Annotated in this window: 101 protein-coding genes, 2 tRNA genes and 2 pseudogenes (1 of these 105 running past the window's edge); 51 read left to right on the top strand and 54 right to left on the bottom strand. The window is 69.0% G+C overall.

Annotation, left to right across the window (positions count from 1 at the left end; translation table 11 throughout):
- A protein-coding gene (locus tag ACZ4WQ_RS40295) for a hypothetical protein (protein WP_398370649.1) crosses the window boundary here: on the top strand, nt 1-1,924 show its 3' portion. The gene continues 656 nt to the left of window position 1, outside the view; the window shows 1,924 of its 2,580 coding nt (coding positions 657-2,580); its start codon lies beyond the left edge, outside the window; it ends in the stop codon at nt 1,922-1,924.
- A gap of 171 nt (nt 1,925-2,095) precedes the next feature.
- Complete coding sequence (locus tag ACZ4WQ_RS40290) at nt 2,096-3,019, top strand: aminoglycoside phosphotransferase family protein (RefSeq protein WP_398370651.1); 924 nt, start codon at nt 2,096-2,098, stop codon at nt 3,017-3,019.
- On the opposite strand, the gene ACZ4WQ_RS40285 is transcribed toward ACZ4WQ_RS40290, so the two are convergent.
- The gene (locus ACZ4WQ_RS40285; RefSeq protein ID WP_398370653.1) at nt 3,016-3,639 is read right to left on the bottom strand and encodes a TetR/AcrR family transcriptional regulator; all 624 of its coding nucleotides are present in this window, start codon (nt 3,637-3,639) and stop codon (nt 3,016-3,018) included. The two genes, ACZ4WQ_RS40290 and ACZ4WQ_RS40285, sit on opposite strands and share 4 nt — an antisense overlap.
- Before the next feature lie 113 nt (nt 3,640-3,752).
- Between ACZ4WQ_RS40285 and ACZ4WQ_RS40280 the strand changes: the two genes are divergently transcribed.
- Both ACZ4WQ_RS40280 and ACZ4WQ_RS40275 read left to right on the top strand, forming a co-directional pair.
- The gene (locus ACZ4WQ_RS40280) at nt 3,753-4,697 is read left to right on the top strand and encodes a beta-ketoacyl-ACP synthase III (RefSeq protein ID WP_311730266.1); all 945 of its coding nucleotides are present in this window, start codon (nt 3,753-3,755) and stop codon (nt 4,695-4,697) included.
- A 27-nt stretch (nt 4,698-4,724) separates the two neighbouring features.
- Nucleotides 4,725-5,456 (top strand): TSUP family transporter, encoded by a 732-nt coding sequence (locus ACZ4WQ_RS40275; RefSeq protein WP_398370655.1) that lies wholly within the window; start codon nt 4,725-4,727, stop codon nt 5,454-5,456.
- Between the two features lie 47 nt (nt 5,457-5,503).
- On the opposite strand, the gene ACZ4WQ_RS40270 is transcribed toward ACZ4WQ_RS40275, so the two are convergent.
- Nucleotides 5,504-6,121: a LysE family translocator gene (locus ACZ4WQ_RS40270; RefSeq protein ID WP_352128216.1), complete on the bottom strand. Its 618-nt coding sequence runs from the start codon at nt 6,119-6,121 to the stop codon at nt 5,504-5,506.
- A 113-nt stretch (nt 6,122-6,234) separates the two neighbouring features.
- Here ACZ4WQ_RS40270 and ACZ4WQ_RS40265 point away from each other — a divergent pair, with 113 nt between their 5' ends.
- Nucleotides 6,235-6,687 (top strand): Lrp/AsnC family transcriptional regulator, encoded by a 453-nt coding sequence (locus ACZ4WQ_RS40265; protein ID WP_311730269.1) that lies wholly within the window; start codon nt 6,235-6,237, stop codon nt 6,685-6,687.
- Here ACZ4WQ_RS40265 and ACZ4WQ_RS40260 read toward each other — a convergent pair.
- Nucleotides 6,647-7,561: an AraC family transcriptional regulator gene (locus tag ACZ4WQ_RS40260; RefSeq protein WP_398370658.1), complete on the bottom strand. Its 915-nt coding sequence runs from the start codon at nt 7,559-7,561 to the stop codon at nt 6,647-6,649. The genes ACZ4WQ_RS40265 and ACZ4WQ_RS40260 overlap by 41 nt on opposite strands.
- Before the next feature lie 76 nt (nt 7,562-7,637).
- Nucleotides 7,638-8,228: a TetR/AcrR family transcriptional regulator gene (locus ACZ4WQ_RS40255; protein WP_311730274.1), complete on the bottom strand. Its 591-nt coding sequence runs from the start codon at nt 8,226-8,228 to the stop codon at nt 7,638-7,640.
- Between the two features lie 95 nt (nt 8,229-8,323).
- On the opposite strand from ACZ4WQ_RS40255, the gene ACZ4WQ_RS40250 reads away from it, so the two are divergent.
- Nucleotides 8,324-9,370 (top strand): FAD-dependent oxidoreductase, encoded by a 1,047-nt coding sequence (locus ACZ4WQ_RS40250; RefSeq protein ID WP_398370660.1) that lies wholly within the window; start codon nt 8,324-8,326, stop codon nt 9,368-9,370.
- Between the two features lie 12 nt (nt 9,371-9,382).
- Here ACZ4WQ_RS40250 and ACZ4WQ_RS40245 read toward each other — a convergent pair whose 3' ends face one another.
- Nucleotides 9,383-10,024, bottom strand: a complete 642-nt coding sequence (locus tag ACZ4WQ_RS40245; RefSeq protein WP_398370662.1) for a GNAT family N-acetyltransferase — start codon at nt 10,022-10,024, stop codon at nt 9,383-9,385.
- 123 nt (nt 10,025-10,147) lie between these two features.
- Here ACZ4WQ_RS40245 and ACZ4WQ_RS40240 point away from each other — a divergent pair, with 123 nt between their 5' ends.
- On the top strand, nt 10,148-10,609 hold the full coding sequence (locus tag ACZ4WQ_RS40240) for a pyridoxamine 5'-phosphate oxidase family protein (protein ID WP_398370664.1): 462 nt from the start codon (nt 10,148-10,150) through the stop codon (nt 10,607-10,609).
- A gap of 3 nt (nt 10,610-10,612) precedes the next feature.
- Here ACZ4WQ_RS40240 and ACZ4WQ_RS40235 read toward each other — a convergent pair whose 3' ends face one another.
- Complete coding sequence (locus tag ACZ4WQ_RS40235) at nt 10,613-14,299, bottom strand: nSTAND1 domain-containing NTPase (protein ID WP_398370666.1); 3,687 nt, start codon at nt 14,297-14,299, stop codon at nt 10,613-10,615.
- Nucleotides 14,300-14,545: 246 nt separating this feature from the next.
- Here ACZ4WQ_RS40235 and ACZ4WQ_RS40230 point away from each other — a divergent pair, with 246 nt between their 5' ends.
- Nucleotides 14,546-15,052 carry a hypothetical protein gene (locus ACZ4WQ_RS40230; protein WP_358843352.1) on the top strand — a complete coding sequence of 169 codons (507 nt, stop codon included), beginning with the start codon at nt 14,546-14,548 and terminating at the stop codon, nt 15,050-15,052.
- A 442-nt stretch (nt 15,053-15,494) separates the two neighbouring features.
- Here the strand turns inward: ACZ4WQ_RS40230 and ACZ4WQ_RS40225 are convergent, their stop codons facing one another.
- The 3 genes from ACZ4WQ_RS40225 to ACZ4WQ_RS40215 all read right to left on the bottom strand — a co-directional run bounded on the left by ACZ4WQ_RS40225 (nt 15,495) and on the right by ACZ4WQ_RS40215 (nt 17,572).
- A complete protein-coding gene (locus ACZ4WQ_RS40225; protein ID WP_398370669.1) occupies nt 15,495-16,283 on the bottom strand; it encodes a hypothetical protein in 789 nt (262 codons plus the stop codon).
- 283 nt (nt 16,284-16,566) lie between these two features.
- On the bottom strand, nt 16,567-16,695 hold the full coding sequence (locus ACZ4WQ_RS40220; RefSeq protein WP_468022798.1) for a DUF397 domain-containing protein: 129 nt from the start codon (nt 16,693-16,695) through the stop codon (nt 16,567-16,569).
- Nucleotides 16,658-17,572: a helix-turn-helix domain-containing protein gene (locus ACZ4WQ_RS40215; protein ID WP_398370671.1), complete on the bottom strand. Its 915-nt coding sequence runs from the start codon at nt 17,570-17,572 to the stop codon at nt 16,658-16,660. Before ACZ4WQ_RS40215 ends, ACZ4WQ_RS40220 begins: the two co-directional genes overlap by 38 nt.
- 180 nt (nt 17,573-17,752) lie before the next feature.
- Here ACZ4WQ_RS40215 and ACZ4WQ_RS40210 point away from each other — a divergent pair, with 180 nt between their 5' ends.
- A complete protein-coding gene (locus ACZ4WQ_RS40210) occupies nt 17,753-18,187 on the top strand; it encodes an ATP-binding protein (protein WP_398371787.1) in 435 nt (144 codons plus the stop codon).
- 19 nt (nt 18,188-18,206) lie between these two features.
- Here ACZ4WQ_RS40210 and ACZ4WQ_RS40205 read toward each other — a convergent pair whose 3' ends face one another.
- The 3 genes from ACZ4WQ_RS40205 to ACZ4WQ_RS40195 all read right to left on the bottom strand — a co-directional run bounded on the left by ACZ4WQ_RS40205 (nt 18,207) and on the right by ACZ4WQ_RS40195 (nt 21,515).
- Entirely contained in the window at nt 18,207-18,446 is a 240-nt protein-coding gene (locus tag ACZ4WQ_RS40205) for a prevent-host-death protein (protein WP_385342507.1), read from the bottom strand.
- Nucleotides 18,447-18,509: 63 nt separating this feature from the next.
- Nucleotides 18,510-20,768 (bottom strand): protein kinase domain-containing protein, encoded by a 2,259-nt coding sequence (locus tag ACZ4WQ_RS40200; RefSeq protein WP_385342509.1) that lies wholly within the window; start codon nt 20,766-20,768, stop codon nt 18,510-18,512.
- 240 nt (nt 20,769-21,008) lie between these two features.
- The gene (locus ACZ4WQ_RS40195) at nt 21,009-21,515 is read right to left on the bottom strand and encodes a hypothetical protein (RefSeq protein WP_385342511.1); all 507 of its coding nucleotides are present in this window, start codon (nt 21,513-21,515) and stop codon (nt 21,009-21,011) included.
- Nucleotides 21,516-21,830: 315 nt separating this feature from the next.
- Between ACZ4WQ_RS40195 and ACZ4WQ_RS40190 the strand changes: the two genes are divergently transcribed.
- Nucleotides 21,831-22,553: a VOC family protein gene (locus tag ACZ4WQ_RS40190; protein WP_398370674.1), complete on the top strand. Its 723-nt coding sequence runs from the start codon at nt 21,831-21,833 to the stop codon at nt 22,551-22,553.
- 78 nt (nt 22,554-22,631) lie between these two features.
- Here the strand turns inward: ACZ4WQ_RS40190 and ACZ4WQ_RS40185 are convergent, their stop codons facing one another.
- Complete coding sequence (locus tag ACZ4WQ_RS40185; protein ID WP_311730287.1) at nt 22,632-23,102, bottom strand: hemerythrin domain-containing protein; 471 nt, start codon at nt 23,100-23,102, stop codon at nt 22,632-22,634.
- A 245-nt stretch (nt 23,103-23,347) separates the two neighbouring features.
- Between ACZ4WQ_RS40185 and ACZ4WQ_RS40180 the strand changes: the two genes are divergently transcribed.
- From ACZ4WQ_RS40180 to ACZ4WQ_RS40135, 10 genes are all read left to right on the top strand, one after another.
- A complete protein-coding gene (locus ACZ4WQ_RS40180) occupies nt 23,348-24,073 on the top strand; it encodes a DUF4232 domain-containing protein (protein WP_398370676.1) in 726 nt (241 codons plus the stop codon).
- A gap of 212 nt (nt 24,074-24,285) precedes the next feature.
- Complete coding sequence (gene dctA, locus ACZ4WQ_RS40175; protein WP_311730289.1) at nt 24,286-25,674, top strand: C4-dicarboxylate transporter DctA; 1,389 nt, start codon at nt 24,286-24,288, stop codon at nt 25,672-25,674.
- A 71-nt stretch (nt 25,675-25,745) separates the two neighbouring features.
- Complete coding sequence (locus tag ACZ4WQ_RS40170; protein WP_311730290.1) at nt 25,746-26,657, top strand: LysR family transcriptional regulator; 912 nt, start codon at nt 25,746-25,748, stop codon at nt 26,655-26,657.
- Nucleotides 26,658-26,799: 142 nt separating this feature from the next.
- Nucleotides 26,800-27,882 carry a tartrate dehydrogenase gene (locus tag ACZ4WQ_RS40165; protein WP_398370679.1) on the top strand — a complete coding sequence of 361 codons (1,083 nt, stop codon included), beginning with the start codon at nt 26,800-26,802 and terminating at the stop codon, nt 27,880-27,882.
- Nucleotides 27,883-28,126: 244 nt separating this feature from the next.
- A complete protein-coding gene (locus tag ACZ4WQ_RS40160; RefSeq protein WP_311730292.1) occupies nt 28,127-28,855 on the top strand; it encodes a Crp/Fnr family transcriptional regulator in 729 nt (242 codons plus the stop codon).
- 282 nt (nt 28,856-29,137) lie between these two features.
- Nucleotides 29,138-29,716 carry a nucleotidyl cyclase domain-containing protein gene (locus tag ACZ4WQ_RS40155; protein WP_468022797.1) on the top strand — a complete coding sequence of 193 codons (579 nt, stop codon included), beginning with the start codon at nt 29,138-29,140 and terminating at the stop codon, nt 29,714-29,716.
- Nucleotides 29,709-31,901, top strand: coding sequence for a hypothetical protein (locus ACZ4WQ_RS40150; protein WP_311730294.1), 2,193 nt, complete (start codon nt 29,709-29,711; stop codon nt 31,899-31,901). The genes ACZ4WQ_RS40155 and ACZ4WQ_RS40150 overlap by 8 nt, the downstream gene beginning before the upstream one ends.
- Nucleotides 31,902-31,973: 72 nt before the next feature.
- Nucleotides 31,974-33,053, top strand: a complete 1,080-nt coding sequence (locus ACZ4WQ_RS40145) for a hypothetical protein (RefSeq protein ID WP_311726486.1) — start codon at nt 31,974-31,976, stop codon at nt 33,051-33,053.
- Nucleotides 33,046-34,350, top strand: a complete 1,305-nt coding sequence (locus ACZ4WQ_RS40140; RefSeq protein ID WP_311726485.1) for a DUF4407 domain-containing protein — start codon at nt 33,046-33,048, stop codon at nt 34,348-34,350. The genes ACZ4WQ_RS40145 and ACZ4WQ_RS40140 overlap by 8 nt, the downstream gene beginning before the upstream one ends.
- A gap of 77 nt (nt 34,351-34,427) precedes the next feature.
- On the top strand, nt 34,428-34,943 hold the full coding sequence (locus ACZ4WQ_RS40135; RefSeq protein WP_398370684.1) for a Pycsar system effector family protein: 516 nt from the start codon (nt 34,428-34,430) through the stop codon (nt 34,941-34,943).
- Between the two features lie 33 nt (nt 34,944-34,976).
- Here ACZ4WQ_RS40135 and ACZ4WQ_RS40130 read toward each other — a convergent pair whose 3' ends face one another.
- The 4 genes from ACZ4WQ_RS40130 to ACZ4WQ_RS40115 form a co-directional block, all read right to left on the bottom strand.
- On the bottom strand, nt 34,977-35,405 hold the full coding sequence (locus ACZ4WQ_RS40130; RefSeq protein WP_398370686.1) for a helix-turn-helix transcriptional regulator: 429 nt from the start codon (nt 35,403-35,405) through the stop codon (nt 34,977-34,979).
- Nucleotides 35,406-35,451: 46 nt separating this feature from the next.
- Nucleotides 35,452-35,862 (bottom strand): VOC family protein, encoded by a 411-nt coding sequence (locus tag ACZ4WQ_RS40125; RefSeq protein WP_398370688.1) that lies wholly within the window; start codon nt 35,860-35,862, stop codon nt 35,452-35,454.
- Nucleotides 35,863-35,923: 61 nt separating this feature from the next.
- Nucleotides 35,924-37,246, bottom strand: coding sequence for a WD40 repeat domain-containing protein (locus tag ACZ4WQ_RS40120; protein ID WP_468022796.1), 1,323 nt, complete (start codon nt 37,244-37,246; stop codon nt 35,924-35,926).
- A gap of 106 nt (nt 37,247-37,352) precedes the next feature.
- Nucleotides 37,353-37,820, bottom strand: coding sequence for an ArsI/CadI family heavy metal resistance metalloenzyme (locus tag ACZ4WQ_RS40115; protein WP_385342525.1), 468 nt, complete (start codon nt 37,818-37,820; stop codon nt 37,353-37,355).
- 79 nt (nt 37,821-37,899) lie between these two features.
- On the opposite strand from ACZ4WQ_RS40115, the gene ACZ4WQ_RS40110 reads away from it, so the two are divergent.
- The 6 genes from ACZ4WQ_RS40110 (at nt 37,900) to ACZ4WQ_RS40085 (ending at nt 42,834) form a co-directional block, all read left to right on the top strand.
- On the top strand, nt 37,900-38,304 hold the full coding sequence (locus ACZ4WQ_RS40110) for an ArsR/SmtB family transcription factor (RefSeq protein ID WP_398370693.1): 405 nt from the start codon (nt 37,900-37,902) through the stop codon (nt 38,302-38,304).
- Nucleotides 38,301-39,428 (top strand): ACR3 family arsenite efflux transporter, encoded by a 1,128-nt coding sequence (gene arsB / locus ACZ4WQ_RS40105; RefSeq protein ID WP_398370695.1) that lies wholly within the window; start codon nt 38,301-38,303, stop codon nt 39,426-39,428. The genes ACZ4WQ_RS40110 and arsB overlap by 4 nt, the downstream gene beginning before the upstream one ends.
- The gene (locus ACZ4WQ_RS40100) at nt 39,421-39,846 is read left to right on the top strand and encodes an arsenate reductase ArsC (RefSeq protein ID WP_398370697.1); all 426 of its coding nucleotides are present in this window, start codon (nt 39,421-39,423) and stop codon (nt 39,844-39,846) included. Before arsB ends, ACZ4WQ_RS40100 begins: the two co-directional genes overlap by 8 nt.
- Nucleotides 39,847-39,986: 140 nt before the next feature.
- On the top strand, nt 39,987-41,477 hold the full coding sequence (locus ACZ4WQ_RS40095) for an FG-GAP-like repeat-containing protein (RefSeq protein ID WP_311726474.1): 1,491 nt from the start codon (nt 39,987-39,989) through the stop codon (nt 41,475-41,477).
- Between the two features lie 207 nt (nt 41,478-41,684).
- A complete protein-coding gene (locus ACZ4WQ_RS40090; RefSeq protein WP_311726473.1) occupies nt 41,685-42,416 on the top strand; it encodes a ferritin family protein in 732 nt (243 codons plus the stop codon).
- A gap of 121 nt (nt 42,417-42,537) precedes the next feature.
- Nucleotides 42,538-42,834, top strand: coding sequence for a GYD domain-containing protein (locus ACZ4WQ_RS40085; RefSeq protein WP_311726472.1), 297 nt, complete (start codon nt 42,538-42,540; stop codon nt 42,832-42,834).
- Nucleotides 42,835-42,991: 157 nt separating this feature from the next.
- Here ACZ4WQ_RS40085 and ACZ4WQ_RS40080 read toward each other — a convergent pair whose 3' ends face one another.
- The 3 genes from ACZ4WQ_RS40080 to ACZ4WQ_RS40070 all read right to left on the bottom strand — a co-directional run bounded on the left by ACZ4WQ_RS40080 (nt 42,992) and on the right by ACZ4WQ_RS40070 (nt 44,515).
- Nucleotides 42,992-43,504, bottom strand: coding sequence for a hypothetical protein (locus tag ACZ4WQ_RS40080; protein ID WP_311726471.1), 513 nt, complete (start codon nt 43,502-43,504; stop codon nt 42,992-42,994).
- A gap of 321 nt (nt 43,505-43,825) precedes the next feature.
- A tRNA-Arg gene (locus ACZ4WQ_RS40075) sits at nt 43,826-43,898 on the bottom strand.
- 209 nt (nt 43,899-44,107) lie between these two features.
- Nucleotides 44,108-44,515: a hypothetical protein gene (locus tag ACZ4WQ_RS40070; RefSeq protein WP_468022795.1), complete on the bottom strand. Its 408-nt coding sequence runs from the start codon at nt 44,513-44,515 to the stop codon at nt 44,108-44,110.
- Nucleotides 44,516-44,588: 73 nt separating this feature from the next.
- On the opposite strand from ACZ4WQ_RS40070, the gene ACZ4WQ_RS40065 reads away from it, so the two are divergent.
- Complete coding sequence (locus tag ACZ4WQ_RS40065) at nt 44,589-45,155, top strand: hypothetical protein (RefSeq protein ID WP_468022794.1); 567 nt, start codon at nt 44,589-44,591, stop codon at nt 45,153-45,155.
- A 376-nt stretch (nt 45,156-45,531) separates the two neighbouring features.
- Here ACZ4WQ_RS40065 and ACZ4WQ_RS40060 read toward each other — a convergent pair whose 3' ends face one another.
- From ACZ4WQ_RS40060 to ACZ4WQ_RS40045, 4 genes are all read right to left on the bottom strand, one after another.
- Nucleotides 45,532-46,413 carry a tyrosine-type recombinase/integrase gene (locus tag ACZ4WQ_RS40060; protein WP_468022793.1) on the bottom strand — a complete coding sequence of 294 codons (882 nt, stop codon included), beginning with the start codon at nt 46,411-46,413 and terminating at the stop codon, nt 45,532-45,534.
- A 244-nt stretch (nt 46,414-46,657) separates the two neighbouring features.
- Nucleotides 46,658-47,041 carry a hypothetical protein gene (locus ACZ4WQ_RS40055; RefSeq protein WP_468022792.1) on the bottom strand — a complete coding sequence of 128 codons (384 nt, stop codon included), beginning with the start codon at nt 47,039-47,041 and terminating at the stop codon, nt 46,658-46,660.
- Between the two features lie 57 nt (nt 47,042-47,098).
- Nucleotides 47,099-47,440, bottom strand: a complete 342-nt coding sequence (locus ACZ4WQ_RS40050) for a hypothetical protein (RefSeq protein ID WP_398370706.1) — start codon at nt 47,438-47,440, stop codon at nt 47,099-47,101.
- Nucleotides 47,441-47,617: 177 nt separating this feature from the next.
- Nucleotides 47,618-48,091 carry a hypothetical protein gene (locus tag ACZ4WQ_RS40045; RefSeq protein WP_398370708.1) on the bottom strand — a complete coding sequence of 158 codons (474 nt, stop codon included), beginning with the start codon at nt 48,089-48,091 and terminating at the stop codon, nt 47,618-47,620.
- 1,151 nt (nt 48,092-49,242) lie between these two features.
- On the opposite strand from ACZ4WQ_RS40045, the gene ACZ4WQ_RS40040 reads away from it, so the two are divergent.
- From ACZ4WQ_RS40040 to ACZ4WQ_RS40030, 3 genes are all read left to right on the top strand, one after another.
- Nucleotides 49,243-49,626 (top strand): hypothetical protein, encoded by a 384-nt coding sequence (locus tag ACZ4WQ_RS40040; RefSeq protein ID WP_398370710.1) that lies wholly within the window; start codon nt 49,243-49,245, stop codon nt 49,624-49,626.
- 89 nt (nt 49,627-49,715) lie between these two features.
- The gene (locus tag ACZ4WQ_RS40035) at nt 49,716-51,173 is read left to right on the top strand and encodes an ATP-binding protein (RefSeq protein ID WP_398370712.1); all 1,458 of its coding nucleotides are present in this window, start codon (nt 49,716-49,718) and stop codon (nt 51,171-51,173) included.
- A 116-nt stretch (nt 51,174-51,289) separates the two neighbouring features.
- Nucleotides 51,290-53,146: a Druantia anti-phage system protein DruA gene (locus ACZ4WQ_RS40030; RefSeq protein WP_398370714.1), complete on the top strand. Its 1,857-nt coding sequence runs from the start codon at nt 51,290-51,292 to the stop codon at nt 53,144-53,146.
- 53 nt (nt 53,147-53,199) lie between these two features.
- Here the strand turns inward: ACZ4WQ_RS40030 and ACZ4WQ_RS40025 are convergent, their stop codons facing one another.
- The 6 genes from ACZ4WQ_RS40025 to ACZ4WQ_RS40000 all read right to left on the bottom strand — a co-directional run bounded on the left by ACZ4WQ_RS40025 (nt 53,200) and on the right by ACZ4WQ_RS40000 (nt 65,614).
- Complete coding sequence (locus ACZ4WQ_RS40025; RefSeq protein WP_398370716.1) at nt 53,200-53,457, bottom strand: hypothetical protein; 258 nt, start codon at nt 53,455-53,457, stop codon at nt 53,200-53,202.
- A gap of 169 nt (nt 53,458-53,626) precedes the next feature.
- The gene (locus ACZ4WQ_RS40020; RefSeq protein WP_398370718.1) at nt 53,627-54,820 is read right to left on the bottom strand and encodes a hypothetical protein; all 1,194 of its coding nucleotides are present in this window, start codon (nt 54,818-54,820) and stop codon (nt 53,627-53,629) included.
- Nucleotides 54,817-55,383: a DUF4365 domain-containing protein gene (locus tag ACZ4WQ_RS40015; protein ID WP_398370720.1), complete on the bottom strand. Its 567-nt coding sequence runs from the start codon at nt 55,381-55,383 to the stop codon at nt 54,817-54,819. The genes ACZ4WQ_RS40020 and ACZ4WQ_RS40015 overlap by 4 nt, the downstream gene beginning before the upstream one ends.
- 335 nt (nt 55,384-55,718) lie before the next feature.
- A complete protein-coding gene (locus ACZ4WQ_RS40010) occupies nt 55,719-61,286 on the bottom strand; it encodes a DEAD/DEAH box helicase (RefSeq protein ID WP_398370722.1) in 5,568 nt (1,855 codons plus the stop codon).
- A 1,084-nt stretch (nt 61,287-62,370) separates the two neighbouring features.
- Nucleotides 62,371-65,262 (bottom strand): hypothetical protein, encoded by a 2,892-nt coding sequence (locus ACZ4WQ_RS40005; RefSeq protein WP_398370724.1) that lies wholly within the window; start codon nt 65,260-65,262, stop codon nt 62,371-62,373.
- Nucleotides 65,210-65,614, bottom strand: coding sequence for a transposase (locus ACZ4WQ_RS40000; protein WP_468022791.1), 405 nt, complete (start codon nt 65,612-65,614; stop codon nt 65,210-65,212). Before ACZ4WQ_RS40000 ends, ACZ4WQ_RS40005 begins: the two co-directional genes overlap by 53 nt.
- Nucleotides 65,615-66,221: 607 nt before the next feature.
- Between ACZ4WQ_RS40000 and ACZ4WQ_RS39995 the strand changes: the two genes are divergently transcribed.
- Nucleotides 66,222-67,304 (top strand): hypothetical protein, encoded by a 1,083-nt coding sequence (locus ACZ4WQ_RS39995; protein WP_398370726.1) that lies wholly within the window; start codon nt 66,222-66,224, stop codon nt 67,302-67,304.
- A 632-nt stretch (nt 67,305-67,936) separates the two neighbouring features.
- Here ACZ4WQ_RS39995 and ACZ4WQ_RS39990 read toward each other — a convergent pair.
- Complete coding sequence (locus ACZ4WQ_RS39990; RefSeq protein WP_398370728.1) at nt 67,937-68,260, bottom strand: helix-turn-helix domain-containing protein; 324 nt, start codon at nt 68,258-68,260, stop codon at nt 67,937-67,939.
- 1,571 nt (nt 68,261-69,831) lie between these two features.
- Here ACZ4WQ_RS39990 and ACZ4WQ_RS39985 point away from each other — a divergent pair.
- Together ACZ4WQ_RS39985 and ACZ4WQ_RS39980 are read left to right on the top strand one after the other, a co-directional pair.
- Complete coding sequence (locus tag ACZ4WQ_RS39985; protein ID WP_311726470.1) at nt 69,832-70,347, top strand: SigE family RNA polymerase sigma factor; 516 nt, start codon at nt 69,832-69,834, stop codon at nt 70,345-70,347.
- On the top strand, nt 70,331-71,116 hold the full coding sequence (locus ACZ4WQ_RS39980; protein WP_398370730.1) for a hypothetical protein: 786 nt from the start codon (nt 70,331-70,333) through the stop codon (nt 71,114-71,116). Before ACZ4WQ_RS39985 ends, ACZ4WQ_RS39980 begins: the two co-directional genes overlap by 17 nt.
- Here ACZ4WQ_RS39980 and ACZ4WQ_RS39975 read toward each other — a convergent pair.
- The 10 genes and pseudogenes from ACZ4WQ_RS39975 to ACZ4WQ_RS39930 form a co-directional block, all read right to left on the bottom strand.
- Nucleotides 71,106-72,896, bottom strand: a complete 1,791-nt coding sequence (locus tag ACZ4WQ_RS39975; protein WP_398370732.1) for an IucA/IucC family protein — start codon at nt 72,894-72,896, stop codon at nt 71,106-71,108. The two genes, ACZ4WQ_RS39980 and ACZ4WQ_RS39975, sit on opposite strands and share 11 nt — an antisense overlap.
- On the bottom strand, nt 72,893-73,492 hold the full coding sequence (locus ACZ4WQ_RS39970) for a GNAT family N-acetyltransferase (protein ID WP_398370734.1): 600 nt from the start codon (nt 73,490-73,492) through the stop codon (nt 72,893-72,895). Before ACZ4WQ_RS39970 ends, ACZ4WQ_RS39975 begins: the two co-directional genes overlap by 4 nt.
- Entirely contained in the window at nt 73,489-74,802 is a 1,314-nt protein-coding gene (locus ACZ4WQ_RS39965; RefSeq protein ID WP_398370736.1) for a lysine N(6)-hydroxylase/L-ornithine N(5)-oxygenase family protein, read from the bottom strand. Before ACZ4WQ_RS39965 ends, ACZ4WQ_RS39970 begins: the two co-directional genes overlap by 4 nt.
- A gap of 28 nt (nt 74,803-74,830) precedes the next feature.
- Nucleotides 74,831-76,417: a pyridoxal phosphate-dependent decarboxylase family protein gene (locus ACZ4WQ_RS39960; protein ID WP_398371791.1), complete on the bottom strand. Its 1,587-nt coding sequence runs from the start codon at nt 76,415-76,417 to the stop codon at nt 74,831-74,833.
- A gap of 173 nt (nt 76,418-76,590) precedes the next feature.
- Nucleotides 76,591-77,517, bottom strand: coding sequence for a siderophore-interacting protein (locus ACZ4WQ_RS39955; protein ID WP_398370738.1), 927 nt, complete (start codon nt 77,515-77,517; stop codon nt 76,591-76,593).
- A 49-nt stretch (nt 77,518-77,566) separates the two neighbouring features.
- Complete coding sequence (locus tag ACZ4WQ_RS39950) at nt 77,567-78,613, bottom strand: ABC transporter substrate-binding protein (protein WP_311726463.1); 1,047 nt, start codon at nt 78,611-78,613, stop codon at nt 77,567-77,569.
- A 129-nt stretch (nt 78,614-78,742) separates the two neighbouring features.
- Nucleotides 78,743-79,057: pseudogene (locus ACZ4WQ_RS39945) on the bottom strand (2Fe-2S iron-sulfur cluster-binding protein); the annotation flags it as partial.
- A gap of 23 nt (nt 79,058-79,080) precedes the next feature.
- Nucleotides 79,081-79,194, bottom strand: a pseudogene (locus ACZ4WQ_RS39940) (RNA-guided endonuclease TnpB family protein); the annotation flags it as partial.
- 39 nt (nt 79,195-79,233) lie between these two features.
- A complete protein-coding gene (locus ACZ4WQ_RS39935; protein WP_385342551.1) occupies nt 79,234-79,527 on the bottom strand; it encodes a DUF4190 domain-containing protein in 294 nt (97 codons plus the stop codon).
- A gap of 3 nt (nt 79,528-79,530) precedes the next feature.
- Entirely contained in the window at nt 79,531-79,686 is a 156-nt protein-coding gene (locus ACZ4WQ_RS39930; RefSeq protein WP_398370741.1) for a hypothetical protein, read from the bottom strand.
- Nucleotides 79,687-79,833: 147 nt separating this feature from the next.
- Between ACZ4WQ_RS39930 and ACZ4WQ_RS39925 the strand changes: the two genes are divergently transcribed.
- Entirely contained in the window at nt 79,834-80,526 is a 693-nt protein-coding gene (locus ACZ4WQ_RS39925; protein WP_398370743.1) for a TetR family transcriptional regulator, read from the top strand.
- Here ACZ4WQ_RS39925 and ACZ4WQ_RS39920 read toward each other — a convergent pair.
- Nucleotides 80,492-81,850 carry a M6 family metalloprotease domain-containing protein gene (locus tag ACZ4WQ_RS39920; RefSeq protein ID WP_398370745.1) on the bottom strand — a complete coding sequence of 453 codons (1,359 nt, stop codon included), beginning with the start codon at nt 81,848-81,850 and terminating at the stop codon, nt 80,492-80,494. The two genes, ACZ4WQ_RS39925 and ACZ4WQ_RS39920, sit on opposite strands and share 35 nt — an antisense overlap.
- A 249-nt stretch (nt 81,851-82,099) precedes the next feature.
- Here ACZ4WQ_RS39920 and ACZ4WQ_RS39915 point away from each other — a divergent pair, with 249 nt between their 5' ends.
- Together ACZ4WQ_RS39915 and ACZ4WQ_RS39910 are read left to right on the top strand one after the other, a co-directional pair.
- A complete protein-coding gene (locus ACZ4WQ_RS39915) occupies nt 82,100-82,747 on the top strand; it encodes a TetR/AcrR family transcriptional regulator (RefSeq protein ID WP_311726458.1) in 648 nt (215 codons plus the stop codon).
- A 202-nt stretch (nt 82,748-82,949) separates the two neighbouring features.
- A complete protein-coding gene (locus ACZ4WQ_RS39910; protein ID WP_398370748.1) occupies nt 82,950-84,458 on the top strand; it encodes an MFS transporter in 1,509 nt (502 codons plus the stop codon).
- Nucleotides 84,459-84,577: 119 nt separating this feature from the next.
- On the opposite strand, the gene ACZ4WQ_RS39905 is transcribed toward ACZ4WQ_RS39910, so the two are convergent.
- On the bottom strand, nt 84,578-85,090 hold the full coding sequence (locus tag ACZ4WQ_RS39905; protein WP_385342560.1) for a MarR family winged helix-turn-helix transcriptional regulator: 513 nt from the start codon (nt 85,088-85,090) through the stop codon (nt 84,578-84,580).
- Between the two features lie 181 nt (nt 85,091-85,271).
- Here ACZ4WQ_RS39905 and ACZ4WQ_RS39900 point away from each other — a divergent pair, with 181 nt between their 5' ends.
- Nucleotides 85,272-86,033: a dioxygenase gene (locus ACZ4WQ_RS39900; protein ID WP_398370750.1), complete on the top strand. Its 762-nt coding sequence runs from the start codon at nt 85,272-85,274 to the stop codon at nt 86,031-86,033.
- A gap of 8 nt (nt 86,034-86,041) precedes the next feature.
- On the opposite strand, the gene ACZ4WQ_RS39895 is transcribed toward ACZ4WQ_RS39900, so the two are convergent.
- Both ACZ4WQ_RS39895 and ACZ4WQ_RS39890 read right to left on the bottom strand, forming a co-directional pair.
- Nucleotides 86,042-87,142, bottom strand: a complete 1,101-nt coding sequence (locus tag ACZ4WQ_RS39895; protein WP_398370752.1) for a questin oxidase family protein — start codon at nt 87,140-87,142, stop codon at nt 86,042-86,044.
- 136 nt (nt 87,143-87,278) lie between these two features.
- Complete coding sequence (locus ACZ4WQ_RS39890; protein ID WP_361183138.1) at nt 87,279-87,701, bottom strand: hypothetical protein; 423 nt, start codon at nt 87,699-87,701, stop codon at nt 87,279-87,281.
- Between the two features lie 475 nt (nt 87,702-88,176).
- Here ACZ4WQ_RS39890 and ACZ4WQ_RS39885 point away from each other — a divergent pair, with 475 nt between their 5' ends.
- A complete protein-coding gene (locus tag ACZ4WQ_RS39885) occupies nt 88,177-89,178 on the top strand; it encodes a sigma-70 family RNA polymerase sigma factor (RefSeq protein WP_385342564.1) in 1,002 nt (333 codons plus the stop codon).
- A gap of 168 nt (nt 89,179-89,346) precedes the next feature.
- Here the strand turns inward: ACZ4WQ_RS39885 and ACZ4WQ_RS39880 are convergent, their stop codons facing one another.
- The gene (locus ACZ4WQ_RS39880; RefSeq protein WP_311726452.1) at nt 89,347-90,084 is read right to left on the bottom strand and encodes a 3-oxoacyl-ACP reductase family protein; all 738 of its coding nucleotides are present in this window, start codon (nt 90,082-90,084) and stop codon (nt 89,347-89,349) included.
- A 267-nt stretch (nt 90,085-90,351) separates the two neighbouring features.
- Between ACZ4WQ_RS39880 and ACZ4WQ_RS39875 the strand changes: the two genes are divergently transcribed.
- The 3 genes from ACZ4WQ_RS39875 to ACZ4WQ_RS39865 all read left to right on the top strand — a co-directional run bounded on the left by ACZ4WQ_RS39875 (nt 90,352) and on the right by ACZ4WQ_RS39865 (nt 94,224).
- Nucleotides 90,352-91,113, top strand: a complete 762-nt coding sequence (locus ACZ4WQ_RS39875) for a DeoR/GlpR family DNA-binding transcription regulator (RefSeq protein WP_398370755.1) — start codon at nt 90,352-90,354, stop codon at nt 91,111-91,113.
- Entirely contained in the window at nt 91,110-92,054 is a 945-nt protein-coding gene (gene pfkB, locus ACZ4WQ_RS39870; protein ID WP_398370757.1) for a 1-phosphofructokinase, read from the top strand. The genes ACZ4WQ_RS39875 and pfkB overlap by 4 nt, the downstream gene beginning before the upstream one ends.
- 85 nt (nt 92,055-92,139) lie before the next feature.
- A complete protein-coding gene (locus tag ACZ4WQ_RS39865) occupies nt 92,140-94,224 on the top strand; it encodes a PTS fructose transporter subunit IIABC (RefSeq protein ID WP_311726449.1) in 2,085 nt (694 codons plus the stop codon).
- 142 nt (nt 94,225-94,366) lie between these two features.
- Here ACZ4WQ_RS39865 and ACZ4WQ_RS39860 read toward each other — a convergent pair whose 3' ends face one another.
- Both ACZ4WQ_RS39860 and ACZ4WQ_RS39855 read right to left on the bottom strand, forming a co-directional pair.
- Nucleotides 94,367-95,365 (bottom strand): FAD-dependent oxidoreductase, encoded by a 999-nt coding sequence (locus ACZ4WQ_RS39860; RefSeq protein WP_398370760.1) that lies wholly within the window; start codon nt 95,363-95,365, stop codon nt 94,367-94,369.
- 49 nt (nt 95,366-95,414) lie between these two features.
- Entirely contained in the window at nt 95,415-96,602 is a 1,188-nt protein-coding gene (locus tag ACZ4WQ_RS39855; protein ID WP_311726447.1) for a P1 family peptidase, read from the bottom strand.
- Nucleotides 96,603-96,734: 132 nt separating this feature from the next.
- Here ACZ4WQ_RS39855 and ACZ4WQ_RS39850 point away from each other — a divergent pair, with 132 nt between their 5' ends.
- Nucleotides 96,735-97,280, top strand: a complete 546-nt coding sequence (locus ACZ4WQ_RS39850; RefSeq protein ID WP_311726446.1) for an AMP-binding protein — start codon at nt 96,735-96,737, stop codon at nt 97,278-97,280.
- A gap of 3 nt (nt 97,281-97,283) precedes the next feature.
- Entirely contained in the window at nt 97,284-97,481 is a 198-nt protein-coding gene (locus tag ACZ4WQ_RS39845; RefSeq protein WP_398370763.1) for a hypothetical protein, read from the top strand.
- 37 nt (nt 97,482-97,518) lie between these two features.
- Here ACZ4WQ_RS39845 and mscL read toward each other — a convergent pair whose 3' ends face one another.
- The 5 genes from mscL to ACZ4WQ_RS39820 form a co-directional block, all read right to left on the bottom strand.
- Nucleotides 97,519-97,965 (bottom strand): large conductance mechanosensitive channel protein MscL, encoded by a 447-nt coding sequence (gene mscL, locus ACZ4WQ_RS39840; protein WP_311726444.1) that lies wholly within the window; start codon nt 97,963-97,965, stop codon nt 97,519-97,521.
- Nucleotides 97,966-98,046: 81 nt separating this feature from the next.
- On the bottom strand, nt 98,047-98,520 hold the full coding sequence (locus ACZ4WQ_RS39835; protein ID WP_311726443.1) for an RcpC/CpaB family pilus assembly protein: 474 nt from the start codon (nt 98,518-98,520) through the stop codon (nt 98,047-98,049).
- Nucleotides 98,521-98,951: 431 nt separating this feature from the next.
- Complete coding sequence (locus ACZ4WQ_RS39830; RefSeq protein ID WP_398370766.1) at nt 98,952-99,800, bottom strand: S-methyl-5'-thioadenosine phosphorylase; 849 nt, start codon at nt 99,798-99,800, stop codon at nt 98,952-98,954.
- Nucleotides 99,801-99,903: 103 nt separating this feature from the next.
- On the bottom strand, nt 99,904-100,257 hold the full coding sequence (locus tag ACZ4WQ_RS39825; protein WP_311726441.1) for an FmdB family zinc ribbon protein: 354 nt from the start codon (nt 100,255-100,257) through the stop codon (nt 99,904-99,906).
- Between the two features lie 183 nt (nt 100,258-100,440).
- The gene (locus ACZ4WQ_RS39820) at nt 100,441-101,949 is read right to left on the bottom strand and encodes a potassium/proton antiporter (protein ID WP_385342577.1); all 1,509 of its coding nucleotides are present in this window, start codon (nt 101,947-101,949) and stop codon (nt 100,441-100,443) included.
- A 209-nt stretch (nt 101,950-102,158) separates the two neighbouring features.
- On the opposite strand from ACZ4WQ_RS39820, the gene ACZ4WQ_RS39815 reads away from it, so the two are divergent.
- Nucleotides 102,159-104,903 carry a penicillin acylase family protein gene (locus ACZ4WQ_RS39815; protein ID WP_311726439.1) on the top strand — a complete coding sequence of 915 codons (2,745 nt, stop codon included), beginning with the start codon at nt 102,159-102,161 and terminating at the stop codon, nt 104,901-104,903.
- A gap of 149 nt (nt 104,904-105,052) precedes the next feature.
- Here the strand turns inward: ACZ4WQ_RS39815 and ACZ4WQ_RS39810 are convergent, their stop codons facing one another.
- Nucleotides 105,053-105,661 (bottom strand): 5-formyltetrahydrofolate cyclo-ligase, encoded by a 609-nt coding sequence (locus tag ACZ4WQ_RS39810; protein WP_385342579.1) that lies wholly within the window; start codon nt 105,659-105,661, stop codon nt 105,053-105,055.
- Between the two features lie 81 nt (nt 105,662-105,742).
- On the opposite strand from ACZ4WQ_RS39810, the gene galU reads away from it, so the two are divergent.
- The 7 genes from galU (at nt 105,743) to ACZ4WQ_RS39775 (ending at nt 111,803) form a co-directional block, all read left to right on the top strand.
- Nucleotides 105,743-106,645, top strand: a complete 903-nt coding sequence (gene galU, locus ACZ4WQ_RS39805; RefSeq protein WP_385342581.1) for a UTP--glucose-1-phosphate uridylyltransferase GalU — start codon at nt 105,743-105,745, stop codon at nt 106,643-106,645.
- Between the two features lie 4 nt (nt 106,646-106,649).
- The gene (gene glp / locus ACZ4WQ_RS39800; RefSeq protein ID WP_398370770.1) at nt 106,650-108,041 is read left to right on the top strand and encodes a molybdotransferase-like divisome protein Glp; all 1,392 of its coding nucleotides are present in this window, start codon (nt 106,650-106,652) and stop codon (nt 108,039-108,041) included.
- Between the two features lie 614 nt (nt 108,042-108,655).
- A complete protein-coding gene (gene moaC / locus ACZ4WQ_RS39795; protein WP_311726436.1) occupies nt 108,656-109,138 on the top strand; it encodes a cyclic pyranopterin monophosphate synthase MoaC in 483 nt (160 codons plus the stop codon).
- Nucleotides 109,135-109,731: a molybdenum cofactor biosynthesis protein B gene (locus ACZ4WQ_RS39790; protein ID WP_398370772.1), complete on the top strand. Its 597-nt coding sequence runs from the start codon at nt 109,135-109,137 to the stop codon at nt 109,729-109,731. Before moaC ends, ACZ4WQ_RS39790 begins: the two co-directional genes overlap by 4 nt.
- The gene (locus ACZ4WQ_RS39785) at nt 109,728-110,351 is read left to right on the top strand and encodes a GNAT family N-acetyltransferase (protein ID WP_311726502.1); all 624 of its coding nucleotides are present in this window, start codon (nt 109,728-109,730) and stop codon (nt 110,349-110,351) included. The genes ACZ4WQ_RS39790 and ACZ4WQ_RS39785 overlap by 4 nt, the downstream gene beginning before the upstream one ends.
- Nucleotides 110,352-110,514: 163 nt before the next feature.
- A complete protein-coding gene (gene sepX / locus ACZ4WQ_RS39780) occupies nt 110,515-111,642 on the top strand; it encodes a divisome protein SepX/GlpR (RefSeq protein WP_311726434.1) in 1,128 nt (375 codons plus the stop codon).
- An 87-nt stretch (nt 111,643-111,729) separates the two neighbouring features.
- Nucleotides 111,730-111,803: transfer RNA gene (locus tag ACZ4WQ_RS39775), tRNA-Ala, on the top strand.
- Nucleotides 111,804-111,902: the final 99 nt, after the last annotated feature.

Raw genomic sequence — 111,902 nt, 5'->3', positions numbered from 1 at the left:
GGGCACCTTCTACCTGCTCACCGAACTGCTCACCAGGCCCGGGCGCAGACTGCTCGTCCTGGACGGCCTGGAGCGGGTGCAGCGCCCGGCCACCGACCGCCGCGGCACCTTCGGCGATCTGACCGACCGGCTGCTCGCCCAGGTCATCGACCGCCTGGCCGACGGCCTGGGCACCACCAAGTGCCTGATCACCAGCCGCCTTCCGCTGCCCCGGCTGGCGCCCTGGCAGGGCCGGGGCTACACCTGTCTCGACATCGACCAGCTGTGCCGCGAGGACGCGGTCGCCCTGATCCGCGACCGCGGCGTACGCGGCGACGAGGAAGCCCTGCACGCCCTGGTCGACGAGTTCGGCGCCCACGCCCTGACCCTCGACCACCTCAGCGGATACCTCGTCGCCTACGCCGGCGGCGACCCGGCCCGCGCCGCCGCTCTGCCCGAGCCCCGGGCCGACTCGCAGGAGCCGCAGGAGCAGCGCCTGGCGCGGGTGCTCGACGCGTACGAGACCGCGCTCAGCGAGCGGGAGTCGGCCCTGCTCGCCCGGCTGTGCGTCTTCCGCTTCGGCGCCTCCGCCGACCAGCTGCACTCCGTCTTCGCCCGCAGCGCCGGCCCCCAGATCGCGGGCCCGCTGCGCGGCCTCGACCGGAGCGACATCCTCACCACCCTGCGCCACCTCCATCAACTCCACCTCATCCTGCGCGAATCCGCCGACCTGTTCACCGTCCACCCGGCGGTCCGCGACCACTTCTACCGCTCCTTCACCGACCCGCGCACCGTCCACCAGGCCGTACGCCGCCACTACAGCGCCCTGGTCACCGGCCCCGGCGTGCTGCCGCCCGACCGCCCAGAGACCCTGGACCTGCTCGAAGAGCTGGTCCACCACTCCCTCGAGGCCGGCCATGTCGCCGAGGCCGAGGAGGTCTACCGGCTCCGCATGGGCGGCTACGAACACCTCGCCTGGCAGACCGGCCAGTACAGCCGCTGCGTCCGCGTCCTGGAGGAGTTCCCCACCTGCCCCGACCCCGGCGGCCTCCTCTGGTGCTACCGCGCGATCGGCGACCTGCCCGCCGCCCTCGCCCGCATCGACCCGGACGACACCTGGTGGCTCGCCATGATCGGCACCCTGAGAGGCCGCCTCGCCGAGGTGGCCCACCTCCTGCGCGGCGCCCGCCACGACCCCATGCTCGCGGTCGCCCGCGCCCTCACCGGCTCCCTGCCCATCGGCGAACTGGCCACCGCCCCGGTCTGGCCCGGCATCCCGCTCTCACCCGCCGAGTGCCTCCTGGACGCCGGCCTGCCCGAACCGGCCCGCGCCTACGTCACCCGCGCCCGCGCGGCCCTGGCCGACGCGTCCCGGGACATCGCCTGGAATGACGAGATCGCCCGCTACGACCTGATCGAGGCCGCCCTCGCCTGCCACTCCGGCGACCTGGTCCTGGCCCAGAGCCTGCTGGACAAGGCCACCCAGTGGATCGTCACCTCCGGCTCCCAGGAACACCTGTGCCTCCTCCACCTCGGCCGCGCCCGCCTCGCCCGCGCCCAGCGCCGGCACCCCCTCGCCACCACCGCCGTCCGCGAGGGCCTCCGCACCGCCGAACAGTGCGACTTCGGCCTCTACCGCCTCGCCCTCCTCCTCGAAAAAGCCGACCTCGCCCTCGACCTCGACGACCCCCACACCGCCGCCGCCACCGCCGCCACCGCCCTGCGCACCGCCTCCGACCCGGCCCGCCACCACGTCTGGGCCACGGCCCGAGCCGGCCACCTCCTCGCCGCAGCCCAAGCCCGCCTCGGCGACCACCCCCAGGCCCGCGCCCAACTGACCCGCACCATCGCCCTCCAACGCGACATCGGTGACCCCCGGCTGGCGAGCTCCCTGGAGCTGCTGGAGCGGATCGAGCGGATCGAGCGGATCGAGCAGCGCCCGTAGCCCCGGCCCGTGGCCCCGCCCGGATCAAATTCTCGACGGGAAGTGATCGCGGGTGGTTAGGGTGAGGACATGCTTTGACGCCTGCCCGCAAGCCGGGCACCCCCGCCGCCTCCTTCGTACGGCCCATTCGGGCCCCATCCGATTCCGGACCCCACGAAGGAGACCTTTCGCATGAACACGTCGACACCCATCGACGTCCCCGACGCCTTCGCCGCGTCCTACGGCGCGCACGGCGCCTCCGAGCGCGCCTGGATCGCCGGGCTGCCCCGGCTCGGCGGTGACTTCCTGGACCGCTGGGAGCTGCGGCCCGACGGGGCTGCCGCGTTTGGCATGGCCTCGCTGGTGCTGCCCGTGCGCCGGGCCGACGGTACGCCCGCGGCCCTCAAGCTCCAGCAGCTGAGGGAGGAGACCGCGGGCGTCGCCGCCGGGCTGCGGGCGTGGCGCGGCGATGGCATCGTGCGCCTGCTGGAGCACGACGAGGAGAGCTGCACACAGCTGCTGGAGCGGCTGGACGCGAGCCGGACCCTGTCGTCCGTGGCCGACGACCAGGCGGCCATGCGGGTCCTGGCCGAGCTGATGGCGCGGCTGACCGCCGTGGCCGCACCCGAGGGGATCCGGCGGCTGGACGACATCGCCGCCGCCATGCTCGACGAGACCCCGCGGGCCGTACGGGCGCTGCGCGACCCCGCCGAGCAGCGGCTGGTGCGCAGCTGCGCGTCCGCCGTGGCCGAGCTGATCGGGGAGCCCGGGGACCGCCTGCTGCACTGGGACCTGCACTTCGACAACGTCCTCGCCGGGGAGCGGGAGCCCTGGCTGGCCATCGACCCCGAGCCGCTGGCCGGCGACCCGGGCTTCGAGCTGCTGCCGGCGCTGGACAACCGGTGGGACGACGTGGTGGCCACGGGCGACGTCGACCGCGCGGTGCTCCGCCGCTTCGACCTGCTGACCGAGGTCGTCGGGCTGGACCGGCGGCGGGCGCTCGGCTGGACGCTCGGCCGGGTGCTGCAGAACGCGCTGTGGGACATCGAGGACGGCAAACCGGCGCTGGAACCGGTCCAGGTCGCCATCGCCACGGCCCTGCTGCGCCGCCGCTAGGCCGGGCGGTCCTGGCGCGGGGCGAGCAGCCGGTCGAGGGCGCGGCGGGTGCGTTCGGGGGCCTCCGGGGCGGCGAAGAGCTGGATCTCCTGGTTCAGGGCCATGTAGAGGCCGCCCATCTCGTACGCGACCTGCTCCGGGTCGGTGTCGCCCGGCAGGTCGCCCGCCGCGACGGCGACGCGCACCTCACCGGCGAGCCGGCGTCGCCACAGCCGGAACAGGCGGGCCACCGCGTCGCGTACGAGCCCGTCGCGGGCGTCGAATTCGATGGACGCGGTGGTGAAGAGGCAGCCGCCGGGGAAGGTGTCGCGCGCCGTCTCCAGGTAGGTGATCCATGCCTCGCAGATGGCGCGCAGCCGGGGCAGCCCCGGCTGCGCGTCCCGCGCGGGCTCCCACACCAGCCGCGAGAAGACCGCCGCCGCTTCGTCCAGGGTGGCGAGTTGCAGCGTCTGCTTGGTGCCGAAGTGGCCGAGCACACCGGCCTTGCTCATCCCCAGGTCGGTGGCGAGACGCCCGATGGTCAGCCCTTCGAGGCCCTCGACGGAGGCGATGGCGACACCGCGTTCCACGATGCGCTCCCGCGTTCTGCGGGCTTCGGCGACCGACTTGCGTGGGCTCATGCCGCCAGGATACCCAGCCCGCCCCCATTTAGCTTCCGACCGATCGGTTGCTATATTCCGGGCGAGGCGACGCGAGTCGATGGGCAGCGTCGTACGACCCGAGGAGAACAGCCGTGTCAGGAAGCCGCATTGCCGCCCTGGGGCACTACCAGCCCTCGCGCGTGCTCAGCAACGACGATCTGTCGGCCATGGTCGACACCAGCGACGAGTGGATCCGGCGCCGCACTGGCATCGCCACGCGCCGTATCGCGGCGGCCGACGAGTCGGTCACCGACATGGCGGCCGCCGCCGCGGGCAAAGCGCTCGCCGGATCCGGATTGCGGCCCTCCGACATCGGCCTGATCACCGTGGCCACCTGCACCGCGATCGACCGCTGCCCCTCCACCGCCGCCCAGGTCGCGGCCCGCCTCGGCATTCCGTCCGCCGTGGCCTTCGACCTGAACAACGGCTGTGCGGGCTTCTGCACCGCACTCGCGAGCGCGGACCACTCCGTACGGGCCGGCGCCGCCCGCCACGCCCTGGTCATCGGCGCCGAGAAGATGTCCGACGTGACGGACTGGACCGACCGCAGCACGTGCGTACTGCTCGGCGACGGCGCGGGCGCCGCCGTGATCAGTGCCGCCGAGGACGCCGGCATCGGCCCCGTCGCCTGGGGCTCCGACCCCACCCGCGGCGACGCCGTACGCCTGGTCGACGACTGGCACCCGTACTTCGCCCAGGAGGGCCAGACCGTCTTCCGCTGGGCCACCACCGAACTCCCCGACGTCGCCCGCGAGGCCTGCCGCCGCGCCGGCCTGACCCCCGCCGACCTCGCGGGCGTGGTCACCCACCAGGCCAACCTCCGCATCATCGAGGCCCTCGTGCGCCAACTCGGCCTCCCGGAGGACGCGGTGATCGCCCAGGACGTCGTCGAGTCCGGCAACACCTCCGCCGCGTCCGTGCCGCTCGCCCTGTCCAAGCTGACCGAACGCGGCGAGCTGCCCTCGGGCGCGCCCGTGCTGCTGCTCGCGTTCGGCGGCGGGCTGTCCTGGGCGGGCCAGGTGGTCACCTGCCCCTGAGAGGCATGCCATGAGAAGCTTCCGGCCATGAACGGTGGGGCGGCGGAGCTGCTGCTCGGCGGCGTCGTCCTGCTGGGCGCGTCCGTGCAGTGGCTGACGGGGATGGGGTTCGCCCTCGTCGCCGTGCCCGCTCTCGTCATGCTGCTCGGCCCGGCCCCGGGCGTCGCCCTCGCCAACTGCGCGGCCGGTGCCATCTGCGCGGTGGGGCTCACCGGCGGCGGCTGGCGGCAGGTGCGGCTGAGCGCGATGGTCCCCCTGGTCGCGGCCTCCGCGTGCACCGTCCCGGCCGGTACGTGGGTGGCCGCCCGGCTGCCCGAACCGGTCCTCCTCGCCGTCATGGGCGGCCTGGTCACCGTGGCCGTGCTGCTCGTGATGGGCGGCACGCGCGTACCCGCCCTGAGCGGCGTCAAGGGAGCCCTGACCGCGGGCGCCGCGGGCGGCTTCATGAACTCCTCGGCCGGGGTGGGCGGCCCGCCGGTGTCCCTGTACGCGGTGAACGCGGGCTGGACCGTCCGCGAGTTCGTGCCGAACGCGCAGTTCTACGGGATTGTGGTGAACGCGTTCTCCATCGCCGCCAACGGCGTTCCCCGGCTGGACGCGGGCGTATGGGGGTTCGCGGTGGCCGGAATGGCGGTGGGCGCGGCCATCGGCAAGGCCCTCGCCGAACGCGTCCCGGAGAAGGGAGCCCGACTCCTCGTCCTCCTCCTCGCGTTGGGCGGCGGGCTGACCACGCTGGTCAAGGGCGTCTGGGCGCTGTGACCCCAACGGCCCGGCCCGGCCCGGCGACGTCCCGGGCCCCTCGGCCTCTAGCCGAGCAGCTGCTCCGCCAGCAGCAGCCCCCCGATCGCCACCATCGCGGCCCCGGAAAGGCGGGTCACCGCTCGTGCCGCCGCGGGCCGCGCCCGCAGCACCAGCCGCGCCGCCGTGCCCACCCCCGTGTAGACCGCGGCGCAGTTGGCGGTGTGCACCAGCCCCAGCAGCGTGATCTGCGCCGCGACCGGCCAGGTCGCGCCCGGGGCGATGAACTGCGGCAGCAGCGCCAGGAACAGCAGCAGCGCCTTCGGGTTGAGGCCGCTGATCCCCGCCCCCTTCGCCGCCCGCCGCACCCACGACCCGGCGCTGTCGTCCGCGCCGGCCGTCGGGGTGGCGGGGCGGGCCAGCGTGGCTATGCCCAGCCACACCAGATACCCCGCGCCCACCACCGTCAGCGAGGTCAGCACCAGCGGTGACCGGGCCACCAGCGCCGCCACCCCGGCCGCGACCACCGCGGTCAGCGCCACGTACCCGGCCAGCAGCCCGCCCACCGCCGGCAGCACCGTACGGTCCCGCAGCCCGGCCGCGATCGCGTACGCCCAGTCCGCCCCCGGAACCAGCACCAGCAGGAAGGACACCGCCCAGAACGCGGTGACACTACCGACCGCCATGCCCTGCTCCTCTCCCTCTCTCGCGTCTCACGGGAGGGAGATTAGGTGCATAAGGCCGGAATGTGTTTCCAACCTTTCCACGGGGACAGCCCGCGAGTGGAAGAATCTTCCTCATGGATGAGGTCGATCGGAATATCCTTGCCGAGCTACAGCGCGACGGACGCCTCACCGTCACCGAACTGGCCGAGCGCGTCCGCCTCAGCGTCTCGCCCTGCCACCGCCGCCTGCGCGCCCTGGAGCGCTCCGGCGCGATCAGCGGCTACCACGCGCGGCTCGACGCCGGTGTTCTCGGTCTGACCTTCGAGGCGCTCGTCTTCGTGACCATGCGCTACGAGGACCGCGAGACCGTGGCCGCCTTCGAGCAGGCCGTCACCGACATCCCGTACGTCCTCCAGGCCCAGCGCCTCTTCGGCGACCCCGACTTCCTCCTGCGCGTGGTCACCCGCGACCTGGCCGCCTTCCAGCAGCTCTACGACGACCGCCTCGCCACCCTCCCGGGTGTGCAGCGGCTCAGCTCCACGCTCGTCATGAAGAGCGTCGTGGAGAACCGTCCCCTGCCGCTGTGAGATTCGGCAGCTCCAACTCCAGCTCCACCGGAAGCCACAGCTCCGCGTCGGCTTCGGCCCCGTCCGGCGAAAAGCGGGTGCGCAGGATCTCGGGGCCGGGGCGGCTGCGGTAGGGATTCGACGGGAACCACTCCGTGAACACGTCCCGCCACAGGTACTGGATGGCCTCCGGCGCCGGCCCCGAGGTGGCGAAGACCGCCCAGGTCCCGGCCGGAACGGAGAGAACGGCCAAGCCCTCGGGGGGCACCGCCGACGTGATCACCCCGTGGTAGTAGTCGAGTTCGGTGCCTTCGGCGCGGCTCGGGTCCAGGTCGTCGCAGACCGCGACGATGCCCCGCGGTTCCAGGTCCGACAGCTTCTCCAGGTGCTCCAGGGTCCCTGGCTCGATCCCGCGGATGAAGTCGATGATCGCCTGGTTCGGCCCCAGATGGACCAGGGGCACCCGGGCCTTGAGCCCGGCGACGGCGAAGGCCGGCCGGTCCGTAACGCGATAACGCATGCTGCTGCTCCCCTCGATGGTGAGTCGGAAGGTCAACCGGGGCTGGGCGACGAGCGCGGCACCAGTGCGCCGGGCCTCACCCGGCCCGACGCCGTGCATCGCACGGAACGCCCGCGCGAACGCCTCGCCCGAGCCATAGCCGTAGCGCACCGCGATCCCCAGCAGCGACTCACGCCCCGCGAGCACCTCGGCACCCGCGACGGTGAGCCTGCGCCGCCGGATGTACTCCGACAGCGGCATCCCCGCCAGCGCCGAGAACATCCGGCGCAGGTGGTACTCCGAGGTGGCCGCGATGCGCGCCAGCCTCGCCCCGTCGATGGACTGGTCGAGATGGCGCTCGATGTGCTCCAGGGCCTGGTTCAGCCGCTCCAGCACGCCCGGTCTCCTTCCTCTCGTGCGCTCACCACGCTAGGCAGCGCGCGTCCCCCGGGACCCGACATCCTGTGCCCGATCAGGTCGGGTCCTCCGGGTACACCACCTGGAGCAGCCCGCGCACGAAGCCGTCGAGGTCGTCCAGGCCGGCGGCGGTCAGGGTCCGGGGGCCGTTGGCCAGCAGGTGGGGGATGGCGGCGTGAAGGGCGAGGGTGACGACGGCGGCGCGCTGCGGGGTGGCGGGCAGCCCGGCGGCCCTCTGGGCCAGCTCGAATCCCGCGAAGTCGGAGGTCGCGATGGGGTCGAGGATGGCCGACAGCCAGGGTTTGCGGGCCGCTTCCGCCTGCAACTCCAGGTAGGCCAGCAGGCGGGGGCGGCCCGGTCCGGCGACGTTCGCCAGGAGTGCGCGGAGCATGGCCGCCAGGCCGTCGCGGTCGCTCGGGCCCGGTCCGGTGGCCGCCAGGCGGGCCGCGGTCTCGCGGTACTGCTCCAGGCAGCGCTCGGCCACCGCGCGCAGCAGGGCGTCCCTGGTCGGGAAGTAGTTCTTGGTGGTGCCCGGCGGCACCTCCGCGGCCGTGTCGACGGCGCGGTGGGTCAGGCCGCGTCCGCCCACGTCGGCCAGCACCCCGATGGCCGCGTCGCGCAGCCGGTCCCGCCGTTCCGGATTCACCGTCGGCTCTCCTCCTCCTGGTCGCGGTTGCCAGAGTACCCCAGCCGTGGTACCACAGATGTGGTGATGGCTCGTACGCGCCAGGGGAGGGACACATGACCGGTACAGCGGTTGTCGTGGGAGCGGGAGTCGGCGGCCTCGCGACGGCGATCGGGTTGCGCCGCGCGGGCTGGACGGTGTCCATCCTGGAGCGGCGGACGGAGCCGGAGCGCTACGGCACCGCCTTCGGCATCCACCCCACCGCGCAGGCCGCGCTCGACCGCCTGGGCGTGGGCGAGGCGTTCCGCGGTCGCGCGGTCCCCTACCGGGGCGCGCGGATCCGCACCCCTCGGGGAAAGGTGCTGGCGAGCCTTCCGCTGGAACGGATCGAGCGGAAGGCCGGCCGCCCCGAACTGCTCGTCGCCCGCCCCTATCTGATCGACGCCCTGCTGGGCGAGCTGGACGCCTTCGGGGATGTGCCGTTGAAGTTCGGCGAGAACGTCCGCGATGTGGCGGCCCTGTTGGCCGGGCACGACCTGGTGGTCGGCGCCGACGGAATCCGCAGCGCCGTACGCGCCTCCCGCTTCGGCGACCGCAGCGGCCCGCGACGGATCGGGACCGTCGCCTGGATCGGCATCGCCGACTTCGAGAGCGGCGTCTACGGCGAGACCTGGGGCAAGGGCCGGTTCTTCGGCATGACCCCGGTCGAGCCGGGCCGCACCAACTGGTACGCCACCGTCCCGGAGGCCACCACCGCTGACGAACTGCGCGGACACTTCGAGGGCTGGCACGACCCCGTCCCGCGCATCCTCGCCGAGACCGCCCCGTCCACCTGGATCCGCTACGAGATGCGTCATCTCTTCCCCGCCCTGCCGACCTTCGTCCACGGTGGCAAGGTCGCGCTGGTCGGCGACGCCGCGCACGCCATGACCCCCAACCTGGGCCAGGGCGCCTGCACGGCCATCCTCGACGCGGAGGCCCTGACCCGCGCCGTCTCCGAACACGGCCCGGCGACCGGCCTGCCCTCCGCCCTCCGCGCCTACGACGCGGAACGCCGCCGCAGCGCCCAGCGGGTCGCCTTCGCCTCCCGTAACCTGCACCGCTTCATGGCCACCGAACACACCCGCGTGCGTGACCTGCTGGTCCGCATGATGCCCACGTGACCCTTGGTGCGCCTACGCCGCGATGAGCAGCGCCTCGGCGCCGACCGGTCGGAAACCCGCCGCCTGAAAGGCACGCACGCTGCGGGCGTTGCCCGCGGCCTGTTGCGACCAGACCGGCCCGCCGTCCGGCACCAGATGCCGCGCGGCCGTGGCCAGCGCCCGGCCCAGCCCCCGGTGACGTACGTCCTCGTTCACCTCGATCGCCGTCTCCCAGCGCCCGGCCACGCCCCGGCCGAGAACGACCACACCCCCGTCAGCCGCCCAGACCCGGACATCGTCCCGGCGCTTACGCGCCCTGGACACGCGCGGGTGATCGGGGTCGGCGAGCTCGCGAAGCTCCAGAGGGGGGTCGCCCGGCAGCGCACTCGCCACGGTGAGCAGGTCTATGGTGTCGGTCGACCGCCCCGTACGGGCCAGGAATGCCGCCAAGAAGCGCGGATTCATCGTGGCCGCCAACTCGTCGCAGTCGAGGGAGGCCAACGTGGCGCGTACCCACCGCGGATCCTCGTCGGTGAACACCACGGAGTGCGCGGTGAACGCGATCACCCCGGCGTCGCGGTGACTCGGTTGCGGCACCACGGTCGTGCCGCCGTCGGGCGGTGGGAAGCGCCCGTGTGCCGCCGCGTTCAGGATGTCGGCCAGGGTTTGGGGCATGGTGATTCTCGACTCCGGCTTCGATGGGACGTGTGGGACATATTCAGGAGGGTGGACTCGGGCTGTGGTTCTAGGACCACGGCCCGAGGTGTCCGGGCCCCGTGGCCAGTACCGTCGCGAGACATGGACATGGCCAAGGAACCGCGCAGCACTGAACAACGGCGGCGTGACGTACTCCAAAGACTGCGGACAGAGGAAGACATCTGGGTCGCGTCGGCGGACGCGGACGGACTGCCGTGCCTGGTGCCGCTGTGGTTCCTCTGGGACGGCACGGCGATGTGGATGTCGACCAGGCTGACCAACCCCACCGGGCGCAACCTGCGGGAAACGGGTCGGGTTCGCCTTGCGCTCGGCCATACGCGGGATGTCGTTCTGATCGACGGGCGGGTGGAAACCTTCACCGCGGAGGAGGTGCCGCCTGCCGCGGCGGACGCGTTTGTGCGGAGGTGGAGCTGGGACCCGCGGAAGGATCACGCCTCCTACGCGTATTTCAAGGTGCTTCCGCAGGTGATACAGGCATCGCATGGGGAGCATGAGTTCAAGGGCAGGCATGTGATGCGCGACGGAGAGTGGACCGATGGGTGAGTCTCATGATCGGCACACGGGGCTGGTGGGTTGGTCGGCGAGGTAGAGCGACTGTTCGCTTCGCGTGAAGGACCGTTGGACCGCTCGGCAAACCTTCCTGAGGGAGGAGGCGGGGTTGGGGAGCGAAATGTCCCACAGCCGGACCGTCGAGTCGTCGCCGGCGGTGGCCAGGGTGTGGCCATCCGGGCTAAAGGCCATCAATCCCACGACGTTGGTGGGCCTGGTCGGGGTAGTGCGCGGTATGCCCGTTGCCACATTCCACAGTCGCACCGTTTTGTCGATGCTGGCGGTGGCCAGGGTGCGGCCGTCCGGGCTGAACGCCACGGACGCCACGATGTCGGTGTGCCCGGTCAAGGTGGTGGGCGGTATGCCCGTTGCCACATTCCACAGTCGCACCGTTTTGTCGATGCCGGCGGTGGCCAGGATGCGGCCGTCCGGACTGAACGCCACGGACACCACGGCGTCGGTGTGCCCGGTCAGGGTGGCGCGTCGTTTACCGGTCGCCACATCCCATCGCCGGACCTTCCCTTTCTCCATACCCGCGGCCAGGGTGCGGCCGTCCGGGCTGAACGCCACGGACAGCACCTCCCCACTGTCCCCGGTCAGGGTGGCGCGTCGTTTACCGGTCGCCGCGTCCCACAACCGCACCTTGCCGTCCCACCCACCGCTGGCCAGGGTGCGGCCGTCGGGGCCGAACGCCACCGACCCCACGACCTGAGTGTCCCCGGTCAGGGTGGCGCGCCGTTTGCCGGTTGCCACATCCCACAACCGCACCTTGCCATCCCACCCTCCACTGGCGAGGGTGCGGCCGTCCGGGCTGAACGCCACCGACCCCACAGTGTCGGTGTGTCCGGTAAGCGCGGCGCGCCGTTTACCTGTCGCTACATCCCACAGGCGCACTGTTGTGTCGTCGCTGCCGCTGGCCAGGGTGCGTCCGTCCGGGCTGAACGCCACCGACGTCACAATCTTGGTGTGGCCGGACAGTGCGGTGCGCGGCCTGCTCGTTGCCACATCCCACAGACGCACTGTTGTGTCGTCGCTGCCGCTGGCGAGGGTGCGGCCGTCCGGACTGAAGACGATCGAGTTCACCAGGCCGGTGTGTCCGGTCAGGGTGGCGCGCCGTTTACCGGTCGCCACATCCCATAGCCGGACCTGCCCATCCTCCGCACCACTTGCCAGAACGCGGCTGTCCGGACTGAACGCCACCGACCACACACCCTCGCCATGCCCGGTCAGGGTGGTACGCGGTCTGCCCGTCGTCACATCCCACAGGCGCACCGTCTTGTCGACGCTGCTGCTGGCGAGGGTGCGTCCGTCCGGGCTGAACGCCACCGACCCCACGATCTGAAAGTCCCCGGTCAGGGTGGCGCGCCGTTTGCCGGTCGCCGCGTCCCACAACCGCACCTTGCCATCCCACCCTCCACTGGCCAGGGTGCGGCCGTCCGGGCTGAAGGCCACCGACTCCACGGTGTCGGTGTGTCCGGTAAGCGTGGCGCGCCGTTTACCGGTTGCCGCATCCCACAGGCGCACCGTTGCGTCGTCGCTGCCGCTGGCCAAGGTGCGGCCGTCCGGGCTGAAGGCCACCGACTGCACGCTCTCGGTGTGTCCGGTCAGGGTGCCACGCCGTTCGTCAGTCGCAACGTCCCATAGCCGCACCTTCCCGTCCCACCCTCCGCTGGCGAGGGTGCGGCCGTCCGGGCTGAACGCCACTGACCACATACCCTTGCTGTATCCGGACAGGGTGGTCCGCGGCCTACCGGTCGCCGCATCCCACAACCGGACCTTCCCATCCTTCCCGGCGCTGGCGAGCGTGCGGCCGTCCGGACTGAATACGACCGAGTTCACGGCCTCGGTGTGTCCGGGGAGACGGCGTTGGAGGGGAAGGGCAGCCGCGGCGAAAAGGCTGGTGGTGGCCTCCTTAGTTGGGCTGGTCCGGTACGCCTGGACCGCCAGGAGCGAGGCCAGGTCGGGGTTGGAGTCCAGGAGGCCGGCCGACTGGGCGGCCAGCTGACGGGAGAGTGCGGTCTGCTGGGCGGTGAGCGCCTGGCGCCGTTGTTGTTCGCTGGTCCGGTATTGCTGCCAGGCGACCAGTCCGGCGGTGAGAGCGAGGACGAGCAGGATCGAGACGGAGGTGGCGAACTGGCGCAGGCGCCGGGTGGTGCGGGCAGCTGCTGCTTCTTCGCGGTGGTGGGCGGCGGAGCTGCTGGTGAGGAAGTCGCGTTCCAGGGGGGTGAGGTCGCTGTGGGCGTCAGCGGTGGGGAAAGCTTCTTCGGCGGCGGCGAGGCGGGTGCCCCGGTAGAACACGCCGCGATCGCGGCCGAGGGCCTGCCAAGTGTGGGCGGCGTCGGTGAGCTGGCGGTGGAGGCGCAGGCGGTCGCGATCCTCGTCGATCCACTTCCGCAACCGGGGCCAGGCGGCGATGAGGGCTTCGTGGGCGAGGTGAACGGTGTGGCCATCGAGGATGACCAGTCGGGTTTTCGCCAGGCGTTCCAGTACTTCAGGGGCGGCGGGCGAGGTCTGGGTCACCAACTCCTCCCGAGGCGCGGGCCTTCGGGTGTCCTGTGCGCCCTCTCCCGGGGCGATCAGGCGCAACAGTGTCCGGCGAGCATGGGTGGCCTGGTCGTGGGTGAGGTGGGTGTAGAGGTCTTCGGCGGTCTGGGCGATGGCGCCGTGGACGCCGCCGGCGGCTTCGTAGGCGGTGAGGGTGAGGGCGCGGCCTTTGCGGCGGTGCCAGGTTTCCAGGAGGGCGTGGGACATCAGGGGCAGGGCGCCGGGTTCGCCGTCGACTTCGTCGATGATGCGGGCGGTCAGGGTGCGTTCGACGATGAGGCCCGCGGCCTGGGCGGGTTTGACGATGGCCTCGCGCAGTTCATCGCGGCTCATGGGCGGGACCAGGAGGGTGGCCTCTCGCAGCGCGTCGGCGAGCGGACGGTGGCCGGCCAGGTGTCCGAAGAAGTCCGCCCGTACGGCGAGCAGCACCCGCAGCCGACCAGTGGGGTCCTGGGCGGTCAAGAGGCGGTCGATGAACGCGGCGCGTTCCGCCGGGTCGGTGCAGAGGGTGTAGAGCTCTTCCATCTGGTCCACGACCAGCCACGTGTCCCCCTCTCCGCCCTCCTTCGGGACCAGCCGCTGCTCGTGGTCGCGCACGGGGTGGCCACCGGGGGTGATGACGCGCAGGGCCGCCGGACGTAAGGCAGGGTTGTCAGTGGTGCGCAGATGGGGGATGAGGCCGGCACGCAGCAGGGAGGACTTGCCGCTGCCGGACGCGCCGACCACCGCCGTTATCCGGTGGTGGCCGGCCAGACGCATCAGGTCGTCGATGAGTTGGTCGCGGCCGAAGAACAGGGCCGCGTCATCGGGCTCGAAGCGGGCCAGGCCCCGGTACGGAGGCTCGGCGTCCTCATCGGACCGCGGCTCGGTGGCTTCCTCGGCAGCCGCCTGCCGCCACCGCTCTTCCCACTCCTCGGGGTCGCCGCCGCAGGCCTGTACGTAAGCCAGCACCACCGGCAGGCTCGGCAACCGCTCCCCGGCGGCCGCCTGGGACAGCGTGCTCGCACCGTGGTCGGTCCGCGCGGCCATGGCCCGGTACGTAGGGCTGCCGGCCTCCGCCCGCAGCTTCCGCAACTCGAACGCCAACCGCTGCACCGGACCCGCGCTCGGATCCAGCGCACTCTCAGGACGCCCCGCCATCGGTCACTCCTCCCCCCCCCCGCCTCCCCCCGGACGCGGATCGACCGCCCGCCAAGCTACGCACGCCCTGCCGGGTCGGCAAGAGCTGTGAGCTGGGGCGCAGGCATTGATCAGACCGGCGGAACGGGGCTGCCATTCAATTCCCCGGCCGCTGAACTCGATGTCAGGCACCAACCGGGCCGACGCCACGGGGCGTTCGCCGGATCGGTGTTCACATCTCCACTCATCCGGAAGGACACATTCACCATGACCACACACAGGCGTACCGGGCTCGCCCTCGCAGCCGTCATGTGCGGCGCGGCGGTCGCCGCCGGCCCGGCCGCGGAGGCCATCGCGGCTCCCGCGCCGACCTCGGCTTCGAGCGCGGTCATCCAGCAGTCGGTCTCGGCGCAGGGCTCCACGGACACGGCGAAGGGAGCGGCCACCGTGCAGGCGGCGGCCCACCGTCAGTGGCGGAGCTGGATCTCCGGCGACTACCTCAACAGGCACGGCAAGAAGTGGGTGTCCCAGCCCTACAAGTCGAAGGGCAAGTGGGCGGGCGCGTTCGTGCGGTGCTACAACAACCGCGCGCAGATGCGGGTGCGGATCCTGAACGTCGATGCCGGACGGTACATCGCGGACAAGAAGGAGCGGTGCAACCGCGACGCCAGCATCAAGGTCTGGACGAAGAACTTCCAGCGCCAGGACCGCCTGAAGATCATCCTCCTGGGCAACCAGGGCTCCTACGTCTCGGCCTACTACAAGACCCGGTGAGCAGAGCGGCGCCGGGCCGGGAAGCCATACGCCCACCCGGCGCCGCCCACCTCCGCATCAGGGCCCACAGGGCGTGGGCCCGTGACTGAACACCATCTCTGACCTGCGCGGACATTCCTGGACTGTCCCGGACGCCCGGAATCGTTGCCGTAGCCGCCGGACACTCGGAGGCTGTTGCTCACCGCCTCGTGGCGGCAGCCCCGCGTCGGCATCCGTCGATGTCAGCGACGGCAGGCAAGCGGCTCAGGCCCCCGGACCTCCGAGACGTCCGGTACGTGTCCGCGCCGCAATCCACTTCATCAGCGATCCAGCGATCCAAGGAGCATCACCATGCACAGCACACTCGTGAAGTCGACGTTCCACGGCCGGTTTCAGCATCAGGAAGAGGAGGACGATTACTACCAGGGCCGCTGTTGCCGCCCATCGACTGCCTGCTGAAGTGTCAGCAGGCCACGGACAGGTCTCTACAGTCGCGGCAGCGGGTGGGTTCTGCCGCACGGAAGGCGCGTTCGCAGCCGTCGCAGGTCTGCCAGGGCAGGGGAGTGGCCGGGGGTGTGCGGGGCACGTGAGCGGGGGAGTCGGGGACGGGGAGGGGCGGTTCGCCGAGGCGGAAGGCCAGGATGCGGGCCGGGCGGGAGCGTAAGCAATCCGGGAGGCCGGTCGTGAGCGCGCCGGTGATCTGCCTCGGCCCCACGCCCGCAGCGAGCCACTGCGTGACGGCCGGGGCCAGCTCGGCCACCTCGCGCCCGGAAAGGATCAGCCGTGGGTCGGCGATCCGCAGCGAGGTGAGGACGGCGACGGCCTGCTCGTCGGCCTCGCCGAGTGGCGGCGGGGGAGCGGGTGCGGGGGTGGGTTCCGGCGCTGGTGGTGCGGGCAGGTCGCGTTGCGGTACGTCGCGGAAGTACGTACGCGTACGAATCAGCCCGCCGGGCCCGCGCTGGCGGCGCCGCTCCAGATAACCGGCGGCCTCCAACTCCCTGAGCGCCCGCGAGATCAGGATCTCGCCCTCCGTGAAGTGCTCGCACAGTGCGGCGATGCTCACGGGTGCGCCATCCGGCAGCGAGAGGATGTAGGCCGCGACGCCGATCGTGACCGCGCTTCCGCGCCGTTGCGCGAGGGCGTTCGAGATCACCGTGAAGTTGGCGTCGAGTCGAGTACGGATGTGGATCACGCCGGAGGTCGATGCTCCGGCGTCGGCGCGCGCATGCGCGTTAGACTGCGGCTCAGCCATCGGGAAGGTCTCTTCTTCCTGATCGGTCAGGCCCTCGTTCGGGATGCCAGTCCCGGCCGGGGGCCGTCGTCTGTTTGGGGTTGTTTCGGCGAACGTAACCGCATGCATCCCGCACCCGCAAGCCGGTCACTCGTACGGGTGATGCGGGGGAAGGGAGGGTGGGTGGGGGGTTCTTTTCCTCAGGTTCTTTAGGGGAGTTCGTGGCCCACCGGGCCCCCGCGCACGAGGACCCGGCGGGGCGGGAACACCGACTACGGCTGACTTCGACCGGCTCCCGGTGGGCTCAGGGACGGTGGCCGGTCTTCAGTCTGGTTATGAAGACCGCCCAGGATGTCATCGGGAAGAGCAGCGCCGGGCCTTGAGGGTTCTTGCTGTCACGGACTGGTACGACGCCGGGGATCCCGTCGGCCACCTCCACGCAGTTGCCACCCTCCTGATTGCTGTAGCTGCTTTTGCGCCAGGCGGCGCCGTTCAGATCGGGACGGGACACTCGCTCCACGGTGGTTGCCCTCCATCACGGATCGGATCATGTCGAGAGACATGTATGGGGGCAGAGATACTGCCCGCAGCCGATCGTAGGTCACCGCAAAGCGCCTTACTTCGCTTGGTTCTTCGATGAGTTGGCCGTAATGGGCGCCTTCGGTGTAGGTCACTTCCGAGCTGTCCGGCAACGTCAGCACGGTCATGGAACCGCCCATCACGTCGTGCTCGCCCTGCTCGAACGGCAGCACCTGCACGGTGATGTGGCGCTGCTCCGATGCCTCCAGCAACCGGGCCAACTGCTCCCGCATGACGGCCGCGCCGCCCACCGGACGTCTCAGTACTGACTCGTCCAGGACGACCCACAAGTCGGGCCGGTCGATGGACGTGAGCCGGTTCTGCCGACCGAGACGGGCGGCGACTCGCTCCTTCAAGTGCTCCTCGCCCGTGAGCGACAGACCAACACTCAGGACGGCCCTCGCGTAGTCGTCCGTCTGTAACAGGCCAGGGACGACATGCGCCGCGTACTCCTTGATCGACACCGCCCGTTCCGAGTAAGCCATGAACGCCCGCGACCAGTCCGGGAACGCCTCGCGGTACACGTACGGCCACATGTCGATCAGCAGGTTGTCCGCCCCGAGGGCGGACTCGAGCCTCTGCGTCAGCTCAAAGGTCGGTTTCGCTCCCAAGGCCCGCTCGATTTGAGTGATCCGGGAGCCGACCACGTGCGTCTTCGCGCCCAGCTCCACCTGGGTCAGCCCTGCGGCCATCCGGAGTCTGCGCACCTGCGAACCGAACAGCGCCGCCATGGACGACTGGGGATCAATACCTTTGGCCAAAACATCACTTCCGTTCCTTACGGGATGAGAGGTAATGCGTTACGGCCTTTTGAGCGTAGCCCTGCCAGGCGAACCTTGAGTACGGAACGTCACGATGCGCACACGCTGCGAATCGTGCGAAAGAGCGATGGACAGAAATGGACAACAACCGTGCTGAAGGCGACCACCACGCTGCCGGACGAAAGCGCGCAGCTCCCCTCGACACCGCGCGGGGCCCGGCTCGCCAGGAGGCTCGCCGTGCGGCGCATGGAGGAGTGGGGGTTTTCGCCCGCCTCGGACACGTCCTGCACCGTGTCGCTGCTGGTGGCGGAGCTCGCCTCCAATGCCGTACGCCACGGGCGCGTGCCCGGGCGGGACTTCCGGCTCCGCGTCACCGTCGAAGTGCCGACGCGCACCATTCGCATCGAGGTCTCGGACGCCCGCGAGGACCGGCTCCCGGCCAGGCCGCCGACTCCCTCAGCTGAGGAAGAGGCGGGTCGAGGGCTGCTGCTCGTGGAGCAGCTGGCCACGCGCTGGGGCGTGACCCCTCGTAACCCGGTCGGGAAAACGGTGTGGGCGGAGGTGGCGGTCGGGGCGTCCAGCTGACCGGTCCGCTTGGCTCGGCTCAACGGGCATAAGGGTCGTCCGGCTCCTGCTTGGTGGTGGCGTCCTGGTCGGCGCGGAAGGCGTTCAGCGAGATGTCGGGAGCAGTGCGGGGCATGGCCGCGAACTCGCCGCGCGGGACGAACCGCCTGCGGTGCCCGTCCCGCGTGAGGGTGAAGGCCTGAGCTTCCTGGGCGGCGTCCATGATCTCCTTGGACCTGGTGCGCAGATCGCGTTGGGTGATTTCAGGCTTTCCGCTCATATCGCCTACGGTAGTCGTCCGTGCCAGCCGGTGCTACAGGGTGCCAATGGCTTCGCGTCGGAACTACTCGCCCGCGCGGCCCGTCCCCGCGGTGGCCGACAGCGCGGTGATGCTGTCGCCGGTGGCGACGTAGAGCCGCCCGAAACCGGCCGCGGCTTCGAAGGTCTCCGACGGCTTGTGCTTCCACCGTGATTTACCGTTCGCCGCGTTCACGGCCCAGATGAACGGCCACCGATAGTCGTCGTCCGGCTCGTAGTAGTAGCCCACGTCGCTGGCGATCCGCTGGCCGACCAGGACGTAGACGGTGGAGTCGGCGACCAGGAGGTTCACCAGGCCGACCTTGCCTTCGGGCATCACGGAAGAGCGCCACTTCTCTTCACCGGACCGGGGGTCGAGCGCGTGGAGCGTCAAGGTCGTACGTCCGGCGGCGTCCGCGGTCTGCGTGGTGACAAAGACCTGCGAGCTGTTCGCGTTCGCCGCCGGGATACCGAAGCCTCCGTACCCTTTCGCGGGTCGTTTCTTGGTCCAGATCCGGTCTCCGGTGGCGGGGTCGAAGGCGGTCAGCCGGTCGGCCGCGTAGACGAGGGCGCCGCCCGACGCGCACAGGTTGGGGAGTTGGCTGACATCGCCCATGGCCTCGGGCAGAGGCGTCGTCCATCCCGGAGCGCCCTTCTTCCGGGCGTTGAGCACCTGGAGGCGGGCCTGCTGTCCGCTGCCGTAGGTGGAGAGCAGGTGAAACACCCGGTTCCCGGAGGGCGGCACGACCACGGTGGCGAATCCGGCGGACTTGGCGAACTCGCGCTCCCAGATCTTGCGGCGCGACGCGATGTCCACCGCCCAGACCATGTTGAAGTTTCCTCTTTCGATCGTGCTGCCGGTGGCGTAGACGATCCCGTCCCGCCCACCGGACATTGAGCCGATGTAATACGGGTGCGGGGCAACGGGCGCTGACCATGTCCGCTTCCCCCTCGCGAGATCCACGGCGACCACTTGTGCGTCCACGTCGCTCGCGGCATCGACGGGGAGCGGGCCCCCGGCGCCGAGATAGAGCATGCTGTCACGGACCACACCGGCGCAGACTCCCCTGGCCCCGAGGACGTCCACGCCCAGCAGCGGCAGTCTCCAGCGCGTGTTTCCCGCTGTGTCGAAGCTCCACACCGCTTCGGCGGACTCGTCCGAGTCCGGCCGAGCCCCGATCCACAGGACGCCGCCCTTGTGCGCGATGAGTGAGTCGATCCTCGGGACGCTGCTCCGCCACAGCGGACGCGCTTCCGCCACATCGGCGATCTTGGGCGTCGAGCCCGAGTCCGAGTCCGTGCCCCTGCCCTTGCCGCCGCCAAGGCTCTTCGCGGCGATCACCCCACCACCGATCAGGGCGGCCGCTCCTCCGGCCAGGCCCAGCATTGCCCGGCGGCTCGGTCGCCCGGCCGTCGGTGGCTGCGCGGCCGTCGGTGTCAGGGCGGCCGGCTCGGTGTCGAGCGCCGCGAACGGGACCCTGCTGTCCACGACTTCGGTGACCTGACTGTCCGGGGCCAGCGCGGCCAGGACGTCCGCGATGGCCGGCCGATCGTCCGGCTCCTTGGCCAGACACGCCTCGACGGTGTCCCGGAGAGCCCCCGAGAGGTTGCCGAGCCGCGGCGGTTCGTTGATGATCCGGTGCACGATCGCGGGAATGGTCTCCGCGTCGAAGGGGCCGCGCCCGGTGGCGGCGAAGCCCAGGACGGCGCCGAGCGAGAACACATCACTCGCGGGCCCGGCCTGGTCCGCGCGCACCTGTTCCGGCGACATGAACGCGAACGTGCCGATGACCACGCCCAGGGACGTCAGCGCACTGGCGTCCACGGAACGGGCGATGCCGAAGTCGATGATGCGTGGCCCGTCGGTCGCCATGATGACGTTGCTGGGCTTGAGGTCGCGGTGCACCAGACCACACCCATGGATCGCCGCCAGTCCTTCGGCGAGCCCGGCCCCCAGGGCGTGCAGGGCGTCCGGGGTGAGCGGGCCGTCCGTGGTGACGACCTCGTGCAGGGAGGGGCCGGGGATGTACGCCGTGGCCAGCCATGGCGATGTCGCGTCGGGGTCGGCGGCGATGACCTGCGCGGTGTGGAAGCCGCCGACGAGCCGCGCGGCCTCGACCTCCCGGGTGAAGCGGCGGCGGAACTGTGGATTCCTGGCGTGCTCGGGGCGGATCACTTTGACCGCGACGTGACGGCCGCCGGGAGATCTGCCGAGGTAGACCTGCCCCATGCCACCGGCGCCGAGCCGCCCCTCCAGGACGTAGGGGCCGACCTGGTCGGGGTCTGCCGGGAGCAAGTCGTCCATCAGCGTCCTTTCCGGCCCCGGGCGTCGTTCCCGGCCCCCATGCCCGCTGCCCCTGACCGGAGTTGTCCGGGGACGGTCGAGCGCAGTTTGCCAGACGACATGCGGTGAAGGGCAACGGAGCGGCGGAACCACGAGCCTGGACGGGCGGTCGGTCTGCTGCGATCAGCCGAGGAAACGCGTGTAGGCCCCCGGGGCGGCCAACGCCGCCCCGGAAGCCCCATCACTGCTGGTCGGTGCCGCCTAGAAGCCCTTGCAGCGGGCCCCCGACTGCCAGGGCGCCTTGGCGCCGACGCAGACGTAGACCACGACGCCCTTCGAGGAGGAGTCGCCCCACTGGAAGTGCTTGACTCCGCGCGAAGGCCCGTCCGTGGCCAGCGGCCCCGACCACTGGCGCACCCAGCGGCCGGTGTGCTTCTTGTCGTACCTCACGTACGCCCGGGCGGCCTTGCGGTCCCTGCTGCTGGTGTCCTGCACCCAGGAGGACGAGTAGTCGATGCGCGCGTTGTATCGGTTGTCCCAGCAGATGTGGGTGGCGGCGCGGGCCCCCGACACACTGCCGCGTGCGGAGCGGTGGTGCGGCCAGTTCCTGCCGCACTCCAGCCCCGCGGTCGGGGACGCGGTGGCGCTCTTCTCACTCGTGGCGGCCTTGGCGTCCGAGGACGCGGCGAAGGACGTGGTCGCCTGGGGGAGAATGAGGCTGCCCCCTAACACCGCTGTGCTTGCAGCGAGTATCAGCCTCTTGCTCATGGATATCACTCGATCCTTTGTCGCTTGTTGCTCCATGGGTCTTTGACCTGCGGGAGTGTTCTCCAGCAGGCGCTTGCGCGCTCTCGGCCCCCTGGACGCGCGGGCCACGGGCGCGGCTACGAGTTCATTCTGTGGACCGGGGGCGGTGACGTCGTTCGCCGAGAGCGCCCAGTACTTAGCTTTCGGCGCCAACTGCACATACCGGCACGTCGCGACCGAAACGCGGATGCGGGTGCCGTACGGACACCCCTAGGCTGCGCCCACGGGGAGGGCCAGGCGCTGTATCGACCATCAGTGGATCGGAGACCACGGGGTATGACCAGTCAACTTTTCGCGATCTGCTTCAACGCGACCCGGCCGTCGGACCTGGCGCGGTTCTGGTCCGGGGTCCTGGGCTGGGCGGTGGCCGACGGTCCGGACGACGATGTCGCTGTTCTGCCCCCTGATGCTGCCGGGTTCCGCATCCGTTTCCTGCCGAGCCAGGAGCCGAAGATCGGCCAGAACCGGGCGCACTTCGACCTGACGAGCACCTCCCCGGCGGATCAGCAGCAGACGGTGGCCAGGGCGCTGGAGTTCGGCGGGAAACACATCGACGTGGGCCAACTCCCGGAAGAGCGGCATGTGGTGCTCGCCGATCCGGACGGCAACGAGTTCTGCGTGATCGAGGCGGGCAACAAGTTCCTCGCCGACACAGGCTTCATCGGAGCGCTGGCCTGCGACGGTACGCAGGAGGTCGGTTACTTCTGGAGCGAGGCGCTGCGGTGGCCGCTGGTCTGGGACCAGGACCAGGAGACCGCGATCCAATCGCCGACCGGTGGTACGAAGATCACGTGGGGTGGTCCTCCGGTGGCGCCGAAGACGGGCACGAACAGGCTGTACTTCGAGCTGGCGCTCCCCGCCGACGCCGACTGGGAGGCGGAGGTCGATCGCCTGATCTCGCTCGGCGCGACGCGCACCGACATCGGCGAGGGTGACGGCGTCCGAGTGCTGATGCTCGACCCCGACGGCAACGAGTTCTCCGTAAGGAGGCCCCGGTAGCGGGGCTGGCTGTCGTCGGGTGGCCTGTGTTTCACAGGCGTTCGCCTGTGTCCGCCGCCATCCACGTCCGGTCCAGGGTCAGAGCGGGCCCAGCACCTCTCTGGGTACGGCTGCCAGCTCAAGGGTTTCGAGCACAGTGAGCAGTTGCCGCTCCTCGTAGCGGAAGTGGTTCTCCATGATCGCGGCGATGCCTTCGAGGTGCTGGTCGAGCTCCTCAGGCGGCGCGGCCCGGTCGACCGCGGCACGGAGGCTGCCGAGCAGGTGGGCGATCATCGAATGATCCTGCTCGAGCGAGCGCAGCACCGGGCGCAGTTCTGGGTGCGCGGCTGCGATGGCCGGGAACAAGGTGCGGTCTTCGCCCTGGTGGTGGCCGTCGAGAGCCGTGCAGAAGCCGTGGCAATACAGCAGCAGTTCACGGGTGGCCGATTCCCCGGGGGTGCCGTCGGCGAGGGAGGCGCGGGTCACGGACAGCGCCTCGCGTAGTCGGCGGTGCACCTGACGGAGTTCTTGGCTCCAGGCAACGAGCCTGGTCGTCTCGCGCTCAGTCACGCGAGAGCGAAGGGTGCGACGAGTACATCGTCGGCCTCCTTCGATCCGGCGCCTCCATGCCTGACACGGTCTGCCACCGGCACGCGACGCTTCCCGCACACTACCGCACTTGCTGGCGTCTTTTCCCTGGTCACTGTCGTGTTAGCGGGATGTTAGTGGGGCGGCAGTGGTGCGGTAGTGGCCCCGGCCAGAGTTGTTGTCGTACCGAGCAGACGACGACACCAACTGCCCTTGGGGGACCCGAAATGCGCTCCAACACCACTGCCCGTATCGCCCGCCGCCGCTCCTTCCGCGTTGCCGCCGCGGTCCTGACCGCGGCGGCCGCGCTGACCCTGACGGCCTGCAACGGTGACGCGAAGTCCGCGGGTCCGGCCGATGGGGCCCCGGCCGGGTCAAGCAGCTCCTCGGGTTCCTCGGGTTCCTCGGGTTCCTCGGGTTCTTCCGGTGGTGCGCAGGGTTCCGACGCGAAGGGCAAGGGTGGCTCGGAGGCGGGCGGCGAGCAGGCCGCCGCCGAGGGTGGCGGCAGGGCGCACGCGGGTGTCGAGCGGTGCCGGACCGAGAACCTGGAGGCCGCGTTCGCCACGGGTGAGGACGCGCTTCCGGTGCCGGATGAGGACGGGGGCTCGACGACCGCCTCGATCGTGCTGATCAACAAGAGCACCAGCTCCTGCCGGATCGGCGGTTTCCCCGGTGTGGACCTGACCTCGATCAACGGTGGCGAGCGCTGGTCGCTGGCCCGGTCCTCGCAGAAGTGGAGCTCCTTTGAGCTGGAGGGTGGCCAGAGCACCTCGTTCACCCTCAACCTTGCCTTCACCAAGGAGGAAGAGGGCTTCTACCAGCCGGCCTGGGTCGAGATCACCCCGCCCAACGAGACCAAGTCCCTCAAGATCGAGTGGCCCTGGGAGAACGACTCCCTCGTCGACCAGCGCGGCGCCACCCGCCCCGCCACCTTCGTCAACCCCATCGGCTGACCAACCCACAGTCGCCCACGGAAGCCATCAAGGTCCGCTGCCCCGGTGCGCCACACCAGGGCAGCGGACTTTCCGTTTCACCATCAGATAGGCGCTGCCTATACGGGGCATCGATTTTTGGTCGTGGACCCTCCCGCGGACAGCCCGGTTCACTGTGGCTCACATCAGCGCGGACCGATCGGGCTCGGCCTCGCGCGATCAGGGAGGCTGCAATGACGCATACCCCGGACACCGAGCGAGTCGCGGCGAAACCGTGGTACCGGCAGTTGTACGTCCAGGTGCTGGTGGCCATTGTGGTCGGCATCGTGCTGGGCTGGAGGTGGCCGGATCTGGCCACTTCCATGGAGCCGATCGGCACGACGTTCATCACCGCGATGAAGATGCTGATCGGCCCGATCGTCTTCCTGACCATCATCGGTGGGATCGCCGGGGTCGCGGACCTGAAGAAGGTCGGGCTCACCGGCCTCAAGGCGCTGACGTACTTCCAGGCCGGCACGATCGTCGCCCTGCTGACCGGGCTGGTGGCGATCAACGTCTTCCGCCTCGGCGACGGCGTACACGCCGACCCGTCGACCCTGGACACCTCGGGCGACGCCGGTCAGTACATCGCGAAGGGCGAGCACCAGCACTGGTGGGAATTCCTCACCAATATCGTGCCGAGCAACGTCTTCGGCCCGTTCGTCGAGGGCGACATCCTTCAGGTGATCTTCCTGGCGGTGATCTTCGGCATCGCGCTCAAGGCCGTGGGGAAGGCGGGCGAGCCGTTCATCGCGGGCGCCGGCCGGCTGACCGAGGTCGTCTTCAAGGTGCTGTCGTTCGTCATGAAGGCCGCCCCGCTCGGGGCCTTCGGCGCGATGTCGTACGCCATCGGGAAGTACGGTCTGTCCACGCTGACCAGCCTCGGATCGCTGATCCTGCTCTTCTACGCCACGTCCGTCCTGTTCGTCGTGGTCGTGCTCGGCGGTGTGCTCGCCGCGTATGTGAAGCTCAACATCTTCCAGCTCTTCCGCTACTTCAAGGAGGAGTTCTTCCTGATCCTCGGCACCTCGACCGCCGAGCCCGCGCTGCCGGGGCTCATGCGCAAGCTCCAGCACATGGGGGTCGAACGCTCCACGGTCGGGCTGGTCGTGCCGACCGGCTACAGCTTCAACCTCGACGGTGCGGCGATCTACCTCTCGCTCGCCACGCTCTACATCGCCCAGGCCACCGACACGCCCCTGTCCATCACCCAGCAACTCGGCCTGCTCGCGGTCATGCTGCTGACGTCCAAGGGCGCGGCCGGGGTGGCCGGCGGCGGTTTCATCGCCCTCACCGCGACGCTGTCGACGGTCGGGCACGTTCCGGCGGCGGGCATCATGCTCATCTTCGGCATCGACAAGTTCATGTCGGAGTGCCGGGCGCTGGTGAACTTCTTCGGCAACGCCGTCGCCACCCTCGTGGTCGCCAGGTGGGAGAACGGCGTGGACCTGGCGAGGGCGAGAGCGGTCCTCTCCGGCCGCGCGGCGGACCGACAAACCATGACCCCCGTGCCCGTCCAAGCCGGCCACGGATCCGGGCACGGCTACGGCCACGGCTACGGAGGTACGGAAACCAGCAGGTAGCGGTGGACCGGGCGGCGGCTGCCCGGCGGATAGGTTGGCCCTCCGCAGCCGAAAACGACCGGGGAGGCACCATGGACGCCCGGCAGCTCGAGTACTTCCTGGCCATCGTCGACCACGGCGGCTTCAGCAAGGCCGCCGCCGCGCTGCACGTGGCACAGCCCTCGCTCTCCCAGGCCATGGCCAACCTGGAGGCCGACCTCGGGGTGGCCCTCTTTCACCGGGTCGGCAGGGGAGTGGTGCTCAGTGAGGCGGGCGCGGAGCTCCTGGAGCCCAGCCGGCGCGTCCTGCGGGACCTGGCCGCCGTACGGGACACCGCCGCCGCGCTCACCGGGCTGCACGGCGGCACCGTCGAGGTCGCCACCATGCCCTCGCCCGGCATCGAGCCGCTGACCACGCTCATCCAGCGCTTCGCCGAGCTGCATCCGTCCGTCACGGTGAGCACGCGGGCCGCCTTCACCCCGGACGAGGTCGTCTCGCTGGTCCGCAGCGGCGCCTGCGAACTGGGCCTGTTGGGCAGCGCCGCGCCCGCGCACCCGTCCGGGCTGGATGTCCTGCACGTCGAGGACCAGCCGTTCGTGGTCGTCGCGGCGCCCGGCGGGGCGATCGAGGACGGGGTCACGATCCGGCCCGAGGACCTCGCGGGGCAGAAGCTGATCGCGTCCCGTCCGGGCAGCCTGATGCGAAGCATCGTCGACGACATCACCGCGGGCGGCACGGGGACGGAGATCGTGGCGGTCGTCGACCACCGGACGTCCATCCTGCCGCTGGTCCTCACCGGGGTCGGCGCCGCCGTGCTGCCATCCTCCTGGACCCGGCTGGCGCGCCGCTGCGGCGCCGTGGTCGCGCCCATCGAACCGACCGCCCAGCTGCATGTGGCGATGGTCGGCCTGCCCGCCCACCTCACCCCCGCGGCCCACGCCTTTCTCGCCCTGACCAGGTCATTCGCCCAGCGGCGGGCGCGGAGCGACGGACCCGAAGGCTGACGCGCAACGCCTACGCGTAACGCTTGCGCGGAACCCATCGGCCGCACCTATGGGTCGCATCGGAAGCACATCTTGGACGCGCCGCGACCGCCCTGTGTTGACTCGAACCGACCGCACCCCAGCGAGCCGGAGGGCCGCCGCCATGACCGCACCTCGTACGTTCCGTATCGCCGCCATCCCCGCCGACGGTGTGGGCAAGGAGGTCGCCGCCGCCGGACGTGCCGTCCTGGACGCCCTGGCCGAGGACTCCGCCGGGGCCTTCGCGTTCGAGTGGGAGGAGTTCCCCTGGGGCTGCGAGTACTACGAGCGCACCGGCAAGATGATGGACGAGGACGGTCTCGACCAGCTGAAGGACTTCGACGCCATCTACTTCGGCGCCGTCGGCTGGCCCACCGTCCCCGACCACATCAGCCTCTGGGGCCTGCGCCTGAAGATCTGCCAGAGCTTCGACCAGTGGGCCAACATCCGCCCCGTCCACTTCCTCCCCGGCGTCACCAGCCCGCTGCGCAAGGCCGACGACACCGAGCTCGACTGGGTCGTCGTCCGCGAGAACAGCGAGGGCGAGTACGCCGGCCTCGGCGGCCGTAACCTCTCCGGGCGCGGCCAGGGCGGCGAAGTGGCCGTCCAGACCGCCCTGTTCACCGAGGTCGGCTGCGAACGCATCACGCGCTTCGCCTTCGACCTCGCCCGCACGCGCACCCGGCGCAAGGTCTCCTCCGTCACCAAGAGCAACGCCCAGCAGTACGGCATGGTGCTGTGGGACGACGTCTTCAAGCGCGTCTCCGCCGACTACCCGGACGTGGAGACCGAGAGCGTCCTCGTCGACGCGATGTCCGCGAAGTTCGTCCTCCGCCCCGAGGACCTCTCCGTCGTCGTCGCCTCCAACCTCAACGCCGACATCCTCTCCGACCTCGGTAGCGCCCTCGCCGGCAGCCTCGGCCTCGCCGCCAGCGCCAACCTCAACCCGGAGCGCCGCTTCCCCAGCATGTTCGAGCCCGTCCACGGCTCCGCCCCCGACATCGCGGGCCAGGGCCTGGCCAACCCGATCGGCGCGGTTGGCAGCGCCGCCCTGATGCTCGACCACCTCGGCCTCCCCGCCCAGGCCGCCCGCCTGCACCGGGCGATCGAGGCCACGACCGCCGCCGGCATCCTCACCCGCGACCTCGGCGGCACGGCCACCACCGACGACGTCACCAAGGCCCTCATCGACGGGCTGAACGCCTGACGGCGCTCAGCGGAATCTCCCGGCCGATGGGGCAAAGGGATTGGGCGTATCGCAACGGCCTGATCTTGAAACATGAAAATGGATATGGATCACGAGAGGCTTCCGCGGCCCTCTCAGCCGTCAAAGATCGTTTCGGGCATCGGCGCGAAAGCAGGCACGCCTGTTCGATCAATAGTGGGCGGTAAGGCGAATAATCAAGCCATGTACTTCCTGTCCACTTGCCTTCTCCTGCCCCGGCGACACCATGGTCTGGCTGCGCGAAAAGCGCATCGCACCGCAACCTGGGACGGTCGGGAGACGGATGAAATACGCGTGGCCGGATGCCACCTTCCTCGGGCGGCTGGGGAGCGGCGCCTTGGAAGATCTGCTGAGTCAGGGGACCCCCATGGAGTACCCGACTCATCGTCACCTCTTGCAGCAGGGTGATCAAGGTCGGCACGTCTTGCTGCTCACCCGCGGCGTGGTCAAGGTCGTCGCCAGTTCGGAGAGCGGTTACGAGATGCTGCTCGCCGTCCGGGTGGCCGGTGACTTCGTGGGTGAGATGGCCGCGTTCGAGGACCGCCCCCGATCCGGCACCGTCATCGCCTGTAGTGACGTGAGGGTTCGCGTCATCCAGATGCCCGCGCTGGAGACCTTCCTCACCCGCCACCCGGACGCGATGAAGGCCATGCTGGGCATGCTGAGCGGGCGACTGCGCTGGGCCAACCGGCGTCGCGTCGACTTCCGCGCCTATGACGCGACCACCCGACTGGCGCGGGTGATCGCGGAACTCAGCCGGACATACGGTTCGCGTGTGACGCTCAGCCAGTCCGAACTGGCCTCGCTCGCCGGGTTGGCCACGCCGACGGCCGAGAGGGCGCTCGCGTCTCTCTCCCGACGGGGGCTGGTGGAGCGCGGCTTCCGGCAGATTACGGTCTGTGATGTGCCGAAGCTCCTCGTGTTCGCCAAAGTATTTGATGAGAACCCATATTGAGATGGAATCAAGGACCGATCATCCTCCTAGCGTCTCCGGCAGCACTTCGCAGGAAGTGCCGTCAGAGAGAGGAATGGCCGGGTGGCCGAGTGGTCCGGGTTCTACCCCTGCACATGCGTAGCCGTTGACGCGCAGGTATACGGAGGCAACAACGACCGTAGACAGTCCGAGATCCAGCACGACTTGCCGCGGCTCCTTTCCCGAGCCGCGAGGAGCACCGGACTGGACCGTTCCCATTGGCAGATCCAGCGCAAGGGGGACGAGGAACTGGCCGTCCATCCCATGGACGGCACGGAGCCGCGCCTGGTCGACGACTTCGTCCGGCACCTGGTGTCCGAGCTGCGCGCGTACAACGAAGTGCGTGTCCCCTCCGCCCGGATGAGGCTGCGGGCCGCCGTCCACCACGGTCCGGTGGAACTGGCGGACAACGGGTTCGCCGGCTCGACCGTGGTCACCACCGCACGGCTGCTCAGCTCCCGTCACCTCTACGACGCCTTGAAAGCACACCACGGCGCCCACCTTGCGCTGCTGCTGTCCGACGACGTCTACCGGTCCACGGTGGCCGGCGGGCACACCACCCTCTCCGGCGCCGACTTCCGCCGTGTCGTCGTGAACGAGAAGGAGTGCGAGGCCGTCGCCTGGCTCCGCGTCCCGGGACACGATGCGCACGGGCCCGGATCCGGCCCCCGAACCGGCGGGCCCGCGACGCCGAGGCCGCGGCCGCCCGTCGACGACAACCGCGACAGCGACTCGATGGTCCGTAACGACTACCGGGGCGAGCAGATCAGCGTCACCAACTTCACCGCCCCCGTGGACCTGCGCGGCGGTGTCATCGGCTTCGGCGGGAGTACCGGTGGCTGACGACGCCGAGGGCTGGGACCTGTCGGACGGGCTCGGCGAACCACCCGTCCCCGGTCTTGAGGGGCCTCTTCAGGAACAGCAGGAGAGCCCCGGGCCGACGGAGCGGCCGGGCGACGACTCCGGCTCCCACCCCCGCGCCGAGAACGTGGAGCAGCCCGAGCCGGACGAAAAGGAGAAGGACGGCAAAGGCTACGACGACCTCCGCCGCGTCCTGGGACAGCAGACAGTTCACAACAACTTCTACGCTTCCGTGGACGCGTCCGGCGCGGCGTTCGGCTTCGGTACGGCCGCCACCCCCGGGCTCGCTCCCGGCTCGGTGGCGCCATCGGAGATCGACAAGGCGCTGCGGTTCTACCTGGGCCCGCAGCCGTGCTTCGACGAGGCGTTCGGCAAGCTTGAATCGGAGCACATCGTTGTCCTGACCGGCCAGGACAACAGCGGGCGCGCGGCAGGCTCCTTCGCACTGCTCAGAAAGATCACGGGCGGCGGGGCCGGACTGCGGAGTCTGTCGCCCGCCAACTCGCTGGCCGACCTGGCCGCGTCGCGTGACATCAAGGCCGGCCAGGCTTACGTGATCCTCGACTACGTCGGGGAGACGCATGTCGACGCGGTGCAGGCGTTCGGGATAAAGCGGCTGAGCGAGGAGCTACAGGGCAAGGGCTCCTACCTGGTGATCACGGCTGCCGAGGACACCCGGCGGCGGCTGGCGCTTCGGGACTACTGCGTCCCATGGCACACACCGGATCCACTGGAGCTTTTCCACCACTGCACCCAGCTGCCCTCGGCACCGGATGTCCCGTCGGACCTCCCGGCGGAGCTGCTGGAGCGCGTCAAGGAGCTGCGCCGCCCGGCGGACGTCGTCGCCGCGGCCACTGGACTCGCCGACGGACCGGACGTCGCGCTGAAGGCGCTGACGGACAGCGACAGGGAACTCGTCCGAAACTGGTTTCACAAGGAGCCGCCTGCCGGTGATCTGCTGCCACTGGCGGCCCTCGCGTTTCTGGAGGGAGTCCCGGAACGCACCTTCGAGCAGCATTCCGTCCAGCTCAGCGCCCATGTCCGCGACTGGGAGCAGACAGGTGAGCTCCCCGCCGCCGAGGCGGACGGCGCGGCCACGACCGCACGGCGCGGCGTGGTCTTCAGGCAGACCCGCGCCCGGTGGAAGGAACAAGCGGTCGGACTTGTGCGGACTGAGCGCCGAGCCGGTCCGGGACAGGATCCCAGCCGCAGCGAGCGGCGGATCGTCTTCCACTCACCTCGGATTCGCGAACTGGCCATCGCCGAGCTGCACGACCTGTACGGGTACGAACTCTGGTACCCACTGCGGCAGTGGCTCAGCGGGCTCTCGCTGGTTGACGACCTGGACGTCCGTGCCGAAGTGGCCCGTGGCGTCGCGCTGCTCGCCCGCCACGCGCTCGTCGAGGTGGACGAGAACCTCCTTCGGACCTGGGCCGGCGGCATCACCAGCCAGCGCGTGACGACCGCGCTCACGCTTCAGTTCATGTGCGACGACCCGCATCTGGCGCCTCAGGCGCTCAACGTGGCGCTGGGCTGGGCCGATCGAAAGGGGCCCGAGCGGGCCATCACATCGGCCATGGCACTCACTGGACGGCTCGGTTCGCTCTACCGCCTCGAAGCGCTTAACTGGCTGTGGTTTCTGACGCATCGGGGCGAGCGCATGGCCTTCGCCGCGCGCCGTTCGCTGGTCCTCCTCCTCCAGACCGCCGAGCGGGAGCCCGACCGCGCGGTGTTCATGCTCCGCTACGTACGCACTCGGATAGCCGGAACGCCCCGTCGGTCCACAGCCCGTTCCCATGCGCTGCGGGCAACTGTGCAACTGCTGGAGGCCCACCAGCTGGAGGGGACCGGCCCGCTCCCGGCCGCGCTGCTGAGCGGCATTCCGGATGGCGCGCGTCACCTCGGCTCGCTGTGGACCAGTGTGCTGCTCAGCGTCTGCCGTCGCAGGGCCGTCGGCGCCCTGTGCCGCACGCTGGTGGCACTGCGTGACGAACCTCAGGGCGCCGACGTCGTATGTCATCTCGGCGAGGCGATGCACGCGGAGATGAGTCCTCGGCAGTGGGATGCGCTGCGCAAGGACCTGCCCACCGCTTTGAACCACCCCGAGTACGCGATTCCCGGCGCCCGCGAGCTGGCCCATGTGCTGCTCGGATCGCTGAGCAACTAGCCGCTGGTGGGCAACCACCCCCATGTCCCCTTTCCTCAACACTGTCCCATCGCCTCAAGGAGGACGAAGCAAGTGAACTACCCGGTAGTCGCGGAGCATGTGCTCGGCGCAGTCCAGGGAAATTGGTGGTCGCGACGACGCCGTCGCGACGACGTGCCGGAGCTGCCGCCCGGCGCGGTCTACGTCTTCAGGGTCGGCGGGAACTACCGACAGTTCCCCGAAGGCATGGTGTTCGACCCGTCTCACGCCGACGTGCTCGACGCGTCATCGGTCAGCCTGGTGGACGTCAGGGCGCGGCTGGTGGAAGTCGAACGAACCGTTCCGTCGGTGAGCGAAGCCGACAACTTCACGATCCGGGCCTCCTTCACCTGCCAGGTGACCGACCCCACGGTCATCGCCCGGCAGGGGATCGTCGATGTGACCGTCCCGCTGCGCGCCTATCTCGCGGGCGACAGCGAGCTGCCCAGGTCGAGCGCCGGATATCGCGTGGAGGAGGTGAATGTGGTGCGTCGCGAGGTGACGCGCCGCCTGACCGCGTACAGCGCCATCGTGACGCCCCGTGTCGCCGGGATGAGCGTGGAGTTCGTCGGCGCCGAGGTACAGGTCTCGGAGGATCTGCGGACCTGGGAGCAGACACTGCGCGACGAGCGCCGCTCCCAGGAGCTCATCCGTGGCCAGCGTGACTTCGAGACGCAGGACGCCCAGCGAATAGCCGAGCTCCTCTCCCAGGGATCCGACTACGCGGACGCCTTCGGCATCGTCAGGGACCGGATCGACGTGGCCCAGGCGGCGGCACGGATCCACCAGACCGCCCACGAGGAGTCCGCCCGGAGCGAGCGGGCCGCTGACGGGGACCGGGCACACGCTCACGCCCTGGAGACGGCGCAGGCACAGATGCGGCGTGAGGTCGTACTCACCCTGCTGCGGCAGATGGGTTCCACTGACGACTTCATCGACTACCACCAAGTGCTCGATCAGGTGCTGCGGGACATGGGCGGACAGCTCGACCCCGGCCCCGGCCGCGCCGACCCGGCCGTTCGCGCCGTTGAGTCCGGGCGGGGGCGTTCCGGACCGAACGCGTCCAGGCGCACGGGAGGGCCAGGGCACCCGCAAGACGGCTTCATCAAGGATGAGGACGATCTCCTTGACTGACTCGGCGGCCTCAGCAGAGCCCTCACCCGGGCGTTTCGATCTGGCGCGCCGGTTGCGCACCCTGACCGGCGTCGACGAGGACCTGCTCGCCAGAGTCCGGTACGAGCGGAACAAGTACACGGCGCTCGGCGGAGTGGTGCTTGGCACCGCTGTCATCGCCGCCTTCTCCATGTGGAATTTCGCGACGGAGGCGCTGGGCCGGGCATCGTTTCTGGCCCTGATTCCGACCGTGATCTGGATGCTGTTCATCCTCAACCTCGACCGCTGGCTGGTCACCCCGCAACCGAACGCGCGACGCCGGGTCGGTCCGCTCCTGCTACGGCTGATGATCGCCCTGGTGCTCGGCGCCGTGATCGCCGAGCCACTGGTGCTGCGCATCTTCGCGACCGCCGTGGAGGAACGCATCGCGGACCACCGGAACAACGCCCTGGACCAGTTGCGGGGCAATCTGGTGCGCTGCAATCCCGTGCCGGATGGGACCGAGGTCAAGCCGGTCGCGGGCTGCGGCCGGTACGTCCTCACCTTCGGCTCGACGCCCGGCGGGCAGTCCGACGAACTCGCATCGATACGTTCGGACGCCGCCGCGCTCCAGAAGCGGGTCGACCAGGACAACGACAAGTTGGACGACATCGACGAGGAGGTCCGGGACGAGTGCCGGCGGCTGATCCGTGTCGCCTCCACCGGGCTCTTCCAGCGGACGTCCGAGTGTCTGCGGCTGCGGGAGACGGCGAAGGACTACCGGGCCACGCATCACACCGAGGAGAACGAGCGGCGCCTGGAGGCCATGAACGACCGCATATCCGAGATAGGGGGTCAGCTGACGACCTCGCGTGGCAGCTTCCTCCAGGAGCGGGCCAAAGGAGTTGAGCAGCGTCTCGCGAAGGAGCGGGCGAAACAAAAGGAGATCGGCGTCCTGGAGCGGATGCGCGCGCTGGACGAGCTGGCCGGCGGGAATCCGGTGCTCTTCGTCGGCATATGGCTGGTGAGGGTGCTCTTCGTACTCCTCGACGCGCTGCCCGTGCTGGTGAAGTTCCTCGGGGGCGAGAGCGCCTACGACCGGATGCTCACCAGCGAGAGCAACAGTGCAGTCAAGATCCACAGCGAGAGGTTGCGGCTGGCCGAGCGCCGGGCAATGGCGGATACCGAGATCGCCCAGGACGCGATTGAGCAGGAAGTCAGGCGGAGCCGGGCCGAGTCCGAAGCCGCCCACCGCGAGCACACGGCGGCGATGCATATCCGGGTCCGTCAGGCGGTGAACTCGCTGGAGGAAGAACTGCGGCGCACCTCGTCAGTCTGATCGCCGTCCGCGTAGCAGCAAGCCGCCCCGGCCTCAGCCCCGGGGCGGCCACCCGGACGTTCACGGAGGGAGAGGGCATGTCCACACGTGGGTCAGACGCGAGGTCCGGCCAGGGCGGAGAACTCGTACGCATTCTGATCACGGAGACCCGGGAGGAGCTGCTGAAGGCGGACAGCAAGGCGGGACTGATGCTCACCGCCCTGGGGGCGGCGCTGACCGCTCTGCTCGGCACGATCAGCGCCGGCGGCATCGCACCACAGAGGTACGCCCCGGTGCCGCAGATCCTCTTCTGGGCGGGATGCGCGGCGTGGGTGCCGGCACTCGTCATGTTCGGTCTGGCGGTGGCACCGCGTGCGGGAAAGCCGCAGCGGTCGCGTGCGCACTACTTCGGAGATGCCGCTGGGATGTCCTCCGTTGAGCTCTTCGCGGACCTCGTGCGGCAGACCGACCCCAGGGAACGAAACCTGAGCCAGTTCTTGACGCTGTCGCGTACGGTATGGCTCAAATACCGCTGCATACGGCACGGGATGGCCTGGAGCGCGGTCTTTCTTGTGCTCACCCCGTTCGGCCTGCTGACCGGGGCCTCGGCTTGACGGGTGGGCCGTCTCGCCGGCATCAGCGGCACATCAGGGCATGAGCGCCGGCGCTGTGAACCCACGGAAGTCCGGCGTCTCCGCCGTCTCGCTCGCCATCTGGCGCCGGTAGGCGCCGGGCGGCATGCCGACCAGCTCGGTGAAGCGGGTGCTGAAGGTGGTCAGCGACGCGCAGCCGACCTCGAAGCAGACCTCGGTGACGCTGAGATCCCCGCGGCGCAGCAGCGCCGTCGCGCGCTCGATGCGCCGTTTCATCAGGTACGAGTAGGGCGACTCGCCGTAGGCGAGCCGGAACTGGCGGCTGAGGTGTCTGGCCGACATGTTCACGCCGCGGGCGAGCGCCTCGACGTCCAGTGGCTGCGCGTGCTCCCGGTCGATCCGGTCGCGGACGCGGCGCAGCAGCGCGAGGTCGTCCAGACGCTGCGCCGCGGCGCGTGCACGCCCCCACGAGGGGTGACACATGAGAGAACTCCTTTCAACGTGCCTGCGGAGGTGGGCGGCTGATGGTTCAGCGCAGCTCCTGGATGCGGACCATGTTGCCCGCGGGGTCGCGGAAGGCGCAGTCGCGGATGCCGTACGGCTGCTCGGTCGGCTCCTGGACCACCTCGGCGTCGCCGGCCTGGACGTTCTCGAAGGTTGCGTCGAGGTCGTTGGTGGCCAGGAGGATCCAGCCGTAGGTGCCCTTGGCCATCATCTCGGAGATGGTGCGGCGCTCGTCGTCGGTGATGCCGGGGTCGGTGGCCGGGGGTGCCAGGAGGATGGAGGTGCCGGGCTGGCCGGCGGGGCCGACGGTGATCCAGCGCAGCTGGCCCCGTCCGACGTCATTGCGGACCTCGAAGCCGAGGATGTCGCGGTAGAAGGCCACGGACGCGTCCGGGTCGACATGCGGAAGAACGCTGGTGTGGATGGTGATGTCCATGCCGATGACGCTAGGTGCGCCTCCGTGACCGGCGCTTCTCGAATCCTGATCGATCTGGTCGTCAGCAGGGTGGTGCAGGCAAGCTGATGTCACCGCCGACGTGGCGGCTCCACACATCGGCCGCCGGCGTGTTTCTGGTGACGGCACAGATCCGCTTGATGTCCACGCCAAGGTCCATGTTCCACAGCCTGATCTCCTGGTCGTCCCCGCCGCTGGCAAGGGTCCGGCCGTCCGGGCTGAACGCGAGAGCGCGGATGACGCCGGTGTGGCCCTCCATCGGTTCGCCCAGGGGCGCCGCCTGCTGCGGATGGGAGACCTCCCACAGCCGGACAGTCGAGCCCTCGCTGGTCGCCAGTGTCCGCCCGTCCGGGCTGAAGACCGTGGTGGAGATGTGGCCTGCGAAGCCGGTCAGCGTTTTCAGAGCCCTGGGCCGCCTTGGGTCTGAGACCTCCCACAGCCGCACCGCGCCCGAGCCGCCGCCGACCAGGGTCTGCGCGTCCGGGCTGAAATCCAGCGTCGCGACGCCGGCGCCACTCAACGGCTCTCCCAGGGGCACAGCCCGGGTCCGCTCCGAGACGTCCCACAATCGCACCCGTGAATCGCCGGCGGCCGCGGCCAGCGTGCGCCCGTCCGGGCTGAAATCCAGCGCGTTGATCCCGCCGATGATGTCGATTCGAGGCCGCTTCAGGGGTTGGGGGCGGGCCGGGTCCGAGACGTCCCACAGGAACATGGAACCGTTGCCGGTGCCGGCGGTTTCAGCCTCGCTGCCGGTAGCCAGGGTGCGTCCGTCGGGGCTGAAGTCCAGCGCGCAGACGCCGCCGGGATGGCCGATCAGTTTTCTCAGGGCCTTGGGGCGCTTCGGGTCCGAGATGTTCCACAGCCGGAAGGCCATGCCCGCGGGACTGGTGACCAAGGTGCGCCCGTCCGGGGTGAACGCCAGGTGATCGATGTACTCGGCGCCCTGCACGGTTTGGCTCAGGGGCCTGGGCCTGGCGGGGGCGGACACGTCCCACAGCCGGAGTCCCGGATCGGTGATGGGTGCCACACCGCTACGGGGGTAGCTCCCCGTGGCCAATACGCGGCCGTCCGGGCTGAACGCCAGAGCACGTACCGACCCCGTGGTCTTGTCGTAGCCGGTCAGCGGTGAGCCGAGTGGCTTGGCGCGGTCCGGGTCCGAGACGTTCCACAGCCGCACCGTGCGGTCGAAGCCGCCGGTGGCCAGGGTACGTCCGTCCGGGCTGACCGCGAGGGCGCAGACGCCGGCACGGTGAGCGGTGACGGGCGTCGACAGGGGGGTGTTCCCGTAGGCGACCAGACGCGAGTAGGTCCCCCCGCTCGGGTGCGTCCGGTGGACGGCCAGGGTGAGTTGGGCCGCCGCGGACACGTCGGTGCCGCGCAGCCGGTCGGCGGCAGCCCCTTGAGGTGGGGAGGGGGCGCGGACTGCTGGGGCGCCTCGCAGAGTTGAAGCAGCCCGGGCCGCCGCTCCGGTATCAGGCGCGGTCTGCGGCGGCCTTGGGCGCCTCCGTGGCTGTGGGCTCACTCGTGCAACAGGCGTCGGTGGCGTCGAGTGCCGCGCTCTTGCCCATCTGGTCCGTGTCGCCCTTGACGGTGTAGACCTCCCAGGGTTCCTTGCCGGGGCCGTGGACCCAGACCTTGTCCTGGAGGGCGTAGCAGCATGAGGTGTCGTTCTCCTCGAACGTGGCGAGCCCCGCGTTCTTGAGCCGATCGGTGGCGGCCGTGACCTGGTTGGGGTCGGTGACCTCGACCCCGAGGTGATCCAGGCGAGTCTGCTGGCCCGCTTCGCCTTCGATCAGGACGAGCTTCAGCGGTGGCTCGGTGATTGCGAAGTTGGCGTATCCGGGGCGGCGCTTGGCCGGCCGGACCCCGAAGAGCTTGGAGTAGAACTCCACCGAAGCGTCAAGGTCGGGCACGTTGAGCGCGAGCTGAACGCGAGACATGAGGGGTCTCCCATCGGGCTGGATCGATGTTCTTCGATGCAAGATTGCGTGCTGGATCGAAAAACGTCAACATAGAAGTATGTCGAAACAAGAGCTTCCGGTGCTTGGTCAGGACGGCCTCGACGACTGCTGTCCCGGACTGCTGACCGCCCCGCTGGACGAGAGCCAGGCCGTCGAGCTGGCCAAAGTGTTCAAAGCACTGGGCGATCCGATCCGGCTCCGGCTGCTGTCCATGATCGCCTCGCGGGCCGGGGGTGAGGTCTGCGTATGTGACCTCACCCCCGCCTTCGAGCTCTCGCAGCCGACGATCTCCCATCATCTGAAGCTGCTGCGTCAGGCCGGGCTGATCGACTGCGAACGCCGTGGCACCTGGGTCTACTACTGGCTGTTGCCGGAGATGACCGACAAGCTCGCCGGAATCCTCACCCGCCCGGCCGGGCAGCCCCTGCCCGAGCCTGCCGGGGCGGCGGGAGACATCTCGTGACCGCCGACACCACGCCGCCGGCGGCCACCACGCTGCCGGTCGCCGCGCGTCTGTCGTTCGTGGACCGGTTCCTCGCCGTGTGGATCCTGCTCGCGATGGCCGGCGGTCTGGGCCTGGGGCGGCTCGTTCCCGGGCTCGGTGATGCCCTGGCGAAGGTGACCGTGACCGGCGTTTCCCTGCCGATCGCGCTCGGTCTGCTGGTGATGATGTATCCGGTGCTGGCCAAGGTCCGCTACGACCGCCTGGACACGGTCACCCGCGATCGCCGTTTGCTGATCCCCTCGCTCGTGCTGAACTGGGTGCTCGGCCCAGCGCTCATGTTCGCGCTCGCCTGGCTCTTCCTGCCGGACCTGCCGGAGTACCGGACGGGCCTGATCATCGTCGGCCTGGCCCGCTGCATCGCCATGGTCATCATCTGGAACGACCTCGCTTGCGGCGACCGCGAAGCCGCCGCCGTCCTCGTCGCCCTCAACTCCGTCTTCCAGGTGATCGCCTTCTCGGCGCTCGGCTGGTTCTACCTCACTGTGCTCCCCGGCTGGCTCGGCCTGGAACAGACCGCCCTCGACGTCAGCGTGTGGGAGATCGCGCGCAGCGTGCTGATCTTCCTCGGCATCCCGCTGGCCGCCGGATTCCTCACCCGGCGCCTCGGCGAGAAGGCCAAGGGCCGGGCCTGGTACGAGACGAGACTGATCCCGAGGATCGGCCCGTTCGCCCTCTACGGGCTGCTGTTCACCATCGTCGTGCTCTTCGCCCTCCAGGGCGATGCGATCACCTCGCGGCCGGTGGACGTGGCGCGGATCGCCTTGCCGCTGCTGGTGTACTTCGCCGTGATGTGGGCCGGATCCATGGCCCTGGGCAAAGCCGTGGGCCTGGACCATCCGCGTGCGACAACGCTGGCCTTCACCGCCGCGGGCAACAACTTCGAGCTGGCCATCGCCGTCGCCATCGCCACCTTCGGCGCCTCCTCCGGGCAGGCCCTGGCCGGAGTCGTCGGCCCGCTCATCGAGGTCCCGGTCCTGATCGGCCTGGTCTACGTGGCCCTGGCCGCCCGCCGCTACTTCCCCCCACCCCCCGCCATGGCCGCCGAGCACACGCCCGCCCGGGAAGGTTCCACCCGTGTCTGACACCCACAAGCCGTCGGTGCTGTTCGTCTGCGTCCACAACGCGGGCCGTTCCCAGATGGCCGCAGCCTTCCTCACCCACCTCGCGGCCGACCGCGTCGAAGTCCGCTCCGCCGGTTCGGCACCCGCCGAGCACGTCAACCCCGCCGTGGTCGAGGCGATGAATGAAGTCGGCATCGACATCGCCGCCGAGATCCCGAAGGTTCTGACCGCCGAAGCCGTCCAGGCGTCGGACGTGGTCATCACCATGGGCTGCGGTGACGCCTGCCCGTACTTCCCCGGCAAGACCTACCTCGACTGGAAGCTCGACGATCCGGCCGGACAGGGCGTTGAGGCGGTCCGGCCGATCCGCGACGAGATCCACGCCCGCGTCCAGCGCCTCGTCAGCGAAATCGAGATATCGCGGCGTCCCATGCGTTGAGGTAAGCCGGGCGTACGGCTGGTTACACAACAATGACATTGGGGCGTACAACGGGAGACCTGCTTTCCGCGTCGGACTGTGTGGGGGTGCGGCGCGCGGTGCGTGCCGTGTCGAACTCGACCACGCTGAAAGGCAGTTGTATGTCCCGAGCAGGACGCAGGATCCGTACCGCACGGCTGGGCTCGCCCCTGGCCGCCGCGGTGCTGCTCGCCGGAGGGCTCAGCGCCTGGGCCCTCACCGGAGCCCCGGCCCAGGCCGCCCCCGCGTCGGTGGACGTCCAGGACGACTTCAACGGCGACGGCTACGCCGACCTCGTCATCGGGGCGCCGAACGCCACGGTGTCCGGCAAGGCGAAGGCCGGCTACGTGGCCATCACGTACGGCTCGGCGAACGGACTGTCCACCGCCAACAAGAAGATCGTGAGCCGGTCGACCAGCGGGATCCCCGGCTCCGCGACCGCGGGCGAGCGCTTCGGGCTGACCTTCACCAAGGGCGACCTGGACGGCGACGGCTACGGCGACCTCGTGATCGCGGGCGGCCCCGGGGGCTCCGTCGTGCTGTGGGGCTCCGCCTCCGGGCTCACCGGCGGCACGAAGCTCGCCGGGTACGGGCAGGCCCCGCAGGCCGGTGACTTCGACGGGGACGGCAAGACCGACCTCGCGCTGTTCGCCCACAGCAGCGTCGCGGGCGACGACCCGCCGAGCGCCAAGGCCGCCCTGTGGAAGGGCCCGATCTCACGGTCCGGCACGCCCGCCGCCGTGCTCAACATCCTCGACAAGTCCGAGTGGTGGGGCTACGACGAGGACGACGCCTCCTGCGCCACCGGTGGCGGCTGCGAGGAGGACGGCGACTCGATCAGCGGGCCCATCGTCAACGGCCACGTCGGCGACATCAACGGCGACGGCAAGGACGACATCGTCCAGTGGATCTACACCGGTGACGGAACCTGGGGCAACCGGCTGCTGAACGGCGGCGCGTCGGGCTTCACCAAGTCCTGGGTGCCCGGCGAAGGCGCGGGCAGCGGCGTCGCGGGCACCGGCGTGGGCGACGTGAACGGTGACGGCTTCGACGACGTGGTGGTCGGCGTCGACGGCTGGAGCAGCAAGGTCCGCGTCGCCTACGGCTCGGCCTCCGGCCTGTCCGAGGCGAACACGAAGTCCTTCGACCAGGACCTGCCCGGCTTCTACGGCGCGGAGGAGGAGGGCGACGGCCTCGGCACGGCGGTCTCCGTGGACGACGTGAACGGCGACGGCTACGCCGACATCGCCCTCGGCATCCCCGGCGAGGACTTCAGCGGCCTCACCGACGCCGGTTCCTTCGCCCTGGTGCCCGGCAGCGCCTCCGGCTTCACCGGCACCGGCAGCCAGGTCTTCCACCAGAACACCGCCGGCGTGCCCGGAGTCGCCGAGACGGGCGACGAGTTCGGCGCCACCACCGCGCTCCTCGACGTCAACGGCGACGGCCACCGCGACATCGCCGTCGCCTCCACCGCCGAGAACGGCGACAACGGCGCCGTCTGGGTACTCCGCGGCACGCCGACCGGTCTGACCACGACGTCCGCCCTCGCCTTCGGCCCCGGCGACCTGTCCGCGCCCGCCACGAAGGCGCTGTTCGGGTTCAGCCTGCGCTGATCGGCCGGGCGGAGTGACGGTACGGGCCCCGCACGGCCGGCCTCACTCGCGTGGCCCCTGGCTGCCGGCCAGGGGTCACGGCTCGGGCCCCGCGCGTCTGCCTGTGTTCACCATGCTCAGCGGTCGAGCGCAGGGGAACGGTTTGCTGTTCGTCAGCGTCGTCCCTCTCCGGGGCACGGTGGCTGTGCCCCGGAGAGGGGAGACCGGGTGCATACGGGCGGCTTCGCCAAGTGGACAAGGCGGTTCGAGGACGCGCGCGAGCGCAGGCGCGCCCAGGGTGACCCGGACTGGGAGCAAGGCGCGACGCTGCATCCGGCGGTGTTGGCCGGCATCCAGCGCTTCCAGGTCGGCGAGGCCGGTGACGGCGCCAACCTCGTCGGCAAAGCGGATGAGGCCGGCGACGGCGACTACGCGCAGGCAGTCCGGCTCTTTGTCGCCGAGGAGCAGAACCACGCCCGTCTCCTCGCTCGGCTGTTGGCCGCGGGTGGTGCGCCGACGTTGACCGGCCACTGGAGCGACACGGTCTTCGTCCGGCTGCGGCGTCTCATGGGCCTGCGCCTGGAACTGCTGGTGCTGATGATCGCTGAAGTGGTGGCACTGCGTTACTACCGGGCCCTGCGCGATGGCACCGACGACGCGCTCACTTCGGATGTGGCGGGGCGGATCCTGTCCGACGAGCAGCGCCACGTCCCGTTCCACTGCGAGCGACTGCACATCTCCCTGGCGGAGCTGCCCCGCGCGATGCGCCGCCCGGTGATGGCCCTATGGCAGCTTCTTCTGCTCGCGGTCTCCCTCGTCGTCGCCGCCGACCACGGTCCGGCGCTGCGACGACTCGACATCGGACGCCTGCGATTCGTGGCTGATGTCGCGGCCTCGTCCGGCGCGGTCGTCTCCGCGGTGCTGTCGCCCCGCCCAGACGCATGGACGAGCCCGGGCTGACAACGGACAGCCCACCGCTTCCCGCCCACCATTGCCCGTTCGGGCGCGTACCTCGTGCGGGTCCCAGCCCGGGTGTCCAGGCTTGACCTTGGGATGTGTCTCCTCGTGAAGGTGAAAGAACATGCCGACGTACATCGCCTTGCTGAGCTGGACTGATCAAGGGGCCCAAAACTACAAGGACACCGCGAAGCGTGCCGAGACGTTCGGCTCAGCGGTACAAAAGCTCGGGGCCAAGCTCCTGAGCATCTACTGGACCATCGGTCCATACGACGTTGTGGCCGTCGTCGAGGCGCCTGACGACGAAACCGCCACGGCAGCACTCCTGCAACTGGGTGGGGTGGGCAATGTCCGTTCCACGACTCTGCGGGCCTTCGGCCGGGAGGAGGTGGAGCGCATCGTCGCCAAGGCGGCCGGGTGACGATCATCTCGACCCGGCCTCGTAGCCTGGAACGGCCTCGGCGCCGATCTGCCCACCGCTCTCCTGGGCAGAGGGCAGAGGGCAGATCGGCTTGGGCGCCAGCGACCAGAACGGCGAGCTGAAGGTGCTGGCAGACGGCTATGCGTCGGTGTCGGCGTCAGGCCGAGCTGGTGCCCTTGAAGCCGTAGTGGCGGACGTCCTTGCCGTCCTCGTCCCAGTTGAGCCTCAGCGCACCGTCGGCGTACCCGCTCTTGCTACCCACGTACTTCTTGATCGTGGACGAGGTCCACGAACCGTTGCCGCTGCCGTCCATGGCCGCCAGCTTGGCCCGGATGTCGAAGTCTTTCCTGGCCAGGACGGTGTCCGGGCCGGCGTCGGCGCGCTTGAGATACAACCGGAAGTGGGCGCTGTCGAAGGTTTCCTTCAGGTCGGATCCGGAGTACCACGGGGGCGCGTCCCAGGTCACCTTGGCCTTGGCATAGACGTAACTGCCCGACCGGGCCACGCAGTTCTTGACGGTGAAGTCCCAGTTATCGGCCCACGGACCGGAGTACCCCGCGTCATCGATGGTGCGGGAGCTGCTCTTGCACTTCCAGCTCAGCGCGGACGCCGGGGAGGCGGCCAGCATCGATGCACCGACGACGGTAGCGCCGACCAGCGCAGCCGACATGACCTTCCTGCGCGCGGACGACCTCTGCGCAGGTGATACTCGATGCAGACTCAGTTTCATGGGTCCCCCTTGGGTTGTTGTTGGGTTTTACTTTGCCGAAGCAGTGGTCGATCACCCTACAGTGCCTTCTCGGTCGCCCGTTCCCGCATCAAGTAGGGGCGGCTCCTCCGCACTTGGCCTCATGCCGGGAGCGCGAGGCCGCCAGTCGATGGCATGCATCTGTCAATCACCGGACTCTGGGCGGACTCAAGTAGCACGGAGCCAGACAAAGCGAAGGGCCAGCCTGGGAGGAAACCCCTCCTGAGCTGGCCCTTTGTTCTGTGCCCCCGGCAGGATTCGAACCTGCGACACCCGCTTTAGGAGAGCGGTGCTCTATCCCCTGAGCTACGGAGGCGGGGGCTTGTAGAAAACCTTGCACGGAACTCGGTGAAGTGCCCGTGGCCAGGTCTCTCTGTCAGGCCCTGAGCGTCCTGGAAGCGACCGCTGTGGCGTGGACAGGCTGGGCCTGGTGACATGCCGCAGCGCCCGCCGGGGCGCTCGATCCACAGGGTACCGGATCGGGGCTCGGGCGGGCGCTGGTGTTGGTGGGTTGGCGGTGGGGTGCTAGGCGGTGGGGCTCAGCAAGGGGGGCCCCTCTTCGTGGAGGGCCCGGCTCGTTGAGTTCTGGGCGAGGACGAAACCGAGGGTGAGGAGCTTCTGGGCCTCGACACCGTAGGAGATCAGGCGCCCGTTCCACAGTGAGGCGTCGAGCTGGGAGTGGCCCGACTCAGCATCGCTGCGGTAAGGGTAGACGAGCTGGTGGGTGCGGGTGTACTCGGGGATCTGCTGGAGGTGCTCGGCGCGGTGGAATCCGCGTTCCTCGTCGCTTTCGCCGGCCGGGCGTTCCCCGGCACGGCTGGTGGTGGCGACGGCGACGCGGTGGATATGGGCCCCGTGGCGGCAGGGGATTTCCAGGACGTGGTACCAGCGGTAGGTGCGGGTGCCTCGTCTTTCCAGTCTTCTGATCGGCACCGGCACCAGTTCCGTCGTACCGTCGGCGAAGGCGACTTTTTTCCGTGATGCGTCCGTTGGCGGCCCATAATTCATGGATGCAGCGTCCTGGGCGGAGAATCTCGTAGAATTGTGGTTCGTTTCCTTTGTGCTGTTTGTTGATGACGAGGCCGCCGCGCCGGGCGATGGCGTCACGGTGGGTGCCGCGGAAGGCGCCGTCGTAGAGGACGCCCATGCATCCGCGGGCTGCGTTCATGATGGCGAGGACGCCGTCGACAGCGATGGCGGCTTCCCCACCCGGGTGCTGGTGGGGCACGTAGCGGGAGTCAAGGAAGACCCGGGAGAGATAGTTTTCGTCTTTCCGTGCGGAGAAGAAGACATATTTAGGGCCGTATGCTTCGTTTCCGCCTCCCTCTCGCTGTGGGGCGGATGCGGGGTCGATTCGGTGGTAGCGGATTTCTCCGGTTTTCATGTCGATGCTGCGGTGGGCCCGGGCGAGGGTCGGGGATTTGAGGACCGTTCCGTCGGCGGCGATGAGCTGGTGGCGCCCCGGGCTGCTCCAGGAGCGGCTTTCGTCTTCTGGAAAGATTCCCTGCTCGAGTGCCTGGTCCAGGGCGAGCATGCGGTACAGGTCCCACAGGTCGTCCGCGTGGTCCCGTAGGCGGCGCTGGGCGTGGAGCCACTGGGAGCGGGTCGGTCCGGTCTCCGGGAGGAGTAGGGCGGCTTCGGCACCGAGTTCGCTGCGTACTCCTGACCGGAAGATCTTCCATATCTCGGGATCTTCGAGGTGTGCGGCGGTGCGGCGCGCGGAGGCGAGGACGCTGCGGGCGGAGAGGAAGAACAAGAACGCAACATCGGGGTAGCCGCGGCGCCGGCCGACCCTGCCTGGCGGCGGGAGGGCTTCGGCAAGGTGGTGGAGGTCGGGGTTGTGAGCGCAGTCGGTGAGGCGCTCGTGGAGGGTGCGGCGGTCCCGTTCGGTGAAGGCGCGCTTGCGCGGTGTGCGCTGGGCCGGCGGGAGGGCGTCCTGGAAAATGTCGTCAGGCATGCTCGGCTCCCGCTTCCGGCGCAGGGGTGGTCCAGTCGAGGCCGATCAGGTCGGCGGCGCGGTCGAGGGAGCGGAGCCCGAGCCGACGGGCAACGTCCTCGATGGTCCGGGTCTCGTCGTAGAGGCGCACCGCCGCGTACGCGGTCAGCGAGGCCGGTTTGACGTGTGGGTCGGCACTCAGACCGATTCGGCGGATGAGGTCGGCCAGGGCGACACAGGCCCTTGCCTGCAACTGTTCGTCCGGTGCCGGAGCCGAGGAGACGGCGAGCCGGGCGTCCGGTGCTGCTTCGGCGCGCAACTGCTGCTGGGTGACGAAGGCGGATCTGGCCTTCAGGACACGCAGAGCCCAGGGATCGAGAGGGCACCAGCGGGGGTCGGTGCGTGTAGAGCCGTGCATCCAGACGGCGGCAGCCTGTTTGTCGAGGTCGCGGACGCGGATGTGACCGATCTCCCCTGTGTGTCCGCCGGACAGCGCCAGGGCGGCTGCGGCTGCGTGCCGGCTGGGCCTGGTGACGTACTCCGCGGCCTGGCGCAGGGCGATGGCCTCGTCCTCGTCCAGGGGACGGACGCGGGTGCGGGTGCGTTCGGGGAGGCGGATGCCGCGGGTGGGGTCCGTGTTGCTGAGGCCGAGGTCGTACAGGGTGCGGTAGAAGGAGCGCAGGACGGCGCGGCGTTGGTGGAGGGTGGCGTTGGCGGAATCGCCGATTCGACCGTGGCGGGTGCGGCCCTGGGCATAGACGAAGTCCTCCGCGATGTCGGCTGTCGCCTCGGCGAGGAGGGTGACGCCGCGGTTCTGGCTGTACCGCGCGTATCGCTCCAGCAGTTGCCGAAAGGCGCGATGGGTCTGGGGGGACATCTGTCCCTGGAAAGTCATCTCGTTCCAATGGGTGACGGCCTGCGTGACGGCATACTCCAGCGTCGCGTCCGCAGCGGGGCATGCGGGCGTGAGGGTGCCATCGGGCAGGGCTCCGGGTAGTGGCGCGCGCGGCACTGGCATGGGGAACCTTCCCGAGGTGGTGCAAGTTCACACCACTGTGGAAAGGTAGAGACGCCTGTGCAAGCGCTGGCGCGCAAAGAGGTGACGCCGGCGGTCAGCCGCCGGCGCGGAAACCCCGTGGTCAGGCCCGCTGGCGGGACAGGACGTCGTAGATCGTGGCGAGCGATCGCATGACCGCGCCGTAGTCCTCCGCGTTCAGCTGTTCCAACTGGTTCATGCTCAACGGCAGCACCAGGCCGAGCTGCGGGCCGGGTTCGGTGGCGGGGCTGGGCCCTGGCGGCTCAGGGTCGCTTGGACGTGAGTGCTGGGTGCCCCTGTCCACTGTGCTGGACAGGCGCAGAGTTCCGTCGTCGGCCCGCTCCATGTAGCGGGCGAGTTCCAGCCAGTCCACCAAGTGGACCCATGGGGTCAGCCGGGACGTGGGGTAGGGCCGCATCGCCTTCGCGACATCCTCGGTGCTGAGCGAGGTCTCCGCTGGGACGGAGGCGACTAGCAACTGATACACCCAGGAGTCGCGCCAGACCTCCCCGAATAGGGTGCGTGCCGCCTCCCGGTCGGTGGGCTATGCCCGGCCGACGCGGGCACCGGCAACGGTCGGAGTCCAGCCGGCCGGGCCAGAGGTCAGCAGTCCGGTGTCGGTCAGGAAACGCAGGGACGCAGTGACATCGCGGTTGAGACCAGTCTCGCGGGCAAGGTCGCGGATCTTGGCGGCGGACCGCCCTGTCGCGCAGGTGGTGACGGCGGCGGCGAGGAGATCCACCTGCCGGTCGGCGGAGATGGTGACGGGCGGCATGCGGTAGGAGGCCGTCTTGCCACCCGTGCTGGACGCCGTGTCGGTTGTGGCGTAGTGGGAGGTGCCCCGGTGACGGGAGCGTCCGGCCGTGCCGGACGAGGAGGCTTTCATTTCGTGGGTCCTTGGTCCGTTCGTCGCCGAAGAGATCGGCGGTTTCCGGAAGGGCTCACGCTGAACGGACCGCATGGCCTAAGCTGGCCACCGGTGCGTGAGCCCTTATCTGCAGGGATGCGCCAACGGCCGCCGTGGGCTCGACACTTGCGGCGGCCGATCTGCTTGTGTGAGCCCTTATCCGTCCCTGGTGGCCTCCGTTCCCGCAGCAGCGAGCCAGTACCGGGACTGACTGTCGCGAACCACGGTGCCTTCCTTGCGCAGCTTGGTCAGCCGGGCGCGGATGCTGGACGCGGAACTCGTCACGCCCATCGCCTCCGCCTTCCGCGTGATCTCCAGCGGGAGCAGACCTCCCCGTCCGCGCAGGACGTGGAAGATGCACTCCTCGATCGTCAGGCTGCTCTGGTCCGATGCGGACGCAGCCGTACGGGCTTGCTCCTCGCCGTTGCGTGTCCCGTCGGCCTCACCGGCGTAAGCCTGCATGGCGCGCAGGGTCGCGGTGTTCTCCGCCAGACGCATCTCGAGCGTCGAGATCCGCGCCACAATCCCGTCGCGGTCACGACGAGCGGCTTCGATCTCGCGCTTCAGCTCTTCCGTGCTGCTGCTCAGGTCGGACAGGAAGCTACGGGTGGACGCGCTGACGTCGTGCACTGCGTCTCCCCCCTGTCGCATACCGGCTGGCGCGGCCCTCATGATCCGCTGCGCCAGCATAGACAACAACAACTGGCCCTGTCTCCAACATGGTTGAAGCACCTGAGGTCATGAGGTGTGCAGTCGCCAGCTGCGGTGCCCGTAGGTAGGGACTCACCTGGGGGAATGAGGAAAGCGGCCCGCCCGGAGGAATGCGTAGCATGGATCGGGGAGCGCAGCGCTCAACGGTCCAAGTGGGCTTCCCATTGACCGTGCGCTCTGCTGAGTGAGCTCCTTGCCGCCGGCATCTCATGCTCCAGCGGGGTAGCACTCGGCCCGCTTCCACCGGTGGTCAGCGCAACCCGCGACGGAGCACGATGGCGAAAGTCGCCGATGACTACAAGCACTGGTCATCTCATCGGGTCGTAGACCAGGCTGAAGGCGCGGTTGGCCGCCTCCTAGGAGCCCCTCGCACGTCGGGCTGGGCTGCTATCACGCCACCGTGCTCCGGACCGAATGATCAGTGACTTCCGCAAGTTGCCCTGGGCCGCTGCTGTCACAGAGGGGGAACTGTAGGAGGAAGCGGCTCAGCGGTTCTTCTTCGATGATGGTCTCCGGGGCTGCGTCACAGGGGTCTTCGGTGTGCCACACGCGGGGATCTGCTTCGTCCGGTCCCTCCGGTGGCCCACGGGAGGGACCAGTCCATGGAGGCCCAATACAACACGGCGAATACCGGCCGGTCGCCGAGCGGTCCGGAGGCGCGCTCGGGCTGCTTCTATACCGGGTTGTGGAACCTGTTGCTCGCTGGGCGGAGGCGGGCCAAGCGGTGGAAGGCGGCCAACGCCTCTGGGAGGCTGCCCGGTTCGCCCACCGTGTTCTAGTCTAGTCCTTGGCTGGCTCCGTCTCCTCCGCAGGGAACCAGGCAGGACGAGCGACTCCAGGGCTCGGATCGGATCCGTCTCCATGAGATCGAACCACTCCACCCCGGGCACCGGCCCGAGTGCCCGTTACCGGCCGGACGGCGTCCAGCACTACGCGGCCAAGCGGACAGGCCAGCGAACCGTCGTGAAACTGCGAATTTCTGTCACAGAAGACGCCCCACATCACACGCGCGAGGGAGCAGCCGGTCGACCCAGTGCCTGCCTTGCTCTTCCATCAGTCATGATGCTCGCATGGGTACCATCCAGTCAGCAGCAGAGGTCATGCCTCTGCTGGAACCCCTCACGGGGCAGAAGATCGCCGCACTCCAGGTGCTCGGCATCAACTCGCTGAAGACGCTTTCGCCACCTCTGGAGGCGCTAGCGGGGGAGGCGGTGACAGCGGCGGATGTCGTCGATCGCACCCTTCGCATCGACACGACGAGCCATGTCATCTCGTTTGATCTGCAGCGCACCGGTCGGGTGGTCCTGCTTGAGTCCGCGGAGCCCTATCGGTTCGTTGCCGGGGCTAATCGCCCTACAGTCCGTCTTCTGATGGCGGATGGGGCGGGCCTGGACTTGATCGAACCGGCCAAGACCAAGCGGATCACGGTGACGATCACGACCAGGCCTGCCTGACCCCAGCCGCACCAAAATGATCTACTTCCCAGGGCTGCCTCGATGCAGCTACTCTCGACGCAGAGATATGGGCAAGTCATGGGGAGTCGATGGGCCAGCAGACGCACCGGAAGGATGACCTCCTGGTCTCCTCCAACTTCATTCGAGCGATCCGGGAGTCGGGCTACGTCAGCCTCTCGACCGCTCTCGCAGAACTCATCGACAACTCCCTCCAGGCCGCAGCAACCGAGGTCGCGATCACGGTCGTGCGGACCAAGGCAGATGATGATCCGGAGATCTGTGTCGAGGACAACGGTCACGGGATGTCGCGTTCCGAGATTGAGGCGTGCCTCCGCTTCGGTGGTTCGTCACGCTTCGACGAGCGGCAATCGTTCGGTCGCTTCGGCATGGGGCTGCCTGCCGCATCGCTCAGCCAGGCTCGACGGATCGAAGTGACCTCCTGGCAGAACGGTCGGAATGCGCACCAGGTCTCTTTGGACGTTGATGCTGTCTCTGCCGGGGCCCCACTCGACCTTCGTGCCCGCCGTCAACCTGGCAGTACTGAAGGCTCGGGGTGCCGGGTGGTCTGGCGAAACTGCGACCGCATCGAGTATCGCCGCCTCGCCTGGCTCGAGCGGGCCCTGCGTCGTGACCTCGGACGCCTGTACCGCCGCTTCCTGAGCAGCGGCGAACTTGTCTTGACCATCAACGGGAAGCAAGTCGACCCAGTCGATCCCATGCTCCTTACAACCAGGATCGAGGGCCGTAGTGCAGGGCTGACCTTCGAGCCGATCCGCTATGAACTCGCCACCTCATCGGGCAAGACCGCCTTCATCGCGGTCCGGTTCGCGATGCTGCCGGTGCAGCACTGGCATCACCTGGACAATGCGACCAAACGACGCACGGGCATCGTCGGCGGAGCCGGCGTCTCCATCCTGCGTGCTGGCCGTGAGATCGCGAGTGGCTGGCATCTTATGGGGGCGAAGCGCAAGGAGAATTACGACGACTGGTGGCGATGTGAGATCGACTTCGACCCCATCCTCGATGAGCACTTCGGGATCACTGTGAACAAGCAGGGCATCCGGCCGTCTCAGGAACTTCAGGAGGCCCTCGGACCGGAGCTGGAGTCGATCGCCCGGCTGCTGAACTTGCGCGTACGCCAAGCCTTTGAGGAGGTCAAGTTCCAAGCGGCAACAGAGACGTCATGCCGTATAGCGGAGGCCGCGGACGCCGACCTGCCCGTTATCCGGTCGACCAGAAAGGGGTCGGGCGCGCTGAGCTACCGAATCGGGTCCGAGCAACTGCCGATTGAGACGATGTTCACCTCGGCCCTGAAGCGGCGCACGCTCGATGTCACACTCAACGTTGATCACCCAGCCTTCGCAGCGCTGTACCGGCCCCTGCAGGCACTGAGCGACGAGGCGGGGAGAGACCTACGCACTGCACTCGAACTGTTCCTACTATCCTTCGCCCGTACCACGACCCTCCTGGGCAGCGACGGTCACAACTGTGACGACCTCCTGCGACTATGGAGCAAAACCTACGGACGGATGCTCCAGAAGTCATGAAAGAAGAGGCCAAGCCCGTTACCCTCAGGCTCCCCGCCGACGCTTCCCGCCGGGAGAGGCAGGCGTTCGCTCGTCTCTGCACCCTGCTGGCAAGTGCTCCGCTCGGATCCACCGAGGTGAACAGTCACGATCACTGGATTCAGGCAGCCAAGATCAAGAACCTGTACGAGCAGCCGCTGCTCGCGGCAGCTGCTCACACCGCCATCGATCTGGTAGATCAGGGCTGGACGATCCAGGCCGATAAGTCCGGGCACGTCTTCACTCCCCCGTTGGCGAGCGGTGACCGAGAGAAGGAGAAAGCCCGTATCCGACGCCAGGAGCATCTGCGTCGGGACGAGCAACTCGGGCAGAGCAGCGTTCAACGCTTCGTCGAGGGTATGGAGCGCACGCACCAGCACGGCGGCCGGCTGGTCTCCATCTTCAATCTGATGCGCGACGGCCGGGAGCTGGCGGACGCACTACAGAGTGCCGGCGCATCCACAGACGTCATCAGACCGTACGTTCAGATCGTGGACTCCTCGACCTGCGATCTGACAGGTTTCAAGCTTCACGACATCTGGCGTTACTTCCGTCATACTTGGTCTAACGCCTACGCAACCGTGCCCGGCCGTTCGATGCCAATCTTGATCCGGGACGCGGCCACTGAATTCCACACCGTCATTGGGCTGGCGGCGATCTCCAGCCCGGTTGTTCAAATCGCCGAGCGCGACCACTGGATGGGCTGGGAAACTGATCAGTTTCTTGAGCAGGTGCGGGCTGAGCCCACTGCTGACATCGCCCGCTGGCTGGCCCGACGGATCAAGATTCAGCAGGAAGAGATCTATGTTGATGATCTCCTCCGCGACGGGATCCTTCAACCGACCGACCTGGCGACGCCTAACTCGGAAGCAATCGGCCGGCTGCGGGCTGACGCTGAACGGCACCGTCAGCGACACCACCAGGCCAGCACAATCCGCGAGGTCCGCAACATAGAGCGTGGTGCGTGGGTGGATCGGGCCACGACAGATCTGTTTCGCAGTAAGCGTTCAGCAGCGCTTGCCGAGACCTTGGAGATCGTCACCCTCCTAGGGGCCTATCTCTCTCCGCCCACAGCCGAAGGACTCACCAAAGCTTTCTCCGATTCGAAGGCGCGGGCCCAGATGCGTCGCGTGGTACGCCGCGCACGAGGAGAGCGGGTCGGCACCGTCATCGCCGACCTCACCATCTGTGGCGCCGTGGCGCCTTATAATGCGCTGGTGGCAGGTAAGCTCGTAGGGGCCCTGGCCGTCTCACCGAGGGTACTGACTGCTTACCGCGAAAAGTATTCACGCCCCAGTGAGATTGCCTCTGCGATGGCCGGCCGCCCAATCCTGCGCGAGCCTCGCCTTTCCTTCATCGGAACCACGTCGCTCTACGGAACTGGTTCAAGCCAGTACAACCGATTGTTCTGGCCTGCTGAGGTGATGGGAGGAAAGAGCAACGCCCGGATCGGGTTTCACGAACTTGGACGGTCACGCTCCTTTGGAACCTCTCACTTCTCCAGTGAGACCGTCGAAGCCCTTGTTCGGCTTTCGGCCCTACGCGGATCGCTCGTACGAGTCAACAATCTGTTCGGTGAAGGAGTCAGCCCTCGTCTACGGAAGGTGAGGCTAGGGATCGCCGCACTTGGGTGGCCCGCCAACGAACTCCTCAGGCACGGACGTGAACGCATCCTCTACGGAGTTCCGTTGGTCGAAAACCTGCGAGACTACTCACTCGGCGTCGATGAGGAACCGGAGTACCTACTCAATCCCGATCTGCCTGAAGCAGACGCTAGGGTCGCCAACTGGTGGCTTGAACGCTGGTGCCGACAGAGGGCCGCACGCCAGGACGTCCTTGAGTCCATGCGTTCCCATCGGCTGGTCCGCCCAGTCCGGCATGGCGCCCGGGTACCGTTGCCTACTGCAGACGGGATGCCGCCGATCAACCAAGGAATGCTGCCCATCTTCACATAGCCGGGAGGCGCCCCTTCGGCGAGTGCGGGTCATGTCTGGAGCGGCACGAGGCGTCATGTATGTCGGTCCAGCGCGGCTGCGATTACATCCACAGCCCGACCGCTGCTCGCCTCGATGTCGACCCAGCGGATCGGCGGCAGGGGAATGGGCACCGGCTCCTTCACCCGCTGTAGGGCGCCGACGAGGTGCCGGTCCTCGGAGAGAAAGACGTCACAGTCCGGCAGATAGCAGGCTAACTGGTTGTCGTGCGGCCCGTGCTCTTGGTGACCATACGCGAGCACTGCCACCCCAGCCAGTTGCGCGGCATCCATGCTTCGTCGATGTCTTTGAGCCAGTAAACGCACGGGCATCTCATCCCCGCCTCCCGAGGGTACTGCCGGACGATCGTGCAGGCCACGTTCCGCCCGGACGGAATGTCGCCGTAACAGGTCAGGCGGGGACGCCCATGGTTTGCCTACTATCAACCCGATAAGCGTCTCCTCAGGAAGTGCCCGAGTCGGGATTTTCCGAACCTGTAAGGTGGCGCAGGAAGCTCGAATCGACTTCGATGCTGCCGGTTAGGCGCCAAGTGCGGCGCTCGTAGGACAGGTCGCCCGTCACAGTAAAGGGAAGTTGGCGCTCATAGGCCATGATCGCCCAGCTGTGATTCGCTCCCGTCAATGGAACATGAACTCGCAAAGTCTTTCGTTTCACCTCCGCCACGATGATAGCTGTTCCTGCCTCTTCGCCATTGGGCGTCGAATCTTCCCGTATAAGCGACCTAACGAGACCGGCTAGCCTTTCACGCCGTACGGGCTCTTCCCTTTGCACAAGTTGTTCTCGAACACGCGGAAGCTCAACAATTGTGTCTCGGTCTAGCGTAATTGTTGCTAGGCCCACGTCCGGCCTACGTTCAGCCGCTGCCCACTCGAAAGAAAAGTCCAGTGAGCGAAGGTGCTGTGACAGTGACATCTCTTCGAGCGACTCCACTAGCCCCGTACTAAGCCCTAGGCTGCTTGGAGCTGAGAGAGCCTCTTCGTCCCAGGACTGTGTTAGACGCTTTGTGGTCTCTAGGCCTCTGGCCAAAGTTTCCATGACTTGCCGTGGAAAAGGTATAGCATGTTCCTCGTGGTCATCGACTGGTTGCGGATTAACCTCGCCTAGACGGGATACTACGGTGAAGACAAAGCTGCCACGCTTCGTGTGCCCCAGCCTTACATCCTCTTCCAGGAACTCGTTGACCGCTGCCGGCCGCCGTCCTTTATTTGGATGATTAGGGTCAACTGCTGTAGTTGCAGCTGACTTCATCAACTTGAGGATGGCTTGTAGTGTCTTTTCGGCCTGTCGAAAAGGGATTGTCCCATCGATCATTTCTTGATCGAGACGCACGAAGAACAAGTCCGCTCGTGTAGCGATGATGTGTTCCAGTAGTTGCCCGGCATCCCAGTCGTGAATATGCCCGAGCGACTCCAACGTGTCCGCGAAGCGTGGTGCGAAGTCTGCGAAATCTGTAGCTAGCGGGACCATGACACGGGGCGCGGTGGCCAATGAGGCCGACCGGTAGCGCCAGACCTCGCGAACCTCCGGCTGCTTCTGTTCCAGCTCCCAGTCGTGAGAAGCCAGGAACTGAGAGACTGCGGGAGGAGTCAGCGCGGATGCAATCTCACGGTAGCTGTCAAACGCGGCTCGGGTCACCTCAGACCCCTCTCTGCATCGCCGATTGACTTCATGATGCCCAGAAGCTGCTCACCCGTGAAGAGGTTTCGGCGTGGTAGATGTACCGTGTGGTAATCATTGATCGAGCCGTCATATCTCAGGTTATCCGCAGACTCCCAGAACATGCGGCTACGCGTATACAAGCCATATTCATTTGCGTGAAGCCAGGGTTCCGGATCGCGTGGAATGAGGAGGATGCCAAGGTAGGCGGGAATATACCGCTTCGTGCGAGTTAGTTTCTGAAACGGTTTTGCCTTCATTTTCCACGTCATGCTGTCATCTTTAAGTAAGCTCTCCTGGTAGGTGCACTTCAATTGAAGCTCGAACTGCGGCCCGTAGTAGCCGCGATACTCTGTCGAAGAAACGATCGTAATGTCAACGCCCTCATAATCGGTCTCATGGGTTTTTATGGAGCACCCGGCCGCGTAAGCGATCATGCGAGTGAACGATACACTGAAGTGCTCCTGTAGTGCTGTGATAGGTATCTGACCCTCCGCAAGGTCTTGTTCGCCCATCATTTCATTAGTGCCGCCTTCGGCCATATTTCCCCTTTGGTATTCCTTCATTGATTGCCGAAGCGAGTCACGAAGGAGGGAGTAACGTTCAAGATGTTAAGGTTTTCGCTTATGTTGGTCCCGTCTATTCTCGTGTAGGGCGCCGCTAAGTACCTTCATGATTTCAGCACGGGCGGCGGCCCGCATAGCAATATGCAGGCCGCCGCCCTATGGGGCTATCTCCCCTTGCCGCGTGAGCAGGAGAGGTAATGGAGACCAACTCGGCCAAACTCAGGCCTCAGTGTCGCCATATCTAAGGGGTAAGCGGTTGCAGAAGTGCCTCGCGTGCCCGACCGCCGATAGGCATCGCATCTAGTTCTGGCTCATGCCAGAGCCCTCAGAACGGTTTGGGTCGCGAATGGCAAGTTCTGGGAAATCACCAGATCGTCGACCAGGTGGACCGAAACTTTGCTCTTCTCGGCACTTTCCTGGGCACGCCGCAACCGGTCGTTCGGTGCTACGCCCGGAGTCAGCGGGCTATGAACACCAATGATCCATTCACGGTCACACTTCCTGGCCAGGATGGGCGCAGTGACCGGACCGACACCCTCGACGTCGATCTTGACGCCTCGCTCGAACGAGATACCGAGCTCTCGGCTGTCGAGATCCTCGAAGAGCCTGTCGGTCGATCGCGCGAGTCGTGCTTCGTCAAGAGCCGGTGGCGTGTCGTCGATCAGGTAGCGGAGGAGGCTGACCCCGACGTGGCGGTCAAGGAGGTTGTGTTCGAACCGGTTGCGGAAGCTGCGCAGACAGCGGTAGCAGGACTCATCGCAGTTCGCTGGGCAGTCTTCGAGAAGGCCCAGCGTTTGCCTAAAGATCTCCATGCCGTGGTCGTTGACCCGGCGAGTGAAGCCGGCACCGCCGGCGAGGGTGTCGTACATGTAGATGTCGGCTTCGCGGCCTTCGCCACCAAGAGGTGTCAGCGCAGGACGGTATTCCGCTTGCAACTCCGTGGCCTCGATTCCGAGCTTCCGTGTCGCAGCAATCGTCAGGGCCTCAGCAATTGTGCGCAGCGCGATGTGTGTCGATAGGTAGTCCGGCTTGAGGGTGATGGGCGAATCTACCTTGAGACGGACGAGGAGCACGTCGGAGATGAAGTCAGTACCGAGCACCAGACCGCGGGTCGAGCGAGATCCGGGACAGTTCGGTTCCTTTTCGTCGGGGTAGGGCTTCTTGTGTGTCCCATTCACCACGCCCGTGGCCGAGGCTGTCGGCTCAATGAGCCCGCAGAGCGTGCAGTAGGTGTACCCCTCGCTGCGGGGACCGGTGTTCGTCACCAGCAGCGTCTCGCGGCGATACGTCTGCTCTAGCCGGTTCGTGACGCTTTGCCAGGCGCTCTCCTCGGTCGGCCCGGACGCCATGAGCTTGGCTCGCGTGGCGTAACTGCGAGCCGGGGCCTTGTCGGCACTAGTGCCGGGATCCTTCCTGGCCGGGTGCGCAAACCCTGGCGGGCGCATCCAATTCTTAGCCTTGCCGAACTTTCCTTCGGCACGGCAGGCCGGACAGTTGCGTTCATCCCCAGGCGCGGCCTCGCCGTACGAGTAGTAGTTGGCGTAATGGCACACCTGGCACTCAAAGTAGAGCAGCTTGTCCCGCCAAGCTTGGTGACGCGCCTCTTGGACTGGCGCGTAGATGGCCTCGGAGGTCCATTCTTTGTTATCGATCCACACCACCTTGCCGGGCGCGTACTGGCTGAGCGCTACCGCAAGACCCTGACTGGGCGCATAATGGAACTCAGGCTTGAACCGCGTCGACCGATCGATATCAAAGACGTAGAACGAGACGACATCCGTCGGGAACGCGTAACGCGGCAGCACTCCCTTGTATAGGAGTCGATCGAGCAGGTTCTTCTGGGTCCGCCGGGCATTCGGCTCCTCCGGATCCTCGGCTGGGTCCTCCGTATCCTCCTCATCAGACTCTGATGACGCGTCACTGCCGGAGGCCGTTACAGGGTGCCCGCTGACATCGAGGTCAAGGGCCTCGTCGATCGAGTCGAGAGTCCTTGTGACGAAGTTTTCTAGGACGGAGTGGTGGCCGTTTTGGTCGAGCTCGTCGGGGAGCCATGCCGCAATGTCTTGCCGAAGAGAGTCTGCATTGGCGTTCAGCCACCCTTCCAGGTCGGCCCTGTTCAGTGGGGAAGTTGTCCCGGTGAAGTCCGTGATTTGTCCCAGTACCTCGAAAAGCTGTGGCTGCTCGTCGGGGTCGATATCAGGAAGACGGTCCTGGTGGTAGCGCTGCAACAGGTACGCGATTACGTGACGGCGTGTGATCTCCTCGTTGTCCATCGTCAGTACTGGGTCATCGACCGGACCGCGGATCATCAGTGCCGGCTGGCGGAAGTAATGATCGTCGTGGGTGTCAGCGCTTCCGAAGGCCAGTACAGTGGCGACTGCGTTGCCCCGCCGACCGGCCCGACCTGCGCGCTGCTGATAGTTCGCGCGCGAAGGTGGCATGTTGCGCAGAGCGACACCAGACAGATTTCCGATGTCGATGCCCACTTCCATGGTGGTCGTGCAAGACAGAACATCGATGGCGGCGGGTTTCTTCCGATCTCCGGATCCGGGCAGACCGAGGTCGACATCTTGGAACAGCAGCTCATGTTCTTCTGCCTTGGAGAAGACAGCCTCTGACTGTGCCGCGGCATTGAGCTGCGCCGTATGCTCAGCGGCGATGATGCTCATGGGAGACTCGGGGCTGTCCCGTAGAGCTCGTGTGGCGCTGGCGCGGTAGTACCCCTTACGGGCTTGGAAGACCGAGTCTGTATCGGGGTCTAGCGTACGGACTTGGTCGTCTCGGCAATTGACGCACCGGGAAGAACCGGGGAACGGTCGCTGGGTGAAACGACAGCGTTCACAATAGCCCCAAGTCGTTTCGAGATCCAAGTAGACCTTCGAGGCTGACAGTCGGTATTTCCCAGCCACCGCTTCGCAGAACTCCTGAAGCAGTGTAGGCAGCCATGTGTCATTGAACTGCTTCTTCGCTGCCTTGGAGTCGAGCCACTGGTCAATCGATTGAAATTTACCTGTGTGCGGGTGGACGCCACCTTCCGTCTTCCACCAGTCGCCATCGGTCATGGACGGGAACCAAATGCCGGGAGTCGTCCATTGCATGAGCCACATTCGCATGAGCCCCAGCTTGGATTCCTCGCTGACCGCCACGCCGTCGATGTCGGGGAGCGTTGCGAGTAAATCAGCAGTCCTGGCTCGGGGCTCGCGCAGGGATGCGAGGCCGAGGGATGCGAGGCCGAGGTATTTGTCCGTGAGCGTCGCGTACATCGTCCGCATCAGCGCATGCGGTGGCGGATCGGTGATGCTGAACAACTGCATGAGCTCGCCGGGATTGCCCTTGAGCGCGCCCTTCTCGATGGCCGCTTCGACCCTGTCCAGGACGTGAAGTGACTCAGAAGGACGCAGTTCGGGGCGAAGCCGAACCGACAATTGGCGGGCGCCAACCATTACTGCCAGATACAGATGGTTCATGGACAGCATGGGCTCGAGCATCGTCTTTTCTAGCTCTTGCCACCCGCACACGATCAGGGGCCGCATGGCGTCGCGCATAGAGTAACTCTGCAGGTTCGGAGCGAGACGGGCGGCGACCTGACGGGAGTCGGAAAAAGCGAGCACCTTACGCCCACGCAATGGCGCGAAGTCGGTGTTCGGCTGCGCGCCTGGTGGCTGCATTTCAAGCTGACGGGTCACCAAGGCCTGAAATGGTTGGTCACCCTTCGTTTGGTGATCTTGCACTGACGAGCGTCCGTAGCCTGCGCGCCGACCGCAGACACCGCAAGGCTTGAACTGACCGTCCGCCTCGGCCTCGTCGCCGTCATCTTCGCCAGCGATTGGTTCCCCACTCCGAAGCCCAGGAAGGAAAACGCTGCGGACGCGACGATCGAGTACCTTCTCTGGGTTAAGTCTGCCGGTGACCAGGTCGAGGTCGGCCAGTTCGACGTTCTTCTCGTAGGGCTCTTCGAGTAGCAGGTCAAGGGGCTGCAGTTCCGGGATGAGGCCGGACGCGGACTGGAAGGCTCCTCCCGGCTCGTTCCACAGGTGCGAGGGGTTGGCGAGGTCGTCGGTATAGGCCCGCGCGTAGGAGGAGCCACAATGTCGGCACGTGTACAGCTCAAAAACCCTGGTTCCGCAGTCACAGGCTGCTCTGGGCTGGGCATAAAGTCGACCCACTGGGCCTGGCTCTGGGTAAACCTCTCGGTCGACCTCCGGGCAGTCAGGGTCGAGACATGCCCAGAGCCCGGGGAGACCGCGGAAGAACGCATGCACGCGGCACGGCAGCAGCCCTACACCGTCCACCGACCGTCGTGCCGCGCTACCGAGTGCAACCAGAGCAGAAACGGCTCTGTCAGCGAGAACTTGGTCCACATCCGGGAAGATGAGTGTGCCCAGGTCACTGACGGGCTCTGCCTGCTTCATGGTCTCGTTGACGAGGAGATTCATCGGACCGAGGGCGTGGAGCGCCTCGTGTAGCAGTTCGCCGACCGTGACACCCGGCCTCAGGCCCACCTCACGGTAATCCAACAGGCCTTGTACAGAAGCAATGCGGGCGTCGTCCCCTTCACTCTGATAGAAATCGTGCATCGGCACGGCAGCCAGGGCCTGTGCATCCTGCAGGCTCCCTGTGCTGGCGCCTGCCCGAAGGGAGAGCTTGCCTTCGACGCTCTTGAAGTCGGCCTCGGACTTGCCGCTCAACTGCGCGGCGAACTGACGCGCATACCGGGAGCTCGTGAAGCTGGCACTTGTGCAGATCACCTGCAACTGCTCCGCCGGGATACCGAGCCTCGCGCGTAGACGACGGAGCAGGAGTGCCACCTCGGCGCCGGCGGCTCCGCGGTACATGTGAGCTTCATCGATGATCAGAAGGAACTTCTCGTCGGGATTGTTCGCCAACCAGTCCCGTGTGGCATCGAATACGGGCCGCTCAAGCGGACGCATCAGCATGTACTCAAGCATCGAGTAGTTCGTGATCAGGACGTCTGGAGGCTCTTCCAGCACTTCGTGGCGTGTCAGAAGCTCCGGGTCTTCGGGACGGGTGACGGCACGGATGAACTCACCAGCCTTGTTCTTCCACCGGGAACCGCTCTTGCCATACCACGTCTTCAGATCCGGCTTAGCTGGCCACTTGCCACGTGCCTCCAGTTCCTTGATGAGAGCCGCTGCTTCGTCGCGCTGGGGCGATGAGGAGTCGTTCGCCAGGTCGATCAGGTTGATGTAGAAGTCATCGATGGAGCGAAGACGCGTCTGGTCCTTCTTGGCCTTGCGCACGCCGGGGTACAGTGTCCGGCTGGTGTAGCGAGCGAAGCGTGCCGGACGGTCGGCCCACTCGCTGAACTTGGCAGTGACGCGTGGATCGCTCAGTAGGAGGCGAAGACGGCCCAACTGGTCGTTCACTAGCGCGTTCATCGGGTAGAGGATCAGAGACCTCACAGCCGGAACCTTGAAGGACTCGGGCTTGTGTGCGGCCTCTGCCGCGAGTTTGGCCAGCATCGGTAGGAGGAACGACTCAGTCTTCCCCGAACCTGTACCGGTGGTGACTGCCAGGCTCAGGCCATCCCGAGCGGTCGACTCCAGTGCCTCAGCCTGGTGGGTGTAGGGCGGGTCGTACAGCAGGCGCTTCGAGCCAGCCGCATGTGTCGACAGGCTTTTGAGGAGCTCTCGCACGGCTTCGTCGAGGTCCAGATCGCCGAAGCTGCGGTCCGTCTGGTAACGAGGGGTGCTCTCGATGAAGGGGGCCTGGAACAGCACGCCTTCTTGCTCGAGCAGCTCGCGACGCTGGTCGAGCACGGTGGGATGCCCGATGTGATAGGTCGCCTCGATGTAGTCCCGAAGGGCTGTCTGGATCTTGCTGATCGTCTCTGCGATCGTTGGCGCTTCCACTGTCACGCCACCCCTCCCTCTTCACTGACGTGCATCCATAGCATGTCAGTGAAGAACGCCGACACTTGACCGATCGCCGATATCGGTACGCGGTAAGAGACGAGCGCCCCTCTTACCTGTGAGACAGGCATACCCACAAGATCGAGATAGCGCTGCGCCCACCCGGGCACGGGGCTGAACAGGTCCAGACATCGGTCGCCGGACGTCCCCGGAGCAGGGTGTATGTGCATGGCTTGTGGTTCGCCCGCCAAGGCATCGATGGCTGCCTGAGTGCGCCACGCCTCGTCGCAGCCTGGTGCAGCGAGGTCCTCAACTGGAAGATCCACGAGTGCGCGAGGGGCTCCCTGCTCCACACGTACGAAACACCACAAGTCGGCGCCGTAGGCCTGAGAGCGGCGGGCAACGAAGTCTCCTGAGTCACTGCTCGCGAGTTGTCGCCAGCGACCTCGGTAGTAGAGGACGGATGCCGCCGTATCGATGATCTTGAGACCGCCGACCTCTCCAGACTCACCCGCTCCGTCCAAGCGCTGACGCATCACAGTGACGACCGCGGCCGCCTGATCCGTCCTAGGTCGCTTGAGCCAGTGATCAAGAGGTATCTCATGCAGGCTGGCGGCACGCAAACGAGCCGGACCGAGCTGAGTGTCGAGCTCGAGAGACCTGGTGTGGCCCTCGTACCGCATTCCTGCGCCCAGCAATTCGTTCACGAGCGGTGCGCCGTTGGGCCGTACACCGAGCAAGAGGTACCGTCCGGGCGCCGTCTCCACGAATGAGGGTGGAGCCCGGTAAATCTGACGACCCTTAGGATCACTTCGGCGAGGAAGCTCGATCAGGTCACCAATCGATACCAAAAGGTCTAGCTGTGCTGCCACATGGTGACGCGTAATCAGGCTTGATGCGTCCAATGGACTGAGAGCCTCAAGTGCTGCATCTACAAGTCGGCGCGGAGTTGACGGGCACAGGAAAGAGGCTGCACGGCGGAGCAAAGCGGAGATCGCCTCGGTAGAGAACGCATCAGTTGTTGTCTCATCCAACCGGAGTGCACGGACTGTGCACTCAGCCGCCTCTTGATTGCTGAGTACCGTTACTTTCACCGGGTACCTCCGATAGCCGATTGCTCTGATGCCTCTCGAAGATCCTCAGCACTCATTATCGTGAATCGAGCCGCACGAATAAGGACAGGGGATATCAGCACGCACCTCAGCATTTTGTCCCGCTCGATCTCGTCCCAACTCTCCAGAGCCCCCGGTGTGCTTGCAAAAAGCAGCAGAAATTCCGCCGCGACGCGCGGGTCGCCGATACCAGTGTCTGCCGCGATGGGGCGAATCGCCTCGCTCAAGCCCTCCCGCAATGCGGGCAGCGAGTCCTCCCACTGCCAGAGATGGTCAGCGATGTAGCGGGCTACAGCACGTTGTGCTGGAGCCTCGCCTACGAGCTTCTGCATGTCATCCAACATGTCTGGTCTCCTATGCTCACTAAGGCGACCACGTCTGCGCTCCAGATGAGCCCATCTGTTCCCGGCCGTGAGGGACACGAGGGTCGCGGTAATCGCGTCGAGCACCAGTTGCCGCTGGCGGTAGGAGAAGGGGTCGGCCGATAGATCAGCATCCTGCCAGCGGTGGTGACCATGGATTAGTTCGAGCACGTCGGACATTGGAGTGCCTGTGCAGCGGATGGTTGGCTGGTCATTCGGCCTCTGACGCAGCCAGTTTGGGTCAGGAGGCAGAATGATGGCTGCGGACGCATGGCCGGAAGAAGCTCGGAGCATGCCGCCACCCGCCGGGACGGTGATCGGCCGTCGGGCATCTTGCTGCTCACCGAGCAGAGGATTCTCCACGGAGAAGAGGAGCACCTGAGTGCAATCGCCGTCTGTACGGTCGATTAGGCCTGCTGTGTGCCCACCGTTGCGCTGCTTGGTGAGAATCCAACGGAGCGGATGAAAGCCTCGTTCACAGCTGAGAGACGCGAAGCCCACTCCGCTGCGGGAAACTGATATTTCGCATGACTCGGCTGCATTGTAAGCACTCTGCAGCTTTCCCTTGCGGAGCTCCTGATCTGCCAATCTCGTCCATGTGCTGTCCTCGAAGGGAAGCGAGATTGGGTGACGCTGGCGAATTAGTTCCTTGTCGGCTTCGTCGCGCAGCACAATAGTCAGATCAGCCCTCGTCCCCACAGGGCCGTCTGCCGAGAGACTTGCCTTGCCATCCCAAATCTCGGTTAGCTTCGGGCGGGCTGGAGTGGCGAACAGGCGGATTCCTGCCCCTTCATTGTTCTCCTCCAAGTTTGGGTGAGGATCACGAATAGTGACAGCAAGTGAACCGCTCACAAAGGGCCTGCCCGCACCCCCGGTTAGGAGTGCAACATGTACCTCGTGCGTGCCTACAGGGAGATTCTCGAGAGCGAATACTAGTTGTTGACTACCTGCAGGCCATTCGAGCAGGGAAGGTAATCCGTCGTCTACTCTTACTGAACATTTCTCTGTAGTTTGAGTGGAGCTCACCGTGAGGAGTGCTGGTTCCCCGGCCATCCACTCAGCAGCTCCTTCCCCGTCCCAAGAAGCCGGAATAAGCCCCACAGGATGGATAGACACGTTCGACACTACTGACAGGCCTACTGCCGCGAGCTGAGTGATCTCTTCTTCGCTCAGGGAGCGGGGCGCCTTCACGTCGAAAGCTTTCACTCCGTCAGCAAGAATAGCTGTTTCAGAAATCCAAGGTAGCGCCAGGGCGGAAAGGCCAGCGCGGCCGACCAGGCAATATTCATAACCTGGCCGGACAATTCCGCCTTTGATCTCGATAGCTAGACCTCCGGGTTGCTTCCGGAAAAGCCACCATGGGCCCCTGGTGATGGTGCAACGCTCGGCGATCAGCTCATTGACTTGTGCGGATCCCTGCTCCAATTGGATTATGGGCACTCCCGGTCGAGGCCATGCGGTCAGCGGTACTCTGCCCGGGTACAGCAGTTTTCCTCGTGGAAGTGGTTGGTGTCGTCCTTCAATTTTTGGGCGCAGTTTCCGCAGTTCCTCGCTGACCTGATTATTTTCCGCTTGAAGAGCCGTGAGGTCGGGTAGGCCCAAATAGGGGTACCAACCGTTGGCTTCCTGGCGCAAGAGGAGCTTCGGATTGGAGGCAGCTGATAGAGGCTGTCCTCGGTGCGCAGGCCCCGAACTCACGCTCGTCGGAAGAAATCCACTAGAGCGGACTGTGTGTGCCGAGCGCTTAGCCTGGTACAGCCAGTTTCGTGAATCATGCTCATCCGTTAGGTCGTCAAGTAGACGAATGAGTGCGGATTGCGCCAGGTGTGGAGATGTCTCGCCGTCGCCTGATAGCAATGCTGTGGCAATATGTCCGAGCAGGATCTGGTTCGAGCAGAATTTTTGGAAGCGATCACTGTGCCCGCCCGTGCGCGATGCCAGACAGGCGCCAAGAATGTGTGGGTCATCAAGCATGGCCTGGGTAAGTATTGCGCGCGCCTCGTATAGGAGCTGTGCCATCTGGCGTTGCAGGTCAGCTGGCATGATGGCATGTGTGATTGGCCAGGCGATGATGCTGAAATTTTTAGCGAAGGCTCCTTTGGGTTCGATCCCGCCGTACTCGGCCGCAAACTGTTGGAACCACTGCTTAATGCGTTTACGGTTATTATCTATTTTCCACTGCGGGCCACGCTCCCAGCCTGGTGTCTTCTGAGAGAACAGGGGCCAGTACTCGTCTCCGGTATAGAGATATCCGATCTCAGCGGCGTACACTACGAATGGCAACCACCAGGTGCGGTGTCGAATGTCGAATCCCTCTGCGACAGCCCCGCGCACCGCATTCGAGAGCAAGTCGAGATCATCCTGGTTGAGATCGTGCTCCAGGGCGAAGACGGGCGCTGTCGGCTGTAGTGCCTGGCGATGTGTGTGAAGCGTCCGAAAGTGCTCATCGAGGTACTCATGTAGGTGCTTGAGGACCTCCGTCGATCCGCCAGGCGCCGTTCTTGCCACGCTCGGTCTCCCTCCCCTGGGTCCCGCCTTGCACTAGACACAGTTTGGGACAAGCCGATGGCAGTGCGGACATCGTTGGGCGAGAACGACCATCCCCGCCAGCCTCCCGGCAGCGGGCGCGGTCGTCGGTCCAGACCGCGGGCAGGTACAGGCGGGGTTCGATGTAGGCGTGCCCTCCCGGGGCGGCACACGTCAGCATCGCCATGACCTCGCAGTTCCGGATGTCGCCAGTCACCCCGCGGCGCTGGCAGGCTACTCGCACCGACTTCGCCCCCTTCTCTTGCACCTGGGTGTCGTCGAGGACGAGCGTCACAGCCGGGTCGTTCAAGTGTTCGGCGACGTAGGTGCGCACCTCGACGTGTAGGGCGTCTGCCGACCACGAAGCCGCTTCAGAAACTTCTGGATCCGTGACGGCGTGACATGGCCCGCGCGTTCTCCTTCCGCAGATCGGACAGCAGTCCCTCCCTCAGTTCCGCGAACACCTCCCTTGGCTCCGGCCGCGCGAACAGGTGCCCGCGACCGTCGAGAACGACCGCTAACTCCTACACTTGCAACACGTGTTGCTCCTCTGCTGCAACGGTCAGCATGACCGCTCAACGGCACACGGTCAGCAGTCACCTGCCGCTGTAGCACTGGGTAGGGGGCCGAGGTCTTCCGCGCCCCGTTCGACGCAAGCGCGATCCCGGTATGGCGGCGATCTTCGCTATGCTCGGGTGTGGTTTGCACCAACCATCGCAGCCTGGCGAAGGACGTGACCTGGCTTGATGCCAATGCCTATTGAGTTGGTCGCCGTCGTCGCTATCGCAGTGCTTGTCACCGCTTGGCTGCTCTGGAGATTCTCGCGAAGGATCACCACCGCCTCTGGCGGACACACTGCACCAAGCGCCACGGCAGTGGTCGAAGTTCGGCCCGAGTTTCCCCCAGCAGGGCTTCTGGTCCCCGAGGACGTTCTCCGATCCGTGGGCTCGACGTCCGCCGCGATCTGGGATGCGCTCGAGGCCGCAGCGGCGCCAGTCGCTGTCGAGTACTACCCGATCAGCGAGCCGGAGGTCGCGAAGTTCCGGACTGTGCCCGTGAACGCGGCGGCTCTTCAGCAGGTGGTGGCCGGGCTAGTGGAGGCCCTCAATCCGAAGAGCCCGACGTTGTTCCGGGTGGTGCTGCCAAAGGGGGCAGAGCTCGTCAAGGCCGCCGGAACGTCTGGGTTCCGAGGGTTCTCTCGCAGCGGCGGCAAGACAACACATGCCGTTCTGAAGCCTGTCGTTGCTGGAGGAGCAGTCGCGGCAGGTTGGCCGGTGCTGGCCGTCGCCGCAACTGTCCTGGCGGTAGACATGGTGGCTCAACGTGAACAGCGTCTATTCCAACGTCGAGTTGATGCCATCCTGAGTCGCCAAGAGGAACGTCACTACGCCGAACGGATCAAGGATCAGCGGTCAGCCGATGCTCAGTTGTCCCGCGCGATCAGCCTCATGCTTGACGGCCACAATCCGAATCTTGAGCTCGCCCTGAAGAGTGCAGACGACGAGTTCTACCGCTCTCAGCAGTTTCTGGAGAAGCACCGCGGCGTCATCGACGAGCTGATGGATGACGACGGCAGGGTCGACTATCGCCGTCTGGAGGAGACTCTTGGCGGCGAGGCGAAGGAGGTTGACCACTTCGTCCGGGAGCTTCATTTGGCGCGAGCCGCGATTGCGATACGACGCAAGGCAATGGTTGCCAACGCGGCGTCGGTAGCGCTCGTGGATCCCACCAACCCTTACGTCGCACTGCACAAGTTTGTGGAGGCGCAAGTTAAAGAGTTGGAGGACGCTGATGTGGTCGCGACCGAACTGACCGAACGCCTCACCCAGGTTGAGCTCAAGGGCCGTTGGCGCGACTTGGGTAAGTCAGTGGCGGTGCGACAAGAGCGGCTCCGCGCCGGAGTCTCCCCGCCCAGGATCGATGGCGACACCGAGATTTGCTACGTCATGACGTCTTCCGGTCAGTTCCTCCAGGTGCTTGCGCCCGGCGAAGACGGGCCCATGCAACTCGTGCAAGACGAGTAGATCTGTTTGCGACGGATACCTTCATTGCGGAACGGTTGCACCCGGACTACATCCTCCGATCGGACAAGCGCACAGGGACCGCGCCCAGGCCATGGCCGCACTGCGGGCCATCGACACCCTCCGCCTGACCGGCTGCGGCAAAACATCGCTGCCAGCCTGTGTAAGCACTTCCGAGACGGCACCCGACCGCTGACCACCCTCGGCTCATGTGATCAAACCGGATAGAACCCCTGAACGAGGTCGTCCTGGGCGATCGGTGTAGAGCTTGTTAATGAGACCGTGTCCACAACCGCCCAGCCACACGCCGCACCAGAAGGTCTGGTCGGCAGGGCGAGCCCGGAAGTCGTCGAGTTCTATCGCTTCCATCGGAAGGGCCACAGGGAGTCGGAATCGGCGTGGCCGACCACCGCGGTACGCACCCGTCGCTTGTCGAGGGCCATGCAACCTCCAGCCGTACTGGATCGGTGTCCGCCTTGGTCGGCGCCCTGCCACACTGTCGGGCACCCGGCTTTTGACGGCACCTCCCGTCACTGACAATGCTGAGGGCTACTGAGGGACCCAGACGGACACGGCGGGCGCATGTTGCGCGGTGAGATGGGGACGACGTTCCCAGGCATGTTCTGAGCGGCTGCTCAGAACTTGCGGTCTCTTCCAGTCCAAGCGGCTGGCCCGGGCCACAAGCTCTTACCCAGTGCCACTTCCAGTCGCGCCAGGGTCCCCAGGTCGGGCAGGACCATCCCCCGGAGCAGCCGGCTGATCGTGGCGTGGGAGACGCCCGCCTTGTCGCCGAGCGTGCGCAGGCCGATCTCGGAGGCCGCCATGGCCGTCGCCAGGTTGCGTGCGAAGGCCTGGCCGTAGTGCGCGCTGACGGGGGCGTCCTCGACGAGCCGGGCGTACGGCCACTCGCCGGAGGCGATGTACGTCGCCGGCAGTTGGTCGTTGTTGCTCCGGGGCATGCCGAAATGATCCCACGTCGCCATGGGTCCCGTCCCTCCGTGCCGGTTGAGTCGACACATGCCTCGTGGTGGTGCAAGTACACACCAGTCTAGGTCATGAGAGTCAGCGACGTCGGTATTCTTGTTGCGGCTTTGCGGAGACGGTTGCTGGCCGTCGGCGGTAGGTGCTGTGCATTCGGCCAGGGTTCGTCGGAGGTCCGCAGCGAAGCCGACGGCGGTGGTCGCCTGGCCAGTGCGAACGGTCATCGTCCCCGTGCGGCCTGACGGGTCGGCCTCGACGAGGTAGCCGAGCTCCGTGGGGATGCCGAATACGGCCGCATGCAGATGACGTCGAGCCGCCTCGTGGGCACGGTCTGCCCTGCCCATGGGTAGGCCTGAGAGTTGCTCGTTAGCTGCGGCGCGCCTCAAGGTCCGGGGAGCGAACCATTCGACGTTCACGAAATTGCTGTGATCGGTGACGATCAGGCCATGTGAGCGGTGTTGGTCGATGGAGAGGGCCTCAGGGGGCCTCGCACCCGCGAGAATGGTCCTGATGTCCAAAGATAGGGAATCGTGGCGAGGTGCCTGGTGGCGGTATTCGGCGTGGGACATCGTCCTGCTCCTCAACTTCCCACTTCATTCGCTGATTTCCTGTGAGTCGTTCATCCCGTGAGAGTGATGGCGCCATCGGGAATCCATCCCTCCAGATATCCCCGCAGAAACGATCCGAGTTCTTGCGGGTGCACACTCAGGTCACCTTCGACCTCGGTCAGGGGATGCCAGGCATACACGGCATCTGGTGACGTGCTGGAGTGACGACGAATCGTGAGATCTCTCACCCGGCTCCGACGGACGACGAAAATGTGCCTGGTGGCGACCTGCGTCGGTGGGGCCGGAGGGGGCGTGTAATTGCCGAACACGGGAGTTGCGGCCAAGTGCCAGTGAGTGAACAGGGGGTCCTGGATTCGCATGAGGGAGAAACCGGTCGGCTGGAGGCGGACCACTGTCGCCCTCAATGGCTTCCACGCCCTCTCACTGGGCGAGCGTCTGAGTAAGACACGCTCCTGCTCGTCAACGACGGCAACTTCTTGTGAGCAGTGGCTGTGTCGGCGGGTTGCGATACCTCTCATGCCTTGAGAGTCCGGCAATGGCCACCTCGGCGCCCCTGAGGGGCGTCGGAGCGAATGAAAGCGATAGGCATGGAGCGGAAGGCTCAACCGTCGCGCCGCTGCGTGCCCGAGAGGTGTGTACGGATGCAGGCGACGGGCCGTGACCTGCGGCAATGCCGACAGCGTTCCCAGATCACCCGAAGCGCGTTCTGAGTGCAGAGAGGCGGCCCTCTCTGACCTGCGCTCTTAGAGTTTCGATCAAGCCCCACGGAGGCGTACGGAGCGCGACGCTCTGCTCCCGCAGCGCGCACCGGCGCCAGTGTAGCGGTTGCGCCGTGGGGGCCGCAGGGCTGATGTGCGGGGGTGCTGGTTGGCGGCCGGTTGGCGGATTTGGGGTGGGAGGCAACCCGGTACCGGCGTCATGGCGTTCACCATGTGTGAAAGACACGGTTCGGACAGGGGCGCGATGGCGAGGACACGACAGTGAGGGGCGCAACGCCCGGCTTCGAGGAGTTCGTCGCCGCGCGCGGGCCTCGGCTGCTGCGGGTCGCCTGGCTGCTGACGGGGGACGCCCACCTGGCCGAGGATCTGTTGCAGACGGTGCTGGCCAAGGTGTGGCCGAAGTGGCGGCGGATCGCGGCGGAGAACCCCGAGGCGTACGTACGGAAGGCGCTGGTCAATACGCATGCCTCGTGGTGGCGGCGGCGCTGGCGCGGGGAGGTGCCGCACGACGAGGTGCCGGATACGCGGGCCGTGCCGGATCAGTTCGAGGGGGTGGATCTGGAGCAGTCTCTGGCGGCGGCGGTGCGCCGGCTGCCGGTGCGGCAGCGGGCGGTGGTGGTGCTGCGCTATTTCGAGGACCTGAGCGTGGAGGACACCGCCGGGGTGCTGGGCTGCTCCACCGGCACGGTCAAGAGCCAGGCGTCCAAGGCGCTGCGTACCTTGCAGGGTCTGCTGCCCGCCGCCGAGCTGGTGGAGGGCTGTGAGCGCCATGGGTGAGCCGGACGAGACGGGGCGCTTTCTGCCTGGTCAGGGCGGTGACGCCCGCCGTGAGGCGGCGCTGCGGGCTCTGCTCGAGCGGGCCGTGCCCCGGCTGCCCGCCCCCGCCCAGCGCATGGGGCGGGTCCGGCAGCTGGTGGTACGGCGACGGCGGCGGCGGATGGCCGGGGCGGTCGGGGCCGCCGGGGTGGCCGGGGGAGTGGTGGCCGGTGTCACGCTGGCCGTGCTGGGGCAGGGCCCGGCCGCCGGCCCCGGGGACAGCGGCGCTATGCACCAGGTGCCCGCCGCTTCGCCTACCGCCGTCGGCTCCGCGTTTCGCTATCCCGGCCTCGACGGGCTGACGGTCCGGCTGCCGGACGGCTGGAGCGGCCTGGTCGTGCGGGGTGCCGGGGATCTGGGGCCGGTAGGGCTCGCCGGGAATCGGCCGGAGGCCGTGGGCGAGGACCGGTGTACGGACCTCCGGCGTTACTGCCTGGTGCCTGGCGGGCTGCGGCGCGGCGAAGGGGTCATGGTCCTGCGGCCGGGGCGCACGGAGTCCCCGGAGAAGATCGGCCAGGGGGCGCGGCTGGCGGACACGCCGCCCGGCGACTCCTGCCGCCGCGCGGGCGGCACGCGTGAGCTGGTGGGCCGGCGTGCGGCCGGGGCGTCCCGGCCGCATGAGCTGATCGCCGTGTCCGTCTGCCTCAACCGGCCGTCCGCCGACACGCTGGAGCAGGTCCGCTCCATATTCGGCTCCGCCGCCCTCAGCGATCCGAGCGCTACCCCCTGAACCGCGCGATGGGGTTCTCCAGCGTCCCGATCAGCTGGAGCGCCCCGGCCGGGTCCTGGAGGTCCACCATCTGCTGGTTGTTCCGCAGCTGGAGCCGGTTCAGGCAGGACAGCGCGAATTCGGGGGCGAACATGTCGTACCGCTCGAACTTCTCCGCCAGCTCCGGCACCGACGCCTGGTAGTCCGAGACGCACTCCGCCACCGTCCGCCAGAAGGTCTCCTCCTCCAGCAGGCCGTCGGTGACGAGGATGCCGCTGAGGAAACGCAGGAAGCAGTCGAAGACGTCGGTGAAGACCGACAGCAGCTTCAGCTCCTCGGGGACCTCCACCCGGATCCGCGCGACGGCCGGCGGAAGGACCGCGTCCGGGTCCATGACGGCGATCTCCTCGGCGATGTCCTTGAAGATCGCCCGCCGCACCGCGCCGTCCTCGATGACGAGGATGACGTTCTCGCCGTGCGGCATGAAGACCAGGTCGTACGCGTAGAAGCAGTGCAGCACCGGCCGCAGATACGCGTCCAGGTAGCGGCGCAGCCAGCGTGCGGGGGGCAGGCCCGACTCCTCGACGAGGGCGCTGACGACAGCGCCGCCCTCTGCGTCGGTGTGGAGGAGGGAGGCCATGGTGGCCAGCCGCTGGCCCGGTTCCAGGGTCGGGACGGGGCTCTCGCGCCACAGCGCGGCCAGCATCTTGCGGTACGGGGAGTACTTGTCGGTGGCCCGCTCGTACTGCCGGTGGTGGTAGCCGATGGCGGCCCGCTCGCGGATGATCGAGAAGTCGGCGGCGCGGAGGAGGTCGTCGCCCGCGATCAGGCCCGCCAGCCAGTCGTTGATGGCGGGGGTGGCCTCCATATAGGCGGCGGACAGGCCCCGCATGAAGCCCATGTTGAGGACGGACAGGGCCGTCTTCACATAGTGCTTGGACGGGTTGTCGGTGTTGAAGAAGGTACGGATCGACTGCTGCGCGAGGTACGCGTCGTCGCCGCTGCCCAGGCACACCAGGCGCTGCTGGGCGATCTCGGCGGCGAAGGTGACGGACAGCTTGTTCCACCACTGCCAGGGGTGGACGGGAATGAGGCGGTAGTCGGCGAGGTCGAGGCCGAGTCCGGTCAGGGTGCCGGCGAAGCGGGCCAGGGTGGCCTCGCCCAGCTCGCCGCCGATCAGCCCGTCGTAGTCGAGGTCGGAGGAGGAGGTGAAGGTGGCGTGGTCGCGGTGGGCGGCCAGCCAGATGAGCTGGACGGGGCTCGCGGTCTCGGGGGCGTACGAGAGGTATTCGTGCACCCCGAAGCCCAGCCGCCCGTTGTTGGCGACGAAGCAGGGGTGGCCCTCGGTCATGCCGGTCTCGACCGTCTGGAAGTCGGACTTGGCGAGCTCGGCGGCGCCGAGCGGCTCGCCGCCGAGCTTGTACGCCGTGCCGGCGAGGGTGGAGCTGATCTCCTCCAGATAGACCGGCAGGATCGCGTCGCCGAGCCCGAGCCGCCCGCGCAGCTCCAGGAAGAAGTCGAGCGCGTCGAGGGGGAGTTCGGAGCGGTCCCGGGTGTCGTGGCGGGTGATGCCGTCCGCGTCGACCAGCCAGTGGTCCAGGGCCAGCCGGCGGGCCGCGAAGCGGTAGGCCACCGAGCCGTCGTCGCTCGTGACGGCGTAATGGCCGGAGGTATTGGGCAGGGGCTCGGGGGTCAGCAGGCGCTCGTGGGCGAACTCGGCGAGCGCCTTGCGGATGAGGAGGCGGCCCGCCCGCTCCCAGAGGGCCGGGGTGAGATGGGCGACGGCGTCTCGGGGGCTCATTGGGGCACTCCTTGGGCGGATGCGTCAGATACGCCAGATGCTGTCGCGGCTTGGAATTGGGTGCGGGTGCAGAAGCTGAGGTACGCGTCCTTCTCCGGCTTGGCCACCGTGCCCGCGACCTCGAAGCCGACGGCCGCGTTGAGCTTGTGCACCGCCGTGTTGCGGACGTCCGGCTCGACCACGACGCGCCCGGTCGCCGGGTCGGCGAACAGGAACTCCATGACGGTGGTGATCACCGCGCGGGTGAACCCGTGCACCGGGGCATCGGCCGGCGCGCACAGGAAGTGCATCCCGACGTCGCCCTCCTGGGCGGGGTAGAGGCCCGCCAGCTCCACGCGCGCCGGGTCGTAGCGCTCGACCAGGAAGGCGGGGCGGCCCTCGTGGAGGCCGATGAAGGCGTCGTGGTGCGGATGCTCGGCGATCTTCCCGTACTCGAAGGCGACCTGCGCCACATCGGCGTCCTGCATCAGCCAGAAGGACGCCTTGGGGTGGGTGACCCAGTGGTGCAGCAGCTCGGCGTCGGCCACCGGGTCCAGGGGACGTACGGAGAAGCGGCCGAGCCGGGCGTCGGCGCGGGTGAAGAGGGCCGCGCTCATCGCAGCGCCCCCTCAGGGGCCGCGAACTCCTGGAAGGCGATGGACTTTTCGACGGGATAGTGCTCGCGGCCCAGCAGCTCGCGGATGATGCACGAGTTGCGGTAGGCGGCCATCCCGAGGTCCGGGGTGACGAAGCCGTGGGTGTGCAGCTCGGCGTTCTGTACGTAGATCTCGCACCCGGCGGTGGCGGTGTTGATGCTGTAGTCGCGGGCGACCGCGAACCGCCCGGCCTCGTCCCAGGCGATGCGGTCCCGTACGGGTGCCAGGAACTCCGGCACCTGGTGGCGGTAGCCGGTGGCCAGGATCAGCCCCTGGGTGGTGAGGGTGAAGTCCTGGCCCTGCTCCTCCTGGCGCAGCCCGAGGGTGTACGAGCCGCCGGCCGGGTCGTACGAGGCCTCTCGCAGCGCGGTGTTGGTCAGCAGCCGGGTCGGGCAGGGGCCGCGGCGGTGCTTGATGTAGAGCAGATCGAAGATGGCGTTGATGAGATCGGAGTTGATCCCCTTGTAGAGGTTCTTCTGCGCGGAGTTCAGCCGGTCGCGGGTGTGCGCGGGCAGCCCGTAGAAGTAGTCCACGTACTCCGGGGAGGTCATCTCCAGCGTGAGCTTGGTGTATTCGAGGGGGAAGAAGCGGGGCGAGCGGGTGATCCAGTCGAGCCGGTAGCCGTGTGCGTCGATGTCCTGGAGCAGGTCGTGGTAGATCTCGGCGGCGCTCTGGCCGCTGCCCACGACGGTGATGCTCTCCTTCGCCTGGAGGGCTTCCTTGTGGTCCAGATAGCGGGAGTTGTGGATCAGGTCGCCGCCCAGGCCGCGGCAGGCCTCGGGGACGTACGGCGGGGTGCCGGTGCCCAGCACCAGCCGCCCGGCCCGCCAGGTGTGCCGCTCGCCGGTGGCCGTCTCGGTGGTGTGGACGACGTACCGGCCCTCGGCCTCGTCGTACTCGACGGAGGTGACCTCCTGGCCGAAGCGGACCGAGCCGAGCCGGGCGGCCACCCAGCGGCAGTAGTCGTTGAACTCCTCCCGCAGCGGATAGAAGCTCTCGCGGATGTAGAAGGAGTACAGGCGGCCGTTTTCCTTCAGGTAGTTGAGGAAGGAGTACGGGGAGGTGGGGTCGGCGAGGGTGACCAGGTCGGACATGAACGGCGTCTGGAGTGTGCTGCCTTCGAGGAACATCCCCGAGTGCCAGTCGAAGTCCGGCTTGCGCTCCAGGAACAGTCCGTTCAGCTCGTCGATGGGGTCGGTGAGCGCGGCCAGGCCGAGGTTGAAGGGGCCCAGGCCGATGGCGATGAAGTCATGGGAAGAGGCGGTGGACACGTGGGGTCTCCGGCGGGGTGGAAGGCGGTCAGCTGGCCCGGGCCCGGGTGAACTCCGGTTCGGCGGCGTGCGGGGAGGACAGGTATTGCTCCGCGTGGCAGGCGATCAGGTCGAGGACGTGGGCGATGTCGCCGAGCGAGGTCTCCGGGTTGAGCAGCGTGAACTTCAGGTGGTGCGCCCCGTCCACGACCGTCCCGGCCACGACCGCCTCGCCGGAGGCGGCCAGCGCCTCGCGCGCGTGCAGATTCGCCAGGTCCAGCAGTCCAGGGGGCGGCGGCGCGGTGGACGGCCCCCCTGTGTAGCGGAAGACCAGCGTGCTCAGCTGCGGCCGGGTGACCACCTCGTACCGCGGATCGGCGTCCAGCAGCCGCCAGGCCTCGGCCGCCCGGTCCACCACCTCGTCGAACAGCTCCCCGACGGCGTCCGCGCCCATGACGCGGAGCGTCAGCCACAGCTTGAGCGCGTCGAAGCGCCGCGTGGTCTGGAGCGACTTGTCCACCTGGTTGGGGATGAGCCGCTCGGCGCTGCGGGCCGGGTTGAGGTAGTCGGCGTGGTAGGTGGCGTGGCTGAGCGTCGTACGGTCGCGCACCAGGACGGCGCTGGAGCTGACCGGCTGGAAGAAGGACTTGTGGTAGTCGACGGTGACCGAGTCGGCGCGCTCGATGCCGTCCAGGAGGTGGCGGCGGCGCGGGGAGACCAGCAGGCCGCAGCCGTACGCCGCGTCGACGTGCAGCCAGGCCCCGGCCCGCGCGCACAGGTCGGCGATCTCGGGCAGCGGGTCAATGGAGCCGAAGTCGGTGGTTCCGGCGGTGGCCACGACCGCCATGACGACCAGGCCCTCGCGGCGGCAGCGGTCCAGCTCGTGGGCGAGCGCGACGGTGCGCATCCGCCGTTCCTGGTCGCAGGGGACGGGGATGACCGCCTCGTAGCCGAGGCCGAGGACGGCGGCGGCTTTGGCGATGGAGAAGTGGCTCGCCTGGGAGGCGAGGATGCGCAGCCGGGGCAGGATCTGGGGCTTGGTGAGCGGCGCGCCGGCCGCCGCCGTCTCCTTCTCCACCAGCTTGCAGGCCTCGTCGCGGGCGAGCAGCATCGCGTGCAGATTGGACTGCGTTCCGCCGCTGGTGAAGATGCCGTCCGCGGCCTCGCCGAGCCCGAGGCGCGCTGCCGTCCAGTCGATCAGGCGCCGTTCGATCAGGGTGCCGCCGGCGCTCTGGTCCCAGGTGTCCAGCGAGGAGTTGACGGCGGAGAGGACCGCCTCGCCGAGCAGCGCGGGGATGACCACGGGGCAGTTGAGGTGGGCGAGGTAGCGGGGGTGGTGGAAGTAGATGGCGTCCTTGAGATAGACGCGTTCGAGTTCGTCGAGGGCGGCGGCCGGGTCGCCCAGCGGCCGGTCCAGATCGATACCGGAGATCTCGGGGGCGAGTTCGGCGGGGGTGACGCCCGTGAACGGGCGTGTGGTGCGGGCGACGGTGGAGGCCACCAGGCCGACGCCGTCGGACACCGAGCGCCGGTAGCGCTCGGCCGTACGGTCGTTGAAGAGGTGGGCCCTGCCATCCGCCGCCCCGGGTATCGGCTCTGACGACGGGTCCTCAGCGGGGTGCGCGAGGAGACTCACGGTCTGTCCCTTCTGGATGCGGGCATGGGGGCATGCGGGCATCCGGGCATGCTGGATGCGGGCATGGGTGTGCCCTGGACTGCCCTGGACGGGGGCACACGGATGCCCTGGACGAGGTGCGGGTTGCGCGGTGCGGGGTTGTGGTCCGGCCGTGGCGTGTCGCGGGGGTGTGGTCAGTCGTCGTCCGACGCGGGGCCGGTGCCGGACACGGCCTCCTCGACGAGCTGGTCGTCGGTGGCGCCCAGCCGCCAGTAGCCGGTGAAGGTGACCGCCTTGCGGTCGAAGCCGCGCTCGCGCACGAGGTGGCGGCGCAGCGCGCGGACCGTACCCGCCTCGCCCGCGATCCAGGCGTACGGCGTGCCCTCGGGCAGCGCCGCGGCGCGTACGCCGTCCAGGACGAGGGCCGGGCGCGGTTCGGCGGGGTCGGCGCCGTCGCGGATCAGCCAGACGATCTCGGCGTCCGCCTCGGTGGACAGCTCCTGGAGGTCCTCCGCGTGCTGCACCTCGATCCAGACCTTGGCCTGGGTGCCGGCGGGCAGCCAGTCGAGGATCCCGGCGACGGCGGGCAGCGCGGTCTCGTCGGCGGCGATGAGCACCCAGTCGGTGCCGGGCGGCGGGCGGAAGTCGACGCCGCCGTTGTCGGGGACGACCGGGCCGAGGACCATGGCGCGATCCCCGGGCCGGGCGCTCGCGGCCCAGCGGGAGGCGGGGCCGCCCACCGCGGTGGAGCGGTTCGTGTCGGTGGCGTCCGCGCCGTGCAGGGCGAAGTCCACGTCGAGCTCGTCGGGTTCGCGCCGCTGCTCGCGCACGGTGTACGAGCGCATGACGGCCCGTTGGGCGGGGTCCATGGCCCGCCAGACCGGGAACCATTCCAGGCCCGCCTCGACCGGCACGAGCGGGGCGTCCTGGTGGGGGTGTGGCAGGAACAGCTTGAAACGCTGGTCGCGGCCGCCGGAGGCGAGGTCCTTCAGAGCGTCGCCGCCGAAGGTGATCCGCACCATGGACGGGCCGAGGACCCGGGTCCGGACGACCGTCACGTCGAAGAAGCGGAAGGGGACGGCGGCGGGGGCGGGGGCTGTGGTGGTGGCTGCGGTGGTCATGGAAGCGGACTCTTCCCTTCGCTTGCCGTGGGTCAGCTGACCGCCGGGGTCAGCCGACCTTCTTCGCGTCCTGGATGGCCTTGGTGAGGGACTCGATGAGCGGCGCGGCGCCCGCGTACGAGAAGCGTGGCTCGCTGCTCCACGCGGTGATCTGTCCGGCCTTGACCGCGGGGAGCTTGGACCAGGTCGGCTTGGCGGTCAGGTCCTTGGGCTGGAGGGTGGCGGTGCGGTTGTCGAGGAAGAGCAGGTCGGCGTCGTACTTGTCGGCGTTCTCCCAGCTCAGGCTCTCGAAGTAGCCGCCCTTGTCCGTCTTCTGCGGGACGACGAAGTCGACACCGAGCTCGCGGAAGTAGATCAGGTCCGCGTTGACCGCCGGGTTGGAGACATAGAAGAGCTCGGCGCTGCCGGAGCAGGCCATGACTTTGATCTTCTTCGACTTGACGGTCTTGCGCAGCGTCTCGGCGGCGGCCTCGAACCGGGCCTTGGCGTCGGTGACCTTCTTGGCCTTGAGGTCGGCGCCGAGGGAGGCGGCGAGTTCGGCGTAGCGCTTGATGGGCTCGACCATGGAGACCCGGCCGGTGGTGAGGGCGGCGCTGGGGGCCAGGGCGAGGATCTTGTCCTTGGCCTCGTCCGGGACGTAGAACAGGGCGCCGGGGTCGAACATGTTGGTGATCAGCAGCTGAGGGTTGAGCGAGGCGTACTTCTCGACGTTGAACTGGCCCCAGGTGTTGCCGAGGGACGTCACCTTGTCCACGTCGAGGTCGCCGGCCTGCACGTCCGGCTTGCCGTTCTTCAGCTTGGTCGGGCCGAAGACGCCGACGATCTGGTCGTCGATGCCGAAGTCGTACAGCGCGGCCGCCGAGCCGATGTACGCGACGATGCGCTCGGGGCGGCTGCCGAGGCTGATCGCCTTCTTGCGGTCGTCGGTGAACGACCAGGAGCCGCCGCCGCTTTTGTCCCCGCTCTTGCCTTCGACGCCGGAGGATTCCGAACCGTTTTTGCCCCCGCACGCGGTGACCAGGGCGCCGAGTCCGGCGAGGCCGCCGGCGGCGAGCAGGCCACGGCGGGAGAGGGGGAGGGCATGGGGGCGGGGCATGGGATGCCTTCTCTCGATGCGTACGGGGGCAGCCACGGACAACGCCCGAGGCCTTAGTTAGGTTAGCCTAACCAACCTCGATGTCCAGTGGGCGGGGCCACTCCGCGGCCGTACGCATCAAGTCGCTGATCAGAGGTCGAGGACGAGGCGGCCGCCCCGGCAGCGCGAGACGCAGATCATCATCGTCTCGCCCGACTCCCTTTCCTCGTCGGTGAGTACGGAGTCCCGGTGGCCCACCTCGCCCTCGACCACATCGGCCTCACACGTCCCGCAGGTCCCTTCCTCACGCGAGTACAGAACCGGAACCCCCGCCGCCTCGACCGTCCGCAGCACGCTGCGCTCCGGCGGCACGGTCGGGGTCAGCCCGGAGCGGGCCAGGACCAACTCGAAGGTGGCGATGTCCGCTTGCAGTGGCTCGGGGCCGCAGCATTGAAGTGCTCTCCCGGATGAATCCGGGAGATTCCTGCCTACCTTGCGGTGGCGGGTCTGACGCGGCGTGCGCGCCTGACGACTGCCCTCCCGGCAGCCGGGATGAGCGCGAGGCCCATCCGGTACAGGTGCAAGATGTTCCGGGCTCCGTTGGGTGGAAGGGCCGTTGGGGGCCTGGGGGTGACGTCGCGTCAGCCGAACTGCCAGAAGACCGTGTTGTCCACCGTCACCAGGACGATCAGCAGGACGATGTCGGCGAAGCCGAGGGCGAGGCCGAGCAGGGCCCGGCCGCGGCGCTGGGTCTGCCGGGCGATCGCCAGTGTGGCCAGGGCGATCGCGCACGGTCCGAAGACGGCGTTGAAGAGCAGCAGTCCGATCAGGCCGAGGACGAACGAGGCCACGGCCATGCCGTCGGCGTCCCGGCGCCGCGCGGCCGAGTCGGTGTGGGTACGGGCAGGGCTGGGGCTGGGGGCGGTCAGGGCCATGGGTCAGCTCTCCTTGTGCCCGGTGCGTTCGCGGATGAAGAAGACCAGCAGCCAGGTGGCGATGGCGGCGGAGGCGGTGAGGAAGATTGGGAGCGGGGTGTGAGCCGCCGCTCCCAGAAGGAGCCCCATCAGGGCGAGAGCCGCGACGATGAAGAGCATGGGTGCCTCTCTCGGGAGTCGGATCCGGGTCCGGGGTGCGGATGGCGTGCGGTTCAGTGAACAGTTGGAAAAACAGTTGTTCACTGACTTTAGGATACCCCCGCACACCGCTGGAAAAAGTCGGCGAACGGTTGTTTACTGAATGACATGAGTCACACCCTCGGAGCCCGGCAGGCCCAGAAGCTGAAGACCCGGCGCGCGCTCCTGGACGCGGGGCTGCGGCTGCTGGAGGACCAGAGCCTGAGCAGCCTGGGTCTGCGCGAGGTGACCCGCGTGGTGGGCGTGGCGCCCGCCGCCTTCTACCGGCACTTCCGCGACATGAGCGACCTGGGCGTGGCGCTCGTGGAGGAGTCCCTGGGCAGCCTGCACGCGATGGTCCGGGTGATCCTGGCCGAGCAGGACGGGGACGAGGAGCGGATCGACGCCACCGTCGAGGCCGTCGCCGAGCATGTGCGCCGCTATCCGGCGCACGTCCGCTTCATCGCGCGCGAGCGCCACGGCGGCGTACGGCCCGTGCGGGAGGCGATAGCCGCCGAGCTGGCGCGCTTCACGGACGAGGCCGCCGAGGCGTTCGCCCCGCAGCTGACGGGGGAGGGCTGGTCCCCGGAGGACGTCCGGATGCTCGCCCAGCTGTATGTGGACCACATGGTGATGACCGCGGCGGCGTTCCTTGAGGCGCAGACCGAGGATCCGGGGGCCGGGGACCCGGAGACCGTACGTGCCGGGGACCCGGAGGGCGTACGTGCAGGGGACTCGGAGGCCGTACGGCGCGTGGCGGCCACCGCCCGCCGCCAGCTGCTGCTGATCAGCCTCGGCCGCCACCACTGGCGTACCGCGTGATCTCGACGCGGTAGTCGCCGCGGGAGTCGCGCTCGGTGACCCGGACCCGGACGCCGGTGCCCAGCGCCCCGCCGGTGAAAGTCTGGCCGGGCGTGAAGGCGGCGTCGCTGAGCCCGGGGTGCACATTGCGCTCGTCGGTGCAGCCGCCGCTGCCCGGGGTGCTGTCCACGACGGTGATCGGTCCCCGGCCGGAGTCCACCTGGGTGTCCACCCAGGAGACCAGGACGCCGGGCTTGCACACCGCCTCGTCGTTGCCCTCGTTGGTCCGGGCCTCCACGGCGTATCCGGCGTACTCCGAGACCGGCACGAAGATCAGTTTGGTGCCGCCCGCCCGGCCGAGCGGGCGCAGCGCCCGCCGGGTGATGCCGGGGCGGGCGACGCAGTCGACCTGTCCGGCGCCGAGCCAGCCGAGCTTCCACTTGTGCCAGGCCAGCAGGTCGTTCCCGGCGCCCCAGTCCTCGGACATGATGTCCCAGTGGCCCGCGCTCTCCCCGCCCCGCCGGGTGTAGAGGTCGGGGAGTCCGAAGACATGGCCGTTCTCGTGCGGGAGCACGCGGTAGCCGGTCTTCGAGAGCGTGCCGGAGCCGTCGTCCTGGCGGCTGTAGACGAAGGAGACATTGGCCAGGGGCACGCCGTCGGCGACCGGGGCGCGCTGGTTGCCGGAGTAGGTGACGGACAGCACGGCGCGCGCGGCGGGCGGCCCGGCGTTCGGGGTGACGAGGACGTTTACGAGGTCGTAGCGGCTGAAGTCGACCTTTGGGCCGGCGACCTTGGCGATGTCCGCGACCAGCCTGCGGTAGCCCGGCTCGAAGGGGCTGCCGCGCTTGATGCCGTAGCTGCGGAAGGAGTGCGGCATCCGCAGCCAGTGTTTGATCGGGGCCGTGGACCGGTACTTGAGCCGGCCGTACGAGCTGCGCTTGAACCAGCGCGAGGTCTGCGGGAAGAACTCCGCGTAGCGCTTGCGGGCGGTGCCCCGGCCCTTGATGTCCGGGAAGTCGATCATGAGGGTGAGTGCCTTGACCGTCCCGGCGCTGGGGGCGTAGCCGGGCCCGGTCGGCAGCCCCTCGGTCATCTGGAGCCCCTCGCCGGGGATCAGCGCACAGGGCGCGAGGGCTCCGTACGCCGGATTGGCCGGCAGGGCCGGGGCGCGCACGGGAGGGGCGGGGGCGGCCGGGGGCGGGCCGGGGACCGCCACCGGGGCGGCCGCCACGGTCACCGTGAGCACGGCGGTCGCGGCGAACACGCTGCCTCGGCGGGGCCTGCGTATTCGGGGGCGCGTTCGATGGCGCGTACGGTGGCGAGTCGTCTCGCTTGAGTGCTTCATGGCGAGTCCACCGTCTGGCGGCGCCCGTCCGGGCGCCCGTGGGGTGCGTCCGGGCGGGGGAAACGGCTGCTCCGTCCGGGCGGCATGGCCGCCGGACAGGTGTGAGGCAGGTCACGTCCGCTCGTGAAATTTCCGGGGACGCCCTCCCCGTTTAACCGTACGTACCAAACGGGGACCGAGTCCCCGGAAATGTTGAACACCGAATCGTCGTGCCGGAACGTGCCGGACCGTGTCGGAAGGAGTGCCGCCGTGGGAGTCGTCACCACTCAGCAGCCCGTGCGGCCCAGGCTGCGCGCCGACGCCCTGCGCAACAGGGAGCGGATCGTCGCGGCGGCCCGCGAGGTGCTCGTCGAGCACGGGGCCGAGGTCTCGCTCGATGAAATCGCTCGACGGGCGGGGGTCGGCAATGCCACCCTTTACCGGCACTTCGCGGACCGCGGGGAGCTGGTGCGCCATGTCACCGTCTCGGTGATGGAGCGCATCGCCGGCCAGGCCGAAGCCGCCCTGGCGGAGGAGCCCGACGCCTTCGCGGCGCTGCGGCGCTTCGTCCACGCGGCGGCCGAGGAGCGGGTCGGTGCGCTGTGCCCGCTGCTCTCCGACGGCATCAACAAGAACCACCCCGACCACGTCGCCGCGCAAGCGCGCCTGGAGGACGCCATCGGCGCCCTGATGGCCGCCGCGCGCGACTCCGGCCAGCTGCGCGCCGACATCGACGTCGGCGATCTGATGGTCGCCCTGACCCAGCTCACCAGGCCGCTGCCCGGCGGTGCCTGCCTGAACTTCGACATCTTTGTGCACCGGCATCTACAGCTGTTCCTGGACGGACTGGCTGCCCCGGCGCGCTCCGTACTGTCCGGCTCCGCGGCCACCTTGGAGGATCTGAAGCGTCGTCCGTGACGCACATCACGCGTCGTCCGGTGACCTGGACCGATTAGTTCTCGTTCGTTCGCCAGTCTTCTCGTCGTCAGCAACGGCTCGTCGTGCCCGTTCCGGCATGCCGCCGCGTCATGGCTGTACGCCGCCCCGTTGCGCCGGCCAGTCCGTCACGTCTGTCAAACGTCCCGTTTTTCACTCTCCGCACCGCTAGGTAGGCCCACTCATGCCTGAAACGGCATCTTCCGTCGATCCCCGGCGCTGGAAAGCGCTGATATTCATCGCCCTCGCCCAGCTGATGGTCGTGCTCGACGCGACCATCGTGAACATCGCCCTGCCCTCCGCCCAGGACGCCCTGGACATCTCCGACGGCAACAAGCAGTGGGTCATCACGGCCTACGCGCTGGCCTTCGGCGGTCTGCTGCTCTTCGGCGGACGCCTCGCCGACCTGTGGGGCCGCAAGCAGACCTTCGTGGTCGGCCTGGTCGGCTTCGCGGTCGCCTCGGCGCTGGGCGGCGCCGCGCTCAACTCGCCCATGCTGATGGGCGCCCGCGCGCTTCAGGGCATCTTCGGCGCGCTGCTCGCCCCGTCCGCGCTCTCGCTGCTCGCGGTGATGTTCACCGACGCCAAGGAGCGCGCCAAGGCGTTCGGCATCTTCGGTGCCATCGCGGGTGGTGGCGGTGCCGTCGGTCTGATCCTCGGCGGTGTGCTGACCGAGTACATGAACTGGCGCTGGACGTTCTTCGTGAACATCCCCTTCGCCGCCATCGCCGCGGTCGGCGCGATCTCCGTGATCCGCGAGCCCGCCGAGAGCCGTAACCCCGCCAAGCTCGACATGCCCGGTGTTCTGCTGGCCACGCTGGGCCTGGTCTCGCTGGTCTACGGCTTCACCCGCGCCGAGAGCGACGGCTGGACCGCCGGTCTGACCATCGGCCTGTTCGTCGCCGCCGTGGTGCTGCTGGCCGCCTTCGCGGTCGTCGAGTCGCGGGTCAAGGCGCCGCTGCTGCCGCTGCGCGTGGTCACCGACCGGAACCGCGGTGGGGTGTACCTGGCGCTGGGCCTGGCAGTCATCGGCATGTTCGGTCTGTTCCTGTTCCTGACCTACTACATGCAGGTCGTGAAGGGCTACAGCCCGGTCAAGAGCGGTCTGTCCTTCCTGCCGATGATCGTCGGTATGATCACCGGCTCGACGCAGATCGGCACGCGGCTGATGACCCGGGTCCCGGCCCGGCTGCTGATGGGCCCGGGCTTCCTGGTCGCCGCGATCGGCATGCTGCTGCTGACCCAGATCGACCTGGACACCTCGTACCCGCTGCTGATCCTGCCCGGGTTCCTGCTGCTGGGCCTCGGCATGGGCACCGCGTTCATGCCGGCGATGAGCCTGGCCACGCATGGCATCCAGCCGCGTGACGCGGGTGTCGCCTCCGCGATGGTCAACACCTCGCAGCAGGTGGGCGGCGCGATCGGCACCGCGCTCCTCAACACCATCGCCACCAGCGCGGGGAACGAGTACGGCAAGTCGCACGCGGCCACGGCCCGCTCGCCGAAGGTGCTGGAGCTCCAGTCGATGGTGCACGGCTACACCACCGCCATCTGGTGGGCGGTCGGCATCCTGGTGGTCTCCGCGGTCATCGCCATAACCTTCGTCAACGCCGGACGGCAGGACGGCGGCCCGGCGGCCACCGGCTCCGGCGACGGCGCGGCGGAGGACGCGATCCCGGTCATGGCGCACTGATCCGCGTCGTCCGGCCGTCGTAGGGCCGCACGCGGTGCGATGAGAAAGCCCCGCTCCGGGAGGAGCGGGGCTTTCCGCCGTTTCGCGTGCCGTGCCGTGCGGCGCGGCCGGGGCAGGGGTCAGCGCAGCCAGGGCAGGTCGGCGCCCGCCGGCTGAAGACCGTCCGCGACGATGCGGCAGATGTCGCCGAACTGGCGGATCTGCTCCGGTGTGAGCCGGTCGAATATCGCCGCGCGCACGGCCTCGACATGGCCGGGCGCGGCCTTCTTCAGCACCTCGAACCCCTCGTCCGTCAGGACGGCGTTCTGGCCGCGCTTGTCGGAGGTGCAGTCCTCGCGCCGTACCCAGCCGTTCTTCTCCAGGCGAGTGATGGCGTGCGAGAGACGGGACCGGGTGATCTTCGCCGCCTCGGCCAGTTCGGTCATCCGCAGCCGGTGGCGTGGCGCCCAGGAGAGCTTCACCAACAGGCCGTAGTACACATGCGGCATGCCTGCGTCACGCTGGAGCTGACGGTCGAGATGGTCTTCGAGCAGCATGCTCGTCTGGATGTAGGCCTGCCAGGTGTGCTGCTCGTCGTCGGTCAGCCAGCGGGCGTCTTCATCGGCGTCTGCGGGGGTTTTCATCGCTTCCACGTGTCCATTGTAGGAGCCAGTTCTTGAACTTTAAACAAGTGCGGGCTACAGTGTGCCCTGAAAATTTCTCTTGAGACTTCAAGTTCTGGCTTCGGGAGCCGCCATGTCCGCCGCCACCACGCCGTCCGCGTCCGCCTCTTCCTCTGCCTCATCCACTTCTTCATCCGTACCGGACGGGCGCATGCCCGCCCTCTATCTCAGCCACGGCGCTCCGCCGCTCGCCGACGACCCGATCTGGCCCGGCCAGCTCGCCGCCTGGTCGGCCGGGCTGCCCCGGCCCAAGGCGATCCTGGTGGTCTCCGCCCACTGGGAGGAGGCGCCGCTGGCGCTCGGGGCCACCCGGACCGTGCCGCTGGTGTATGACTTCTGGGGCTTCCCTGAGCACTACTACCGGGTGCGCTACGACGCCCCCGGCGCGCCCGAGCTCGCCGAGCGGGTGCGCAGGACGCTGCGTACGACGGGCACGCCCGTCCAGGACATACCGGACCGCGGCCTGGACCACGGCGCGTACGTCCCGCTCGTCGAGATGTTCCCGGACGCCGACATCCCCGTCCTTCAGGTGTCGATGCCCACCCTCGACCCGGGCGAGCTGCTGGCCATCGGCCGCAAGCTCGCCCCGCTGCGGGACGAGGGGGTGCTGATCGTCGGCAGCGGCTTCTTCACCCACAACCTCGCCGCGCTGCGGAACACGGGGCCGACGCCGCCCGGCTGGTCGACGGAGTTCGACGACTGGGGGCACCGGGCGCTGGACGCCCAGGACATCGACGCGCTGCTGGACTTCGAGCGCAAGTCCCCGGCGGGCCGCCTGGCCCACCCGCGCACCGAGCATTTCGCGCCACTGTTCGTCACCCTCGGCGCCGCGGAGTCCGACCTCGGCAGCCAGCGCAGCGTCATCGACGGCTTCTGGATGGGGCTGGCCAAGCGGTCCGTGCAGTTCGGCTGACGGGGGCATCAGGCCATCGGCTCGATGAGCGCGCATGCGCGCAGGGCCCCGGCGAGGGCGCGTTCGTCGCTTTCGCCGGTCGGCATCGCCGCGACATCGAGCACCGTGTCGGCCAGCTTGATCACGTGCTCGTCGCCGTGCGCGGCGGCGTGCGCGAAGACCTCGCCGGACCGTTCGGCCGGCGTCGACCCGGCCGGTACGGCCGGCAGCTCGCCGGGCGGGACGGCCGAGGGCGGCGCGTACGAGGCCAGCACCGCGGCGCTCGCCGACCATGCCGCGTCCAGGCTCGCCGCCCACAGCTCATGGGGGAGCGCGGGCAGGGTGCGCAGCACGGCGTTGGGCGCGGTCACGGCGTGGACCAGCATGATCGGCTCGCCGTGGGCGTGGGTGGCGTAGCGGTGCGCCGCGGCCCGTACCAGCCCGGCCAGCAGCGCTCGCGCCTCGTCCGGCCCGAGCGCTCCGGGGGCGGGGGCGGGCCAGGCCGGGAACGTCGTGATCCGCGCCAGCCGGTCGCGGATGCCGCCGCTCTGGTCGGCGATGCGCGGTACGGCGGCCAGCGCGTCGGCGGGGGTGCGCGGGGCGGGCCCCGGCAGCAGGCCGAGCGGCGGCAGCGGGGCGTGGCGGGCGGCCCAGTAGCCGAGGGCGTGGGCCAGCTCGTGGGCGCGGGGCCCGGCGGTCGCTCGGCCTGCCGTCGGGGACTGCCCCGTCTCGAGGAGGAGGGTGCGTACCGCGTGGCCGACGCGGATGACCGGATGCGTCGCCCCGCCGGCGATCCCCGGCAGCAGCCGCGGCCACCACTGGGCGAGGACCTCGCGCCAGGGGTGGTCGGCGAGCTCGCGGGTGAAGTACGCGGTCCAGTCGGTGATGCGGCGCGGGTCGCCGAGCGCCTCGGTCCAGTTCGCGTCGGTGACGGTGGCGTAGGGGGCCGGCATGTCTTCGAGCTTGTGGGCGTAGAGGTCGAGCCAACGGTGCACCGAGGGGGCCTGCCCGTGCCGGACCAGGGCCTCGACGGCCATCGGGGCGTGGTTGGTCAGCCAGCCGCCGCGCTCGGGGCCCGTGGTGTGCAGCCGTTCCAGCGCTTCGTCGAGTGTGCCGCTCGTGTCGTCCATGCACGCCACGCTAGGCAGCGGGGCCGGGCGCCGTAACGGTCCGGCGATGTACGGGTGCGGGGGCCCGGGGACCTACGCCGCGCGGCCCGGGTTCCTGGTCCCGGGCCTGGACGGGGCCTGTTCTGGAGTCCGGCGGTCAGTCGGCGTGGGTGCGGAAGGCGTAGTAGGACGCGGCGTACATCGCCAGCCCCCCGGCGAGGCCCATCATCGAGGAGCGGAACACGGAGTGCCCGCTCACGCTGTACAGGAAGCCGAAGGCACAGCCGAGGAGCGCCCCGTACGCGGCCGCCCTCAGCTCCGGCATCAAGGCGGACTGGGTCCTGCCGATGAGATAGCAGAGCGCCCCGACGACCACGGCCGCCACCAGGCCGAACAGACCGGCCCAGGGCGCGGGGGTCCCCTGGTTGTGATCGATGAACATCACGTATCCGCCATAGAGGATGCCCAGCACGGTCGGGACCACCCAGGAGGCGGAGGGGTGCGCACGGACCTGGACGTGGGGGAGACTGAGATGTGGGCGATGGCGGTGGTGCGCCGGGGCTGCGGTGGGGGCGTTCATGGCGGGCTCTCCTTCGTCGGCGCCCTGGTGCGGGCGCCCGGAGTCAGGCGCCCTGACCTCTCACTCTCCAGCGCACACCCGGGTGACGGCCCCGGCAACTCGGCGGATGGCCGCGCTCCGGCGCACGCAACCAGAATCGGGCCGGGCACGTCTTCGGGGGTGAGAGCACCGCGGGCGCCGCCGTCCGACGGTGAAGGGTCGGCATCGGGGGTGATGGCCATGGCCCGGACCGCGTGGTCCGCAGAGGTGGGCAAGGGCCCGTGGGCCGCCCTCGGTACCCGTCCTGACCTGCACTTCCGGGTGTTATAAGGGCAAATCGACACCGTGCGTCCGGACAGGGTACTGCATGATCGCGAAATGCTCTGCGGGTCAGGGGAATTCTGTCCGGATTCCAGTCGTTGTTTCCATCGGACGGGGCACCCGGCAGGAATATCCGTCCACAGTCCGCGCCCGATCCATCTGTAAGGGAGCACGCATGGCAACCCGTGCCGTCGCCCGCAATCAGGCCACCGGCAGTGGCGCTGATGGGGCCAACAGTGTTCGCGCCGCAGGCGGGGAGATCGCCGATCGCGACCTGGTCGGCATGTATCTCGACGAGATCGCTCGCACCCCGCTGCTCGACGCGGCCAAGGAGGTCGAGCTGTCTCAGGCAATCGAAGCGGGTGTCTATGCCCAGCAGATCCTGGACAGTGCGATCGAGGACGCCGCGGCGGCCGGGGCGAGCCGCGAGGAGCTGGAGGCGATAGCCGCCGAGGGCGCCCGAGCCAAGGACGTCTTCATCCGCTCCAACCTGCGCCTGGTCGTGGCCGTCGCGCGCCGGTACCCGCGCAGCGGGCTGCCCCTCCTCGACCTGATCCAGGAGGGAAACGCCGGCCTGGTGCGCGCGGTGGAGAAGTTCGACTACACCAAGGGCTTCAAGTTCTCGACCTATGCCACGTGGTGGATCCGCCAGGCCATCACGCGCTCGATCGCCGATCAGTCCCGCACCATCCGGCTGCCCGTCCACCTGGTCGAGGAGCTCGGCCGGATCCGTCGGGTGCAGCGCGAGTTCAACCGTGAGCACGGCCGCGAGCCGGAGCACTCGGAGATCGCCGAGGAGCTCGGCTCCACGACCGAGCGGGTCTCGGATGTGCTCGACTGGGCCCGCGACCCGGTCAGCCTGAACATGTCGGTGGACGACGAGGGCGAGACCCAGTTCGGCGATCTGCTGGAGGACACCTCGGCCGTCTCGCCCGAGCAGTCGGTGATGACACTGCTGCGCAGCGAGGAGCTGGAGGGTCTCATCGGCCGGCTCGACGACCGCACCGCGTCCATCATCAAGGCCCGGTACGGCATCGACGACGGGCGGGAGCGCACGCTCACGGAGGTTGGCAAGCAGCATGGCCTCACGCGCGAGCGGATTCGCCAGATCGAGAAGCACGCGCTGCTGGAGCTCAAGAAGATGGCGCGCCAGACCGGCTTCGACGAAGCGGCCTGAGCCACCGTCCTCCCTTGTTGTCCCTCTCCTTGTCCCTGATCTGTTCACCCACCCACAGACGAGCCCCGGCGCCTCTTCCCCCCCCAGGCGCCGGGGCTCAACCCTGTGTCGGGTGCTCAACCCTGTGTCGGGTGCTCAGGGTGTCGGGTGCTCTAGGGTGTCCGGCGCTCAGACGGCGAAGCCGCCGTCCACGGCGATCGACGCCCCGGTGATGTAGCGGCCGTCCTCCCCGGCGAGGTGGGCGACGGTCGCGGCGATCTCCGACGGCTGCCCGTAGCGGCCGAGCGCGGTGAAGCCGCTCTGCATGGCGGCACCCTCCCCGTCGGCGGGGTTCATATCGGTGTCGATGGGGCCGGGGTGGATAAGGTTGGCGGTGATGCCGCGCGGGCCGAGCTCGCGGGCCAGCGCCTTGGTCAGCCCGGTCAGGGCGGTCTTGCTCATCGCGTACAGCGAGCCGCCGGGGAACGCGACGCGCTCGGCCATGCAGCTGCCGATGTTGATGATGCGCCCGCCGTCGGTCAGATGGTGGGCGGCGGCCTGGGCGGCGAGGAAGGGCGCGCGGATGTTGACGGCGAGGACGCGGTCCACGTCCTCGAGCGCAAGATCGCCGATCGGGCCGAGCACACCGGTGCCCGCGTTGTTGACCAGGATGTCGAGCCGCCCGAACTCCGCGGCGGCCCCGGCCACGGCCTCACGCACCGCGCGGGGGTCCGCGCTGTCGGCCTGGACGGCCCAGGCCCGGCGGCCCAGGGCCTTGATCCGGTCGACGACGGCCGCCGCCCGGTCCTCGCTGTTCTGGTAGGTCAGGGCGATGTCGGCGCCCTCCTCGGCGAGCCGGAGCGCCACCGCCTCGCCGATGCCCCGGCTGCCGCCGGTGACCAGTGCCGCCTTGCCGTCGAGTGCCATGTGCGTCCCTCGTCCTGTCTTCAGTCGTGTTGCTGTGGTTTGAGTCGTCCTGGAGGACATGGCTCGATCCTCGTGGCGCGGGGGCGAAGTTTCCGGCGGCATTCGGACGTCGCGCTGGCGCGCCACGTATGCCCGATCGCGTCCGGCTTTGGCCTGGGCGTGTCCGTACGGGATTGTTTTCTGCCCGAGTCTGTTTACTTCCTGGCATTGGGGACGTAATCTGGCCGCGAAATCACAGGTTCGGGCATGGAAAGGACGTAAACCCACATGTACGCACCGGAGCGGCAGCAGGAGATCCTCCGGCTGGCCCGCGAGAGCGGGCGGGTGGATGTGCTCTCCCTCGCCGAGGAGTTCCAGGTCACCGCCGAGACCGTGCGGCGCGATCTGCGGGCGCTCGACCGGGCGGGCCTGGTCCGCCGCGTGCACGGGGGTGCCATCCCGGCCGGCCGTCTCGACTTCGAACCCGACCTCGCCGAGCGCGACAGCACCGCCGCCGACGAGAAGGACCGCATCGCGCGCGCCGCCGTCGCCGAGCTGCCCGCCGACGGCAGCGTGATCATCGACGCGGGCTCGACGGCGGCCCGGCTGGCCGCCGCGGTCCCGCTGGAGGCGGACCTCACCGTCGTCACCCACGCGCTGCCGATCGCCGCCCGGCTCGCCGACCACCCCGGCATCGCCCTCCACCTCGTCGGCGGCCGGGTCCGCCACCGCACGCGCGCCGCGGTGGACGCCTGGGCGCTGCGCGGCTACGGAGAGGTCAAGGCCGATGTTGTCTTCCTCGCCACCAACGGTTTCTCGCTCGAGGGCGGGCTGACCACCCCCGACCTCGCGGAGGCCGCGGTCAAGCGCGCCATCGTCGCCGCCGCCCGCCGGGTCGTCCTCCTCGCCGACTCGTCCAAGTTCGGTCAGGAGCACTTCGCCCGGTTCGGCGACCTCGGCCATGTCGATCTGCTCATCACCGACACCGGGCTCAGCCCGCAGGACGCCCTGGCCATCGAGCGGCAGGGCACGGAAGTAGCGCGCGTATGATCCTCACCGTCACCCCCAACCCCAGCCTGGACCGCACCTACGAGATCCCGGGGCTGGAGCGCGGCGCCGTGCTGCGGGCCGCCGCCGACCGGGTCGACCCCGGCGGCAAGGGCGTCAATGTCTCACGGGCCGTGGCCGCCGCCGGGCACCGCACGGTCGCCGTGCTGCCGCTGGGCGGGCCGGAGGGCGCGCTGCTGGCGCGGCTGCTCGGCGGGCTGGGGATCGAGGCCGCGGGCGTCCCCGTGCAGGGCTCGACCCGGGTCAATATCTCCGTGGCCGAGCCCGACGGCACCCTCACCAAGATCAACGCGGCCGGGCCCGAGCTGACCACCGCCGAGGCGGAGGCGCTGCTGGAGGCCGTGCGGGCGCAGTCGGCCGACGCTGACTGGATCGCCTGCTGCGGCAGCCTGCCGCCCGGGCTCGCCCCCGAGTGGTACGCCGAGCTGGTGGCGCGGGCCCACCGCGCGGGCGCCCGGATCGCCCTGGACACCTCGGGCCCCTCGCTCACCGCGGCCCTCCGCGAGCGCCCCGACGTCATCAAGCCGAACGCCGAGGAGCTGGCCCAGGCCGTGGGCCGCCCGCTGGGCACCGTCGGCGACGCGGTCAAGGCGGCCGAGGAGCTGCGGGCGCTCGGCGCTCGCGCCGTCCTGGCCAGCCTCGGCGCGGACGGCCAGCTGCTGGTCGACGAGACCGGCAGCTACTTCGGCTCGGCGCCTGTCGCCGCCGTCCGCAGTAATGTCGGTGCGGGCGACGCTTCCCTCGCCGGATTCCTCGCCGCGGGCGGCCTCGGGCCGGCCGCCCTCGCCTCGGCCGTGGCACATGGCGCGGCCGCCGTACAACTGCCGGGCAGCGTCATGCCCACCCCGGCCGACCTGGACCCGTCCGCCGTCACCACGACCGCGGACGTTCCGCTGGACCGCGCTCTCACGGAGCCCGCGTGACCAGCCCGACCCCCCTCCCACCCCCTGTCCCCATTTCGCCCGCCCACCTTCCCCGGGGCGGCACCGCATGCAAGGGAGCCGCGAGATGAGTGAGCTGATCACCGCGGATCTGGTTGACCTGGACCTGTCCGCCGACACCAAGGAAGCGGCCGCCAGGTCGCTCGCCGAACGCATGGTCGCGGCCGGCCGCGTCACGGACCTCGACGGCTTCCTGGCCGACGTGGCGGCCCGTGAGGCGCAGATGCCGACCGGACTCGACGGCGGCATCGGCATACCGCACTGTCGCAGCGAACATGTCACCGAGCCGACGTTGGCCTTCGGGCGCAGCGCCGCGCGCATCGACTTCGGCGCCCCGGACGGTCCGGCCGACCTGATCTTCCTGATCGCCGCGCCCGCGGGCGCGGACAGCGATCACCTGACCATCCTGTCCAGCCTGGCGCGCCAGCTGATGAACGCCGAGTTCACCGGCGCGCTGCGCTCCGCCGACGACCCGCGGCAGGCGGCCGCCCTGATCCGCGGCGACCAGCCGGAGCCGTCGGCGGCGGCCGAAGCCGAGCCGGGCGACACCGGCGACGCGGCCGAGCCGGCCGCTCCCGCTCCCGTTGCCGCAGCCGGTGCGGAGCCTGCGGCACCCGCGGCCTCCGCGCCCTTCCGGATCGTGGCCGTGACCTCCTGCCCCACCGGCATCGCTCACACCTATATGGCAGCCGAGTCGCTGGAGAACGCCGCCCGGGAGGCCGGGATCGAGCTGGTGGTCGAGACCCAGGGTTCGGCCGGGTTCGACAGGCTCGCCCCCACCACCATCGCCGCCGCCGACGCGGTGATCTTCGCGCATGACGTGGAGGTGCGGGACAAGGAGCGGTTCGCCGGGAAGCCGACCGTCGACGTCGGGGTGAAGGCGGGCATCAGCCGCCCGGCGGAGCTGATCGCCGAGGTGCGCGAGAAGGCCGCGCGCGGCGAGATCAGCGCACCCGCCGCCTCCTCCGCGGGCGCCGACCGCCCGTCGCCGATGGACGCGGCCGGTGAGCACGGTGACCGCTTCGGCACCCGGCTGCGCAAGTGGCTGATGACGGGTGTCAGCTACATGGTCCCGTTCGTCGCCGCGGGCGGTCTGCTGATCGCGCTGGCCTTCGCGATCGGCGGCTACGAGATCGCGAGCGCCAAGTCCGTCGCCGACCACTTCGTGTGGACGGAGCAGGACAGCTGGGCGGCGCTGCTCTTCCAGATCGGCGGGGCGGCGTTCACCTTCCTGGTGCCGGTCCTGGCCGGCTATATCGCCTACGGCATGGCCGACCGGCCCGGCCTGGTGCCCGGTTTCGTCGGCGGCTATATCGCGACCACCATCAAGGCGGGCTTCCTGGGCGGCCTGGTCGCGGGCCTGATCGCGGGCGCCGTGGTCATGGGCATCCAGCGGTTCAAGGTCCCGGCGCCATTGCGCGGCATCATGCCGGTGGTGGTGATTCCGCTGATCTCCTCGGCGATCGTCGGCTTCCTGATGTTCGTGGTGATCGGCAAGCCCATCGCCTCCGCGCAGAGCGCCATGACCGACTGGCTCAACGGGCTCTCCGGCACGAACGCCATCATCCTCGGCGTCATCCTGGGCCTGATGATGTGCTTCGACCTGGGCGGCCCGGTCAACAAGGTCGCGTACGCCTTCGCGACCGGCGGCATCGCGGTGTCGGACCCGAGCACCGGCAGCCTCAAGATCATGGCCGCGGTGATGGCGGCGGGCATGGTCCCGCCGCTGGCCATGGCCCTGGCCACCAACGTCCGAGGGCAGCTGTTCACCAAGACCGAGCGGGAGAACGGCAAGGCGGCCTGGGTGCTGGGAGCGTCCTTCATCAGCGAGGGCGCGATCCCGTTCGCGGCAGCGGACCCGCTGCGGGTGATCCCCTCCTCGATGGTGGGCGGCGCGGTCACCGGCGCGCTGTCGATGGCCTTCGACTGCACGCTCCGCGCCCCGCACGGCGGCATCTTCGTGGTCCCGCTGATCGGACAGCCGTTCCTCTATCTGCTGGCCATCGCGGCGGGCACGGCGGTCTCGGCCGGTCTGGTCATCGTCCTCAAGGGCATGCGCAAGACGGCCCGGCCCGAGGCGGCCGCGGTCGCCGACGGCGAGGCCGCGGCGGGCGGCGCCGGCGGCGAGGCGAAGGTGCCCGCCACCGTCTGACCACCGGAACCACAACCGCAACCGCAACCGGAACCAGCACCAGCACCGGAGCCACGGCCACCCCCACGGCCACCCCCACGGCCGCGGACCGCGGCGTCCCTCGCCCGGCGGTGAGGCGGATCGACTCCGCCTCACCGCCGGGTCATGCGTGGGGCGGTACGTCATCCGTCACCTCCGTCGGCAGGCCGCGCGACGCGTAGTAGGCGCCGAGCGCGGCCTCGCTCCCGGACCCCATGGCGGTCGCGATCCGCTGGAAGCGGGCGGAGCGCAGATCGCCCGCGGTGAAGACCCTCGGGTGCTGAAGGGCGGGCGGGCAGTAGCCCGAGGCGTCGGCGGAGAGGTCCCCGCCGGGCGGCGTGGGGCCGCTGCCGAGGTTGCGGAACCCTCGGTGGCCGGTCAGGGGCCGCCGCTCGCCCTCCAGCGTCAGCGCCTCGGCCATCACCGGGGCCTCGGACGAGGGCGGCTCCCCGGGCGCGGGCAGCATGAGGGTCAGATGACGCACCGGCACCAGCTCGACCCGCGGGTCCTGGGCGATCTCCTCGGCCTTGTACGCGTCGCCCGGCGGACAGGCGACGACAAACCGGCTCTCCAGGCCCGGATGGGCCCGCAGATAGGTGCCGAGCGGCCGGTCGGCGCCGAGGACCAGCGCGCTGCGGCCGGCGAGCGCGGCCGGGTCCGCCTCCCACAGCGGGGGCAGCTCCAGACCCCGGTGACCGCCGATCCATCCGGCGTCCTCGGGCCGCAGCGGCCCCACGCCGGTGGCGACCACGGCGTACGGCGCGGTCAGCAGCAGCCCGGGGCCGGTCGCCGCCCCCGCGGGCACGGTGGCGACCTCCACCCGGTCCTCATGGGCGTCGATCCGCACGGCCCGCCGGCCGAGCTCCGCCCGGCACAGACCGGAGCGGGCGACATCCGCCCTGATCGCCGCCGCCAGCGCGGGACCGGTGGCGAAGCCGATCACATTGCTGAGCACCGGAACGCGCTCCAGCGCCCGGCACAGCGATTCGTCCGACTCGACGAGCACGGACCGGATTCCGAGGCCCGCGGCCATCACCACGGCTGCGCAGCCGGCCGGGCCCCCACCGACGACGATCAGGTCGGCGTCCATGGTGGTCTCCGCCTCCGTCTCCGTTTCCGTCATCGCTCCCCACCCTTCCCTCGACTCCCTGCCCCTCGTCACGGGGCTCTGCCTACGGGGCTCCCGCCCCGCCCTCCGACCCGGCCTGCCCGGGGCCGTACAGGTCGCGGTACGCCGGGAAGACGCCACCCGGCCCGTCCACCCCCTCGGCCGCGAGCACCCCCTTGACCACCGCACGCGTCAGCACATCCGCCCCGGCGGCCAGGACCTCGTTCAGCGCCCCGGCCTCCAGATGCACCCCGAACGCCGGGTCCTGGCTGCCTTCCGTGCCCTCGGGCACAAGCGGGCGGTCGCCGGTCGCCAGGGCGAAGACCGTGTCGCCGTCGGACAGCAGATGCACAGGTCGCACCGCGCGCGCCAGGCCGTCGTGTGCCGTGCCCGCGAGCTTGTGCGCCTGGGCCCGGGTGAGCGCCGCGTCCGTGGCGACCACCGCCAGGGTGGTGTTCAGCGGCGGCCGCACGGACGCCGCCGAGCGCCGCTCCGACTCGGCCCGCGCGGCTGCCAGCCGACGCTGTGCCCTGGCGTGCTCCGCCTCGGCGGGGCGGCGGGCCCGGCCGCCTCCCGCCGGTGCGTACGCCTCGGCGAACCACTCCCCGTACAGCTCGCCCGTCAGCGGGTCGATCACCGAGCCCGCCGCGTTGACCGCGGCCAGGGCGGCCACGGTGATCCCCGACGGCAGGACCACGCTCGCCGATCCGACGCCTCCCTTGACGCCGCCTGCCACCGCGCCCGTGCCGGCCCCCACATTGCCCTGCGCGACCGGCGCGCCCAGGCCCGTTCCGGCCGCGGCCTTGATGGCCTCACGGCCCAGTACGGCGTCCGGCCGGGCCCGCCAGTCGCCGCCCCGCCCGAGGTCGAAGAGGGCGGCGGCCGGTACCACCGGCACCACCTGCGCCGGGTCGGGGCCGACCCGGAAGCCACGGCCGTGCTCCTCCAGCCAGGCGGCCACCCCGGAGGCGGCGTCCAGGCCGAACGCGCTGCCGCCGGTCAGCACGACGGCATCGACGCGCTGGACGATGTTGCGCGCGTCGAGGGCATCGGTCTCGCGGGTGCCGGGGCCGCCGCCCCGGACGTCGACCGCGGCGATCGCACCCCCTTCCGGGGCCAATACGACGGTCGTGCCGGTGAGTTGGCCGCCACCGGTCCGCCGCGCATGACCGACGCGCAGTCCGGGTACATCCGTCAGGGCGTCGGCCCGGCCGGGGTGGGCAGGGCGGGGTGTCCTCGGGTCGGTATCCATGGGCGCTATGCGTAGCACGGACCCGCCCGCGCGGCAGCCGGGCCCCGCATCAACAGGACGTTCATCAGACGTTGATGGGGCGGCGGCAGGCTGTGCGATATGCCGTTCGCCCGCGTCCGAAGGAAGATCAACGTGCCCCGTACCTCTCGGACGGAGGAGCTCCCGACCCTGGCCGCCGCCGCGCGGCAGGCCCCCCGGGTCGCCCTCCGCTGGATCAGTGAGCCGGACTGCGAGGAAGAGCTGACCCATGCCGAGCTGCTGGACCAAGCGAGCCGCGCGGCGGCCGCCCTGACTCGGCTCGGCGTGCGGGCGGGGGACCGGGTGGCGGTCCATCTGCCGCTGATCCCCGAGTCCGTGATCGCCACCCTCGCCTGCGGCCGCCTCGACGCCGTACGCTCCACGCTTCCCATCGGGCTGCGGGTGCACGAACTGCGCGACCGGCTGGCGGAGATGGACGCGAAGTTGCTGATCACCGCCGACGGCAACTGGCGGCGCGAGGAGCCGCAGCCGCTCAAGCCGCTGATCGACCGGGCGCTGGCCGGCAGCGGGCGCATACCGAAGGTCCTGGTCGTCCACCGGCTGGCCCGCCCCGTGTCCTGGACGCCCGGCCGGGACCTGTGGTGGCACGAGCAGCTGGCCGCTGCCGCCGACTCGTCGTCCGGCCAGCCGTACGCTTGACCCATGAGCAACGCCCCCGACCCCGGACCGCGCGACCCGGCCGCCGCGCTGATCTTCGACGACCCGCTGGCGCAGCGGTCCTCGGACGACACGGACCGTGGCTGGGGCGAGCGCCCGTCCGGCCGCGACTCCGGAGACGGCACCGACAGTGCCACGGATCTGGCCCGCTTCCTGGACGAGAAGCCGCCCCACCACCTCTGAGCGCCGAGGGCGCCGGGAGCGCCGGGGGCCCGAGGGCTCAGGTGCCCGATCGGCTGCCGCGCTGCGCGACCAGCTCGTCCCTTATCTCGCGGAGCAGCGCGATCTCGGCGCTCTCCTTGTCGGCCTGCTCCTCCTCTTCCCTCTGCTCCTTGGCGGCCTTGCGCGCCAGATAGCGCGACATCGGCAGCACCATCAGGAAGTACACCACCGCCGCCGTGATCAGGAAGGTGAGCACGGCGCTCAGCACCGTGCCCCAGAAGATGGGGATGCCCTTGACGACCTCGCCCGCCGCGTTCGTCTCGCAGGGCGCCTGGAGACAGGAGTGGTACTTCTCCAGGTCCTTGGTGCCGAAGGCGCCGACAACCGGATTGATCAAGCCCTTCACTATGGAGTTCACAACCCCCGTGAACGCGGCTCCGACCACGACCGCGACGGCCAGATCGATCACGTTGCCCCGCATCAGGAAGGCCTTGAAGCCATCCATGACGCTCTTCTTCTCCTCGCTCAACCCTCTGCCTCTCTCTCGCCGCGCCGGTTCTGGAGCGGACGGCTCCGCAACCTACGGTCAAGATCGGCACAGCGCCACCGCCAACCGCGATGTGGTCGCCGCGCCGGCCAGGGCCGCCGCCGTCGTCCGGGGCACCGCGAGCACCACCAGTGCCCCGCCGCCCGCCGCTTGGGAATCCCCGGTGTCGAAGTCGCCGGGGTCGAGATCCCCGGCCCCGGTGCCCGCCGCGGCGCGCACCGGCCGCGGCCGCGGCACATCGGTCACCTCCGCGCCGCGAGCGATCACACGCGCGGTGGCGGGGCCGCGAGTCTGACCGGCCCCCGGGGCGGCCAGCACGTCCACCCGGTCGCCGGGGCGCAGCAGCCGCACGGCCGCCGCGTCGGCGATCCGGACCGGAGCGGACACCACGGCCGGGCGCGGCTCGCGCCGGACGTTCTCCGGTGGTGAGGACGCTGCCGGGCGCGGGTCTCCGCCGCCGGACGGCGCGGCGGCCGCCAGCGCCGCCGCGGTCATCGCCAGCCCCGCCGCCATCGAGCGCCGTCGCCGCCGTAACGCACGCCGGAGCCGATGGCCGCCGCGGCCCACCCGCACCGGCCCGAACCGGGGAACCGTGCACGTCGGGGGAGTGCGACGGGACCGCTCGGCCCAGGACGGCGCCGGGCGGGGCCGGGACATGGGCAGAGGGGATGAGGAGAGAGAAAGAGGTGGAGAAGAGGGAAGAGACGAAGAAGGGGAAGGAGAGGAACGGAACGGGTCGGACACGGCAATCACCGCCTGTCGTGCGAGGCCGGGAGCTTCTGACCCCTCCACGATGCCCGCCCGCCCCGAATCCCGCTCCGGCCTGTGCACAACCCCCAGGCTGTGGACAACTCCGTCACCCGCGCGGGTAAAGCCGACGCGGGTGAACCCCCGTGGGTAAAGCCCCCGCGGGTAAAGCCCGCGCGGGTGGAACCCCTCCGCCGCTAAGGCAGTTCGATCCCCAGGTCCCAGCCGTCGTGCCCATGCCCGCACAGACAGTCCCGCGCATCGGTGGCCGGCAGCGCGCCCACCGCGTCGAAGAGCACGTCGCGCAGCCGCTCCAAGTTCTCCCCGAACACCCGCAGCACCTCGCCGTGCGAGACGCCCTCGCCCGTCTCCGCCCCCGCGTCCAGGTCCGTGACCAGAGTCAACGACGTGTAGCAGAGCTCCAGTTCACGGGCCAGCACCGCCTCTGGATGCCCCGTCATGCCGACCACCGACCATCCCTGCGCCGCGTGCCACCGCGACTCGGCCCGGGTGGAGAAGCGCGGCCCCTCGATCACGCACAGCGTGCCACCGTCCACCGGCTCCCAGCCGCGCCCGCGCGCCGCCGCCACCGCGGCCTGCCGTCCGGCCGGGCAGTACGGATCGGCGAAGGTGGTGTGCACCACGTTCGGCACCCGCCCGTCCGGCAGCGGCTCGCCGTCGAAATAGGTCTGAATACGGCCCTTCGTGCGGTCCACCAGCTGGTCCGGCACCAGCAGCGTGCCCGGTCCGTACTCCGGCCGCAGTCCGCCCACCGCGCACGGGCCGAGGACCTGCCGCACGCCGACCGAGCGCAGCGCCCACAGGTTGGCGCGGTAGTTGATCCGGTGCGGGGGCAGGTGGTGCTTACGGCCGTGGCGCGGGAGGAAGGCGACCCGCCGCCCCGCGACCTCCCCGAGGAAGAGCGAGTCGCTCGGCGCGCCATAGGGGGTCTCGACAGTGATCTCGGTCACGTCGTCGAGGAAGGAGTAGAACCCCGACCCGCCGATGACCCCTATCTCCGCATGCGTGCTGCTGGTGTCCGCCATGCGGTCACCCTAGCCAGCGCCGCCCGTGCATACGAACATCCCACCGACTCGCCCCTCGGGGGGCGGGTGGCGGGATGTCGTATGTGATCGAGACGGCCGCGGGTCAGGCGGCCGACGAGCTGCCGGCCGACGAGGCCGACGACGAAGAGCCCGAGGAGGACGTCGAGGAGGTCGACGACGAAGACGCGTCCGAGGACGACGACGAAGACGAAGCCGACGAGGAGCCCTCGCTCTTCACGGACGTCGGCTTGGACGTGCCGCTCGTGCTGCTGGACGAGGAGCCGCGGCTGTCGTTCCGGTAGAAGCCGGAGCCCTTGAAGACGATACCGACCGCCGAGAACACCTTCTTGAGGCGTCCGTTGCAGTTGGGGCACTCGGTGAGCGCGTCGTCGGTGAACTTCTGCACCGCCTCGAGGCCCTCGCCGCACTCGGTGCACTGGTACTGATAGGTCGGCACTTACTCCTCCTGGCACTCTCACTCAGTGAGTGCTAACGACGCTCCATAGTGCAGTATTCCCGCTCGCCAGTCCACTGCGGCGGGCAATACGGTGACCCATTCCACGTGGCCGCGGGTCCCCGGCCGCCCCGGGCCGGGGACCCGCGTGATCGCGAACCGGCCCCCGCCCGTACCGCCGCCGGGTCACTGGCCGGTCGTGCCCAGCCAGCCCGCCAGCTTGCCGCCCCGGCCCACCGCCCGCAGCCGCTCCTCCGCCGCGTCCCGCACCGGGTCCGTGGCCACGACCAGCAGCTCGTCGCCGCGCCGCAGCACGGTCGACGGCTGCGGTACGAAACTCTTCTCGGCCCGTACGACCAAGGTGACCGCGGCCCCCGTCGGCAGCCGCAGCTCGCCGATCTCCACGCCGTGCATCTTGGAGTGCTCGGGGATCGAAACCGACAGCAGATGGCCGCGCAGCCGCTCCAGCGGCGCCGACTCGATACCGAGGTCCGCCGCCGCCTCCTCCTCGCCCAGGCGCAGCCGGCGCGCCAGCCAGGGCAGCGTCGGGCCCTGCACCAGGGTGTAGACGATCACCAGCACGAAGACGATGTTGAAGACGCGGCGGCTGTCGGGCACGTTCGAGACCATCGGGATGGTGGCGAGCACGATCGGCACCGCGCCGCGCAGCCCCGCCCACGACAGCAGCGCCTTCTCCCGCCAGGGCACCCGGAAGGGCACCGTGCTCACCAGCACCGAGACCGGCCGGGCCACGGCCGTCAGCACCAGCCCGACGCCGATGGCCGGCCACACGTCGTCACCCAGCTCATGCGGGGTGACCAGCAGGCCGAGCAGCACGAACATCCCGATCTGCGCGATCCAGCCGAGCCCCTCGGCGAAGCCGCGCGTCGCCGGCCAGTGCGGCAGCTTCGCGTTCCCCAGGATCAACGAGGCCAGATAGACGGCGAGGAAACCGGAGCCGTGGGCCAGCGCCCCGCCCGCGTACGCGATCACGGCGATCGCCATCACCGCGATCGGGTACAGACCCGAGGCGGGCAGCGCCACATGCCGCAGCCCGAACGACCCCAGCCAGCCGATCGCCAGCCCCACCACCGCGCCGATGGCCAGCTCCAGAGTGATCTCGCCGAGCAGCGCGTACCACGGGCTGACCCCGCCCTGGGCGGAGAAGGCGACCACCAGGATCACCACCGGGGCGTCGTTGAAGCCGGACTCCGCCTCCAGGGCGCCCGTGAGCCTCCTGGGCAGCGGCACCTTGCGCAGCACCGAGAAGACCGCCGCCGCGTCCGTGGACGACACCACCGCCCCGATGATCAGCGCCTGCCGCCACTCGAGCCCGACCAGATAGTGCGCGGCCGTCGCCGTGACCCCGACGCTCACCGCGACCCCGACCGTGGACAGCACCGCGGCGAGTGGCAGGGCGGGTTTGATTTCCCGCCACTTCGTGCCGAGGCCGCCCTCGGCCAGGATGATCACAAGGGCGGCATAGCCGAGTACCTGCGTGAGCTCGGCGTCCTCGAAGACGACGCCGATCCCGTCCTGCCCGATCGCGACGCCGAGGCCGAGGTAGATCAGCAGGGTCGGCAGCCCGCTGCGGCTCGAGACCCTGACGGCCGCCACTGCTACGAGCAGGACGAGTGAGCAGATCAGCAGGAGTTCGTTGAGGTGGTGGACAGTCAGCGGCCGAACCTTTCTCACGGGAGCGGCCGGAAGGCTCCCCGACCGACCGGAACTTCATTGCCTTACCTAACATTTTACGGGTTCTTGACGCGGGTGGCTCACATCGATTTTTCAGGGGCGATGGCCGGGGGACGGCCCCAGCCATGACTCCGCGTAGGGGAGGCGACAGCGCTGCGCCTATGGTTGCTCCAGCACTCCAGGATCACCCTGCCCCTCGAAGGACAGCGATGCCCGCCAACAAAAACGGCCCTTCTGGCAAAAAGAAGGGCCGACGTGCCCGCCTGATCGTGATCGCAGTCGTGCTGCTGCTCGTGGGGGGCGTCGGGTACGGCTCGTACTGGAGCATCAGTACGGTCCGTGCCTCTTTCCCGGAGACGACGGGGTCGCTCCAGCTCAAGGGCCTGTCGGGGCCCGTCCAGGTCAAGCGTGACGGCTATGGCATACCGCAGCTCTACGCGAACACCCCCGAGGATCTCTTCCGCGCCCAGGGGTACGTCCAGGCCCAGGACCGCTTCTGGGAGATGGATGTGCGCCGCCACATGACGGCGGGCAGGCTCTCCGAGATGTTCGGCTCCGGACAGGTGGAGACCGACGCGTTCCTGCGCACCCTGGGCTGGCACCGGGTCGCGAAGCAGGAATACGACACCAAGCTGTCGCCGGCGACCAAGAAGTACTTGCGGGCCTATGCCGACGGCGTCAACGCCTACCTCGCGGACCACAAGGGCAAGGAGTTGTCCGTCGAGTACGCGGCCTTGGAGTTCGAGCACGACTACACGCCCGAGAAGTGGACCCCGGTCGACTCGGTGGCCTGGCTCAAGGCCATGGCGTGGGACCTGCGCGGCAACATGCAGGACGAGGTCGACCGGGCGCTGGCCTCCAGCCGGCTGAAGCCCGAGGAGATCGAGGAGCTGTACCCGTCCTACCCGTACGGCCGCAACAAGCCGATCGTGGACAGCGGCGCGGTGAACGACATCACCAAGGCGTTCGACCCCAAGGCGACCGCCACGGACACGTCCGCCGACTCCACCGCGAACGGCGTCGCGGGCGCCACCGGGGGCTTCCAGACCCAGCTCTCCTCGCTCTCCAAGACCCTGGACGACATCCCCGCGCTGCTCGGCCCGAACGGCACCGGCATCGGCTCCAACTCCTGGGTCGTCGCCGGGCGGTACACCACCACCGGCAAGCCGCTGCTCGCCAACGACCCGCACCTGGCCCCGCAGCTGCCGTCCGTCTGGTACCAGATGGGCCTGCACTGCAACCAGGTCAGCAGCGCGTGCCCGTACGACGTGGCGGGCTACACCTTCTCCGGCATGCCGGGCGTGGTCATAGGTCACAACCAGGACATCGCCTGGGGCATGACCAATCTGGGCGCCGATGTGACCGATCTCTACCTGGAGAAGGTCACCGACGAGGGCTACCTCTACGACGGCAAGCAGATCCCCTTCAAGACCCGCGAGGAGACCATCAAGGTCGCCGACGGCAAGTCCAGGACGATCACGGTCCGCTCCACCAGGCACGGTCCGATCGTCTCCGACCGTGACGACGAACTCGGGGACGTCGGCAAGAGCGCGCCGGTCGGCAGTGAGGTCGGCGACGTGGCCCCCGACCGCGGTGACGGCTACGCGGTCTCGCTGCGCTGGACCGCGCTGGACCCCTCCAACACCATGGACGCGGTCTTCGAGCTCAACACCGCCAAGAACTTCACGGACTTCCGCAAGGCGGCCCGCGACTTCGCCGTCCCGTCCCAGAACCTGATCTACGCCGACACCAAGAACCACATCGGCTACCAGGCGCCCGGCAAGATCCCCACGCGCGCCAAGGGCGACGGCCGCTACCCGGCGCCCGGCTGGGACTCGCGCTACGAGTGGAACGGCTACATCCCGCAGGCCGAGCTGCCCTGGGACTACGACCCCAAGCGCGGCTACATCGTCACCGCCAACCAGGCCGTCATAGGCAAGGACTACAAGTACAAGCTGACCGACGACTGGGGATACGGGGCGCGCAGCCAGCGGATAACCGACCTGATCGAGTCGAAGATCAAGGACAACGGGAAGATCTCGACCGACGACATGCAGTCCATGCAGATGGACAACAGCAGCGAGATCGCCGAGCTGCTGACTCCGTACCTGCTGAAGATCGACGTCAAGAGCGACTATGTCAGGGGCGCGCAGAAGCTCCTGGAGGGCTGGGACTACACCCAGGACTCGGACTCCCCGGCCGCCGCCTATTTCAACGCCGTCTATCGCAACGTCCTTATGCTCGCGTTCGGAAATAAACTTCCGAAGGAGCTGCGGGTGAAGGGCCAGTGCCTGCGGGTCCGGCCCGCCGATGACTCCGGCCCCGCCGAGGACCTGGACGGCAACGCCCGGCTGGTGCGCGAGTGCGGCCAGCGCGACGCGGCGTCGGCCCAGCCGGACGGCGGCGACCGCTGGTACGAGATCATTCGGAAGATCATCAAGGATCCGAAGAACAAGTGGTGGAAGACCACCGGCACCCGCCTCGAGCCCGCCGCCACCAACCGGGACGAGCTCCTGGCGGAGGCCATGAAGGACGCGCGCTCCGAGCTCACCGCCAAGCTGGGCAAGGACATCAACAGCTGGAGCTGGGGCCGGCTGCACCAGCTCACGCTGAAGAACCAGACCCTGGGCACCGAGGGCCCGGGCGTGGTGCAGTGGCTCCTCAACCGCGGCCCCTGGAACCTGTCCGGCGGCGAGGGCGCGGTCAACGCCACCGGGTGGAACGCGGCGGGCGGCTACGGGGTCACCTGGGTGCCGTCGATGCGGATGGTCGTCAACCTCGACAATCTGGACAAGTCGCGGTGGATCAACCTCACCGGCGCCTCCGGGCACGCCTACAACGCCCACTACACCGACCAGACCGAGAAGTGGGCGAAGGGCGAGCTGCTGCCCTGGTCCTTCAGCAAGAGCGCGGTGGAGAAGTCGACGGACGACGCGCTGGCGCTCACGCCCTGACACCCCGTCTCCCTCGCGAGACGACTCCGCGAGACGACTCCGCGAGACGACTCCGCGAGACGACGCACGCCCCTCGCCGAGCCTCCGCCCCTCGTGGCGGAGAGGCCTCGGCGGGGGGCGTGCGGCTGTGACGGGCAGCGCGGGCGGCCCTACGCGGGGCCCTGGGCGGCGCGGAAGCGGTGCACCGCCGACGGGGTGATCGCCGCGTGCACCGGCCGGTCGTGGGCCTCGCCCGGGACCTCGCCGAGCACCTCGCCGTCGTACAGCAGCACCACCAGCGCCGGGCGGGCCCCCGCCCGGTCCAGCCGGGCCAGCACGCGGTCGTACGAGCCGCCGCCGCGGCCCAGCCGCACCCCCCGCCGGTCCACCGCCAGCCCGGGCAGCAGCACGACGTCCGCCCCGGTGACCGCCTCCGGGCCCAGCCGCGGCCCCTCCGGCTCCAGCAGCCCCCGCCGGGCGCGCACCAGCCGGCCGGGGCCCTCGTCCCGGCCCCAGTCGAGGTCGTTGTCCTCCAGCAGGACCGGGAGCAGCACCCGCACGCCACGCGCGCGCAGCGCCTCCCTCAGGCCCTCCGTGCCGGGCTCGCCGCCGATCGAGACATAGGCGGCCACCGTGTGCGCCTCCGCGAGCTCCGGCAGCTCCAGCGCGCGACACGCCAAGCGCGACCGGGCGTCCGCGATGTCATCCGCCGTCAACCTGGCTCTTACCGCCAGGAGGCTTCGCCGCAACTCCGGCTTACTACCTTCGATGTTGATCATTGAGCGCGCAAACCTCCTGTCTCATGTCATATTCACCGAATCCTCATGATCCGCCCAAAGGCACCCGATAGGGTTCGGTACATGACTCAAGCGCGTACTCGGATCAGCAAGGCTGTCATCCCTGCCGCGGGGCTCGGAACCCGCTTCCTGCCGGCCACCAAGGCCACCCCCAAGGAGATGCTGCCGGTCGTCGACAAGCCGGCGATCCAGTACGTCGTCGAGGAAGCCGTCACCGCCGGGCTGTCCGATGTGCTCATGATCACGGGTCGTAACAAGCGGCCCCTGGAGGATCACTTCGACCGCAACTACGAGCTCGAAGAGGCCCTGAGCCGCAAGGGCGACGAGACCCGACTCGCCCGCGTCCAGGAGTCCAGCGATCTCGCGACCATGCACTACGTTCGCCAGGGCGACCCCAGGGGCCTGGGCCATGCCGTACTCTGCGCCGCCCCGCACGTCGGTGACCAGCCCTTTGCCGTGCTCCTCGGCGACGACCTCATCGATGCCCGCGACCCGCTCCTGTCCCGGATGGTCGAGGTGCAGGAGCAGCACGGCGGCAGCGTCATCGCCCTGATGGAGGTGGACCCCGCCCAGATCCACCTCTACGGCTGCGCCGCCGTCAAGCCGACCCTGGACGGGGAGGTGGTGCGGGTGACCGGGCTCGTCGAGAAGCCGGACCCGGCCGACGCGCCCAGCAACTACGCCGTCATCGGCCGCTATGTCCTCGACCCCGCCGTCTTCGACGTGCTCCGCGCCACCGAGCCCGGGCGCGGCGGCGAGATCCAGCTCACCGACGCGCTCCAGGCGCTGGCCGCCGATCCGGACGTCGGCGGGCCGGTCCACGGGGTCGTCTTCAAGGGGCGCCGGTACGACACAGGCGACCGTGGCGACTATCTGCGTGCCATTGTCAGACTCGCGTGCGAACGTGAAGACCTGGGCCCGGATTTCCGGGACTGGCTTCGCCGTTACGTCACCGAGGAGATGTAGCACTGTGAGCAGCACCGCGGCACGCGCCACCGACCAGGGCCCCAGCGAAGACCCGGACCGGGGGCCGCGGCCCGGTGCGTCCGGCCGCGGCGAGGGGCGGGGTGGGGGCGAGGGCGGTGACCGCTTCTGGACGGTGGCCGAGCACCTGGACGACATCCTCGGCCATCTCAACCCCCTCGACCCCATCGAGCTCCAGCTGCTCGAGGCCCAGGGGTGCGTCCTCGTCGAGGACATCACCGTCCCCTCCGCCCTCCCGCCGTTCGACAACAGCTCCATGGACGGCTACGCGGTCCGTACGGCCGATATCGGGGCGGCGACGGAGGACTACCCCGCGGTGCTCACCGTCGTCGGCGACATCGCGGCGGGCAGCGAGTCCGCGCCCGCCGTCGGCCCCGGCGAGGCCGCCCGCATCATGACCGGCGCCCCGCTGCCGCCCGGCGCCCAGGCCGTCGTGCCCGTCGAGTGGACCGACGGCGGCCTCGGCGAGGGCCCGGTCACCACCATGCCCGCCCACAGCGAGGCCCCCGAGGGCGCGAGCGGCAGAGTGCGCGTCTTCCGCCCCGCCGCGACCGGGCAGCATGTGCGAGCCCGTGGCTGCGACGCGGCGGCGGGCGAGCTGGCGCTGGGGGCCGGCACGGTCCTGGGCGCACCGCAGATCGGCCTGCTGGCCGCGCTCGGGCGGGCCAGGGTCAAGGTGCGGCCGCGGCCGCGCGTCGTGGTGCTGTCGACCGGCAGCGAACTGGTCCAGCCCGGCCAGGAGGCGGGCCCCGGCCGGATCCACGACTCCAACAGCTTCCAGCTCACCGCCGCCGCGCGGGACGCCGGGGCGATCGCCTACCGGGTGGGCTCGGTCGCCGACGATGCCGGGACGCTGCGCGCGACCGTCGAGGACCAGCTGAGCCGGGCGGACATCGTGGTCACCAGCGGCGGCGTCAGCGTCGGCGCGTACGACGTGGTCAAGGAGGCCATGCGGGAGGTCGAGTTCCGCAAGCTGGCCATGCAGCCGGGCAAGCCCCAGGGCTTCGGGCGGGTCGGCCCGGACCGCGTCCCGTTCATCGCCCTCCCCGGAAACCCGGTCAGCGCGTATGTCTCCTTCGAGCTGTTCGTGCGGCCCGCCATCCGCACCCTCATGGGCACCGGCCCCGTCCACCGCCCCCTGGTGCGGGCGCGCTGCCCCGAGGGCGTCGCGTCCTCCCCGCGGGGGCGGCGCCAGTTCCTGCGCGGCTGGTACGAGCCCCCGGGCGTGGACGGCGGGGCGGGTCTCGTCACCCCTGTGGGCGGCTCCGGATCCCACCTGGTCAAAGCGCTGGCGCACGCGAACGCGCTGATCGTCGTCCCCGAGGAGACCACGGAGGTCGCCGCGGGCGCCGAAGTGGACGTCGTCCTGCTCACGTGAGCGCACTCGTCGTCGCGCGCTGCGGGTGGGCAGCTGTTGTTTCGGTCGCGGTCGGCGCGGCAAGGCCTTCCGCCGCACAGTGGCCGGTATCCCCACCGCCAGGTTCCGGGAACGCCTGCGCGGCATGGCCTACCACCAAGGGCTGACCCTGATCGCCGTGGACCCGGTCTACACCTCCCGCTGGGGCGCCCATCACTGGCAGGCACCTCTCGACGATCAATCGAAGACCATGGTCACCGGGCATCATGCGGCCGCGGTGGTGATCGGCAGACGCGGCCTGGGACAACGGATTCGGCGTCGGCCAGGTGTGACCGCTTTCGACCAGAGGATCGGACAGCGGAGAGCTACCGGCCAGACCGTATCCGCGCCCAGGCCACGTGGGACCACGAGCCCACCCAGGACCACAGGCACGCCCCACAAGGGCGGCAAGACCTGCCGGAACCGAAGTGACCCGCCCGTGCCGCTCCCCGCACCCAGGACCGTTCGGGGTGCACCCGGCAGCAGACACCTCCCACCTGGACCGGAATGTGCTGATGTGGCCAACGCAGGTCAACAACACCAGGAACGGTACGGTGTCGTCCCACAGGAGCCACCTGGCCCGGACCGGGAGAACGATGAGCAGCGCCCAGGACCATCTCACCCATCTCGACCCATCGGGCGCGGCGCGCATGGTCGACGTCTCGGACAAGGACGTCACCGCCCGCACCGCCCGCGCCAGCGGCCGTGTGCTCGTCGCCCCGCGCGTCGTGGAGCTGCTGCGCGGCGACGGCGTCCCCAAGGGCGACGCGATCGCCACCGCGCGGATCGCGGGCATCATGGGCGCCAAGCGCACCCCGGACCTGATCCCGCTGTGCCATCCGCTCGCCCTCTCGGGCGTGACCGTGGACCTCACGGTCGCCGACGACGCGGTGGAGATCATCGCCACGGTCCGCACCACCGACCGCACGGGCGTCGAGATGGAGGCCCTGACGGCGGTCAGCGTGGCCGCGCTGACGGTGATCGACATGGTGAAGGCCGTCGACAAGTCCGCCGTCATCACGGACGTCCGGGTGGAGGAGAAGACGGGCGGCAAGTCCGGCGACTGGAGCCGGGCATGAGCGGCTCACCGACGTACCGCGCCCTGGTCGTCACCGCGTCCAACCGCGCCGCCGCCGGGGTCTACGCCGACAAGGGCGGCCCGCTGCTCGTGGAGGGGCTGGCGGCGCTGGGCCTGGCGGTCGACGGGCCATGGGTGGTCCCCGACGGCGACCCGGTGGAGGCGGCCCTGCGTGACGCGGTGGCCGCTTCGTACGATGTCGTCGTGACCACGGGCGGCACGGGCATCTCGCCCACCGACCGCACCCCCGAGGCGACCCGCCGGGTGCTGGACTACGAGGTTCCGGGCATCGCGGAGGCGGTCCGCGCCGAGGGCCTGGCCAAGGTGCCCACCGCCGCGCTCTCCCGCGGCCTGGCCGGGGTCGCCGGGACGACCCTGATCGTCAACCTGCCGGGGTCGACCGGCGGTGTACGGGACGGGCTCGCGGTCCTGGGGCGGCTTCTGGTCCACGCGATCGAGCAGTTGCGCGGCGGCGACCACCCCAGACCGGCCGACCCTCCTGATCCCGCCGGCCCCGCACACCCCGACACCGGTCGCCCCACCGCCCCCACGGGTCCCACCGCCCCCACCGGTCCGGCCGGGAGCGCGCGCTGAACGCGCCCTGGCCGGTCGCGCTGGCGGACGGCGACACGATCCTTCGCCCTATAAAGCTGCGCGACCAGCGCGCGTGGCGCGAGGTCAACCAGCGCAACCGCGACTGGCTGCGCCCTTGGGAAGCCACCATTCCGCCGCCCCCGCCCGGCGGCCCCGTCACCCACCGGCCCACCTACCGCCAGATGGTCCGCCATCTGCGCGCCGAGGCGCACGCCGGGCGGATGCTGCCCTTCGTGGTGGAGTACCGGGGGCGGCTTGCCGGACAGCTGACGGTGGCCGGAATCACCTGGGGCTCGATGTGCTCGGGCCATATCGGCTATTGGGTCGACGAGGCGGTCGCCGGCCGCGGGGTCATGCCGACCGCCGTGGCGCTCGCGACCGACCATTGCTTCCGTACGGTCGGACTGCACCGCATCGAGGTGTGCATCAGGCCCGAGAACGGGCCGAGCCGCCGGGTGGTGGAGAAACTGGGATTCCGCGAGGAGGGGCTGCGCCCCCGCTACCTCCACATCGACGGCGCCTGGCGCGATCACCTGGTCTTCGCCCTCACGGCGGAGGAGGTTCCCGAGGGGCTGCTGGCGCGGTGGCACCGGATGAGGCCGGGCGCATCACAGAAATAAAATATTTGTTCGAAATAAGTGTTCGATAACTTCCGCCAATTGAGCACATTCCCATCCTGGTCATCCCAACAATCACAAAAAAAGTTCGAGATATCAGCCAGATCGTGCGACACACCGCGCCAATTGGCAGATGGCCTCGCGCGGACCCCTCTACCGTGTGACCGTGAGCAGCAGTGGCCTCATCTACGCAGTCATCGTCGGGGCCTGGGCCGCCTATTTGGTGCCGATGTGGCTTCGTAGGCAGGACGAGCTCAATGAAGCCCGTCCCACGGAGCGCTTCAGCACCGCCATCCGGCTGTTGTCCGGACGGGCGGGCATGGAGCGTCGTTACGCCAAGGAACGGGCGGAGCTCGAGGCCCTCGGGGGCCTGGAGGACCAGGACGGCCGCGCCGACGACGCGGACCGCCCCGAGGCCGGGGGAGACGCCGCCGGCCCGGACCGGCGCGTGGCCGAGCCGGACGCCGTGACCGACGCGGTCGACGTCCGGGCCTTCGCCGACCCCGTGACCATGCGCGCGCCCGTGCCGCCCCACGCCGCACCGCCCGCCGACGGCCCTGCCCCGGCGTCTCCCGCCTCTCCTGTGGGAGCCTCCGGCCCGTCCCCCGGCACCGCGGCCCGCAACCCGCGCGCGAAGGTGCTGGCGCGCCGCCGGCGCACCACCATCGTTCTCTTCGTCGCCTTCACCCTCGGCGCGGTCGTCGCGGCGGTCGGCGGCCTCACCTTCCTGTGGGCCCCGGGCCTCCCGGCCGTCCTGCTGAGCGCGTACATCGCCTACCTCCGCACCCAGGAGCGCCGCCGCTTCGCCTTCACCATGGACCAGCGCCGCGCCGAGCTGGCCGCCCAGCGCCTCCGCGAGCGCCGCCCGCGCGCCTGCCCGCCCGCCGAGGACCCCACCGACGACGGCCCCGCCGAGCCGCCGGCCCGCGCCGAGGCCGACCGGGCCGCCCCGGCGGCCTCCCCGCACGCGGCCGGCCGCCGCGCCCTGGTCGAGCAGACGGACCACGCGGAGTGGGTGGACCAGCAGCGCGAGCGCGAGCGCGGACCCGCCTCCGGCGAGAGCTGGGAGCCGGTGCCCGTCCCCCTGCCCACCTACGTCACCGCGCCCGTCGCCCCCCGCGCGACCGGCAACGTCGACCTGGGCGCCCCCGACGCCTGGAGCTCCGCCCGCTCCAGCGCTGCGGAGCCCACCCACGCCCCCGACCCCGCCGCCCGCGGCCCCCGCGAGCGCGGCCGCACCCCCCTGTTCGACCAGTACGCCGACGAGGACCGCCCCCGCGCCGCCAACGAGTGACCCTGACCAGCGGGGACCGTCCTGGCACCGGCGAGGAACGGATTTCCAAGCACCCCGGACGGGATGCTAGAGTTTCACTCGCTGCAAGGGCCTGTGGCGCAGACTGGTAGCGCACCTCGTTCGCATCGAGGGGGTCAGGGGTTCAAATCCCCTCAGGTCCACACAGCGGCTGTTCTTGAGTTAGCTCGAGAATGGTTCACGAGATCCCGTCCGATCTGATTGATCGGGCGGGATCTTGGCGTTTCTGGGGTCTGTTCGAG

Source organism: Streptomyces sp. NPDC028305 (genome assembly GCF_055569495.1).
Note: the sequence above shows the minus strand (reverse complement) of the source record. Positions and strands in the feature narration are given on the sequence as shown.

What these genes read in the sequence shown, in the direction of transcription:
- ACZ4WQ_RS39950 (WP_311726463.1), bottom strand. Translation starts at nt 78,613, where the DNA reads ATGCCCCGCCCCCATGCCCTCCCCCTCTCCCGCCGTGGCCTGCTCGCC.
- ACZ4WQ_RS39955 (WP_398370738.1), bottom strand. Translation starts at nt 77,517, where the DNA reads ATGACCACCGCAGCCACCACCACAGCCCCCGCCCCCGCCGCCGTCCCC.
- ACZ4WQ_RS39975 (WP_398370732.1), bottom strand. Translation starts at nt 72,896, where the DNA reads ATGAGCCCCCGAGACGCCGTCGCCCATCTCACCCCGGCCCTCTGGGAG.
- ACZ4WQ_RS40080 (WP_311726471.1), bottom strand. Translation starts at nt 43,504, where the DNA reads ATGTCGGCTGCGCTGGTCGGCGCTACCGTCGTCGGTGCATCGATGCTG.
- ACZ4WQ_RS39875 (WP_398370755.1), top strand. Translation starts at nt 90,352, where the DNA reads ATGTACGCACCGGAGCGGCAGCAGGAGATCCTCCGGCTGGCCCGCGAG.
- ACZ4WQ_RS40135 (WP_398370684.1), top strand. Translation starts at nt 34,428, where the DNA reads ATGTCCACACGTGGGTCAGACGCGAGGTCCGGCCAGGGCGGAGAACTC.
- ACZ4WQ_RS39855 (WP_311726447.1), bottom strand. Translation starts at nt 96,602, where the DNA reads ATGGATACCGACCCGAGGACACCCCGCCCTGCCCACCCCGGCCGGGCC.
- ACZ4WQ_RS39860 (WP_398370760.1), bottom strand. Translation starts at nt 95,365, where the DNA reads ATGACGGAAACGGAGACGGAGGCGGAGACCACCATGGACGCCGACCTG.
- moaC (WP_311726436.1), top strand. Translation starts at nt 108,656, where the DNA reads ATGAGCAGCGCCCAGGACCATCTCACCCATCTCGACCCATCGGGCGCG.
- ACZ4WQ_RS39920 (WP_398370745.1), bottom strand. Translation starts at nt 81,850, where the DNA reads ATGAAGCACTCAAGCGAGACGACTCGCCACCGTACGCGCCATCGAACG.
- ACZ4WQ_RS40025 (WP_398370716.1), bottom strand. Translation starts at nt 53,457, where the DNA reads ATGGATGCCGCGCAACTGGCTGGGGTGGCAGTGCTCGCGTATGGTCAC.
- mscL (WP_311726444.1), bottom strand. Translation starts at nt 97,965, where the DNA reads ATGGATGGCTTCAAGGCCTTCCTGATGCGGGGCAACGTGATCGATCTG.
- ACZ4WQ_RS40060 (WP_468022793.1), bottom strand. Translation starts at nt 46,413, where the DNA reads ATGACTTTCCAGGGACAGATGTCCCCCCAGACCCATCGCGCCTTTCGG.
- ACZ4WQ_RS40205 (WP_385342507.1), bottom strand. Translation starts at nt 18,446, where the DNA reads ATGAGCGGAAAGCCTGAAATCACCCAACGCGATCTGCGCACCAGGTCC.
- ACZ4WQ_RS40230 (WP_358843352.1), top strand. Translation starts at nt 14,546, where the DNA reads ATGACCACACACAGGCGTACCGGGCTCGCCCTCGCAGCCGTCATGTGC.
- ACZ4WQ_RS39900 (WP_398370750.1), top strand. Translation starts at nt 85,272, where the DNA reads ATGCCCGCCCTCTATCTCAGCCACGGCGCTCCGCCGCTCGCCGACGAC.
- ACZ4WQ_RS39930 (WP_398370741.1), bottom strand. Translation starts at nt 79,686, where the DNA reads ATGCTCTTCATCGTCGCGGCTCTCGCCCTGATGGGGCTCCTTCTGGGA.
- ACZ4WQ_RS40040 (WP_398370710.1), top strand. Translation starts at nt 49,243, where the DNA reads ATGGGTACCATCCAGTCAGCAGCAGAGGTCATGCCTCTGCTGGAACCC.
- ACZ4WQ_RS40110 (WP_398370693.1), top strand. Translation starts at nt 37,900, where the DNA reads ATGTCGAAACAAGAGCTTCCGGTGCTTGGTCAGGACGGCCTCGACGAC.
- ACZ4WQ_RS40285 (WP_398370653.1), bottom strand. Translation starts at nt 3,639, where the DNA reads ATGAGCCCACGCAAGTCGGTCGCCGAAGCCCGCAGAACGCGGGAGCGC.
- ACZ4WQ_RS40215 (WP_398370671.1), bottom strand. Translation starts at nt 17,572, where the DNA reads ATGGCGGCGCTGTTCGGTTCGCAGGTGCGCAGACTCCGGATGGCCGCA.
- dctA (WP_311730289.1), top strand. Translation starts at nt 24,286, where the DNA reads ATGACGCATACCCCGGACACCGAGCGAGTCGCGGCGAAACCGTGGTAC.
- ACZ4WQ_RS40015 (WP_398370720.1), bottom strand. Translation starts at nt 55,383, where the DNA reads ATGGCCGAAGGCGGCACTAATGAAATGATGGGCGAACAAGACCTTGCG.
- ACZ4WQ_RS40035 (WP_398370712.1), top strand. Translation starts at nt 49,716, where the DNA reads ATGGGCCAGCAGACGCACCGGAAGGATGACCTCCTGGTCTCCTCCAAC.
- ACZ4WQ_RS40095 (WP_311726474.1), top strand. Translation starts at nt 39,987, where the DNA reads ATGTCCCGAGCAGGACGCAGGATCCGTACCGCACGGCTGGGCTCGCCC.
- ACZ4WQ_RS39910 (WP_398370748.1), top strand. Translation starts at nt 82,950, where the DNA reads ATGCCTGAAACGGCATCTTCCGTCGATCCCCGGCGCTGGAAAGCGCTG.
- ACZ4WQ_RS40190 (WP_398370674.1), top strand. Translation starts at nt 21,831, where the DNA reads ATGACCAGTCAACTTTTCGCGATCTGCTTCAACGCGACCCGGCCGTCG.
- ACZ4WQ_RS40130 (WP_398370686.1), bottom strand. Translation starts at nt 35,405, where the DNA reads ATGTGTCACCCCTCGTGGGGGCGTGCACGCGCCGCGGCGCAGCGTCTG.
- ACZ4WQ_RS39935 (WP_385342551.1), bottom strand. Translation starts at nt 79,527, where the DNA reads ATGGCCCTGACCGCCCCCAGCCCCAGCCCTGCCCGTACCCACACCGAC.
- ACZ4WQ_RS39880 (WP_311726452.1), bottom strand. Translation starts at nt 90,084, where the DNA reads ATGGCACTCGACGGCAAGGCGGCACTGGTCACCGGCGGCAGCCGGGGC.
- ACZ4WQ_RS39810 (WP_385342579.1), bottom strand. Translation starts at nt 105,661, where the DNA reads ATGATCAACATCGAAGGTAGTAAGCCGGAGTTGCGGCGAAGCCTCCTG.
- ACZ4WQ_RS39990 (WP_398370728.1), bottom strand. Translation starts at nt 68,260, where the DNA reads ATGCCCCGGAGCAACAACGACCAACTGCCGGCGACGTACATCGCCTCC.
- ACZ4WQ_RS40275 (WP_398370655.1), top strand. Translation starts at nt 4,725, where the DNA reads ATGAACGGTGGGGCGGCGGAGCTGCTGCTCGGCGGCGTCGTCCTGCTG.
- ACZ4WQ_RS40115 (WP_385342525.1), bottom strand. Translation starts at nt 37,820, where the DNA reads ATGTCTCGCGTTCAGCTCGCGCTCAACGTGCCCGACCTTGACGCTTCG.
- ACZ4WQ_RS40270 (WP_352128216.1), bottom strand. Translation starts at nt 6,121, where the DNA reads ATGGCGGTCGGTAGTGTCACCGCGTTCTGGGCGGTGTCCTTCCTGCTG.
- ACZ4WQ_RS40225 (WP_398370669.1), bottom strand. Translation starts at nt 16,283, where the DNA reads ATGGCTGAGCCGCAGTCTAACGCGCATGCGCGCGCCGACGCCGGAGCA.
- ACZ4WQ_RS39865 (WP_311726449.1), top strand. Translation starts at nt 92,140, where the DNA reads ATGAGTGAGCTGATCACCGCGGATCTGGTTGACCTGGACCTGTCCGCC.
- ACZ4WQ_RS40290 (WP_398370651.1), top strand. Translation starts at nt 2,096, where the DNA reads ATGAACACGTCGACACCCATCGACGTCCCCGACGCCTTCGCCGCGTCC.
- ACZ4WQ_RS40235 (WP_398370666.1), bottom strand. Translation starts at nt 14,299, where the DNA reads ATGGCGGGGCGTCCTGAGAGTGCGCTGGATCCGAGCGCGGGTCCGGTG.
- ACZ4WQ_RS39790 (WP_398370772.1), top strand. Translation starts at nt 109,135, where the DNA reads ATGAGCGGCTCACCGACGTACCGCGCCCTGGTCGTCACCGCGTCCAAC.
- ACZ4WQ_RS40265 (WP_311730269.1), top strand. Translation starts at nt 6,235, where the DNA reads ATGGATGAGGTCGATCGGAATATCCTTGCCGAGCTACAGCGCGACGGA.
- ACZ4WQ_RS40065 (WP_468022794.1), top strand. Translation starts at nt 44,589, where the DNA reads ATGGATGCAGCGTCCTGGGCGGAGAATCTCGTAGAATTGTGGTTCGTT.
- ACZ4WQ_RS39815 (WP_311726439.1), top strand. Translation starts at nt 102,159, where the DNA reads ATGCCCGCCAACAAAAACGGCCCTTCTGGCAAAAAGAAGGGCCGACGT.
- ACZ4WQ_RS40050 (WP_398370706.1), bottom strand. Translation starts at nt 47,440, where the DNA reads ATGAAAGCCTCCTCGTCCGGCACGGCCGGACGCTCCCGTCACCGGGGC.
- ACZ4WQ_RS40085 (WP_311726472.1), top strand. Translation starts at nt 42,538, where the DNA reads ATGCCGACGTACATCGCCTTGCTGAGCTGGACTGATCAAGGGGCCCAA.
- ACZ4WQ_RS40200 (WP_385342509.1), bottom strand. Translation starts at nt 20,768, where the DNA reads ATGGACGACTTGCTCCCGGCAGACCCCGACCAGGTCGGCCCCTACGTC.
- ACZ4WQ_RS40165 (WP_398370679.1), top strand. Translation starts at nt 26,800, where the DNA reads ATGACCGCACCTCGTACGTTCCGTATCGCCGCCATCCCCGCCGACGGT.
- ACZ4WQ_RS39970 (WP_398370734.1), bottom strand. Translation starts at nt 73,492, where the DNA reads ATGAGCGCGGCCCTCTTCACCCGCGCCGACGCCCGGCTCGGCCGCTTC.
- ACZ4WQ_RS40240 (WP_398370664.1), top strand. Translation starts at nt 10,148, where the DNA reads ATGGACATGGCCAAGGAACCGCGCAGCACTGAACAACGGCGGCGTGAC.
- ACZ4WQ_RS39885 (WP_385342564.1), top strand. Translation starts at nt 88,177, where the DNA reads ATGGCAACCCGTGCCGTCGCCCGCAATCAGGCCACCGGCAGTGGCGCT.
- ACZ4WQ_RS40125 (WP_398370688.1), bottom strand. Translation starts at nt 35,862, where the DNA reads ATGGACATCACCATCCACACCAGCGTTCTTCCGCATGTCGACCCGGAC.
- pfkB (WP_398370757.1), top strand. Translation starts at nt 91,110, where the DNA reads ATGATCCTCACCGTCACCCCCAACCCCAGCCTGGACCGCACCTACGAG.
- ACZ4WQ_RS40245 (WP_398370662.1), bottom strand. Translation starts at nt 10,024, where the DNA reads ATGCCCCAAACCCTGGCCGACATCCTGAACGCGGCGGCACACGGGCGC.
- ACZ4WQ_RS39845 (WP_398370763.1), top strand. Translation starts at nt 97,284, where the DNA reads ATGAGCAACGCCCCCGACCCCGGACCGCGCGACCCGGCCGCCGCGCTG.
- ACZ4WQ_RS40170 (WP_311730290.1), top strand. Translation starts at nt 25,746, where the DNA reads ATGGACGCCCGGCAGCTCGAGTACTTCCTGGCCATCGTCGACCACGGC.
- ACZ4WQ_RS40250 (WP_398370660.1), top strand. Translation starts at nt 8,324, where the DNA reads ATGACCGGTACAGCGGTTGTCGTGGGAGCGGGAGTCGGCGGCCTCGCG.
- galU (WP_385342581.1), top strand. Translation starts at nt 105,743, where the DNA reads ATGACTCAAGCGCGTACTCGGATCAGCAAGGCTGTCATCCCTGCCGCG.
- ACZ4WQ_RS40195 (WP_385342511.1), bottom strand. Translation starts at nt 21,515, where the DNA reads ATGAGCAAGAGGCTGATACTCGCTGCAAGCACAGCGGTGTTAGGGGGC.
- ACZ4WQ_RS39890 (WP_361183138.1), bottom strand. Translation starts at nt 87,701, where the DNA reads ATGAACGCCCCCACCGCAGCCCCGGCGCACCACCGCCATCGCCCACAT.
- ACZ4WQ_RS40180 (WP_398370676.1), top strand. Translation starts at nt 23,348, where the DNA reads ATGCGCTCCAACACCACTGCCCGTATCGCCCGCCGCCGCTCCTTCCGC.
- ACZ4WQ_RS40155 (WP_468022797.1), top strand. Translation starts at nt 29,138, where the DNA reads ATGGACGGCACGGAGCCGCGCCTGGTCGACGACTTCGTCCGGCACCTG.
- ACZ4WQ_RS40160 (WP_311730292.1), top strand. Translation starts at nt 28,127, where the DNA reads ATGGTCTGGCTGCGCGAAAAGCGCATCGCACCGCAACCTGGGACGGTC.
- ACZ4WQ_RS39830 (WP_398370766.1), bottom strand. Translation starts at nt 99,800, where the DNA reads ATGGCGGACACCAGCAGCACGCATGCGGAGATAGGGGTCATCGGCGGG.
- ACZ4WQ_RS39895 (WP_398370752.1), bottom strand. Translation starts at nt 87,142, where the DNA reads ATGGACGACACGAGCGGCACACTCGACGAAGCGCTGGAACGGCTGCAC.
- ACZ4WQ_RS39835 (WP_311726443.1), bottom strand. Translation starts at nt 98,520, where the DNA reads ATGGCGGCGGGGCTGGCGATGACCGCGGCGGCGCTGGCGGCCGCCGCG.
- ACZ4WQ_RS39925 (WP_398370743.1), top strand. Translation starts at nt 79,834, where the DNA reads ATGAGTCACACCCTCGGAGCCCGGCAGGCCCAGAAGCTGAAGACCCGG.